107 protein-coding genes and 2 pseudogenes (2 of these 109 running past the window's edge) are annotated in these 113,089 nt (G+C 66.8%); 58 read left to right on the plus strand and 51 right to left on the minus strand.

Features of this window, described 5'->3' with window-relative positions; all coding sequences use genetic code 11:
- Together ACV22W_RS09355 and ACV22W_RS09360 are read left to right on the plus strand one after the other, a co-directional pair.
- Positions 1–51 carry the 3' portion of an amylo-alpha-1,6-glucosidase gene (locus ACV22W_RS09355; protein WP_448018898.1) on the plus strand. The gene continues 2,175 nt to the left of window position 1, outside the view, so the window shows 51 of its 2,226 coding nt (coding positions 2,176–2,226); its start codon lies off the left edge, out of view; its stop codon occupies positions 49–51.
- Between the two features lie 103 nt (positions 52–154).
- Positions 155–406 (plus strand): hypothetical protein, encoded by a 252-nt coding sequence (locus tag ACV22W_RS09360; RefSeq protein WP_059447090.1) that lies wholly within the window; start codon positions 155–157, stop codon positions 404–406.
- 498 nt (positions 407–904) lie between these two features.
- Here ACV22W_RS09360 and penR read toward each other — a convergent pair whose 3' ends face one another.
- Positions 905–1,795 carry a beta-lactamase transcriptional regulator PenR gene (gene penR / locus ACV22W_RS09365; RefSeq protein WP_448018899.1) on the minus strand — a complete coding sequence of 297 codons (891 nt, stop codon included), beginning with the start codon at positions 1,793–1,795 and terminating at the stop codon, positions 905–907.
- Between the two features lie 116 nt (positions 1,796–1,911).
- On the opposite strand from penR, the gene blaPEN-bcc reads away from it, so the two are divergent.
- Positions 1,912–2,805, plus strand: coding sequence for a PEN family class A beta-lactamase, Bcc-type (gene blaPEN-bcc, locus ACV22W_RS09370; protein WP_448018900.1), 894 nt, complete (start codon positions 1,912–1,914; stop codon positions 2,803–2,805).
- Between the two features lie 501 nt (positions 2,806–3,306).
- Here blaPEN-bcc and ACV22W_RS09375 read toward each other — a convergent pair.
- The 4 genes and pseudogenes from ACV22W_RS09375 to ACV22W_RS09390 form a co-directional block, all read right to left on the minus strand.
- Positions 3,307–3,507 carry a hypothetical protein gene (locus tag ACV22W_RS09375; RefSeq protein WP_448018901.1) on the minus strand — a complete coding sequence of 67 codons (201 nt, stop codon included), beginning with the start codon at positions 3,505–3,507 and terminating at the stop codon, positions 3,307–3,309.
- Positions 3,508–4,076: 569 nt separating this feature from the next.
- Positions 4,077–4,181, minus strand: a pseudogene (locus ACV22W_RS09380) (antibiotic biosynthesis monooxygenase); the annotation flags it as partial.
- Positions 4,182–4,363: 182 nt separating this feature from the next.
- The gene (locus ACV22W_RS09385; protein WP_448018902.1) at positions 4,364–5,740 is read right to left on the minus strand and encodes a sensor histidine kinase; all 1,377 of its coding nucleotides are present in this window, start codon (positions 5,738–5,740) and stop codon (positions 4,364–4,366) included.
- A complete protein-coding gene (locus tag ACV22W_RS09390) occupies positions 5,737–6,399 on the minus strand; it encodes a response regulator (RefSeq protein WP_448018903.1) in 663 nt (220 codons plus the stop codon). Before ACV22W_RS09390 ends, ACV22W_RS09385 begins: the two co-directional genes overlap by 4 nt.
- Before the next feature lie 227 nt (positions 6,400–6,626).
- Between ACV22W_RS09390 and ACV22W_RS09395 the strand changes: the two genes are divergently transcribed.
- From ACV22W_RS09395 to ACV22W_RS09415, 5 genes are all read left to right on the plus strand, one after another.
- A complete protein-coding gene (locus ACV22W_RS09395) occupies positions 6,627–6,980 on the plus strand; it encodes a YgiW/YdeI family stress tolerance OB fold protein (protein ID WP_448018904.1) in 354 nt (117 codons plus the stop codon).
- Positions 6,981–7,043: 63 nt separating this feature from the next.
- Positions 7,044–7,904 (plus strand): MurR/RpiR family transcriptional regulator, encoded by an 861-nt coding sequence (locus ACV22W_RS09400; protein ID WP_448018905.1) that lies wholly within the window; start codon positions 7,044–7,046, stop codon positions 7,902–7,904.
- 197 nt (positions 7,905–8,101) lie between these two features.
- Positions 8,102–8,962, plus strand: coding sequence for an isocitrate lyase/PEP mutase family protein (locus tag ACV22W_RS09405; protein ID WP_448018906.1), 861 nt, complete (start codon positions 8,102–8,104; stop codon positions 8,960–8,962).
- Between the two features lie 334 nt (positions 8,963–9,296).
- On the plus strand, positions 9,297–9,563 hold the full coding sequence (locus tag ACV22W_RS09410; protein WP_448018907.1) for a YodC family protein: 267 nt from the start codon (positions 9,297–9,299) through the stop codon (positions 9,561–9,563).
- A 146-nt stretch (positions 9,564–9,709) separates the two neighbouring features.
- The gene (locus ACV22W_RS09415) at positions 9,710–10,876 is read left to right on the plus strand and encodes a cytochrome P450 (RefSeq protein ID WP_448018908.1); all 1,167 of its coding nucleotides are present in this window, start codon (positions 9,710–9,712) and stop codon (positions 10,874–10,876) included.
- Between the two features lie 18 nt (positions 10,877–10,894).
- Here the strand turns inward: ACV22W_RS09415 and ACV22W_RS09420 are convergent, their stop codons facing one another.
- Positions 10,895–11,221 (minus strand): superinfection immunity protein, encoded by a 327-nt coding sequence (locus ACV22W_RS09420; RefSeq protein ID WP_059526895.1) that lies wholly within the window; start codon positions 11,219–11,221, stop codon positions 10,895–10,897.
- 90 nt (positions 11,222–11,311) lie between these two features.
- Positions 11,312–11,731, minus strand: coding sequence for a rhodanese-like domain-containing protein (locus tag ACV22W_RS09425; protein WP_448018909.1), 420 nt, complete (start codon positions 11,729–11,731; stop codon positions 11,312–11,314).
- A 111-nt stretch (positions 11,732–11,842) separates the two neighbouring features.
- Here ACV22W_RS09425 and ftrA point away from each other — a divergent pair, with 111 nt between their 5' ends.
- Positions 11,843–12,817, plus strand: a complete 975-nt coding sequence (gene ftrA / locus ACV22W_RS09430) for a transcriptional regulator FtrA (RefSeq protein ID WP_448018910.1) — start codon at positions 11,843–11,845, stop codon at positions 12,815–12,817.
- 172 nt (positions 12,818–12,989) lie between these two features.
- Positions 12,990–13,715: a hypothetical protein gene (locus ACV22W_RS09435; RefSeq protein WP_448018911.1), complete on the plus strand. Its 726-nt coding sequence runs from the start codon at positions 12,990–12,992 to the stop codon at positions 13,713–13,715.
- Between the two features lie 66 nt (positions 13,716–13,781).
- Here the strand turns inward: ACV22W_RS09435 and ACV22W_RS09440 are convergent, their stop codons facing one another.
- Positions 13,782–16,121, minus strand: a complete 2,340-nt coding sequence (locus tag ACV22W_RS09440; RefSeq protein WP_448018912.1) for an Orn/Lys/Arg family decarboxylase — start codon at positions 16,119–16,121, stop codon at positions 13,782–13,784.
- A 3-nt stretch (positions 16,122–16,124) separates the two neighbouring features.
- On the minus strand, positions 16,125–17,651 hold the full coding sequence (gene adiC, locus ACV22W_RS09445) for an arginine/agmatine antiporter (protein ID WP_448018913.1): 1,527 nt from the start codon (positions 17,649–17,651) through the stop codon (positions 16,125–16,127).
- Between the two features lie 615 nt (positions 17,652–18,266).
- Here adiC and ACV22W_RS09450 point away from each other — a divergent pair.
- The 4 genes from ACV22W_RS09450 to ACV22W_RS09465 all read left to right on the plus strand — a co-directional run bounded on the left by ACV22W_RS09450 (position 18,267) and on the right by ACV22W_RS09465 (position 22,126).
- A complete protein-coding gene (locus ACV22W_RS09450) occupies positions 18,267–19,721 on the plus strand; it encodes a M20 family metallopeptidase (protein ID WP_448018914.1) in 1,455 nt (484 codons plus the stop codon).
- Positions 19,722–19,786: 65 nt separating this feature from the next.
- Positions 19,787–20,896 carry a malate/lactate/ureidoglycolate dehydrogenase gene (locus tag ACV22W_RS09455; protein WP_448018915.1) on the plus strand — a complete coding sequence of 370 codons (1,110 nt, stop codon included), beginning with the start codon at positions 19,787–19,789 and terminating at the stop codon, positions 20,894–20,896.
- A complete protein-coding gene (locus tag ACV22W_RS09460; RefSeq protein ID WP_448018916.1) occupies positions 20,893–21,288 on the plus strand; it encodes a TfoX/Sxy family protein in 396 nt (131 codons plus the stop codon). The genes ACV22W_RS09455 and ACV22W_RS09460 overlap by 4 nt, the downstream gene beginning before the upstream one ends.
- A 259-nt stretch (positions 21,289–21,547) precedes the next feature.
- A complete protein-coding gene (locus ACV22W_RS09465; RefSeq protein WP_448018917.1) occupies positions 21,548–22,126 on the plus strand; it encodes an NnrU family protein in 579 nt (192 codons plus the stop codon).
- 195 nt (positions 22,127–22,321) lie between these two features.
- Here the strand turns inward: ACV22W_RS09465 and ACV22W_RS09470 are convergent, their stop codons facing one another.
- The 4 genes from ACV22W_RS09470 to ACV22W_RS09485 form a co-directional block, all read right to left on the minus strand.
- A complete protein-coding gene (locus ACV22W_RS09470) occupies positions 22,322–23,059 on the minus strand; it encodes a sulfite exporter TauE/SafE family protein (RefSeq protein ID WP_448018918.1) in 738 nt (245 codons plus the stop codon).
- A 208-nt stretch (positions 23,060–23,267) separates the two neighbouring features.
- A complete protein-coding gene (locus ACV22W_RS09475) occupies positions 23,268–23,846 on the minus strand; it encodes a DUF488 domain-containing protein (protein ID WP_448018919.1) in 579 nt (192 codons plus the stop codon).
- Complete coding sequence (locus ACV22W_RS09480) at positions 23,843–24,070, minus strand: DUF2945 domain-containing protein (RefSeq protein ID WP_448018920.1); 228 nt, start codon at positions 24,068–24,070, stop codon at positions 23,843–23,845. The genes ACV22W_RS09475 and ACV22W_RS09480 overlap by 4 nt, the downstream gene beginning before the upstream one ends.
- A 196-nt stretch (positions 24,071–24,266) precedes the next feature.
- Positions 24,267–24,746 (minus strand): hypothetical protein, encoded by a 480-nt coding sequence (locus ACV22W_RS09485; protein WP_448018921.1) that lies wholly within the window; start codon positions 24,744–24,746, stop codon positions 24,267–24,269.
- 652 nt (positions 24,747–25,398) lie between these two features.
- On the opposite strand from ACV22W_RS09485, the gene ACV22W_RS09490 reads away from it, so the two are divergent.
- The 4 genes from ACV22W_RS09490 to ACV22W_RS09505 all read left to right on the plus strand — a co-directional run bounded on the left by ACV22W_RS09490 (position 25,399) and on the right by ACV22W_RS09505 (position 37,612).
- Positions 25,399–27,105 carry a ShlB/FhaC/HecB family hemolysin secretion/activation protein gene (locus ACV22W_RS09490; protein WP_448018922.1) on the plus strand — a complete coding sequence of 569 codons (1,707 nt, stop codon included), beginning with the start codon at positions 25,399–25,401 and terminating at the stop codon, positions 27,103–27,105.
- Positions 27,106–27,184: 79 nt separating this feature from the next.
- On the plus strand, positions 27,185–28,087 hold the full coding sequence (locus tag ACV22W_RS09495) for a hypothetical protein (protein WP_448018923.1): 903 nt from the start codon (positions 27,185–27,187) through the stop codon (positions 28,085–28,087).
- Positions 28,088–28,158: 71 nt separating this feature from the next.
- Entirely contained in the window at positions 28,159–30,984 is a 2,826-nt protein-coding gene (locus ACV22W_RS09500; protein ID WP_448018924.1) for a two-partner secretion domain-containing protein, read from the plus strand.
- Position 30,985: 1 nt separating this feature from the next.
- The gene (locus tag ACV22W_RS09505; RefSeq protein WP_448018925.1) at positions 30,986–37,612 is read left to right on the plus strand and encodes a hemagglutinin repeat-containing protein; all 6,627 of its coding nucleotides are present in this window, start codon (positions 30,986–30,988) and stop codon (positions 37,610–37,612) included.
- 603 nt (positions 37,613–38,215) lie between these two features.
- On the opposite strand, the pseudogene ACV22W_RS09510 reads toward ACV22W_RS09505, so the two are convergent.
- Positions 38,216–39,049 (minus strand): annotated as a pseudogene (locus tag ACV22W_RS09510) (ISL3 family transposase); the annotation flags it as partial.
- A 49-nt stretch (positions 39,050–39,098) separates the two neighbouring features.
- Between ACV22W_RS09510 and ACV22W_RS09515 the strand changes: the two are divergent.
- The 6 genes from ACV22W_RS09515 to ACV22W_RS09540 all read left to right on the plus strand — a co-directional run bounded on the left by ACV22W_RS09515 (position 39,099) and on the right by ACV22W_RS09540 (position 44,458).
- The gene (locus ACV22W_RS09515) at positions 39,099–39,464 is read left to right on the plus strand and encodes a cysteine peptidase family C39 domain-containing protein (RefSeq protein ID WP_448018997.1); all 366 of its coding nucleotides are present in this window, start codon (positions 39,099–39,101) and stop codon (positions 39,462–39,464) included.
- 18 nt (positions 39,465–39,482) lie between these two features.
- The gene (locus tag ACV22W_RS09520) at positions 39,483–39,713 is read left to right on the plus strand and encodes a hypothetical protein (protein ID WP_448018926.1); all 231 of its coding nucleotides are present in this window, start codon (positions 39,483–39,485) and stop codon (positions 39,711–39,713) included.
- A 768-nt stretch (positions 39,714–40,481) separates the two neighbouring features.
- Positions 40,482–40,991 (plus strand): hemagglutinin repeat-containing protein, encoded by a 510-nt coding sequence (locus tag ACV22W_RS09525; protein ID WP_448018927.1) that lies wholly within the window; start codon positions 40,482–40,484, stop codon positions 40,989–40,991.
- Positions 40,992–41,100: 109 nt separating this feature from the next.
- Positions 41,101–42,390 carry an NAD(P)/FAD-dependent oxidoreductase gene (locus ACV22W_RS09530; protein WP_448018928.1) on the plus strand — a complete coding sequence of 430 codons (1,290 nt, stop codon included), beginning with the start codon at positions 41,101–41,103 and terminating at the stop codon, positions 42,388–42,390.
- Between the two features lie 16 nt (positions 42,391–42,406).
- Positions 42,407–42,964: a helix-turn-helix domain-containing protein gene (locus ACV22W_RS09535; protein WP_448018929.1), complete on the plus strand. Its 558-nt coding sequence runs from the start codon at positions 42,407–42,409 to the stop codon at positions 42,962–42,964.
- 147 nt (positions 42,965–43,111) lie between these two features.
- On the plus strand, positions 43,112–44,458 hold the full coding sequence (locus ACV22W_RS09540) for a glutamine synthetase family protein (RefSeq protein WP_448018930.1): 1,347 nt from the start codon (positions 43,112–43,114) through the stop codon (positions 44,456–44,458).
- 63 nt (positions 44,459–44,521) lie between these two features.
- Here the strand turns inward: ACV22W_RS09540 and ACV22W_RS09545 are convergent, their stop codons facing one another.
- The 5 genes from ACV22W_RS09545 to ACV22W_RS09565 form a co-directional block, all read right to left on the minus strand.
- Entirely contained in the window at positions 44,522–45,037 is a 516-nt protein-coding gene (locus tag ACV22W_RS09545; protein ID WP_448018931.1) for an N-acetyltransferase family protein, read from the minus strand.
- A 102-nt stretch (positions 45,038–45,139) separates the two neighbouring features.
- Positions 45,140–45,529 carry a lysozyme inhibitor LprI family protein gene (locus tag ACV22W_RS09550; protein ID WP_448018932.1) on the minus strand — a complete coding sequence of 130 codons (390 nt, stop codon included), beginning with the start codon at positions 45,527–45,529 and terminating at the stop codon, positions 45,140–45,142.
- 50 nt (positions 45,530–45,579) lie between these two features.
- Complete coding sequence (locus ACV22W_RS09555; RefSeq protein WP_448018933.1) at positions 45,580–46,341, minus strand: N-acetylmuramoyl-L-alanine amidase family protein; 762 nt, start codon at positions 46,339–46,341, stop codon at positions 45,580–45,582.
- 148 nt (positions 46,342–46,489) lie between these two features.
- A complete protein-coding gene (locus ACV22W_RS09560; protein ID WP_448018934.1) occupies positions 46,490–48,109 on the minus strand; it encodes an FAD-dependent oxidoreductase in 1,620 nt (539 codons plus the stop codon).
- Positions 48,109–49,623 (minus strand): polyamine aminopropyltransferase, encoded by a 1,515-nt coding sequence (locus ACV22W_RS09565; RefSeq protein WP_448018935.1) that lies wholly within the window; start codon positions 49,621–49,623, stop codon positions 48,109–48,111. The genes ACV22W_RS09560 and ACV22W_RS09565 overlap by 1 nt, the downstream gene beginning before the upstream one ends.
- 121 nt (positions 49,624–49,744) lie before the next feature.
- Between ACV22W_RS09565 and ACV22W_RS09570 the strand changes: the two genes are divergently transcribed.
- From ACV22W_RS09570 to speD, 5 genes are read left to right on the plus strand one after another with little or no spacing between them, the layout of a single operon-like run.
- Positions 49,745–50,131 (plus strand): DUF350 domain-containing protein, encoded by a 387-nt coding sequence (locus ACV22W_RS09570; protein WP_040140507.1) that lies wholly within the window; start codon positions 49,745–49,747, stop codon positions 50,129–50,131.
- Positions 50,132–50,157: 26 nt separating this feature from the next.
- Positions 50,158–51,201: an SPFH domain-containing protein gene (locus ACV22W_RS09575; protein WP_448018936.1), complete on the plus strand. Its 1,044-nt coding sequence runs from the start codon at positions 50,158–50,160 to the stop codon at positions 51,199–51,201.
- A 9-nt stretch (positions 51,202–51,210) separates the two neighbouring features.
- On the plus strand, positions 51,211–52,731 hold the full coding sequence (locus ACV22W_RS09580) for a DUF4178 domain-containing protein (RefSeq protein ID WP_448018937.1): 1,521 nt from the start codon (positions 51,211–51,213) through the stop codon (positions 52,729–52,731).
- Positions 52,731–52,877, plus strand: coding sequence for a hypothetical protein (locus tag ACV22W_RS09585; RefSeq protein WP_448018938.1), 147 nt, complete (start codon positions 52,731–52,733; stop codon positions 52,875–52,877). The genes ACV22W_RS09580 and ACV22W_RS09585 overlap by 1 nt, the downstream gene beginning before the upstream one ends.
- Positions 52,874–53,251, plus strand: coding sequence for an adenosylmethionine decarboxylase (speD, locus tag ACV22W_RS09590; protein ID WP_448018939.1), 378 nt, complete (start codon positions 52,874–52,876; stop codon positions 53,249–53,251). The genes ACV22W_RS09585 and speD overlap by 4 nt, the downstream gene beginning before the upstream one ends.
- A 7-nt stretch (positions 53,252–53,258) precedes the next feature.
- Here the strand turns inward: speD and ACV22W_RS09595 are convergent, their stop codons facing one another.
- On the minus strand, positions 53,259–53,711 hold the full coding sequence (locus ACV22W_RS09595) for a type II toxin-antitoxin system RatA family toxin (RefSeq protein WP_059526845.1): 453 nt from the start codon (positions 53,709–53,711) through the stop codon (positions 53,259–53,261).
- Positions 53,712–53,896: 185 nt separating this feature from the next.
- On the opposite strand from ACV22W_RS09595, the gene ACV22W_RS09600 reads away from it, so the two are divergent.
- Positions 53,897–54,937 carry a bifunctional nicotinamide-nucleotide adenylyltransferase/Nudix hydroxylase gene (locus ACV22W_RS09600; protein ID WP_059526842.1) on the plus strand — a complete coding sequence of 347 codons (1,041 nt, stop codon included), beginning with the start codon at positions 53,897–53,899 and terminating at the stop codon, positions 54,935–54,937.
- Positions 54,938–55,011: 74 nt separating this feature from the next.
- A complete protein-coding gene (locus tag ACV22W_RS09605; protein WP_448018940.1) occupies positions 55,012–56,445 on the plus strand; it encodes a nicotinate phosphoribosyltransferase in 1,434 nt (477 codons plus the stop codon).
- A gap of 42 nt (positions 56,446–56,487) precedes the next feature.
- On the opposite strand, the gene ACV22W_RS09610 is transcribed toward ACV22W_RS09605, so the two are convergent.
- Positions 56,488–57,945 (minus strand): aminotransferase-like domain-containing protein, encoded by a 1,458-nt coding sequence (locus tag ACV22W_RS09610; protein WP_448018941.1) that lies wholly within the window; start codon positions 57,943–57,945, stop codon positions 56,488–56,490.
- Between the two features lie 126 nt (positions 57,946–58,071).
- Between ACV22W_RS09610 and ACV22W_RS09615 the strand changes: the two genes are divergently transcribed.
- On the plus strand, positions 58,072–58,959 hold the full coding sequence (locus ACV22W_RS09615; protein WP_448018942.1) for a DMT family transporter: 888 nt from the start codon (positions 58,072–58,074) through the stop codon (positions 58,957–58,959).
- A gap of 72 nt (positions 58,960–59,031) precedes the next feature.
- On the opposite strand, the gene ACV22W_RS09620 is transcribed toward ACV22W_RS09615, so the two are convergent.
- From ACV22W_RS09620 to ACV22W_RS09655, 8 genes are all read right to left on the minus strand, one after another.
- Positions 59,032–59,649, minus strand: coding sequence for a hypothetical protein (locus tag ACV22W_RS09620; RefSeq protein ID WP_059600109.1), 618 nt, complete (start codon positions 59,647–59,649; stop codon positions 59,032–59,034).
- A 70-nt stretch (positions 59,650–59,719) separates the two neighbouring features.
- The gene (locus ACV22W_RS09625) at positions 59,720–60,337 is read right to left on the minus strand and encodes a hypothetical protein (protein WP_059526829.1); all 618 of its coding nucleotides are present in this window, start codon (positions 60,335–60,337) and stop codon (positions 59,720–59,722) included.
- A gap of 111 nt (positions 60,338–60,448) precedes the next feature.
- Complete coding sequence (locus ACV22W_RS09630; protein WP_448018943.1) at positions 60,449–61,069, minus strand: hypothetical protein; 621 nt, start codon at positions 61,067–61,069, stop codon at positions 60,449–60,451.
- Positions 61,066–61,608: a hypothetical protein gene (locus tag ACV22W_RS09635; RefSeq protein WP_448018944.1), complete on the minus strand. Its 543-nt coding sequence runs from the start codon at positions 61,606–61,608 to the stop codon at positions 61,066–61,068. The genes ACV22W_RS09630 and ACV22W_RS09635 overlap by 4 nt, the downstream gene beginning before the upstream one ends.
- A 47-nt stretch (positions 61,609–61,655) precedes the next feature.
- Positions 61,656–62,771: an extracellular catalytic domain type 2 short-chain-length polyhydroxyalkanoate depolymerase gene (locus tag ACV22W_RS09640; RefSeq protein ID WP_448018945.1), complete on the minus strand. Its 1,116-nt coding sequence runs from the start codon at positions 62,769–62,771 to the stop codon at positions 61,656–61,658.
- 175 nt (positions 62,772–62,946) lie between these two features.
- Complete coding sequence (locus tag ACV22W_RS09645; protein ID WP_448018946.1) at positions 62,947–63,393, minus strand: lysozyme; 447 nt, start codon at positions 63,391–63,393, stop codon at positions 62,947–62,949.
- Positions 63,377–64,066: a DUF2589 domain-containing protein gene (locus tag ACV22W_RS09650; protein WP_448018947.1), complete on the minus strand. Its 690-nt coding sequence runs from the start codon at positions 64,064–64,066 to the stop codon at positions 63,377–63,379. The genes ACV22W_RS09645 and ACV22W_RS09650 overlap by 17 nt, the downstream gene beginning before the upstream one ends.
- Before the next feature lie 210 nt (positions 64,067–64,276).
- Positions 64,277–64,969, minus strand: a complete 693-nt coding sequence (locus ACV22W_RS09655) for a DUF2589 domain-containing protein (protein ID WP_059526817.1) — start codon at positions 64,967–64,969, stop codon at positions 64,277–64,279.
- A 283-nt stretch (positions 64,970–65,252) separates the two neighbouring features.
- Here ACV22W_RS09655 and ACV22W_RS09660 point away from each other — a divergent pair, with 283 nt between their 5' ends.
- Positions 65,253–65,936: a response regulator transcription factor gene (locus ACV22W_RS09660; RefSeq protein WP_448018948.1), complete on the plus strand. Its 684-nt coding sequence runs from the start codon at positions 65,253–65,255 to the stop codon at positions 65,934–65,936.
- Positions 65,937–66,154: 218 nt separating this feature from the next.
- Here ACV22W_RS09660 and ACV22W_RS09665 read toward each other — a convergent pair whose 3' ends face one another.
- The 7 genes from ACV22W_RS09665 to lysA form a co-directional block, all read right to left on the minus strand.
- The gene (locus tag ACV22W_RS09665; protein WP_448018949.1) at positions 66,155–66,499 is read right to left on the minus strand and encodes a DUF3088 domain-containing protein; all 345 of its coding nucleotides are present in this window, start codon (positions 66,497–66,499) and stop codon (positions 66,155–66,157) included.
- A 66-nt stretch (positions 66,500–66,565) separates the two neighbouring features.
- A complete protein-coding gene (metC, locus tag ACV22W_RS09670; protein WP_175916603.1) occupies positions 66,566–67,753 on the minus strand; it encodes a cystathionine beta-lyase in 1,188 nt (395 codons plus the stop codon).
- Positions 67,754–67,801: 48 nt separating this feature from the next.
- A complete protein-coding gene (locus ACV22W_RS09675) occupies positions 67,802–68,527 on the minus strand; it encodes an amino acid ABC transporter ATP-binding protein (RefSeq protein WP_448018950.1) in 726 nt (241 codons plus the stop codon).
- A gap of 43 nt (positions 68,528–68,570) precedes the next feature.
- Positions 68,571–69,230 carry an amino acid ABC transporter permease gene (locus ACV22W_RS09680; protein WP_448018951.1) on the minus strand — a complete coding sequence of 220 codons (660 nt, stop codon included), beginning with the start codon at positions 69,228–69,230 and terminating at the stop codon, positions 68,571–68,573.
- Positions 69,231–69,306: 76 nt separating this feature from the next.
- Positions 69,307–70,107 carry a transporter substrate-binding domain-containing protein gene (locus ACV22W_RS09685; RefSeq protein ID WP_059819428.1) on the minus strand — a complete coding sequence of 267 codons (801 nt, stop codon included), beginning with the start codon at positions 70,105–70,107 and terminating at the stop codon, positions 69,307–69,309.
- A gap of 139 nt (positions 70,108–70,246) precedes the next feature.
- Positions 70,247–70,513: a hypothetical protein gene (locus tag ACV22W_RS09690; RefSeq protein ID WP_448018952.1), complete on the minus strand. Its 267-nt coding sequence runs from the start codon at positions 70,511–70,513 to the stop codon at positions 70,247–70,249.
- A 143-nt stretch (positions 70,514–70,656) separates the two neighbouring features.
- A complete protein-coding gene (gene lysA, locus ACV22W_RS09695) occupies positions 70,657–71,955 on the minus strand; it encodes a diaminopimelate decarboxylase (protein ID WP_448018998.1) in 1,299 nt (432 codons plus the stop codon).
- A 48-nt stretch (positions 71,956–72,003) separates the two neighbouring features.
- On the opposite strand from lysA, the gene ACV22W_RS09700 reads away from it, so the two are divergent.
- The gene (locus tag ACV22W_RS09700) at positions 72,004–72,918 is read left to right on the plus strand and encodes a LysR family transcriptional regulator (protein ID WP_448018953.1); all 915 of its coding nucleotides are present in this window, start codon (positions 72,004–72,006) and stop codon (positions 72,916–72,918) included.
- 61 nt (positions 72,919–72,979) lie between these two features.
- On the plus strand, positions 72,980–73,579 hold the full coding sequence (locus ACV22W_RS09705; protein WP_448018954.1) for a GNAT family N-acetyltransferase: 600 nt from the start codon (positions 72,980–72,982) through the stop codon (positions 73,577–73,579).
- 99 nt (positions 73,580–73,678) lie between these two features.
- On the opposite strand, the gene ACV22W_RS09710 is transcribed toward ACV22W_RS09705, so the two are convergent.
- Entirely contained in the window at positions 73,679–74,251 is a 573-nt protein-coding gene (locus ACV22W_RS09710) for a DUF4142 domain-containing protein (protein WP_448018955.1), read from the minus strand.
- 372 nt (positions 74,252–74,623) lie between these two features.
- The gene (locus ACV22W_RS09715; protein WP_448018956.1) at positions 74,624–75,247 is read right to left on the minus strand and encodes an HAD hydrolase-like protein; all 624 of its coding nucleotides are present in this window, start codon (positions 75,245–75,247) and stop codon (positions 74,624–74,626) included.
- A gap of 75 nt (positions 75,248–75,322) precedes the next feature.
- On the opposite strand from ACV22W_RS09715, the gene ACV22W_RS09720 reads away from it, so the two are divergent.
- The gene (locus ACV22W_RS09720; protein WP_448018957.1) at positions 75,323–75,508 is read left to right on the plus strand and encodes a DUF4087 domain-containing protein; all 186 of its coding nucleotides are present in this window, start codon (positions 75,323–75,325) and stop codon (positions 75,506–75,508) included.
- Positions 75,509–75,538: 30 nt separating this feature from the next.
- Here ACV22W_RS09720 and ACV22W_RS09725 read toward each other — a convergent pair whose 3' ends face one another.
- The gene (locus ACV22W_RS09725; RefSeq protein WP_012366508.1) at positions 75,539–75,805 is read right to left on the minus strand and encodes a Txe/YoeB family addiction module toxin; all 267 of its coding nucleotides are present in this window, start codon (positions 75,803–75,805) and stop codon (positions 75,539–75,541) included.
- Positions 75,802–76,062 (minus strand): type II toxin-antitoxin system Phd/YefM family antitoxin, encoded by a 261-nt coding sequence (locus ACV22W_RS09730; protein WP_059526792.1) that lies wholly within the window; start codon positions 76,060–76,062, stop codon positions 75,802–75,804. The genes ACV22W_RS09725 and ACV22W_RS09730 overlap by 4 nt, the downstream gene beginning before the upstream one ends.
- Before the next feature lie 151 nt (positions 76,063–76,213).
- On the opposite strand from ACV22W_RS09730, the gene ACV22W_RS09735 reads away from it, so the two are divergent.
- Both ACV22W_RS09735 and ACV22W_RS09740 read left to right on the plus strand, forming a co-directional pair.
- Positions 76,214–76,657 carry a GNAT family N-acetyltransferase gene (locus ACV22W_RS09735; protein ID WP_059685971.1) on the plus strand — a complete coding sequence of 148 codons (444 nt, stop codon included), beginning with the start codon at positions 76,214–76,216 and terminating at the stop codon, positions 76,655–76,657.
- 55 nt (positions 76,658–76,712) lie between these two features.
- Positions 76,713–76,931, plus strand: coding sequence for a DUF1653 domain-containing protein (locus tag ACV22W_RS09740; RefSeq protein ID WP_006751720.1), 219 nt, complete (start codon positions 76,713–76,715; stop codon positions 76,929–76,931).
- A gap of 82 nt (positions 76,932–77,013) precedes the next feature.
- Here the strand turns inward: ACV22W_RS09740 and ACV22W_RS09745 are convergent, their stop codons facing one another.
- Entirely contained in the window at positions 77,014–78,225 is a 1,212-nt protein-coding gene (locus ACV22W_RS09745; protein ID WP_448018958.1) for a winged helix-turn-helix domain-containing protein, read from the minus strand.
- Between the two features lie 342 nt (positions 78,226–78,567).
- On the minus strand, positions 78,568–79,956 hold the full coding sequence (locus ACV22W_RS09750; RefSeq protein WP_448018959.1) for an MFS transporter: 1,389 nt from the start codon (positions 79,954–79,956) through the stop codon (positions 78,568–78,570).
- A gap of 331 nt (positions 79,957–80,287) precedes the next feature.
- On the opposite strand from ACV22W_RS09750, the gene treA reads away from it, so the two are divergent.
- A complete protein-coding gene (gene treA, locus ACV22W_RS09755; protein ID WP_448018960.1) occupies positions 80,288–82,003 on the plus strand; it encodes an alpha,alpha-trehalase TreA in 1,716 nt (571 codons plus the stop codon).
- A gap of 91 nt (positions 82,004–82,094) precedes the next feature.
- On the opposite strand, the gene ACV22W_RS09760 is transcribed toward treA, so the two are convergent.
- Together ACV22W_RS09760 and ACV22W_RS09765 are read right to left on the minus strand one after the other, a co-directional pair.
- Positions 82,095–83,579: a carbohydrate porin gene (locus ACV22W_RS09760; RefSeq protein WP_448018961.1), complete on the minus strand. Its 1,485-nt coding sequence runs from the start codon at positions 83,577–83,579 to the stop codon at positions 82,095–82,097.
- A 107-nt stretch (positions 83,580–83,686) separates the two neighbouring features.
- Entirely contained in the window at positions 83,687–83,956 is a 270-nt protein-coding gene (locus ACV22W_RS09765; protein WP_448018962.1) for a hypothetical protein, read from the minus strand.
- A 1,064-nt stretch (positions 83,957–85,020) separates the two neighbouring features.
- Between ACV22W_RS09765 and ACV22W_RS09770 the strand changes: the two genes are divergently transcribed.
- Together ACV22W_RS09770 and ACV22W_RS09775 are read left to right on the plus strand one after the other, a co-directional pair.
- Positions 85,021–85,158 carry a hypothetical protein gene (locus tag ACV22W_RS09770; protein WP_170296434.1) on the plus strand — a complete coding sequence of 46 codons (138 nt, stop codon included), beginning with the start codon at positions 85,021–85,023 and terminating at the stop codon, positions 85,156–85,158.
- A gap of 104 nt (positions 85,159–85,262) precedes the next feature.
- Entirely contained in the window at positions 85,263–86,909 is a 1,647-nt protein-coding gene (locus tag ACV22W_RS09775) for an NRAMP family divalent metal transporter (RefSeq protein WP_448018963.1), read from the plus strand.
- Positions 86,910–86,992: 83 nt separating this feature from the next.
- On the opposite strand, the gene ACV22W_RS09780 is transcribed toward ACV22W_RS09775, so the two are convergent.
- The gene (locus ACV22W_RS09780; protein ID WP_448018964.1) at positions 86,993–87,898 is read right to left on the minus strand and encodes a helix-turn-helix transcriptional regulator; all 906 of its coding nucleotides are present in this window, start codon (positions 87,896–87,898) and stop codon (positions 86,993–86,995) included.
- A gap of 279 nt (positions 87,899–88,177) precedes the next feature.
- On the opposite strand from ACV22W_RS09780, the gene ACV22W_RS09785 reads away from it, so the two are divergent.
- The 15 genes from ACV22W_RS09785 (at position 88,178) to asnB (ending at position 104,496) form a co-directional block, all read left to right on the plus strand.
- The gene (locus tag ACV22W_RS09785; RefSeq protein ID WP_448018965.1) at positions 88,178–89,011 is read left to right on the plus strand and encodes a helix-turn-helix transcriptional regulator; all 834 of its coding nucleotides are present in this window, start codon (positions 88,178–88,180) and stop codon (positions 89,009–89,011) included.
- A gap of 238 nt (positions 89,012–89,249) precedes the next feature.
- Positions 89,250–91,463 carry a type III secretion system export apparatus subunit SctV gene (gene sctV / locus ACV22W_RS09790; protein WP_448018966.1) on the plus strand — a complete coding sequence of 738 codons (2,214 nt, stop codon included), beginning with the start codon at positions 89,250–89,252 and terminating at the stop codon, positions 91,461–91,463.
- Entirely contained in the window at positions 91,460–91,738 is a 279-nt protein-coding gene (gene sctS, locus ACV22W_RS09795; protein WP_006751731.1) for a type III secretion system export apparatus subunit SctS, read from the plus strand. Before sctV ends, sctS begins: the two co-directional genes overlap by 4 nt.
- Positions 91,738–93,777: a type III secretion system outer membrane ring subunit SctC gene (gene sctC, locus ACV22W_RS09800; protein ID WP_448018967.1), complete on the plus strand. Its 2,040-nt coding sequence runs from the start codon at positions 91,738–91,740 to the stop codon at positions 93,775–93,777. Before sctS ends, sctC begins: the two co-directional genes overlap by 1 nt.
- A complete protein-coding gene (gene sctD, locus ACV22W_RS09805) occupies positions 93,758–95,113 on the plus strand; it encodes a type III secretion system inner membrane ring subunit SctD (RefSeq protein ID WP_448018968.1) in 1,356 nt (451 codons plus the stop codon). Before sctC ends, sctD begins: the two co-directional genes overlap by 20 nt.
- Before the next feature lie 151 nt (positions 95,114–95,264).
- Positions 95,265–95,474 carry a hypothetical protein gene (locus ACV22W_RS09810; protein WP_044847609.1) on the plus strand — a complete coding sequence of 70 codons (210 nt, stop codon included), beginning with the start codon at positions 95,265–95,267 and terminating at the stop codon, positions 95,472–95,474.
- Between the two features lie 124 nt (positions 95,475–95,598).
- Entirely contained in the window at positions 95,599–96,087 is a 489-nt protein-coding gene (locus ACV22W_RS09815) for a hypothetical protein (RefSeq protein WP_448018969.1), read from the plus strand.
- A 53-nt stretch (positions 96,088–96,140) separates the two neighbouring features.
- Complete coding sequence (sctJ, locus tag ACV22W_RS09820) at positions 96,141–97,025, plus strand: type III secretion system inner membrane ring lipoprotein SctJ (protein ID WP_175911603.1); 885 nt, start codon at positions 96,141–96,143, stop codon at positions 97,023–97,025.
- A complete protein-coding gene (locus ACV22W_RS09825; protein ID WP_448018970.1) occupies positions 97,022–97,762 on the plus strand; it encodes a SctK family type III secretion system sorting platform protein in 741 nt (246 codons plus the stop codon). The genes sctJ and ACV22W_RS09825 overlap by 4 nt, the downstream gene beginning before the upstream one ends.
- Positions 97,744–98,373: a type III secretion system stator protein SctL gene (gene sctL, locus ACV22W_RS09830; RefSeq protein ID WP_059526757.1), complete on the plus strand. Its 630-nt coding sequence runs from the start codon at positions 97,744–97,746 to the stop codon at positions 98,371–98,373. Before ACV22W_RS09825 ends, sctL begins: the two co-directional genes overlap by 19 nt.
- Positions 98,370–99,755: a type III secretion system ATPase SctN gene (sctN, locus tag ACV22W_RS09835; RefSeq protein WP_448018971.1), complete on the plus strand. Its 1,386-nt coding sequence runs from the start codon at positions 98,370–98,372 to the stop codon at positions 99,753–99,755. Before sctL ends, sctN begins: the two co-directional genes overlap by 4 nt.
- Positions 99,748–100,413, plus strand: coding sequence for a hypothetical protein (locus ACV22W_RS09840; protein WP_448018972.1), 666 nt, complete (start codon positions 99,748–99,750; stop codon positions 100,411–100,413). Before sctN ends, ACV22W_RS09840 begins: the two co-directional genes overlap by 8 nt.
- Positions 100,407–101,216: a type III secretion system export apparatus subunit SctT gene (gene sctT / locus ACV22W_RS09845; protein WP_448018973.1), complete on the plus strand. Its 810-nt coding sequence runs from the start codon at positions 100,407–100,409 to the stop codon at positions 101,214–101,216. The genes ACV22W_RS09840 and sctT overlap by 7 nt, the downstream gene beginning before the upstream one ends.
- A 24-nt stretch (positions 101,217–101,240) precedes the next feature.
- On the plus strand, positions 101,241–102,272 hold the full coding sequence (locus ACV22W_RS09850) for an EscU/YscU/HrcU family type III secretion system export apparatus switch protein (RefSeq protein WP_448018974.1): 1,032 nt from the start codon (positions 101,241–101,243) through the stop codon (positions 102,270–102,272).
- A 256-nt stretch (positions 102,273–102,528) separates the two neighbouring features.
- Entirely contained in the window at positions 102,529–104,496 is a 1,968-nt protein-coding gene (asnB, locus tag ACV22W_RS09855) for an asparagine synthase (glutamine-hydrolyzing) (RefSeq protein ID WP_448018975.1), read from the plus strand.
- A gap of 53 nt (positions 104,497–104,549) precedes the next feature.
- Here asnB and ACV22W_RS09860 read toward each other — a convergent pair whose 3' ends face one another.
- The 4 genes from ACV22W_RS09860 to ACV22W_RS09875 form a co-directional block, all read right to left on the minus strand.
- The gene (locus ACV22W_RS09860) at positions 104,550–105,344 is read right to left on the minus strand and encodes a lytic transglycosylase domain-containing protein (RefSeq protein WP_448018976.1); all 795 of its coding nucleotides are present in this window, start codon (positions 105,342–105,344) and stop codon (positions 104,550–104,552) included.
- Positions 105,341–106,015: a type III secretion system export apparatus subunit SctR gene (gene sctR, locus ACV22W_RS09865; RefSeq protein WP_044847619.1), complete on the minus strand. Its 675-nt coding sequence runs from the start codon at positions 106,013–106,015 to the stop codon at positions 105,341–105,343. Before sctR ends, ACV22W_RS09860 begins: the two co-directional genes overlap by 4 nt.
- A 3-nt stretch (positions 106,016–106,018) precedes the next feature.
- Positions 106,019–107,185, minus strand: a complete 1,167-nt coding sequence (sctQ, locus tag ACV22W_RS09870) for a type III secretion system cytoplasmic ring protein SctQ (protein WP_448018977.1) — start codon at positions 107,183–107,185, stop codon at positions 106,019–106,021.
- A 360-nt stretch (positions 107,186–107,545) separates the two neighbouring features.
- Positions 107,546–107,944 (minus strand): winged helix-turn-helix domain-containing protein, encoded by a 399-nt coding sequence (locus ACV22W_RS09875; RefSeq protein WP_059526731.1) that lies wholly within the window; start codon positions 107,942–107,944, stop codon positions 107,546–107,548.
- 436 nt (positions 107,945–108,380) lie between these two features.
- Here ACV22W_RS09875 and ACV22W_RS09880 point away from each other — a divergent pair, with 436 nt between their 5' ends.
- The gene (locus ACV22W_RS09880) at positions 108,381–109,583 is read left to right on the plus strand and encodes a Fic family protein (RefSeq protein WP_448018978.1); all 1,203 of its coding nucleotides are present in this window, start codon (positions 108,381–108,383) and stop codon (positions 109,581–109,583) included.
- Between the two features lie 107 nt (positions 109,584–109,690).
- On the opposite strand, the gene ACV22W_RS09885 is transcribed toward ACV22W_RS09880, so the two are convergent.
- Positions 109,691–111,901, minus strand: a complete 2,211-nt coding sequence (locus ACV22W_RS09885; RefSeq protein ID WP_448018979.1) for a molybdopterin cofactor-binding domain-containing protein — start codon at positions 111,899–111,901, stop codon at positions 109,691–109,693.
- A 2-nt stretch (positions 111,902–111,903) separates the two neighbouring features.
- On the minus strand, positions 111,904–112,365 hold the full coding sequence (locus tag ACV22W_RS09890) for a (2Fe-2S)-binding protein (RefSeq protein ID WP_059468378.1): 462 nt from the start codon (positions 112,363–112,365) through the stop codon (positions 111,904–111,906).
- 183 nt (positions 112,366–112,548) lie between these two features.
- On the opposite strand from ACV22W_RS09890, the gene ACV22W_RS09895 reads away from it, so the two are divergent.
- Positions 112,549–113,089, plus strand: partial view of an AraC family transcriptional regulator N-terminal domain-containing protein gene (locus tag ACV22W_RS09895; RefSeq protein ID WP_448018980.1) — the 5' portion only. Its footprint extends 386 nt past the window's final position; only the first 541 of its 927 coding nucleotides appear in the window; it begins with the start codon at positions 112,549–112,551; its stop codon lies off the right edge, out of view.

Below are 113,089 nucleotides of genomic sequence, written 5' to 3' on the forward strand. Positions count from 1 at the left end.
GTCGCGGCGGCGGCGCAGCCGGGGCGGGTGAAGGTGGTCGCGGTGCTGTAGTCGTGCAGCGGCCTGCACGGACGTTGAGCGATGTCGCGCCACGTCCGCGCGCAGCGGCATAGAATCGTGACATGACCCTTGAACGATGGCGGAGGCACCTACGATGACGACCGACAACCGGCCCGACGACGGCGAGCAGAAGCTCGAGAATCTGGAAGCGGCGGTCGACCACCTGCACAAGTCGATCGAGTCGCAGAGCATCGCGGCTGGCGCGGCGAAGGGCATCCTGTTCAGCCTGATCGAAACGCTCGGCGCGCTGATCGGCGATCCCGACCTGCCCGAACATGCGCGCTCCGGATACGAGGCGCTGCGTGACAAGGCGCGTGAATTGCGCGGCGGGCTCGACCGGCATTGACGAACCGGCAGCGCCGGCGTCGGCCGCACGGCCCGCGCCGGCGCTGCCCAATCCTGCGCGGCGCGTACAAAACCCCGTGCGCTCAACGAGTTAGCCCGCCGGTGCGCAGGATATCCACAAGCTTGCCAACACAATCTGTGGAGAACCGTCCGGCCCCAAAACCGGCTGCGTGGTGCAGGCCTTGATGCCGCAAACGATGCCGCGTCATTGACCTGTCTGGCCCGATCTACTGAATCCCCTTTTGTATCAGGATGTTACGCGTCACATTGGTGGAATATCCACAGGCTTGCCAACAAAATCTGTGGATAAGTCTGACGTGATTGCTTCCTGATGGTTGAGGATCGGGCGCGCGGCGGCCGTTGCGTTCAAGCCTTTGCGCACGGGCTGCCCGATGCGTGCATCGGCGCGATAATTCGTGCACGATCAACGGGTTAGGCCCAGGGGTACCCAGGATATCCACATCCTTGCCAACACAATCTGTGGACAAGCAGGGCGCCATCATTCGACCGGCGCCGCGTCGGCCGCTTCCGCAACGATCCAGTCGCGAAACAGCGTCATCGCCGGCGTGAGCGGCTTCGACTTCAGCGACGTGAGCCAGTAGCCGCCCGCGCGCACGTCGATGTCGAGCGGCCGGACAAGCTGGCCGAGCTGCAGTTCGCGCGCGAACATGCAGGCCGGCGCGAGCGCGATGCCCGCGCCCTGCATCGCGGCCTCGACCATCAGCCGCGACGAATCGAACACGGGCCCGTTCACCGCCCACGGTTCGAGCTGCGCGGCGTCGAACCAGCCGAGCCATTCGTCGGTGCGGTACGAGCGCAGCAGCGTTTCGTTCGCGAGATCGGCCGGCCGTGCGAGACGCCGCGCGATCTCCGGCGCGCACAGCGCGGTGAGCGGTGCGTCGAGCAGCCGCTCGTTGCGCGTCGCCGGCCAGTTGCCCTCCCCGAAGCGGATCGCGAAATCGAGGCCTTCGGCCGCGAGGTCGACGACGTTGTTGTTGGTCCGCAGCCGCAGCTCGACGAACGGGTGCGTGTCGCCGAAGCGCTTCAGCCGTGGCATTAGCCAGCCTAGGGCAAAGGTGCCGACCGCGCCGAGCGTCAGCACCTCGTGGAAGCGCCCGCCCTCGAACTGCTTGAGCACCGTCTCGATCCGGCTGAATGCGTCGCTGAGCACCGGCAGCAGCGCGCGCCCTTCGTCGGTGAGCCCGAGGCCGCGCGGCAGCCGGGTGAACAGCGCGCAGCCGAGCCGCTCCTCGAGCGAGCGCACCTGCTGGCTTACGGCAGCCTGGGTCACGCTCAGCTCGAGGCCGGCGCGCGTGAAGTTCAGGTGGCGCGCCGACGATTCGAACGCGCGCAATGCATTCAGCGGAAGATGAGGGCGGAGCTTGTTCATAAGAATTTCTTGTGGCAGCGCTCAATTATCGTTGCTTGTCAGGCAACCGTAAAGTCACGATAGTGCTGTCTCGCCGGCCGGCGGTTTCGCATCCATTCCACCACGAGAGACACGACATGACCTACTCATCGCAACGTCGAACCCTGTTGCTGGCCGCCGCGACGGCGCCGCTCGCCCTGACCGTCGCCGCGTGCGCGTCGCCGCCGGCCGCGGGGCGGGACGTTTCGTCCGCGACGTCGTTTGCCGCGCTCGAGCGCGTGGCGGGCGGCCGTCTCGGCGTGTGCGCGATCGACACCGCGAGCGGCCTGCACGCGCTGCATCGCGCGGACGAGCGCTTCCCGTTCTGCAGCACGTTCAAGGCGATGCTGAGCGCGGCGGTGCTCGCGCAGAGCGTCGAGCGCCCGGGGTTGCTGCAGCAGCGCGTGACGATCGAGCAGTCCGATCTCGTGAACTACTCGCCGGTGTCGGGCAAGCACGTCGGCACCGGGATGACCGTCGCCGAGTTGTGCGAAGCGGCGATCCAGTACAGCGACAACTCGGCCGCGAACCTGGCGATGAAGCTGATCGGCGGGCCGGAGGCGGTGACCGCGTATGCACGCTCGATCGGCGACGACACGTTCCGGCTCGATCGCTGGGAGACCGAACTGAACACCGCGTTGCCGGGCGACCCGCGCGACACGACGACGCCCGCCGCGATGGCCGCAAGCATGCGCGTGCTCACGCTCGGCGACGCGCTGCCGCCGGCGCAGCGTGCGCAGCTCGTCGCGTGGCTGCGCGGCAACAAGGTCGGCGACAAGCGGATTCGCGCGGGCGTGCCGGCCGGGTGGCAGGTGGCCGACAAGACCGGCACCGGCGACTACGGGACGACGAACGATGCAGGGGTGATCTGGCCGCCGTCGCGCGCGCCGATCGTGCTCGTCGTGTACTACACGCAGGCGCGTGCCGATGCGAAGGCGAAGGACGACGTGATCGCGGCCGCCGCGCGCATCGCGGTCGCGACGTTCGCCTGAGCGCGTGGCGCGGCGTGCGTTCATCGACGGATGGGCGAAGCGATGGAGGCACGCCGTGCCGCGGTCGTGACCGCCAGGTCGAAACGTTGTGCGATCAACGACTTAGGTCATGCATGCTCAGGATATCCACATCCTTGCCAACAAAAATTGTGGACAAGCCCGCGAGCGGCCGCGTTCACCGCGCGGCGGGTGCGGCGTCGGTGTACCGCCGGCCTGCCTGCACGATTCGAAGCGGCATGGACAAAACCTTTCGGATCAAGCGCTTGTGCGTGGTATGCGCAGGCTGTCCACACGCTTGCCAACACAATCTGTGGACAAGCGGTGTGGCGCGCGACATGTGGTCCGTCGCATCGCATGAAGATGCGCGAACGGCACACCGCCTGCCGCGTGCCGCATTCGAAGCGATGCGGACAAGGTCTTTCGGATCAAGCGCTTGATCGCGGTATGCGCAGGCTATCCACATGCTTGCCAACAGAATCTGTGGACAAGCCTGCTCGATGTTCAGCCATGCCGATCGTCGATCGACGGCCAGCGCGCGAACGCGAACACCCACAACATGATGAAGTTCAGGACCGGGATGAACATCGTCAGGATCCACCAGCCTGAATGCCCGGTACGCCGAACGATCCGGACATACGGATAGACGACGATCGCGACGAGCACGAGCGAGACGATCAACTGCCCTGCGGTGAAGTGTTCCATGGTCTTCCTCGGATGATGTGTCGTTGTCCGATGCGGGCCGAACGGCCCGCACGTGGCGCCGCGCGTGCAGTCGCGCGATGCGCGGCCGCGCGCGGCTCGTGTGATCCTGACGCGTCGTGTGCATGAACGTCAAGCAGCGTTCGGATGCCGCCGTTGCGCCGGCTCGTCCGATTGCGCGCGTGAGCGGGCCGCGCGCCGCCGCAACGGTGGCGCGGTGCATGAATCGTTGGCCGATCAACGGGTTAGGCGATGCGTGCGCAGGATATCCACAAGCTTGCCAACAAAATCTGTGGGTAAGTGGCGCGACGATCGCGTCGTGTATCGAACGCACATCGACGCGGCATCGTGTTGCGAAGTGCGGCGAACCGGCGCGTGTGACGGCGCAGCGCGCGCCGCGTCTGCATCACGCGTGCCAAAGTCCGTCGGATCAAGGGCTTAGCGTCGCGGTGCGCAGGATATCCACAAGCTTGCCAACATTTTCTGTGGAGAAGTCCGCGTGGCGATCGCGCGGCGTGGCAGCGCGTGCAAACCGTGCGTCGTGCCGGCTCGCGACGGCGGACGACGGATACAGTCGGACTGTCGCCGGGCGCGCGATGAAGCTGGGTCGAGAGGAATCCGGGCCGCCGTTTCATGAACTCGGTGTCGTCCTTCCACACGGCCAGGAAATCCGCTTTTGGCAGGAGAGGGGATCGGTACGCGATGTCGAGTCGAGACGTGAGCGTGTCCGGCGCGGTTCGGCGCATTCGCTGCGCACGGCCGCCAAATCCTTTCGGATCAATCGGTTGCCGTCGTTGGCGGCCGGTTGTCCACAAGCTTGCCAACACAATCTGTGGAAAAGCCGCCCGTCGGGCGAGCGTCAGGCCGGCACGGGAAAACGCACCGTCACGGTCAGCCCGCGTCCGCCTTGCGTCGTGCCGAGCGCGACCGTCGCGCGATGCTGTTCGGCGATTCGCTTGACGATCGACAGGCCGAGCCCGCTGCCCGACGACGTGGCCGCCTGCGCGCCTTCTCCGCGATAGAAGCGCTCCCATACGTCCGTGCGTTCGGCTTCCGGAATACCGGGGCCGTCGTCGGCGACTTCGAGCACGGGCGTCGCGCCGTCGAGGCGCGCGGACACGTCGACGCGCGCACCGTCGCCCGCGTAGCGGATCGCGTTGTCGACGAGGTTGTTCAGCAGCACGCGCAACGTGTCCATGTTGCCCGCGGCCATCACGGGCGACGACACGATCGCGCCGAGATCGATGTGGTGCGCATCCGCGACGCGCGTGCGGTCGGCGACCACCGAGCGGCACAGCGCGGCGAGATCGACGGGCGCGGAGGCCGCGGCGGACGCCTGTGCGTCGGGTTCGAGGCGCGCGAGCGTCAGCAACTGTTCGGCGAGGTGGCCGAGGCGTGTCGTGCCGGCCTGGATCTGCGCGAGGATCTGCTCGCGCTCGTCGGCCGTCGACGCGCGCCGCAGCAACTGCGACTGGATCGACAGCCCCATGATCGGCGTGCGCAACTCGTGCGCGGCATCGGCGATGAAGTGCCGCTGCAGCGTGAACGAGCGGTCGAGCCGCGCGAGCAGGTCGTTGATCGCTTCGGCGAGCGGGCGGACCTCGTTCGGCATCGACGCGATGTCGACCGGTTCGAGATTGTTCGCATTCCTGCGCTTCAGCCCGGATGCGATCGTGCGCAGCGGCCTAAGCCCCGCGCCGATACCGAACCACAGTCCGATCGCGAGCACCGGCAGCATCGAGAACACCGGCCACAGCAGGTGCACCGCGATGCCCGCGATCGCTTCCCAGCGCGCGTGGCGCGCCTGCGCGAGGCGGATCGTCGTGCCGCCGCGTTCGGTCACGTAGGTGCGCCACGGCTGGCCGCCGACGTCGACGCTGCCGATGCCCGTCTGCGCGGGCGGCGGCAGCGCGGACTTGCGATCGGTCGAGTAAACCAGTGTGCCGTTGCGCCAGACCTGCAGCAGCACGGCGTCGGGATCGCTGGCCTCGAAGTCGTGCTTGCCTTCGCCGTGATTGCGGAACGACAGTTCGCCGTTCGGGCCGACGACGATCTGCTTCGACATGCTGCGCATCTGGTCGTCGAGGAGATCGTCGAGCTCGCGCAGCGCGCCCCAGTAGGTGCCCGCGCTCGCGACCAGCCCGATCACGCACGCGGCCGGCAGCAGCCACATCAACAGGCGGCGCCGCAGCGACGCGCTGCGCCAGCGCGCGATCGCGTGTTGCAGATGCGTCATGCGCCGTCACCGATCCGGTAGCCGACGCCGCGCACCGTGCGGATCATGTCGTGGCCGAGTTTCTTGCGCAGGTTGTGGATGTGCACCTGCACCGCGTTGCTTTCGATTTCCTCGCCCCAGCTGTACAGCCGTTCCTCGAACTGTTCGCGCGAAATCACCGCGCCGGGGTCGCGCATCAGTTCGTGCAGCAGCACGAATTCCTTCGGCGACAGCGTGACTTCGTCGTCGTTGAGCCAGACCAGGTGCTTGATGGGATCGAGACGCAGCGGGCCGATCGTGAGCGTCGTCTGCGCGCGCCCCGCGTGGCGGCGGTTGACCGCGCGAATGCGCGCGAGCAGTTCCTCGAGCACGAACGGCTTGACGAGGTAGTCGTCGGCGCCGCTGTCGAGGCCGGCAATGCGGTCCGGCACGCCGTCGCGCGCGGTGATGATGATCGCGGGCAGGGTTTCGTCGCGGCGGCGCAGCGACGCGAGCACCGACAGGCCGTCGCGGTTCGGCAGCCCGAGGTCGAGCAGCAGCAGGCCGTAGCTGGTGGAGCGCAGCGCGAGCGTCGCGGCGTCGCCGTCCTTGACCCAGTCGACCGCGAAGCCTTCCTGTTTGAGGCCCTGTTCGAGCCCGCTGCCGATCAGCGGATCGTCCTCGACGAGCAGTACGCGCATGGATTCGTGTCCGTTGGCGGGCGTGGCGCCCGGGGTTCACATGATAAGCGCAGGTGTCTTAGGCCGAGCTTAAACACGGGCGCCTCCGTGCGTTCGCGCACCGAAAGGCCGCGACGGCATGCCGCGGCGCACGGCCTTCAGGTTTGCTTAATCTTACGCTCCGTAATCTCGGGGCCGTCGCGTTCAACTGGAGCGCGGCGCACTCGAAAAAATGGAGGAACGAGATCATGAAACACCTGACGAGAATCCTGGCGGTCGCGCTTGCCGTGCTGCCCGCCGCCGTCTACGCGGAATACACGGGGCCGTCCACGTTGACCACGACGACCGTGAAGGAACTGCTCGCGAACGGCAAGGACGACCAGCACGTGCAACTGCAGGGGCGCATCGTCAAGCACACCGGCGGCGAGGACTACGAGTTCGCCGATGCAACCGGCACGATCCGCGTCGAGATCGACAAAAAGCTGTGGGTGGCCGGCCAGCCCGTCAGCGACAAGAGCGAAGTGAAGCTGACCGGCGAGTTCGAACGCAAGTGGTCGGGCAAGGTGAAGGTCGACGCCGATCACGTCGAAGTGCTGCGCTGACCGGTGCACCGGTGCGCACGGGGCCGGTGATACCATGGACGACCGGTTCCCGTTCTCACCAAGATGGCTGCCAATTTCGATGAACTCGCGTCCCGGATCCGGGCGCAATTTTCCGAACTGAGCCCGCAATTCCAGGCGGGCGCTGCATTTCTGCTCGATCATCCCGACGAGGTTGCCACCTCGTCGATGCGCAAGGTCGCGCAGCGCGCGCAGGTTCAACCCGCGTCGCTCGTGCGGCTCGCGCAGCAATTCGGTTTCCCCGGCTGGAACGAGCTGCGCGACCTGTGCGTCGCGCGCGTGCGCGCGCGTCCCGAGCCGCTCACGCAGCGTGCGCGTTCGCTCGTGCGGCCCGACGCGAAGGCGTCGCTTGCGCACGATCTCCTTGCCGCACAGCAGCACAACCTCGCCGCCACCGCCGCACAGAACGGGCACGCGCTCGCCGACGCCGCGAAGCTGATCCGCAAGGCGTCGCACGTGCACGTCGCGGGGTTTCGGTCCTGCTATCCGGTTGCGTTCGGATTCGTATACGGCTACCGGCTGTTCCGGCCGACCGTGTCGTTGCTCAACGGCGTCGCCGGCTCGCTCGAGATGGAGCTGCGCACGATCGCGAAGCAGAGCGTGACGGTGATCATCAGTTTCGCGCCGTATTCCGCGGAAGCGACGCGCGTCGCGCAGGCGGCGAAGGCGCAGGGCAGCAAGATCGTCGCGATTACGGACAGCGCGGTGTCGCCGATCGCGCTGCATGCGGACGCGCAGCTGATCTTCACGCACGACAGCCCGTCGTTCTTTCCGTCGCTGGTCGCCGCGCATGCGATGGCCGAGGCGCTGGTCGCGCAGTTGCTGGCGATGGAAGGCAGCGATGCGATCGCGGCGCTCGAGCGCACGGAAGCGGAACTGCATGCGAAGGGCGCGTACGTCGTGTAGCCGCGCGCGGTTTCGATCGTTTTGCCATCGTCCGTTTGAAAATGCTCGGTTGCCGCCCTGCGGCGTGACTGGCGACACACCGCGTCCGCACCGCGCCGCGCACGAGGCCCGGCATCCACGTCGATATTTCACCGCGCGCTGAACCGTCGCGGTACCGCGCGCGCGTATGCTGACGTCTCCATTCCGAGGAGACCGCAATGTCCGATTCCAACGTGCAGTTTCGCCAGGCCGAAACCTTCCGCGTGCTGCACACGCGCCCCGGGGCCTTCATCATCCCGAACCCGTGGGATGCCGGTTCCGCCCGGCTGCTCGCGATGGCCGGCTTCGAATCGCTTGCCACCACGAGTGCAGGCTTCGCCTTTTCGAGAGGGCGGCCCGACAACGCGATCGACCGCGACGAAATGCTCGACCACATCGCCGAGATCGTCGCCGCGGGCGGCCTGCCGGTCAGTGCCGATCTCGAGAACGGCTTCGGCGACGCACCCGACACGGTCGCCGAGACGATTCGCCTCGCGGCCGACGCCGGCGCGGTGGGCGGCTCGATCGAGGATGCGACCGGCCGTGCCGACGCGCCGATCTACCCGCACGGCCTGGCGGTCGAGCGCATCGCGGCAGCGGTCGACGCGGCGCGCTCGCTGCGGTTTCCGTTCACGCTGACCGCGCGCTGCGAAAACTACCTGCATGGCCGGCCCGACCTTGCCGACACGATCGCGCGGCTGGTCGCGTACCGCGACGCCGGCGCCGACGTGCTCTACGCACCGGGCGTGACCGACCCCGACGAGATCGCGGCGATCACGCGCGCGGTCGGCGCGCCGGTCAACGTCGTGATGGGGCTGCAGGGCGGGTTGCTGAGCCTCGAGGCGCTCGCGGCGCTCGGCGTGAAGCGTGTCAGCGTCGGCGGCGCGCTGGCGCGGGCCGCATTCGGCGCGTTCCTGCGCGCCGCGACGGAAATGGCGCGCGATGGCACGTTCACGTTCACGCAGGCGGCGGTGCCGGGGCGCGACCTCAATCGCTGGTTTTCGGCGCCGGACAATTCACCCGTCCGGTTCGAACAATGAGCACCGATAAAACGTGGGAACGTTTCCAGCCGAAAACCGATTGACGGTAATCAATCGAAACCGCCGCCGATTTGAAGTTCGATGACGGCGGGAAATTCATCGTTTATTCTCCGCACTCCGGCTGTTTGACCATATTCGGCGCGCAAGCCGCGCCGAATATGGTGCCAGAAGCCCGCCGCATGAAGCGGTGCCGCGTATCGTTGCGATTTTCAGATCGGTGTTTTTGGGGTATTCGGGAGTTGCCGGTTATTTATTGGATTGGTAATCTGCCGCATAACCGAATGACCTGTCAGCGGGCCGCCGGAAAATGAATATATAAAAATTCGAGAGAGCGATGACAACCCGAGAAAATCACAGCAACGGCTTTCGCGTCGGCGATGTCGTGACGCTGAAAACCGGCGGGCCGCGCATGACCGTCACCTATGCCGGGCCGGTCGTGTTCGACGATGCCGACTGGCTCATCTGCCAGTGGTTCGACGATGGCGGCCACTTCCGGCAGGAAATGTTTCATCACGAAACGGTGGTGCCCGAGCCGCGTGCGATTTCCGCCGGGCGCGTCCGCCTGCGCATGCAGGCGCACCGTTATCGTTCGGCAGCCTGAGGTCACGTCCGTCACGACGCCGCTTGCCGGCCGCCGAATGCTGCGGCGCAGCCGCCCGCGGTGCACGCGTAGGCGTGACCGCGACATCCGCGACATTTCACGTCAACCCGAAACATGCGGCGGCCCGGCGCGCCGATACTGCACGCATGAACCCGACCAATCCGATTGCCGCGGTCACGCACCGCGATCCCTATCCGTACTACTCGACGCTCGTCGACGGGCCACCGCTCGCATTCGACGCCTCGCTCGGCCTGTGGGTCGCGAGCCGGGCGGCGAGCGTGACGGCGGTGCTCGGTCACCCGGCGTGCCGCGTGAGGCCGCTCGATGCGCCGGTGCCGCCCGCATTGCGCGGGACGACGGCGGGCGCGCTGTTCGGCGACCTGGTGCGCATGAACGACGGCGCATTGCGGCACGACCTGCCGAAGCAGGCGCTGCGCGCGGCGTTCGCGCCGATCGACGTCGACGTGCTGCGCGAGCGGGCCGCGCAACTTGCCGGCCGCCGGCTGCGCGCACCGCATGACGCCGACGCACTGAATGCGTGGTGCCTGACGGTGCCCGTTTGCGCGGTCGCCGATCTGCTCGGCTTCGACGATGCGCAACTCGACGATATCGCTGCGCTGGTCGTCGACTTCGTCGCCGCACTGTCGCCGCTGTCGGACGACGCGGCGCTGGCCCGTGCGAGCGAGGCCGCGCGGCAACTGCTCGACCGGATGACGGAGCGCGTCGCGCGAACGCGCGCGCAGGACGGCTCATGGGTCGCGGCGATTCAGCAGGCGGCCGGTGCCGCGGGCTGGCACGCAAGCGGCGCGCTCGTCGCGAATCTCGTCGGGTTGCTGTCGCAGACGTGCGAGGCGACGGCCGCGTGGCTCGGCAATGTGCTGGTCGCGTGGGGCGCAACCGGTGCCGAACGCACGCTGCCGGATGCCGCGGCGCTCGACGCATTCGTCGCCGAGGTCGGTCGCTTCGATGCGCCGGTGCAGAACACGCGCCGCTTCGTCGCGTCGCGCACGACGATCGAAGGCGTGACCGTCGATGCCGGTGCGGCCATCCTGGTCGTGCTCGCGGCGGCGAACCGCGATCCGGCCGTGCATCGCGAGCCGAACCGATTGTTGCCGGGCCGCGCGCCGGGGCCGAACTTCGGGTTCGGCACGGGGCCGCACGGCTGCCCGGGCGAGCGGATCGCGCGGGCGGTGACGGCGGGGGCGTTCGGGGCGTGGTTGCGCGCGGGCGGTGAGGCGCCGCGCGACAGGCTGGTGTGGGACTACCGGGCCTCGACCAACGTCAGGATGCCGAAGTTCGAAGCGGCGAGGTAAGGGGAACAGCGGGACGGCCTAGCGGCAACCTTGCTTCTCGGCCCATTGCTCCTGGGCGGCGACGCGGCGCTGCACGCGTTCGACGAGGCCGGCCGAGAAGGTCCGCATGCTGATGCCGCGGCGCTTCGCGAGGATGGTTTGCGCGACGTCGGTTTGCGGGTTCGGCTGGCATGCCCAGTAGAGCGTCATCAGCCAGCCGATGCCCGTCCACGCGAACAGTGCGTTGAACATTGCGATCGTCAGCTTGTCGTGCCGGGCGCGCCGGTCGGCGACGATGGCCGGGAGAAAATAGAGCGCGATCGCCGCGACCGAACCGGCCATCTGAATCGGGACTGCGTGTTCCATGTTGCTGCTCCATCCGAACTGCAATGTGGCCGATTGTCGCGCTTTTTCCGTTCGTGTGCCGGCAATTGATTGTTGCGTTTTTAATGACGATCAGCGCGTGGCGACGTCCTCCGGCTGCGCTTCGTTCCACAACGCGAAACCTTCGTCGAGCCAGCCCGTGACGCCCCCGATCATCAGCTTCACCGGGCGGCCGAGGCGCGCGAGCCGGATCGCCGCGCGCGCGGCGCCGTTGCAGTGCGGGCCGGCGCAGTAGACGACGAACAGCGTGTCGGCCGGGTGGTCGGCGAGCTTGCCGGCGACGATCTTGCGGTGCGGCAGGTTACGCGCGCCGGGCACGTGGCCGGCGGCAAACTGCTCCGGACCCCGGACGTCGAGCAGCACGAAATCGGGCGCGCCGGACGCGAGCGCATCGTGCACGTCCCAGCAATCGGTCTCGAAGCGCAGCGACGCTTCGAAGTGCGCGAGGGCGGTGGCGCTGTCGGCGGCGGGGACTTCGGTGACGTAAGACATGAAAGGCGCTCCTGAAGGGCGGCGCGGAATGCGCCGGGATGAAGGGCAGTATCGCGGTTCGGCGGCCATCGCGGCAGTGGCGCAATCGACAAGTTCCGGTAACATCGCGCCATGCACAATCATCTCGTCGTCGCGCTCGCCTACGATCGCCTCTGCACCTTCGAATTCGGCTGCGTGGTCGAGCTGTTCGCGCTCGAACGTCCGGAACTCGGCGTCGACTGGTATCGCTTCGCGGTCTGCGCGGGCGAGCCGGGCCCCGTGCGCGCGGCGGGCGGCATCACGGTCGCTGCGCCGTACCGGCTCGCGATGCTCGATCGCGCGAACACCATCGTGATTCCCGGCTGGCGCGATCCGGACGAGCCGCCGCCGGAACCGCTGCTGAAAAAGCTGCGCGCCGCGCATCGCCGTGGCGCGCGGCTCTGTTCGATCTGCTCGGGTGTGTTCGTGCTCGCGGCGGCCGGCGTGCTCGACGGGCTCACCGTCACGACGCACTGGCGCTACGCCGAGCGCCTGCAGGCGCGCTATCCGGCGCTGCGCGTGAATCCCGACGCGTTGTACGTCGACGCAGGGCAGATCGTCACGTCGGCCGGCTCGGCGGCGGGGCTCGACATGCTGCTGCATCTCGTGCGCCGCGACCACGGCGGCGCGATCGCGAACCGCGTCGCGCAGCGCCTCGTGCTGCCGCCGCATCGCGACGGCGGTCAGGCGCAGTTCGTGCCGCGACCGGTCGCGCCGGGCGGCAGCGACCGGCTTGCGAAGTTGATCGACTGGATGCGCGCGCATGCGGCCGAGCCGCACACGCTCGCGTCGCTGGCCGCGCAGGCGGCGATGAGCACGCGCACGCTGCAGCGGCAGTTCGCGGACGCGACGGGGATGTCGCCGCTCGCGTGGCTGATCCGCGAGCGCGTGAACGTCGCGAAGGACATGCTCGAAGCGCATCCCGGGTTGTCGCTCGCGCAGATTGCCGCGCGCGCGGGGTTCGGTTCCGAGGAGTCGTTGCGCCGGCATTTCCGGCGCGTCGCGGCGACGAGCCCTGCCGCGTACCGGCGCGGGATGGATCGCGGCGTGAGGCCCGCGGACGCGTGAGCGTCGCGTCTTCCTTCGCGACGGCGGTGCCCGGCCGTCGTTCGCTTCCTGCCGACTTCGAGCGCGCGTAAGATGGCGGTCGCCGTGCGGCGATCCGGTTCACGCGCGCCGCGCTTCCTGCGCCGCTGCAACCCGCCGCCATTCATCCATCACAACGACAAGGACAATCGCCATGGGCCTGCTGGGAAAGCTGTTCGGAAAGAAACCGCGTGATGAAGCGGCGGCGCCAGCGCCGTCCGCGAACGACGCACCGGACGCATCCGAAGGCGCGAACGATCGGAACGGCCCCGACATCGCGCCCGAGCTCGCGTCCGCGTTGAAGGCATTCCAGGCCGGCCGGCACGAAGCCGCGATCGCGGCCGCCGCGCCGCATGCGGAGCGGCTGGCCGATGCGGCGCGCCTGTGCGCGCTGTCGTATTCGGCGATGAAGCGTTACCGGGAAGCGTTTCCGTACTGGCTCGCGCTGTTCGACCGCGAGCCGAGCGCGCACAACGCGGTTCAGCTCGCGACGACGTCGGTGATGTGCGACGAAGTGGAGCGCGGCGAAGCGTGGATGCAGAAAGCCGCCGAGGTCAATCACGACACGCACGAGCAGTCCGACGTCGCCGCGCGGGTGAACTTCATTTCCGCGCTGATGCAAAGCGGCCGCCTGCGCGAGGCGCTGCCGCATCTCACGTGGGTGCGCGACGTGTACGGCCATGTGCGCATCACCGACTCGACCTTCCTCTACATGCGCGGCATTCCGTTCTTTGAGTCGTTCCTCGAGAACAGTTTCGAGATCCTGAAGGCCACGCAGCCGGCCGACGCGATCGCGCCGTGGTACGGAGAACTGAAGGGCAAGCTCGACGAAGAAGGCGAAGCGCAGCTTGCCGCGTGGGTTGGCCGGTTGCCGGCATGACCGGCGAGTCGTCAGGCATCGCGACGCCGGCCGCATTCTGCCGGCGCGGCGTCGCGGCGCGCATGCTCAGCGCGTGGTGGTATCGCGCGCGGTTTCCTTGATGCACGCGATCCGGTACACGCCGTCCTCGACTTCGACGCCATGCGTGTCGTGCGTGAAGCCGGGGAAGCGCAGATCGTACTGCTCGAGCGCCTTCAGGTAGCCGAGCAGCGGGCCATCGGCCGGCCCCGCGTTCTCGCCGGGCATCAGCAGCGGAATGCCCGGCGGATAGGGCACGACGCCCGTCGCGACGGTGCGGCCTTCCATCTCCGACAGCTCCAGCATCTCGATGTCGTTGTGCACGAGATGTTCGAACGCTTCGGCGGGGCTGAAGTCGGGCTGCGGCAGCGTCGAGAAGCCGCGCGACATCATCTCGGTCGTCTTCAGGTCGCTCATCGCGCTGAACATCAGGTCGCACAGTTCGCGCAGGCCGAGCTTGCCGTAGCGGTCCGGATAGCGCGCGACGAGTTCCGGCAGCGCCTGTTCGAGCGGCGCGTTCGCGTCGTAGTCGCGCTTGAAGTCGAGCAGCGTGTTGACGAGCGTGCCCCACTTGCCCTTCGTCACGCCGAGCGAGAACAGGAACAGGATCGTGAAGTCGGTCGTCTTCTCGACGACGATCCCGTGCCGGTCCAGATACGCGGTGACGACCGACGCCGGAATGCCGACCGGCATCAGCCCGCCGTGTGGCGCGACGCCAGGCGTGACGATCGACACCTTGATCGGATCGAGCATGCAGTAGTCGTCCTCGATCTCGCCGAAGCCGTGCCACGTCTCGCCCGGATGCAGTACCCAGCACGACGGATCGGTGGCGAGCAGCGTTTCGTCCGCTTCATGGAACGGCACGCGCCGGCCCGTCTTGCGGTCGACCACGGTGTCCGGCTGCCAGCCGTTGAAGAACCAGTCGTCGTTTTCCTCGCATTCCGCATGCAGCCGCGCGAGCATCCGGCGGAACGACACGGCCTCGCGGATCGCGTCGGTCGTCAGCGCCTCGCCGCCGGGGCCGTCCATCATCGCGGCGCTCACGTCGTTCGACGCGATGATCGCGTAGTTCGGCGACGTCGACGCATGCATCATGTATGCCTCGTTGAAGCGCGCATGCTCGATCGGATTGCGGCCGTCGCGCACGTGGATGAACGACGCCTGCGACAGCGCGGCGAGCAGCTTGTGCGTCGACTGCGTCGCAAACACGGTCGGCTTGCTCGCGTCATGCTGCGACGGATCACCGTGCATCGCGTAGCGATCGCGGTAGATCGGGTTGAAGCGCGCATAGCCGTACCACGCTTCGTCGAAATGCAGTCGGTCGACGCTCTGGCCGAGCAGGTCCTCGACGCGCGCGACGTTGTAGCAGAGGCCGTCGTACGTCGAGTTCGTGATCAGCGCATGCACGGGCGTCGGATCGATGCCGTCGCGCCCGCGCACCAGCGGGTTCGCATCGATCGCGAGGCGCACGGCGGCTGCCGTGAGCCGTTCCGGCATGATCGGCCCGATGATCCCGTAATGGTTGCGCGACGGGATCAGGTAGGTCGGAATCGCACCGGACATCGTCATCGCGTGCTCGGCCGACTTGTGGCAGTTGCGGTCGCACAGCGCGACCTGGTTGCGCGTGACGCTCGCCATCAGGATCACGCGGTTCGACATCGACGAGCCGTTGGTCACGTGATACGTGCGGTGCGCGCCGAACACGCGCGCCGCGTAGCGTTCGCTTTCGCCGATCGGACCGGAGTGGTCGAGCAGCGAGCCGAGTTCGCCAACCGAGATCGACAGGTCGGAGCGGAACAGCGCCTCGCCGAAGAATTCGAAGTACGCGCGGCCGACCGGCGATTTCAGGAACGCGGTGCCGCCCGTGTGGCCCGGCGTGTGCCACGAGTATTCGTACACGCGCGAGAACTGCGCGAGCGCGCGGAACATCGGCGGCAGCACGGTTTCGCGGTAGCGTTCGATCGCGGCGACGATCCGCCCGCCGATGAACGCGGTGGTGTCTTCCAGCATCCAGATGAAGTCGTCGGCCTTGCGCATCGCGTCGACGGGAATCGCGGCCGCGCTCGCGCGGCTCGCGAGCAGGAACACGGGCACCGTCGCGTTGCGCGCGCGCATCGCGTCGAGCACGGCCTGCGCGGGCGCATGGGCAGGGTCGTTGCCGAGCTCCCAGTTGAGCAGCAGGCACTGGATCGCCGGATCGGCGTCGACCACCGCGCGCGCGTCTTCGGCGGAGGTCGCGATGACGACGTCGACGAGCCGCGTGCGCAATTCTTCGACGAGCGCGGTGGCCGCGCGTCCGGTGGCCGTGCGTTCGTCGATGTCGTGCTGCACGAGCAGCGCCTTCATGCCGAGGCGGCGGAACGCCGGTTGGGTCAAGGAAGCGGTCATGGGTTATTCCCCCGTTTGCTGGGTTGCCTGGACGCCCGCGGCCGGCGAGCGTGCGTGAAGGATGTCGGCCGTGTGCCGGCCCACGGAGATCCAGAAGGTCGCGACGAGCGCGACGATGGTGACGCCGAGCGCGAGGTAGCGCACCCAGCGCGGCGAGCGGCCGCCCGGATGGACATGGGTTTCCTCGATTTCGCGCTGACGGTTGATCGACAGCTCGTAGAACACGATCGTCGCGATCACGAAGATCAGCGACCAGCGCGTCTGCTGGCCGTCGGAGCCGACCATCGCCCACAGCGCGTAGACGGCGCCGATCAGGCCGACGATCGTGTAGAAGGTGAACTGGTGCGACGGCATCTTGCCGTAGCCGAGCACCTTGATCGCGATGCACGAGTAGATGTACGGCAGGAGCGTCATGATCACGGCGATCGACGCGATCTTGCCGAACTGCTCGCTCGCGCTCGGCGACATCGTCGCGAGCACCTGCACCGACATGATGACCGCGACGATCGCGAGGCCGGCCGACGGCACGTTCTTCGAGTTGACGCGGGCGAACACGCCGGCGAACAGGCCGTCGTCGGCCGCGGCCTTCGCGGTCTGGCCGACCAGCAGCGTCCAGCCGGCGAGCGAGCCGAGGCAGCCGAGCGCCGCGCAGATCGCGACCGCGTTCGCGGCGGTGTCGCCGAGCGCGAGGCGCGCGGCATCCGCGAACGGCGCGCTCGATGCGAGCAGCGCCTTGTTCGGGATCATCCCCATGATCACGGTCGAGCTGAGCACGTAGCAGACGGCCGCGAGCACGACGCCGCCGACGGTCGCGATCGGTACGTTGCGCGACGGGTTTTCGACGACACCGGCCGACACCGACGCGCTCTCGACGCCGATGAACGCCCACAGCGTGAAGTTCAGCGTCGCGCCGATCGCGCCGAAGCTGCTCGCGCCCGACACGTTCCAGCCGGCGAAGTACACGTCCTTGCTGAACCAGAACCAGCCGAACACGGCCATCCCGAGGATCGGCACGAGCGCGAAGATCGTCGTGACCGACTGCACGCGGCCGACCACGTTCGGCCCGAGGATGTTCGCGTAGGTGAACAGCCAGATCACGAAGATCTGCGCGAGCGCGAATACCAGCGGGTCGCGCAGCATCGGGAAGAAGTGCGTGAGATAGCCGAGGCCCGCGACCGCGAGGCCGACGTTGCCGAGCACGTTCGCGAGCCAGTAGATCAGGTTGGTCTGGTAGCCGATGTACGGGCCGAACGACTTGCGCGCATACGCATACGGGCCGCCGGCGGCCGGGTCGATCGCCGCGAGCTTCGCGAACACCAGCGCGAGCGACACGGCGCCGACGACGGTGATCAGCCAGCCGAAGATCGCGATGCCGCCGGTGGCGGCGAGGTTCGCGGGCAGCATGAAGACGCCGGAGCCCATCATGTTGCCCGCGACCATCAGCGTGGCGGGGATGACGCCGATTTTCGGCGCGGCGGTCGCGGCTGGCGCGGCGGTGGAACGGGAGGAAGACGAGCTGGCATCGGACATGCGAGGCTCCTTGAATGATCGTGATGCAGTTGAGGTGGCGCGGCCCGGCGCCGGTCGACGAATCCGGAATGGTCCGTCGCTTTATTGAACGACAGCATCTTATCTCCTAATTGAGTTTCAATAAGAGTAAACGATGCAATTTAATATCTTGAATATTGATGATCATCATTGAATAAGATGAAATATCATGGTGCGAACGGATGGGGGTGTATGAGGCCGGGCGGCGATCCTGAGCCGGTCCGGGTCATGTGCGCGGGTGATGGTGAGGTATCTCGAAAATTGATCGGATAATCGTTTTTTTGCCGAACTGGTTAATTCAATTTGTGGGCTGAATTTCTCGGGAAACCCTGATTGAATTAGTCGGTTATTATCGAGCGCTCGAAATGCGCTCGCCGGCGCCAGTGATTGTTTCTACCGAACGGTGATGCCGATGACGATGCATCGGTGCGATCGCCGACGGCCGCGGCATTACGGTCGAAGTCGCGTTCGGCGCGCGTGAAACGCTGCGGGAAAATGAACCCGAACGCGCCCCGAATACGGCCACGGAAAGCGCCCCTGGGGCGGGGCATCGGCGTATCATCCGGTGTTTCGTCAGCCCTATCCAGGCACCCCACCATGACCTCCGTCGACACTACCCCCGTCCTCGACCATGACAAGCTCGTTACCTTCGTCGAGCGCAAGTGGAACGATGAAATTCTCCACGCACTGACCGACTACATCGCGATCCCCGCGAAGAGTCCCGCGTTCGACCCCGACTGGGCGAAGCGCGGCTATCTCGAGCGGGTCGTCACCGATGCCGCGCAGTGGGCCGAACGCCAGCCGGTGAAAGGCCTGAAGCTCGAGATCGTGCGCTTGCCCGGCCGCACGCCGGTGATCTTCTTCGAAACGCCCGCGACGCGCTCGGGCAGCACCGACACGGTCCTGCTGTACGGCCACCTCGACAAGCAGCCCGAATTCGACGGCTGGCGCGCGGACCTCGGCCCGTGGACGCCGAAGTTCGAGAACGGCAAGCTGTATGGCCGCGGCGGCGCGGACGACGGCTACGCGATCTACGCGAGCCTCGCGGCGCTCGGCGCGCTCGACGAGCAGGGCGTCGAACGGCCGCGCTGCGTCGGCCTGATCGAGACCTGCGAGGAGTCGGGCAGCTACGACCTGCTGCCGTACGTCGACGCGCTTCGCGATCGGCTCGGTCAGGTGTCGCTCGTCGTGTGCCTCGATTCGGGCGCCGGCAACTACGACCAGATGTGGCTTACGACGTCGCTGCGCGGGCTGGTGTCCGGCGACCTGCAGGTCGAGGTGCTCGAGGAGGGCGTTCACTCGGGCGTCTTCGGCGGCATCGCGCCGTCGAGCTTCCGCGTGATGCGCCAGCTGTTCGAGCGCCTAGAGGATGCGAAGAACGGCAACCTGCTGCCCGGCGTGTTTCATTGCGAGATTCCCGACAGCCGCGTGCGCGAAGCCGACGCGGCCGCCGCGATCCTCGGCGACGCCGTGTGGAAGGGGCTGCCGTGGGCATGCGGCGCGGACGGCAAGCCGGTGCTGCCGACCACGACCGATCCGCGCGAGGCGCTGCTGAATTCGACGTGGCGTCCGTCGCTGTCGGTGACGGGCGCGGCCGGCATGCCGGCGCTCGCCGACGCGGGCAACGTGCTGCGCCCGCGCACCGCGTTCAAGCTGTCGCTGCGCCTGCCGCCGCTGGTCGACGCCGCACAGGCCGTGCAGCAGCTGAAGGACCTGCTCGAACTCGATCCGCCGTACAACGCGAAGGTCACGTTCAAGCCGGACGCGGGTGCCGCGACCGGCTGGAGCGCGCCGGATCTCGCGCCGTGGCTCGCGTCGTCGCTCGACGCCGCGTCGCGCCGCCACTTCGGCGCGGACTGCGCGTACATGGGCCTCGGCGGCACGATCCCGCTGATGAACGTGCTGCAGGCCGGCTTCCCGTCCGCGCAGTTCATGGTGTGCGGCGTGCTCGGGCCGAAGTCGAATGCGCACGGCCCGAACGAGTTCCTGCACGTGCCGTACGCGAAGAAGCTGACCGCGGCGGTGGCGGACGTGATCGCGTCCGCGCGCTGAGCGTTCGCGCTGCCCGACCCGAACGGATTCAACGGGATTCACCCCGACCTCACGGAGCCTTGCCGATGACCGCGCTGCCGATCTCCGATACCGACCCGCTGCGCATGCGCGCCGAACCGCTGCATGCATTCGTCGCGGCACTCTGGGCGCGGGCCGGCAGCAGCGAGCGCGAGGCGCGGCTCGTTGCCGATCATCTGGTCGCCGCGAATCTGGCGGGTCACGATTCGCACGGGATCGGGATGATCCCGAACTACGTGGCGTCGTGGCGGGAGGGGCAACTGCAGTTGAACGGGCATGCGTCGATCGTCCGCGACGGCGGCGCGGTGCTCACGATCGACGGCGGGCGCGGCTTCGGCCAGGTGATCGGGTTCGAGGCGATGGTCGAAGGGATCGAGCGCGCGCGACGCATGGGCATTTGCGCGCTCGGGCTGCGCGACGTCCATCACCTCGGCCGCATCGGCCACTGGGCCGAGCAGTGTGCGCGCTCGGGGCTCGTGTCGTTCCATTTCGTCAACGTGCCGGGCGACCTGCTCGTCGCGCCGCTGCACGGCGCCGATCCGCGTTTCGGCACGAATCCGTTCTGCGCCGCGTATCCGCGCGCGGGCCGGCCGCCGCTGCTGCTCGATTTCGCGACGAGCGCGATCGCGTACGGCAAGACGCGGGTGGCATACAACCAGGGCAAGCGCGTGCCGGCCGGGTCGCTGATCGATCATCGCGGCCAGCCGACCGACGATCCGGCCGTCATGCACGAGCAGCCATTCGGCTCGCTGCTGCCGTTCGGACTGCACAAGGGTTATGCACTCGCGGCGATGTGCGAGATCTTTGGCGGCGCGCTGGTCGGCGGACATACGACCTACGGCGGCACGCTGCAGAAGACGAGCGCGATCATCAACGGGATGCTGTCGGTGCTGATCGATCCGAACGCGTTCGACGCTGCCGATGCGGAGCGTGAAGCCGATGCGTTCGTCGAATGGGCGAAGGCGTCGCCGCAGGCGGGCGATGCGCCGGTGCGGATGCCCGGCGAGCCGGAGGAGGCGAGCCGGGCCACGCGCGGCGCGGACGGCATTCCGGTCGATCGAGCGACGTGGCGGCAGATCCGCCAGAGCGCGGCGGCCGTCGGCTTCGACGACGCGGAACTCGACGTGTGGACGCACCGCTGCATGGAGAGCGCATGAGCTGGCAATCGGAGAAGGCGCACGGCGAGGAGCTCGCGTATCGGCTCACGCCGCTCGGCAACGTACAGGTCGTGCGGTTCTTCAGCGGCGCCGCGATGCGGCTCGACGGCGTGATGTTCGGCTTCATGTCGCGCGGGTCGCTGTTTTTGCGTGTCGACGACGTGAACCGTCCCGCGTTCGTCGCGGCGGGGATGGGGCCGTTCTCGTACGAGCGTCCCACGCGCACCGTTGCGCTCGAGGGCTATTACGAAACGCCGGCCGACGTGCTCGAGGACGCGGGCGCGCTGTTCGACTGGTGTCGCGGCGCGTATCGCGCGGCGCTGCTGGCGGGGGCGCCGACGCGCAAGGCGCGGCCGAAGTCGAAGCCGGAAGCGACGCGCAGGCGCACGTAGCGCCGGGCACCGGGCGTACGACGGCGCATTTCCTTTTCCTTGCTTTCTTTCTTTCGATCCACCGCGGGTGCGTGCAAGCGCCGGGTTTGACGCACCGCATGTTCCGGCTGCTTCACAACGGCGGCCCCGGCGTTTATGATCGGCGCGATTGCATCCGTGCCCGGCGCAACCCGAACCGGTCCCGCTGCCGGCCTCGCGAACGGCTCATCGAAAGCCGCGCGAATGATCCCCCACTCATCGTTCCAGACGGAGATAGCCGATGCTCGTCCTGATTCTCGGTTTAGCGATCTTTCTCGGTGTGCACTCGATTCGGATCGTCGCGGACGGCTGGCGATCCACGACCATCGAGCGGATCGGCGAGAAACGCTGGAAGGGCCCTTATGCGATCGCGTCGATCGTCGGCTTCGTGCTGATCGTCTGGGGTTACGGCGTCGCGCGCCAGGGCGGGACGCTGCTGTGGGTGTCGCCCGTCGGCGTTCGCCATCTCACCGGCATGCTGACCGCGATCGCATTCGTGCTGATCGCCGCGTCCTACGTGCCGCGCAACCGCATCAAGACGCTCGTCGGTCATCCGATGGTGGCCGGCGTGATGGTGTGGGCGGTCGCGCACCTGCTCGCGAACGGCACGCTGCACGCGGTGGTGCTGTTCGGCGCATTCTTCGTGTGGTCGCTGGTCGATTTCGTCGTGTGGCGCGCGCGCGATCGCCGCGACGGCGTCCGCTATCCGGCCGGCGGGCTGTCGGGCGATGCCGTGACGATCGTCGCCGGGCTCGCCGTATGGGCCGTCTTTGCGCTGTTCCTGCACGGCCCGCTGATCGGCGTGCGGCCGTTCGGTTGAAGTTGAACGCGTACGCCTGCAGGCACTGACGCGCGGGGCGCGCAAGCCGCCCCGCCGCGCCCGCCCACCCGTACCGCCCGAGATATCGACGCGGCCGCATTGCCCGCCATCATCCGGCGCACAGTGCGTTTGCCCATCGAGGGGAGTTCGTCGCGACCGACGGCATGCGTGCCATCGGCGCGATCGGTGCGTGCGTCAGATCGGCTTGACGAACAGCCCGACGGTCAGCGCGGCGCCGATGCAGACGATCGCGATCCGCAGCACGCGCTCGTTCACGCGGTGCAAGGCCCACGCACCGAGCAGGCCGCCGACGATCGCGCCGCCGCCGAGCGCGATGGCCTCGCGCCAGTGCAGGTGCGGCGAGGTCAGGAACAGCACGACCGCCGATGCGTTCATCACGCCCGCGAGCGCATTCTTCGTCGACATCGCATGACGCGGCGACAGGCCGGCCATCGTCAGCGCGGCCATCATCAGGAATCCGATGCCGCCGCCGAAGTAGCCGCCGTAGATCGCGATCAGGAATTGCGAGATCGCGGCGGTGACAGGGCCGAGATGCTGCGTGCCGGCGCCGGGCTTGCGGAAGAAACTGCCCCACGCGAATACGACCGTCGCGAACAGCACGAGCCACGGCACGAGGTGCGAGAAGATCGACGACGGGGTTTTCAGCAGCAGCAGGCCGCCGAGCGCACCGCCGACCACGCTGATCGCGAACAGCGCGCGAAAGGGCAGCTTGCCCGCGCCGCGCACCATGTTTCGGCTCGCCCAGCCCGTCGTGACCTGGCCAGGGAACAGCGCGACCGTCGACGTGATGTTCGCCGCGAGCGGCGACATCCCGGACACGATCAGCGCGGGCAGCGTGACAAACGAGCCGCCGCCCGCGAGGGCGTTCTGCAGGCCGGCCCACAGGCCGGCGATGATGATGAGAGCGAGCATCGGTGCGGGTGCGCAGAGGTGGCGGGGCGCGCGGGTGCGCGGTGGACGCACGATGGTAATGCAGGATCGCGGCGGCGCAAAGCGGGGCGAGCGTGCCGTGTATCGGGTGCGCGGCGGGCGCGGCCGATCGACGTGTACGTAGCATCGGGCATGACGCGCCATCGCGCTTTCATGCCGTCGCGGCATCGCGCGCACGATCGGTGTCGCATCACGCGTTCGGCTGCGCGCCGGCTTCGTCTGCCGGCGCATCGCCTTCGACGTCCGGATAGACGATCGCCCCGTCGTCCCGGATCACCGCGCCGGCCGTGAGGCGCGCGGGCTCCACGCGATTCGGGCCCATGATGTGCAGCACCGTCTCGCCGCGCGCGATCAGGTAGTCGGACACGATGCGCCGATGACAGCGCCACCACACGGCTTCCGAACACATGATCGCGCACCGCTGCCGGTGCCCTTGCACGACCAGCCGGTCGAGGCCTGCTCGAAACTCGGGCGACAACGCGTAGTCCGCGTAGCGATGGAAGCTGCGGTTCGTCCAGAAGCCGTTGATCTCGTCGGGCACGCCGCGCGACTTGCCGCGCAGGCCGCCGAGTGCCGCGATGTGCTCGTACGCGATGTCGACCGCGGCCAGTGTGCCGGGGAGCGTTGCTTCGTTGAACTGCGGATTCGTGCGCGAGCGCGTCATCTTCCGGATATCGGCGAGCAGCGCGATGTCGACCGCATCGAGCATTTCCATGAACTCGTCGAGCGTGCGGTTCGAATGGCCGATCGTGTAGAACGGGAGCGTCACTTGGCGTCCTTGTCGGCAATGCGTTCGAGCACGCGGCCGCGATGCGCGGCGATGTGGTCGGTGCGGTCGCTCGCGATCTCGTATTGCGGATCGTCGGGCGACGCACGGCGGCGATGGCCCTTGTAGTCGAAATCCTTCGTGTGGATCGCGATGATCGTGCCGGTCACGTAACCGGCCTCGGAATTCCAGCGGACGTGGTCGCCCAGCTTGAACGGCGTCGTCATGCGGGTGCCTCCTTGCCTCGGTGCGGTGTCTTCGGTCGTTGCCGTACGTATTATCGGCGCCGGCCGCGCTCGGAAAAAGATGCGGATGACAGGCGCAAGCGTCGTGCCGGCGCATGGTGAGGCTTTCATTTATCCGATGATGCAGGCCGACGAACTGAAGTTGCTCTCGTTTGGAATGCTGCGGAAGACATGCGTATCAACGTTCGCCGGTGCTACGCAACGTCTGAGAGGGCACGTTTACTTCCAAAATTTGGGAACAAAAAAACGGATAAGGCAGATGTGTGAACCAAAGTGCGCCGTTTCTACCATGTAGGTGAATGTGTTTTGCCAGGAATTGGATTGTCTTGAGCGAGCGCACCGGCGCCCGGAGTATACGGCCCTCCTTGAACACACCCGCCGTCGCGGGCTCGTCGTGTCTGCCGAACGGCGGATAGTCATTCAGCGATCCGAAAGCGGGTTCGTGAGCCGCGTGGAGGACGTGGTGGGGATAGTGAGCGTGCGCTTCCCATTCGTCGAATTCTTCAACGTGACCGGCCGCTGGGGCGGCCGGCGGCGTCGGCGAGACCGGGCAAGCAGGGCGGTCCTTGGTCGCAAGCCAGTAGAAGCCGAACCCGAACAAGGCGCCGAGGACGAGTGCCAGGGCGACCGGCACGGCGGTATGGAGAGTGGGACTCACGAAGTTTCGTGAGCGACGTGCACCGAAGCAGGATTGCGGCGGTGGCGCGACCCTCGCTGGCCGTGTTCTGAAAGGTGATATGTGATCGAAAAAAACCAGGATGCAGTGTCGAACTCGGCCTTGCACTTGCAGAGTGCGTTGTAGATATACGACACGCTGACGTGTGTGTCTATCGCGACTGAAACTGCATTTCATTGCATAACAAAACGGCTGAAAATGTTAACTTAGTCAAGGTTATTTGTTTGGTGAGATCGTCTAAGCGATTGAGGCCGCTGGGAAGGAGCAGTCGGTGACCAACCGGAAATGTATTCGAGGAATTAGCGCTCGGTAACGGCGAGTCTTGATTTTTCAGAAAAATGAAGAGAAAGGCCGCGTGTTTCGGTGCTCTGAGTCACCGAACTCAGAAGAGAGGAATCGCATTTTTAGTGTCTTTGAGTGTGCGGGTCATTAACTTCTTTAAGTGTTTCTAATTGTCAAGTTTGAGGATTGATTTCTGGCGCTGAAATGGACGGTCTCGGCCCAAGAGAGAAGGCTATTACATCATCGGAGTCGGGCGGTCAATTGATCAGATGCCTTTGCAATTTCTGATAATACGCTGACAAATATTTCGATAAATTACGCCGCGAGAGACCAACCATTACGCCGCTAACTAGTGAAAAAACGAGAAACTTCGGCAGCGTTGATTTCGGCGTTGGCGAGCGTTTCCGCGCTAGCCCAAGGCGTTCCGCCATCCGAAACTACGTCTGGCCCACAAATTCAGCGTTTGCAGCAGCAGCAACTCGAGGCCACCAAGGAGCTGAATCCGCGTCCCAAGGTGCTGACACCCACCGGAGAAAAGACTTCGGCGCCCAGCGTCACGAGCCTGCCCCTCGATAACCCGTGCTTTCCGATCAAGGAAATCGCGCTGGAAGGCAATACGTTCGGCTGGCTCGCGCGTTTCCTTCAACCGGTCGTGGGCCAGTGCGTCGGCAAGACCGCACTCAAGCAGATCCAGGATGCAGCCAACAATGCGCTGATCGAGCGCGGTTACGTGACGTCTCGTGTTCTCGTGCCGACGCAATCGTTGCAATCGGGGACGCTGACGCTGCGCGTTGTGCCGGGGCGCATCAGCGATGTCCGAGCCGACAAGCCCACGATTGGCTGGTTGCGCGCGGCGCTACCCGTTTCGGCCGGGGCGCTGCTGAACCAGCGCGACATCGATCAAGGGCTCGAGAACCTGCGTCGTCTTCAATCCCAGTCCGATGCCACGTTGGACATCGTGCCGGGTCTGAATCCTGGGGACTCCGAACTCGTTTTTCACCCTGGAACCGGCAAGCGCTGGCATGCCGTTATCGGCACGGACAACGCAGGCCTCGATTCCACGGGCAAGTACGAACTGTCCGGCTCGTTCACGTTCGACTCGCCGTTTCACCTCTACGACCAACTGCAAATCGTCGGCACGACGAATGCCAACTTTGGCTCATCCGACAAGGGCAATCAGTCGGTGTCTGCCAACTACAGCGTCCCGGTTGGCTATGCGATGCTGACGTTGAATGCGAGCCGCTCCCGCTATAAGCAGACGGTGGCCGGCTTCGATGCGCCGATCGAATACAGCGGCGTGCAGTCGCAGCTTCAGGCCGGCCTGTCGGGCGTGATCTATCGGAACGCGCACGCGCGTACGGAGCTTCACGGCAACCTGTTCCACAAAATCAGTCGCAACTCGCTGGATGGTGTCGATCTTCCCGTGCAGCATCGCGACATCATCGGCTACGAACTCGGCATCGCGCATCGCCAATACATCGGTAACGTTGTCCTCGACGGCTCGCTCGCCTGGCGCGCATCGCTTCCGGGTCTGTCCAGCAATTCAGGAACGGTGGTTGGCACACCCGATTTCGACGGTAAAACACAGGTGGAGTTGGCGAGCCTCAGCGCCCAAGTCCCTTTCAAGATCGGCAGTCAGACGTTCTCATACCAGTTCGGCTGGAACATGCAGAACGCACGTACGCCACTGACCCCTTCCGACTATTTCACGATCGGCACGCGTTACGCCGTTCGCGGTTTCGATCAGCAACTGACGCTGGCTGCAGAGAGCGGCTGGGTCGTTTCCAACGAACTCGATTGGTACGTGCCGACGCCGCTTGGCACGCAGGCGCTTTATGCCGGCGTCGATGCCGGGCGCGTGCGCGGGCCGGCCGCGGAGTACCTGCTTGGCGAAACATTGGTCGGCGCCGTAGTTGGTGTGCGCGGCAATCTCGCACCGAAGAACGTGCTCGGTGCCGCACTGAACTACGACGTGTCGCTTGGCTTCCCGCTGTCGAAGCCGCAGGGCTTCAAGACGAGTTCGCCGACGCTGCTGTTCCAGGTCAGCACGTTGTTCTAAGCAGTAGGGGTGAACCGAGCGCAACGACATGTTGCGACTCGGTGATTTTGTCGATCGAGTAAGAGCAGAAGGAAAGACTATGCAGAACGTGTATGAGAAGCGTCGTGTTTTTCAAGCCGTAACGACAACGTTTGCGGTGGTGGCCGCACTTGGCCTGAGCGCATGTGGCGGTGGTGACGATGGTGGCAGCGGTAGCAGTGCCGCATCGAGTGGCGCGTCGTCGAACGCAGCGCCGTCGGGCAGCGCGTCGACTTCGTCGGGGATTCGTTTGGAAGGGCAATCGCAATCGATCTCGAGCCAGGTTTCGACGGTTCGTGTTCTGATGCCGCCCGCGTCGTGGAACGGCGGGCAGATGCCGAACGGGAATTACACGCTGGCGGCCCTTTCTCAGCCTGTATCGACGCTCAAGGAGCAGGCACCGGGTGCGTATATCGCGATTCCGTATGGTTCGTCGGGCACGATCAAGACGCTGACGAAGGGCGTCGTGACGGACCTCGCTGGAAATGGCGACATTGCGATCGGCCGCTGGGCGGACGGCGCCGATTCGTCGGGCGCTACGTATAACGCGAATCAAGGCCAGGTCTGGGCAGTCGGCGTACCGGTTGCAATTGATGCGACCTCGCCTGTGCAGATGCAATGTTCGCTCGCCTTTGCTACACGTCCGACGTCGGCGGATGGCAATACGGCGCCGGGTTCGCTGACCGGCGCCACGGCGACGCTGACGAGCGGGACGAACACGTTCGGCAATACGGCCATCAACTACACGTTGAATCTGCAGTACTCGATCGGCAATGACCAGAACCAATCGTTCGTAGGAACGTCCTCGGTCGGCCTCACCGAGCTCGGCGCCAAAACGAAGTCGACGCTGATGAGCACGGTCATGGGTTCGGATGCGAAGCAACCGTACCTGATCGTGTCGTACGGCATCCCGGCAACGACGACGGGCAACATCAACGGCTTGGTGGCACTGAGTTGCAAGTAACGTGAGTGGGGCCGGTCGTTTGCGCGATGTGCGCGACACCGGCCTGACATGCATTCAAGAATAAAACGATCATGAATTCCGGAATCTTTCGCTTGGTGTTCAGTGCCGTGCGCGGCATGCTGGTGGCAGTTGACGAGAACGCGTCGGCGCATGGGGGCGGCGAGCGCTCCCGTGTACAGCGCGCAGTTCGTCCTGCGACCGAGGATTCCGGAATCTCGATCTGGTTCGCGGCGCGGGCGACTGCGTTTGCCGCACTCTGTACGTTCGGCATGCAGCCCCTCATCGCCGAAGCGCAGGCTACGTTGCCGATCACGCCTGATCGTAGCGGTCCGACCCATCCGGTCGTCGGCGTGTCGGCATCAGGCGTGCCGCTCGTCAATATCACCGCACCGAAAAACGGCGTCTCGCTGAACAACTTCACGCAGTACAACGTGGGTACGAAGGGCGCTGTGCTGGTCAACAGCGGCCAGAATTCGCAAACGCAGCTCGCCGGCTGGGTTCAAGGCAATCCATTTCTCGGCAACAGCTCGGCCCGCGTGATCGTCAACCAGGTCACGTCGGGTAATCCCAGTCAACTGCTCGGGCCGACCGAGATCGCCGGCAATCGCGCGAATCTCGTGATCGCGAACCCGGCAGGCATCACCTGTTCGGGTTGCGGTTTTCTGAATGTGCCGCGTGTCACGCTGACGACCGGCGTGCCGACGTTCAATCCGGACGGCACGTTGGCGGGTTTCAATGTGACGCAAGGGCAGATCGGCATTGCCGGTGCGGGGCTCGATGCCCATGGCAGTGCGATCGACCTGATTTCGCGTGCGATGACGATCAACGGTCAGGTGTGGGCGGATTCGATCAATGCGGTCGCGGGCGCGAACCGTGTCGACTATGCGAGCAACGCCGCGCAGGCCCAGGCCGGCACCGGCGCGGCGCCTGGCGTCGCGATCGACGTGCAGGCACTGGGTAGCATGTTCGCCAATAGCGTCCGGATGGTCGGGACCGAGGCAGGCGTGGGCGTGCGAGACGCGGGTGCTGTCACGTCACTGACCGGCGATATTCAAGTCTCGAACAACGGCGATGTGACGATTGCGCCGACCGCGCGTTTGCAATCGGCCGCGAACACCCGGATCGATGGCGCCAACGTTTCTCAGCAAGGCACGATTGTCAGTACGCAGACCATCGATCTGAACGCGTCGCAGGCATTGTCGAACGCCGGAACGATTTCGTCGGGCGGCAACACGAACATCACTGCGGCAGCCTCGCTCAACAACAGCGGGCAGGCATACGCGGGGGCAGATTCCGCAGGTAATCTCGTCGGCGGTGGCTCCGTCACGGCACGCGCTGCGAATCTGACGAGCGGCGGCACGCTGGCAGCGGGCGATAACGTCAATCTGTTCGCAAACGACGTCACGCTCGACCAAGGGACCGTGACTGCGGCCAGCGCAATCAATGTCGCGACGAACGGCACGCTGTCGAACGTCGCCGGCACGATGAGCGGTCAGAACGTGACGCTGAATGCGGGGCAACTGGTCAACGACTTGGGCGTCATCAGTTCGCAGAACCTGGCGAACGTGACCGCGCAATCGGTATCGAACCGGTCCGGCACGTTGGTGGCCGATGCGCTGTCGCTGAACTCGTCCGGTCCGCTCGACAATACCCAAGGGCACATCACGGCGCGCACGGCGCAGATCGCTGCAACCGACCTGACGAACGTGGCCGGTGAGATCGGCACGTCGACGGGTGCGTTGGCACTGACGGCGACCGGGAGCGTAGCGAACGATAACGGGAAGATTGCAGGCGGCAATGGTCTCACGCTGACCGCGAATACGGTTTCCAACGCACAGGGCCAGATCGGCTCCGTGGCGGGCAATACCTCGCTCGACGTCACGCAATCGCTGAACAACGCAAACGGCAAGCTTGCGTCCGGTAACGACCTGTCGATTCACACGGCCCATCTCGACAACTCGGCCGCATCGATCAGCGCACATGCCGCACAGATCACAGCGGCCGATGTCGTGAATACGGGCGGCAAGATCGGCACCACTGACGCACTGGCCGTGGCGGTGACGGGCGCCGTCTCGAATCAGTCGGGTTCCATGGTCGGTGGCAACGGTCTGTCGGTGACGGCAAACAGCATTGGCAATGCGTCGGGCACGATCGGATCGGCCGCTGGCGACACGACGCTGCATGCGACGCAGTTGCTGACGAATACTGGCGGCACGGTGAGCTCGGCCAATGCACTCACCGTCGCAAGCGACACGATCGACAACACGGACGGCAGTATGACGGCCGTGCACGGTGCGCAAATCCAGGCGGGGAATCTCGTCAACGCGGGTGGCCAGATCGGATCAACATCGGACGCATTGTCGCTGACGGCCACGCGCACGCTGTCGAACGATAGCGGCAAGCTGTTGGGGGCGACCGGGTTGTCCGCAACCGCCGGCACGCTGAGCAACCGGGCAGGCCAGATCGGCACGTCCACCGGCGACATGGCGCTGACAGTCTCTCAGGCACTCGACAATACGCAGGGCAAGATTACCGCAGCTGGCGCGCTGAACACGCAGGCCGGTACGTTCGACAATTCGCGAGGCACAGTATCGGCGAATGCGACGAAGCTCGCTGTAGCAGGCGCACTGACGAATGCGGGCGGTACGATCGCGGCGACACGCGACACCACCGTGGCGGCGCAGACCGTGTCGAACCACGGCGGCACCATCGGTTCGGTTTCCGGCGCGCTGGCGGTGGCGACATCTGGCACGACGGACAACGCTGGTGGCAAGCTGCTGGCATCGGGCGACACGACCCTGACCAATGCGGGATTGCTGAACTCGGGCGGCACGGTCACGGGGGGCGAACGTCACGCTCGCGTCCGGACAGGGGACGATCGACAACACGCTCGGTAAAGTGGCGGCAAGCCAATCACTGACGAGCCGGTCGGGGGCGTTCGACAACCGGTCGGGTTTGGTGCAGGCAACGGGCACCGTCGACATCGATACGCACGGCCAGACCTTCGACAACAGCGTGATGACAGGGCAGTCCGCGGGTGGTCAGGTGCTCGGCAATGGCGTCACGTTGGCAACCGGAGCGCTGAACAACGCAGGTGGCGCCATCTCGTCGAGCGGTGCCGCGACCGTCAATGCTGCGTCCGTGACCAACGATACGGGGTCGCTCGTGGCGGACGGTGCATTGACAGTGCGAAGCACCGGTACGGTGTCGAACGTGGCCGGCCAGATCGGCGGCAACCGGGGCGTAACGGTCTCCGGTACGACGGTCGACAATACGCGCGGTGCCATGCACGCGAGCGGTGCGCTGTCGGTGACGGGCGATACGATTCGCAATGCACAGACCGCCAATTCGACGCTGCCGACGACGGCGTGCGTGCCGGGGCTGACGGCCGGGATTGAGGGCGCAAGCGTTACGCTGAACGCCAACCAGGCGATCGACAATACGTCCGGCTCGATTCGCGCGGACAAGGATGCGAAGCTCACTGCACCGACTATCGACAACACGTCGGGCAGCATTCAGTCGAAAGGCACCGCAACATTGGCAGCGTCGAATACGCTGATCAACAGCCAGGGCGACATCAACGGCGACCAGCAACTGACGGTCTCGACCGGGACGCTCAGCAATGACGGCAAGCTCCAATCGGCCGGCGACGTCAATGTGACGACGCACGGCGATCTGACCAACACCGGCCAGATTCTGGCGGGCCATGATCTGACGGCCACGGCTGGCGGTACGCTCGACAACAGCGGCACACTGTCGGCAGGCAATGTTGCCAATGTGAACGCCAATTCCATTCAGAACCGCGCGACCGGCGAGATTTTCGGTGGGAACGCTACGAACGTCCATGCGAACCAGTCGATTACGAACGAAGGTCTGATCGACGGCGGTATCACGACGGTGACGGCGGGGGACACCATCACGAATGCGGGTGGCCGGATCTATGGCGATACGGTCGCGGTTGGCGCGAACACAGTCGTGAACGACCAGAACGCCCAGGGCGTGGGCGGTGTGATTGCGTCGCGCGGCGACCTCGACATTGGCGCGCAGTCATTCAAAAACCAGAACAATGCACTGATCTACGCGAGCAACGACATTCGCGTCGGCGGCGCGCTGGATGCGAACCATCAGGCAACCGGCAGCGCCCAACTCGTGACGAACAACGGCGCGCAGATTGACGCGGGGCGTGACATCACGATCTCCGCGAATCGATTCGAAAACCTGAACTCGAATTTCCAGACGTCGACCGTCACGACTGCCAGTGGCAATCAGTTGTGGTATCAGGTTCCCGGCTCGACCGAGAAGATCGATCCTTCAACCGTTTATCTATACCAGAAGAACAGCCAGGAAATTCATCCGGGCACGGAATACCAGTGGGCGCTGGACGACGACCAGAAATTCATTCTGCTGCCGTCGACCAAATATCCGTTTGCCGAGTATGCGAAGTACACGATGAACGGTGTGGCTGGCAAGATCGACAACACGGCGTACGCCGCCAATTACTTTGGCTCGGGGGCGGCGGCGGCACAGACAGGTGCATATCGTACGGTGCCGGGCGACATTTGGACGACGTTCGGCGTGGCGCCACCCCCCGACGCAAACCCGGCGTGGGTCACGCAGGGGCCGTTCGCCATGACGGCGCCCGCCGCGCTAATTTTCGGACGAAGGGGCGTCGGCAGCGACTGGTTTTCCATCAAGGCCCCCACTGAAGCGGACGTAACGGGTGCAAAACCGAATCCCTTCGATCCACAGAGCCCGTCGTGCCTGACTTCGACCAATGCGGCTTGCGCGCCTTTCCAGCAGTGGTACAAGGCGACCGTTACCGCCTACCAGAACCTGAACCAGGCGCTCGTTGCGTATAACGGGGACGTTGCGAGCCGGCTCGTCCAGACCTATACCGTCTACACGGTCGACGTGAAATCGACCAAGGACGTGGTAACGGCTTCGCAACCCGGCACGATTACGTCTGGCCGACATATCACGATCAACACGCCCTCCGGCGTCAACGACAAGAGCCAGATCGTGGCCGGCGACGGCAACAATCCGAAGAACGTGCAGAACATCGGTGCGACAGGCACAGAGACCTTCACGGGCTCGGGCAAGGCAATCTATACCTGGGTCCAGTCGGGCGGAGCCTTCAGTGGTGACGAGCGTGCAACCTCCACGACCAACTACTCGCCGGCCATTCCGACACAAACGATCGATCTGCCGGTGGTGCTGACCGATCCGAGCAAACCGTCCAATCCGATCAAGAGTGTGGCCGCGGCGACGTCCGTTGCGCAGGGCGCAAGCGGTACGGGCGTGACGCCGGTGGCGGGCAAGGATGTCGGCGGCCAAGTGTTGATCGGCTCGGGTGTGTCGGGTGTCGGTGTGGGGGAGGTATCGGCCGTGAAGGCGAACGTGGGCGACGTCGTCGTGCGAACGGTGACGCCGAACACGCGTTTGCCCAACAATGCGCTGTATCAGGTCACGAACGATCCAGGTAGCCACTTCCTGATCGAGACGGACCCGCGCTTTACCGATTATCGGAAGTGGCTGTCGAGCGACACGATGCTGGATGCGCTCAAGGTCGACCCGAATACGGTTCTCAAGCGTATCGGCGACGGCTTCTACGAGCAGCAACTGATTCAGCAACAGATCATCCAGACGACCGGCCAGCGTTTCATTGGCGACTACACGGACAACCAGAGCGAATACGAAGCGCTGATGGCGAGTGGCGTGAAGGCGTCGCAGCAGTTCGGGCTGAACGTCGGTACGGCACTGACCGACGCGCAAATGGCCGCGCTGACGAGCGACATCGTCTGGCTCGTGAATCAGACGGTGACGTTGCCGGACGGTAGCCGGCAAACGGTGTTGGTGCCGCAGGTGTATCTGCACGCGAACGCGGCGGACGTGACGGGAGAAGGCACGATCATCTCCGGCAAGAACGTCACGGTCGACGCCAACGGCGCGTACAAGAACTCGGGCACGATCGCAAGCCGCAACGTCACGATCATCCATGCGGATTCGATCGACAACAGCGGTACGGTGTCGGGCGGAACGGTGCTCGCGAGCGCGAACCAGGATCTCAATAATCTTGGCGGGTTGATTCAAGGCAATACCGTAGCGCTGTCGGCCGGCCGTGACCTCAATCTGACGAGCACGACCAGTTCGGCGAAAGCGGCGAATGGCAGCGCGACCGGTATCGATCGCGTATCGACGGTCAATGCCGGCACGCTGCAGGCTGTTGCCGGTCGGGACTTGAACGCCAATGCGGCTGTTGTCGCGACGACCGGCGACGCGGTGCTGGCAGCGAACAACGACGTCAATCTGAATGCGGTTCGCCAGAGCAGTCAGGACGCGGTGAAGTGGGACGCCCGTAACCACGCGGAACACTCTGCGTCGAGCGACACGGGCACGCAGATCGCGACGGGCGGCAACCTGGCGATAGTCGCCGGCCATGACGTGAATGCGACGGCTGCGTACGCCAACGCGCAGGGCGCAATTGGCGTGAGCGCCGGGCACGATGTCAACCTGAACGCCGGCGAGCAGAGCGCGAGCGCGAACGACGAGCACTATCGCAAGGAGAACGGCTTCCTGTCGTCGAAGTCGACACACACGATCGATTCGAGCAGCTACACGAATGCGATCGGCACGACGTTGTCGGGCAGCACGGTTGCGGTGCAGGCCGGCAACGACCTGACGGCGAAGGCCGCAACGATCGCAGCGACCCACGACGTGAGCCTGTCTGCCGGCCACGACCTGACGGTCACGACAGCGGATACGGCTTCGAGCGAGTATCACTACAAGGACGTGAAGAAGTCCGGCCTCGGCAGTGCGGGCGCCGGGATCTCGTATGGCACGAACCAGACGATCGACACCAGCCGCGATACGGTGAAGGGTTCGCAGGGCAGCTTGATCGGCAGCACGGACGGTAGCGTGTCGATGGTGGCGGGCAACAAGCTCCATGTGACAGGTTCCGACATCGTTGCAGGCAAGGACGTGACCGGCGTCGCGAAGGAATTGACGATCGATGCGTCGCAAACGGATCGTCATCACGAAGAAACTCACGAGGTGAAAAGTTCGGGTTTCACGCTGGCCGTGAAGTCGCCGGTGATCGATGCGATCCAGAACGTCAATCAACAGGCGCAGGGCGCGGGCGGCAGCCAGGACGGTCGCGCGGCGGCGCTTCATGCGATCGCGGCGGCGGGTGGGATGGCGGATCTGGTCGGTGCGACGGGCAGCATGACCAAGGCGCTGAACGATCCGAAGGGCAAGGTCGAGGCGAAGGTTGAACTGAGTTTTGGCTCGTCTCACAGCAAGTCGACGTTTACCGAGAACAGTACGCAGAACAACGGCAGCAGCGTGAAGGCCGGCGGTATGGCGGCGTTCGTGGCGACGGGTGACAAGAACGCCGGACAGGGCAACGTGACGATCCAGGGATCGGACGTGACCGCGAAGGATGTGCTGTTGCAGGCAACGAACAAGGTCAATCTGGTCAACAGCACGGATACCGACAGCACGCGCAGCACGAACGAGTCGAAGAGCGCGAGTGTGGGCGTGTCGTATGGCACAGGCGGGTTCGGCGTGTCGGCGTCGATGTCGCGCGCGCACGGCGATGCGAACTCGGATGCGGCGACACAGAACAATACGCACATCAACGCGAGTAACGCGGCAACGATCATCAGCGGCGGCGACACCAATATCGTCGGCGCGAACGTCAACGCAAACAAGGTGATCGCGGATGTTGGCGGCAACCTGAATCTCGCGTCGGTGCAGGATACGAGCCATAGCGAGGCGCACCAGAGCAGTTCGGGCGGCGGGTTCAGCGTCAGCCAGGGCGGAGCCAGCGCAAGTGTCAGCATGCAGAGCGGCCATGCGAGCGGCAATTACGCCGGCGTGAACGAGCAGTCCGGTATTCAGGCTGGAAGCGGTGGATTCGACGTCACGGTTAAGGGCAATACGGACCTGAAGGGTGCGTACATCGCAAGTACGGCGACGCCGGACAAGAACCAGTTGACGACCGGAACGCTGTCCTTCTCGGACATCCAGAACAGTTCGAGCTACAACGCGAGCAGCTTTGGGATTAGCGCGGGTGGCGGCGTCGGTGACGGTGGGAACAACTACGCCACGCACGGCCAGACGAGCGGCAAGAATACAGGCGGTGCATTGCCGCTCTACGTGAGCGAGAGCGATAGCAGCAATGCAACCACGAAGAGCGCAATCAGTGCCGGCAACATCACGATCACGGACAAGGCGAACCAGAAGCAGGATGTGGCGACGCTGAATCGTGATACGTCGGACCTGAATGGTACGGTCAGCAAGACGCCGGATCTGCAACAGGTGTTGAGCAACCAATCCGATCTGATCAACGCGGCGCAAGCGGCGTCGGAAGCGATCGCGAAGCAGATTGGCAGCTATGCGGACAGGAAGCGGGAGTCGGCACAGAAGAATGCCGACAGCGCAACCGATCCTACGCTCAAGGCACAGTATCAGCAGGAGGCTGACAGTTGGGCCGAGGGCAGCGACAATCGTGTTGCGCTGCATATCACTGGCGGCGCGTTGACGGGCGGGTTGACGGCTGGCGGGCTCGGAGCCGCTGGCGGCGCAGCGGGTGCCGGCGTGTCGGCGAAGCTCGCCCCGCAACTCAATGAAATCGCGCAGTCGATCAAGGATGCGGGGCCAACGGGCAACAAGAACGTGGATGAACTGCTGGGGAACCTGACGTCGAACGTGCTGGCGGGCGGTGCGGGTGCTTTGGTGGGTGGTGGAACGGGGGCGTTGAGCGGGGCGAGTGTGGATCGGTTTAATCGGCAGTTGCACGAGGACAGCAAGGCGAAGGAGCAGACGCTGGCGAAGAAGCTGGCAGCGGAAAGCGACGGGAAATCCACGGTGCAGCAGATTCAAGACCAGATGGCGCAAATGGATCTGGTGATGAGTGATGGAGGGGTGTTGCCGGGCAATGTTCGAGTAGCGTCGGGAGAGATGCCGCAGGACGGTACGGAGTGGACGCGGTATGGCGTGAACAAGGCGGGTCAGACGGTGTGGACGCAATCGTTGGGTCCGGGCGATCCTGATTTGCAGGCGTATATTGTGAAGGGAGCGCAGGGTAGCGGGTTCTCATATCAGGTGACGACGACGGGGAAGAATCCGGGCTTGTTCAGGTTGCCGGACTTCGTGAACTTCCAGATTGATTACTTCGTTGGGAGTGCGTGGGGGACGTTCTCTCGAGATGGGAACTCGTATTTTGGTTATGGCGTGAACAAAGCAGTGCCGAACTCTGTTAATGCTGCGGCGAGCATGCAATTTGGTTGGCTTAATCAAGCTTCGGTAAGACCTGGACAGACCAACAACTTTTTATCTGGGTACGCTGGTAATGGAACGGCTGCATTCTCTGCCGTTGGTGGCGGTGTTGTGTATTCACCGGGCAATGGAACTGCGACGGTCATTGGCGTTGGTGCTGGTGCAAATCTTGGAAAGACTTCCAATCCGGCGTCGGTTGGAATGGGTTATACAGTCGATCAGGGTAAAACAGGAGTCAGGTGGTAATTATGATGAGCTTCCCGGGTCAAACACCGAAGACGCGGGCACAGAAAATTATCTGGTGGTGTTGTTTTGCCGCGATGATGAGTTTCATTGTGTACGTGGTGTTGAAGAACATCTTTTTTAGCTGAACGACTGAGCCCGGCGTATGCCGGGCTCGGTGTTTATGCTGGCTTGGAACGAAGTCGCCGGCGAGGCCGTCGTTCAGCGGCGAGTCGTTGGTCGTCGCGGATATCGGGCGCGGAGAAGGTGGGCGTGAGCCGGTCGCACGCGCGTCACCTTGCATTGTTAGCGGCGGATGCGGACGAGCAGGCGCTGTTAGGTCAGGTGGCCGACACGTATCACGCGACCTTGAAGCAAAGCCCGGAAGCGCAGGCGTACTTGACGCAGCGCGGATTGACGCACGGCGAACTGATCGACGCGTTCAGGCTCGGCTATGCGAACAAGAGCCTGACGTACCGGTTGCCGCCGGGGTACAGCAAGCAAGGTCGGGAGGTGCGCGCGAAGCTGCAGCGGGTGGGGGTGTACCGTAGTTCGGGGCATGAGCATCTGAACGGGTGTCTGGTGGTGCCGGTGGCGGATATGGAGACGGGCGCGGTGCGCCAACTTGGTGTTGTTGATGCCTTCGACGACGCTGGTATTGAGCGGACGGCGGCAGCGGGCGAGGATTCCGTGCCAGTAACCCTGCAGGTGCTGCGCGAACACTTGCAGCGCGGCAATCCCGCTTTGCCGGGCTTGCTCGATCCAGTGTTCCCAGGCCTTTTGCGCCCAGGCAGGCTTTCGGTAGAACCAGAGCCGTTTGAGTTCGTCGCGTAGCACGTAGACGCACAACAACGGCTGATTGGCAGCCAGCAGTTCCTTCAGATGCACGGACTGCTCGGGCTTCAGGTTGTGGCGGTTGCGCAGCAGCAGCCAACGACTGGATTTCAATACCTTGCGGGCCGGCCGGTCATGGCGCAACTGATTGGCCTGATCCACTCGTACCCGATCGATCACCTCGCGCCCGTACTTGGCCACGACGTGGAACAGGTCGTAGACCACCTCGGCCTGCGGACACTGCGCCTTGATTTCCAGCTCGTAGGCCGTGGTCATGTCGATCGCGACTGCTTCGATGCGCTCGGCAACACCCTCAGGAAGCTGCTCGAAGAAAGCGCGGGCCGTCTCGCGTGAGCGTCCCGATCCAATCCAGAGCACTTGCCGGCCGATCGGATCGACCACCACCGTGGCATACCGATGGCCTTTATGGAGTGCAAACTCGTCCATCGCCAGATAGCGGATCGTCGACCAGTCCGGCTCAGCCACACGCGCTTGCAAGCGCATCTTGTCGATCGATTTGACCGTGTGCCAGCCCAGATCGCAGAAGGCCGCCACTGCCTGCACGCTGGCTGCTTGCAGCAGTTTCTCGCAGGCCTTGGCAAATCGCTCCGTCACGCGCTGGTATATTTCGAACGTTGGCGATGTCGCCTGCGGCCCTACTGCGTGTGCAATGGTGATGAACGATCGAGGGCAATGGGTCAATATTTCCCAAATTGCCAAGGACGCGAACCTTGTGCCTGGATGGGGCACGGATGTTGTCGGGCTGTCGAACGCACTGCAGAAGAATGGGCTGAGCTCGGCTAGATGGGCTGTCGATGCATCTGTCGACGACTTGGCTGCGGCTACATCGAGAGGAAATGCTGAGATTGCTCACGTCGACTTGGATGTTGGCGGAGGGCACTTTGTTGTGATGGACGGAGTGACGACACGGTTGGGGAAGTCCGTTGTTGAAATCAGAGACCCTGGGACCGGGGCGCAGTACTTTGTCCCCGCCAAAGAGTTCTCTAAGAAGTTTACTGGGCAAGTTGTTTATACGCACTAATTGTTAGGCGTGAGAGCTATGGAAATTAGCGAACTCAATGAAAGGGCCGGAACCATTACTTTCGACGTGGAAGTGGTTTTGAAGGGTTTCTTTGTCATGGATGGGCAGGATGGATATTTTGTCGAATCGGATGCTAGGGTTCGGGAAAAGAATCGCGCCGTCTTGGTGCGACATGATGATTTGAAAAAGAAACTTCTTTCAAGTGTCCCTGTTTTTGGCGGGGGCATATTTGTACGGGGATCAAGCTGAAATTGCCGGTGTCTTATCGAAATCGAATGATGGTAGATTTCTTTGTGAAATAACTGATGTAACGAAATTTTTGATTTATAAGCATGGTCAGGCTATGCCGGTTCGATTGTAGTGCTTATTTGATTTGGGTTGTATCGGGCTGCCTTATTTGGTGTTTGCTTGATGCTGATGGGCATGTGCGCTGATCGCTTCAGGCTGTTGCCGGTCGGGACTTGAACGCCGATGCGGCTGGCTATCTGAATACGAGTACGGTCCGGCCGGGACAGACAAATAACTTTGCTGGCGGATACGCAGGCGGGGGATCCGCGCTGTATGGTGGTTTGGGTGGCGGCGTCATGTTGTCGCCTGGTAACGGTACGGCGACTGTTGTAGGCTTCGGTGCAGGTGTGAACGTGGGGAAGACAAACAACCCGGCATCCGTTGGCTGGGGTTTCTCCGTTGATCAAGGGAAAACTGGAACTAGGTGGTAGCCATGGGACCGTCAATTACATCTGTTCCGAAGACGCGAGCGCAGAAAATCATCTGGTGGTGCTGTTTTACGGCGATGATGGGCTTCATCGTGTATGTGGTGTTGAAGAACCTTTTCTTTAGTTGAACGACAGAGCCTGGCGGATGCCGGGCTCGGTGTTTATGAACGCGGGGAGCGAGAGCGACGTCGAGGCTATTGTTCAGCGGCGAATTGTTCGTCGTGGTGGATACAGTCCTGAATCTCCTATTCGGTCATCTCGCGATTGCCGATCCGGTAGCGGTGATCGGGGAGATGGTCAATTGCTGGGAGCGGTAATTGACGGAGATGCTGGAGAACGGAGCGGACGTGCGGTTCGTGCACGTGATGTTGGGGCACGCACAACTGACAAGCATGCAGATTTACACGCAGGTGGCGACACGGGCACGCAGATCGCGACGGGCGGCAACCTGGCGATAGTCGCCGGCCATGACGTGAATGCGACGGCTGCGTACGCCAACGCGCAGGGCGCAATTGGCGTGAGCGCCGGGCACGATGTCAACCTGAACGCCGGCGAGCAGAGCGCGAGCGCGAACGACGAGCACTATCGCAAGGAGAACGGCTTCCTGTCGTCGAAATCGACGCACACGATCGATTCGAGCAGCTACACCAACGCGATCGGCACGACGTTGTCGGGCAGCACGGTTGCGATGATTCTGAACGACCGTGGACAATGGGTGAATGTCACGCAACTCGCAAAGGACAGCGGTCTCATGCCGGGTGAGGGTACCAACGTAGTTGGTCTTACCAAAGCGCTGCTGTCGGACTGCTGAGGCTTTCATTTATCCGACGATGCGAGCCCTCATTCTCCCGCTTGCTCTCGTGAAATTGCCGTGCTAATTTTTCATGAAATTATCCGGTGAGAATTTCACGGGAGTCCGCATGTTCGTGCAGTCTGACCGTCACGTCGCAAGCTACTACGTCGGCGCTTATCCGGCGCCGATTCCGAGGCGGCCCGAACTGGACGAACGCGTCGACGCCGACGTGCTGGTCGTCGGCGCGGGCTTCAGCGGGCTGCACACGGCGTTGCGTCTCGCGCTCGCGGGCAAGCGCGTGGTCGTACTCGAAGCGAGCCGCGTCGCGTGGGCCGCATCGGGCCGCAACGGCGGGCAGGCGCTGCTCGGCTGGTCGTGCGACATGCAGCCGCTCGAGGATTCGCTCGGCCGCGACGGCGCGCGCATGCTGTGGGACAGCATGCGCTGGGCCGCGGCCGAAGTGCGCGAACTGCCCGCGCGGCACGGCTTCGACATCGACTACCGGCCCGGCAGCCTGTGGGCCGCGGTGCGGCCGCGTCGCGTCGCGATGCTCGCGCAGGCCCGCGACGAGGCCGCGCAGCGCTGGGGCTACGACCAGCTGCGCGTGATCGGGTCGGACGAGATGCCGGGGTGGATCGGCAGCGCGCGCTATCTTGCCGCGCTTTACGATCCCGAGGCCGGCCATCTGAATCCGCTAAAGCTCGCGCTCGGTCTCGCGCAGACGATCGAACGGGCCGGCGGCCGCATCTTCGAGCAAAGCCGCGTGCTCGACTGTCGCGAAACCGCGGGCGGTCACGTTGCCCGCACCGCGCACGGCGAGGTGCACGCGGACGTGCTGGTGCTCGCGTGCAACGCGTATGTCGACCGGCTCGCACCCGAACTGTCGCGCCGGTTGCTGCCGGTCGGCACCTACCAGGTCGCGACAGCGCCGCTCGCGCCGGACGTCGCACGCTTGCTGCTGCCGCGCAACAGTTGCGTGATCGACAACCAGTTCGTGCCCGACTATTTCCGCCTGAGCCCGGACAACCGCCTGCTGTTCGGCGGCGGCTGCACGTATCTCGGCGGAATTCCGGCCGACATCGCGGCCGCGACGCGCCCACACCTGGAACGCGTGTTTCCGCAACTGGCCGGCGTACCGCTCGAGTACGCGTGGGGCGGCCACATCGACATCAGCATGCGACGCACGCCGGACATCGGCCGTCGCGGCCAGCGTTTCTGGCTGCAGGGCTTCTCGGGGCACGGCGTGTTGCCGACGCTCGCCGGCGCGCGTGCGGTCGCCGACGCCGTGCTCGGCGACGATCGCCTGCTCGCGCAGTACAAGCGCATCCGCAACCCGCGTTTCCCCGGCGGCGACCGCCTCGCCGCGCCGCTGGAAGCGATCGGCAAGGCCTGGTACCGTTTGCGCGATACCGTCTGACGCACCGGAATTCAACATGAACGAACAGGAAGAGATAGAAAGTCTGGCGATCCTGATCCGCGATCTGCGCAAGCATCGCAAGGTCACGCTCAACGATCTCGCGGAACGGATCGGCCGCTCCGTCGGCTTTCTGTCGCAGGTCGAGCGCGGCCTGTCGCGTCCGACGGTCGCGGATCTCACCGCGATCGGCGAGGCGCTCGGCGTGCCGACCACGTATTTCTACAGCCTCAGCAAACCGCGCAGCGTGCCGTGGGTCACGCGGCCCGATGAGCGGCGCACCGTGTATTACGCGGCGGGCATCACGGACATCCTCGTGTCGCCGAACATGCGTTCGCGCTTCTCGATCCTGGAGAGCCATCTCGCGCCCGGCGCGAGCAGCGGCGAGCGCTCCGTCGACGACAGCGACGAGCAGGGCGGCTTCGTGCTCGAAGGCGAGCTGACGATCTGGATCGAAGGCGACGACACGCCCGTCACGCTCGGCCCGAACGACGCATTCCAGCTTCCCGCGCACAAGCGCTTTCGTTACGCGAACCTGGGCGATGCGCCGGCGCGCGTGATCTGGGTGTTCACCTGAGTTTGTCGGCCGGCGGCTCGGAGGGTCGCCGCGCCGTGCCGCCGGTTTGCAGTACTGATCGACATCGGGAATGTGACGTGCCGCATGCCGATGAGTCCGATTCGCCGCGCCGCGGCACCGCCATACAAGACATGGAAAGGATGAGACATGGCTGACGTCGTTCCCGTGCTGGTCGATGAAATTCGCGCATTCCGGCAGGCGCATCCCGAGATCCGTTATGTCGACCTGATCTGTCTCGACCTGCCGGGCCATTTCTACGGCAAGCGCTATCCGATCGATGCGCTGGAGAAGGTCGCGTCGGGTTCGCTGCTGAAGCTGCCGCAGAACTGCGTGCTGCTCGGCACGCAGGGCGGCCTGTACAAGATCGGCGACTACTGTTTCAACGACGGCGACCCGGATGCGCCGCGTCGCCTGATTCCCGGCACGCTGAAGCCGGTGCGCTGGGAGCGGCAGCCGCTCGCCCAGATGCTGATCAGCTCCGACGGCACGGATGCGCCGATCGAGTTCGAGCCGCGCGAAGTGCTGGCGCGCGTGCTGCGGCGATTCGTGGCACGCGGCATCCGGCCGGTCGTCGCGTTCGAGCTCGAGTTCTATCTGTTCGCCGCGCAGCTCGCGGACGGGATGCCGCAGTATCCGCGCGATCGCTTGAGCGACGATCGCGACGACCAGCCGAACATGCACATCGAACGCCTGTCGCGGTTTTCCGACGTGCTGCACGAGATGGTCGAGGCCGCGTGCGAGCAGGGCGTCGACGCGACCGTGATCACGGCCGAGCTCGGCCCCGGCCAGTTCGAGATCAACTTCGGACACACCGACGACGCGTTGCGCGCGGCCGACTGGTCGGCGCTGTTCTGCCGCAGCACGCGCGGCGTCGCGTTGCAGCACGGCTACCGCGCGAGCTTCATGGGCAAGCCGTATCTGCATGCGCCGGGCAGCGGGATGCACGTGCACGTGAGCCTGTACGACGACGCGGGCCGCAACCTGCTCGCCGCGGACGGGCAGCGGCCGCTGCGGCATGCGGTGGCCGGCTGCCTCGAGCTGCTGCCGCATTGCATGCCGGTGTTCGCGCCGAATCACAATGCGTTCCGGCGCTATGGATCGATGGTGAACGCGGCGAGCCGTGCAAGCTGGGGCTTCGAGGATCGCGACGCGTGCATCCGGATTCCGGAATCGGATGCGCGCAATCTGCGGATCGAGCATCGGCTCGCGAGCGCGGATGCGAATCCGTACCTCGTGCTCGCGGCGATCCTCAGCGGGATGGAGCACGGGCTCGACGCACGGATCGAGCCGATCGCGCCGCTCAACGACGATCGCGGCAGCGGGATCGATTTTCCGAAGGAGATGCTGTCGGCCGTCGCGGCGATGCAGGATCACGCGGCAGTGCGTGAAGGGCTCGGCAGTGAATTCGTGATGGTGTATTGCGAGAACAAGCGGCAGGAGGAGCTGGATTTTCGCAACGAGATCGGGGCGCGGGAGTATCGGTGGTTTCTGTGACGGCGCGACGCGTGACTTCGCCGCGTGGCGGCAAACCCGACAGGAAATGAACCGAAGGCGGGGCTACGGAAGCGCGCGCCAATAGCGGATCTCTTCGATCGGCACACCGTCGATCTCGAACGTCTTGGTGTCGCGCTCGGCGACGAAACCTTCGCGTTCGTAGAATGCCTTCGCCCGACGATTGTCGACGAGGACCCACAGCGATACCCATCGATGCCCCGCGTCATGCAACGATCGTCGCGCATGGGCGACCAGCGCGGCACCGATTCCCAGGCCGCAATGCGACGGGCGCAGATAGATTGCCCCGATTTCGCCCCAGGCGGAATCCTTGTCGGTGTCGCGCGTCGGACCATAGGCAATCCAGCCTCTCGGCTCGCCTTCCGTCGACGCGAGTGCAACATGTGATCGTCCGGCGTCGAGCACGTCGCGCCAGGTGGTGGCGCGCTGTTCGACCGACAGGCCGGCGAGGTACGAGGCAGGCACGATGCCCGGGTAGGTTGCACGCCACGATGCGACGTGGATTTCGGCGATGGCCGGTGCATCGGCGGACGTGGCGGCGCGGATGTCGATCGTCGTCATGTTCGATGTCGTCGATATGTCAAGGGATTGCCGAATGACGGATGGTGCAGGAAAGGAGGGGCCGCACCGCGAATCGACTCACGGCACGGCACCGGGCAGCCCTTACTCTCCGAGCTTCGCCGTCACGCACCCCGTGCTCGAGCACTCGCGTTCGCGCTCGCGCAGGAACGACAGGCGCGACTGCGTGAAGTCGATCGCGCATTGGAGGTTCACGAGATAGCCGTCATCGCGCGTTTCGCTGCAGCGATCATCGCGCTGCTTCATCCACGCGAGCTGGCCCGTCTTCAGCTTCGCCTGCTGGTCGCCGCTCAACTGCTTGCGCACGCGGCCGTACTCGTCGTTCAGCTCGCGGTCGACCTGCGAGAACTCGTTGCTGCTGCAGTACACCTGGTCGAATGCGCTGCGTGGTTTACCGCAGCCGGCCGCATGCGCGGCGAACGGAACGGCGAGCGCAAGCAGCGCGCAGGACATGAGCAGATTCTTCTTTTTCATGGCACTCCTCCTCACTGGGTGAAAACCGTTGAAACCAACGGGCGTTACCTTTACCTGGCCGCCGTACACGCGTCGATCCCGCCCGCGATCGCGGTGGCGAGGCGCTGGATCGTCTCGCGCTGCGCGAGCCGTTTTTCCTCGTCGGGATTGACGATCACGCCGGCCTCGACCAGCACGGCCGGAATAGGCGCGGTGCGCAGCACGACGAGATCGTCGAAGCGGTGGATGCCGAGTTGCGGATCGATCAGCGGACGATTCTCGCCCTTGATCGGCTGCGCGTGATACAGCGACGGCCGTTCGCCGGCCGCGACCAGCCGCTCGGCGATCACCTTCGCGCAACGCAGGCTTTCCGCGTAGTGCGGATTGCGCTCCGACACGAACACGGCGAAACCGCGGAATTCGCGTTGCCGCCCCGCGTCGATGAACTGCTGCTGCATCGAATCGTGATGGATCGACGCGAACAGGTTCGCGTCGGGGGCCTGCGTCGAGCGCTGGTCGAGCGCGATCTCGCGGCCGTCGGCCGACGTGCGCAGTACGCGATCGCCGTGCGCGGCGAGCTTCTCCGCGACGGCGGTGGACAGGTCGAGGTTGTATCGGTATTCGACGCGGCCGCTGGCGCCGGTGGCGCCCGGGTGGGCCGGCGTGTGGCCGGTGTCGACGACGACGTAGCGGCCGGAGGCCGGCTGCGCATCCGGGCCTGCGGCATCGGCCGCATGCAGCGCCGGCGGCACGCCCAGCAGCGGCGCGCACGCGAGCAGGCGCGCGGCGGCGCGCACGAACGGGCGAAGGCGTCGAACGGTTCGGTTTGTCATTGTTGTTGTCGAGGAGGACATGCGGCGCGTCGTATGGCGCGCACCGTCGGCCTGCTCAATGCAGTCGGAATGTCGCGCGATTATAGCGGTTGCCGGCGGCGCCGCAATGACGAAATGACCGCTGCCGCACGGCGGCGCGCGCCGGCAATCAGGCGAGCACGCGCCGGGCGGCGAGCATGCCCCAGTACGACGCTTCCTCGAACAGCGACAGCCCGGACAGGTCCGCGTGCGCGAACACGACGGGGCCGTCTGCCTCGCGTAGCGCGAGCAGCCCCGGCCGGCTCAGGAAACCGACGTCGGGCGTCGCCATCGCGTGGCCGCGCACGGTGATCTCGAGCGCGGTCGCATGTTTCCACAGCTCGCGTCCGTACACGGCTTGCAGGTCGATCGCCGCTTGCTCGCGCAGCGCGTCGGGCTTCGCCTGCGCGAGCCAGCGACGCGTGTCGTCCGGCGAGCGCGTGCTCAGCGCCTGATAGGCGGAGAACACCGAGCGCGTCGGCGGCGACATCCGGATCAGCTGGTGCGTCGACACGACATAGCCGAGCCCCGCGCCTTCGTAGACGACGTTGTCCCATGCGAGCGGCACACCGGCTTCCTCGGCCGGCATCCCGTCGAGCAGGAAGTTGGACACGAGCCACGGCGCGCGCGGCGGCAGGTCGCGCACGGGATCGAAGCCACAGGCGCGAAGCTGCGGAAACACGCGCGCCGCGACGAACAGCGGCATCGCGCTGACGACGCGCCGCGCCTTAAGCGTGAACGTCGTCAGCGTACCGTCGTCGGCGACGCGTGCGCACAGCACGTCGACGCCGCCGTTTCGTTCAGTTGCGTGAACGGCGAAGCCGTCCCGCGACCACGCGTTCGAGCCGGTGCGCGCGGTGATCGAGTCGCTCAGCTTCGTCACCATCGTGTGCAGTCCGTCGGGCCAGGTCAGCACCGCGCCGTCGCTCGCATCGCTTGCGTGACCGCCGCGCGACGAGAAATAGTGCAGTCCGGCCCACGCAGACACGTGGTCGTAGCCCGCGCCGTAGTCGTCGCGGCAGCAGTAGTTCAGGTACCAGTGCAGCGCGCTCGCGGTGTAGCCCTCGTCGAGCAGCCACTGTTTGAACGAGCGCCGGTCGAGCGCGCGCCAGCGCGGGTCGCGCGACGATTCGGCGATCGGGATGCAGAACACCTTGCGGCCGTCCGCGCCGCGCGCGGTGCGCAAACCGTCGGTGTACGCGAAGAAGCGCGTTTGCTGCGCGAGCGCGGCGGCGTCGAGGCCGGTCGTCGGCACGATGCCGTCCTGCCACTGGCCGGTGATGAACAGCCGCTCGTCGGGCGCGTGCACGAGTGCGCGTTCGTCGAATGCGGGATGCGCGGAGAACGGCGCCGATTCGATCACGCCGAGATCGGCGAGCATGTCGCGCAGATGCGCGGATTCGAGCGACGGCAGCGGCAGGTAGTGCGCGCCTTTCGGGTAGCCGAGCTCGCCGAAGCGGCCGCCGGCCGCATTGCCGCCGAATTCGGGGCCGGCGAGCACGACGAAGCGCGCGTGACCGGCGCGCGCGAGCTGCCACGCGCACGACAGGCCGGCCGCACCCGCGCCGAGGATCGCGACGTCGGTCTCGATCGTGCCGGACGGCGGCGGCAACGCCGCGTGATCGCGCAGTGCGTGACCTTCGCGCATGCCGGGGTAACCGACGCGCGGCGTCGTCTCGATCCAGCCGGTGCGGCCGCACGCGGCGAGCGACGCGGCCGCGGACGCGACGAGGAACGTGCGGCGATCCATCAGCGCAGCACGTGCTTCCAGTCGTCGTCGAAGCGGCGCACGAGCGGCTGGTCGTTGAGTTCGTTCGGCGACATCGGCAGCGCCGGCATGTCGGCCGGGAAATGGAACATCTCGGCGGCCGTCTGCGCGTCGAGCCAGCGCGTCGGCACCGAATAGCGCGTCGGCACGGTGAAGTCGCGGCGCTTGCCCGCGATCACGAAGCCCCAGTCGCCGAACGACGGCACGTAGCAGTGGTACGGCCACGTGTTGAGCCCGGCTTCGTGCAGTGTCGCGATGATCGTCCAGTATGCGTGCGGCGCGAAGTACGGCGACGTCGACTGGATCACCGCATAGCCGTTTTCCGACAGGTGGCGTGCGAGCAGCCGGAACACCGGCACCGAATACAGCCGGCCGAGCCCGAAGTTGGTCGGATCGGGGAAGTCGACGACGATCGCGTCGTACACGTCGGCGTTCGATTCGAGCCAGCGCACCGCGTCGTCGTTGATCACCTGCACTCGCGGGTCCTTCAGCGCGCCATGGTTCAGCTTCACGAGCGGCGCGGAGGTCGAGAACAGCTTCGTCATCGCGGGGTCGAGATCGACGAGCGTGATCCGTTCGAGGTTGCGGTGCTTGAGCAGTTCGCGCACCGCCAGGCCGTCGCCGCCGCCGAGCACGAGCACGCGTTTCGCCCACGGCAGCGCCTCGATGGTCGGATGGATCAGCGCTTCGTGATAGCGATGCTCGTCGCGCGACGAGAACTGCAGGTTGCCGTTCAGGTACAGCCGCATGTCGTCGTGCCATTGCGTGAGCACGATGCGCTGATACGGCGTCGTTTCCGAATAGATCGTCTCGTCGCCATACACGCCGTGCTCGGCCCAGTGCGTGATGCGGTCCGACAGTACGAAGCCGGCGACGAGCAGCCCGATCACGAGCGACGCGCGCATCAGCTTGCCGCGCACGTTGCGGATCTCGTCGCGGAACAGGTGCGTGGTCCACAGCGCGACGAATGCGTTCAGTAGCCCGAACAGAAAGCTGGTGCGCAGCAGGCCGAGACGCGGCGCGAGCACGAGCGGGAAGATCAGCGACACGGCGAGCGAGCCGAGATAGTCGAAGGTCAGCACCTCGCTGACGGTATCGCGAAACGCCTGGCGGCGCTGCTGGAACGCGCGCATCACGAGCGGAATTTCCATCCCGATCAGCAGGCCGAGCGCGAGCACGAGCGCGTAGAGCGCCGCGCGGAACGGCGCGGCCAGCCACGCGAACACCGCGAACAGGAGTGCGGCCGACACGCCCCCGAGCAGGCCGACCAGCAACTCGATGTCGACGAAGCGGTCGAGCACGTCGTCGTCCTCGACGAACTTCGCGAGCCACGAGCCGATCCCCATCGCGAACAGGTAGCAGCCGATCACCGACGAGAATTGCAGGATCGAATCGCCGAGCAGGTAGCTCGACAGCGCGCTGCTGATCAGTTCGTAGCCGAGCCCGCACGACGCGAGCACGAGGATCGACAGGACGAGCGCGCGCTTATGCAGCATGGCGCGTCCGTTGTGCAGGGCTCGTCAATGTGGATATACTGGCGCGGATTTTCGTGGGGCGGCCCGCCATGGGCCGGCCGGCGAGGGGGCGGCGAACCGAGCACAAAATCCGAGGAAAAGAATGAATAGTGCCTATCTTTATGCGGTTCATTTGCTGTCGGCGTTCGTGCTGCTTTTCGTGTTCGCGGCAGTGTACCTGAAGGTCACCCCGTTCGACGAACTGGCACTGATCCGCGACGGCAACGCGGCCGCGACGCTGTCGTTCGGCGGCGCGCTGATCGGCTTCTGCCTGACGCTCGCCTCGAGCATCGCGCACAACTCGACGCTCGGGGAAGTCGTGCTGTGGGCCGTCGGCGCGATGGCCGTGCAGCTCGTCACCTATGCGGTGCTGACCCGCCTGATTCCCGGCATGAATCATGCGATCGAGGATCGCAACATCGCGATGGGCGGCCTGATGGGCACCGCGTCGCTCGTCGTCGGCATCATCAATGCCGCCTGCCTGACCTGACGCGCCACGCGCTCGAGGAGACCGACATGAGTCTGGGTTCGTTTATCCGCAAGCAGTTCATCGACGTCCTGCAATGGACGGAAGACACCGACGGCGTGCTCGCCTGGCGCTATCCGATGGAAGACCAGGAGATCCAGTACGGCGGCCAGCTGACCGTGCGCGAAACGCAGGTCGCGATCTTCGTCAACGAAGGCAAGGTCGCCGACGTGTTCCAGCCCGGCCTGTACAAGCTGGAAACGCGCACGCTGCCCGTGCTCACGTATCTGAAGAACTGGGACAAATTCTTTCAGTCGCCTTTCAAGTCGGACGTGTACTTCTTCAGCACGCGGCTGCAGCTCGGCCGGCGCTGGGGCACCGCGCAGCCGGTGACGATCCGCGATCGCGAATTCGGCTTCGTGCAGCTGCGCGCGTTCGGCATCTACTCGTACCGGATCGTCGACGCGGCCGCGTTCCACCGTGAAGTGAGCGGCACGCGCGCGCAGTACACGGTCGACGATCTCGAACAGCAACTGCGCAACCTCGTCGTCACCGCGATGAGCACGACGTTCGGTTCGGCCGACGTGCCGTTCGTCGACATGGCCGCGAACCAGACGCTGCTGTCGCAACGCGTCGCCGAGGCGCTGGTCCCGGTGTTCACGCGCTACGGCCTCGCGCTCGATGCGTTCGCGGTCGAAAGCGTGTCGCTGCCGGCCGAGTTGCAGAAGGCGCTCGACCTGCGGATCGGCGCGGGGATGGCCGGCGATCTCGCCCGCGCGACCCAATACCAGACCGCACAGGCGATCCCGCTTGCCGCGCAGAACCCGGGCGGCATCGCGGGCGTCGGCGCGGGGCTCGCGGCCGGCGCGGCGATCGGGCAGGCGATGGCCGGCCAGATCGCGGGCGCCGCGCAACCGGCGCCGCCCGCGCCCGTCGCGGCACCGGTCGCTGCCGCGCAGCCGGCCGCACCGGCCGAAGGAACCGATTACGTGCAACGCCTCGAACAGCTGAAGGCATTGCTCGACAAGAGCCTCGTGACCGAAGAGGACTATTCGCGCGCGAAGGCGGAAATCCTCGCGAAGCTCACCCGGTAAGCATCGCGCATGTTCAGTACTTCGTGCCCCCAGTGCGGCGCGCCGGTCGAGTTTCGCTCGGCGGCGGCGGTGATGGCCGTCTGCGCGTTCTGTCGCAGCACGCTGCTCAAGCGCGGTGCCGACGTCGAACGCATCGGCGAGCTCGCCACGGTGCTCGACGACGCGTCGCCGATCCAGATCGGCGCGGCCGGGCGCTACGGCAAACGCACGTTCACGGTGCTTGGCCGCCTCCAGATGACCTACGACGCCGGTGCGTGGAGCGAGTGGTACGTCGTGTTCGACGACGGCGCGTTCGGCTGGCTGTCGGATGCATCGGGCCAGTATGCGGTCACGGTGCGCGAGCCCGATGACGCATCCGGCGGCGCGTGGCCCGCATTCGGCACGCTGGAACCGGGTATGCGGATCGATCACGGCGGCCGCGCGTTTCTCGTGTCCGACGTGCGCACCGCGCGCTGCACGGGCGGCGACGGCGAGTTGCCGTTCCGCGTCGATGCGGGCTGGGAAGCGCGCGTCGTCGACCTGCGCACCGGCAACGCGTTCGCGACCTTCGACTATTCCGACGCCGATGCGAACGGCGGGAGCCCCGCCGTCTATACGGGCGAGGCACTGGAGTTCGACGCGCTCGCGTTCACGGGGCTGCGCGATACCGAAACCGATACGCGGGAGAGACGCGGCGCGGAGATGGTGCCGTTCGCGTGCCCGAGCTGCGGCGCGCCGCTGTCATATGTGCCGAACGTGGCCGATTACGTCGTATGCGGCAGCTGTCACGCGGGCGTGCAGTGCACGGCCGAGCAGCAGACCGTGTTTGCCGCACAGCGCAAGCTCGATGCGGTGAAGGGCGCGCTGGAACTCGGCGCGATCGGCACGTTCGACGGCGTGAAGTACACGGTGATCGGCATGATGCGTTGCCGCGTGCCGGGCGACGACGAGACGTGGGACGAATACCTGCTGCTGAACCCGAAGCGCGGCTTCCTGTGGCTCGTGCAGAGCGAAGGGCGCTGGGAGCGCGTGCAGGTGCTCGACCGCTGGCCGACGATCGGCGGCGAGTCCGACGTGACCGACGGCGGCAAGACCTACCGGCTGCGCGAGACGTACGATTCGGAAGTCGTGTACGTGGTGGGCGCGTTCAACTGGCGGGTGCAGGTGGGCGACCGCACGTCGATCGTCGACTATGGCTGGCAGAAGGACAAGCTCACGCGCGAGCGCAGCGCCGCGGAAATCGTCTGGTCGCGCGCGCAGCCGTTGTCGGCCAGCGCGCTGGCCGAACGCTTCACCACGCCGGCGCTCGCGAAGGAGGCGGTTGCGTCTGCAACGGGTTCCGCCGGACAGTCGACCGGCCTGTTCGGCGCGAAGCACCCGCACAGCTTCGCGCCGCTGCCGCTCGTGTTCAGCGCGATTCTCGTGATCTTCAACATGGGTGCGCTGTTCTCGTTCAGCGGCCGCTCCGTCTACGTGCTGGTCGGCCTGCTCGTGCTGTGGCTGCCTGAATGGCTGTGGAAGAGTTTCGCGTCGGACGGGGGCAACGCGTAATGCGCTACATCCTCTATGGACTTTACGGGCTGATCGTCGTCGCGTTGTTCAGCTGCGCGTCGCTTGGCGGCAGCGGGTCGGGCGGCGGCGGGTGGGGCAGTTCGTCGGCGCGCAGCGGCTACTCGTCGTACGGGTCGCACAAATGACGGCGCGCGACGGTCTCGCCGCGCCGCCTGCGATGCTCGGCTCGCACGTGCTGGCCGATCTCGCCGGCATCGACGCGGTGCTGCTGCGCGACGCCGCGCGACTCGAGACGATTCTCACGGACGCCGCGCAGCAGGCCGGCGCGCGCGTGATCGGCGCGCATTTCCATCATTTTGGCGGTGAGCATGGCGTCACGGGTGTCGTGCTGCTCGCGGAATCGCACGTCACGATTCATACGTGGCCCGAGCACGGCTTCGCGGCCGTCGACGCATTCATGTGCGGTGCCGCGCGCGCGGCCGATGCGGTCGATGCGATCGCTGCCGCACTCGGCACGCATGCACAGGTTCGGCAGCAGGTGGCGCGCGGCGTCGCGTGAGCGACGCTCAGTGCGGCAACGCTTCGGCTTCGGCCCAGCGCTTGAACGAATCGAGACGCCGGCGCGTGTGCACGAGATAGAACGCGCCGATCAGCGGTTCGAGCAGCCAGCGCAGCCAGGACGGCTGCGCGCGGAACTGGTACGTGAACTTCACTTCGGTCGTGCCCGGCGTGCGCTCCGTGAAATTCCAGCTGCCGCTGAAGCGTTCGAGCACTTTCGGCCCGTCGACCATTTCGATGGCCGCGACCTGCGGCGGACGGTACGAGATGTAGCGCGACACCATCGTCGCGCCGGACTGGCTGCGGCAGAACGCGTCGACACCGACGTCGGCCGTCATCCCGTCGAGCAGATACGCGTCGGCGAGGAAGTTGTCCCACACGAGCCGCCGCGCGTAGTCCTGCGACCACGTGAAGAGGCGTCTGCGATCGACGCCGACGATCCGGCTGACTGAGATCCTCATGATGGATGGCGGGCGCCACGGCGCGGATTGGGATGAAATCGAGTGTACCGCGCCGGCGCCGCACATTTCGTCAGACTTCGTCAAGTCGAGTGCGTGCTCGATTGACCTTCCCCGGGAATTCCCCTACGATCGGTTCCATGCCTTCGGGAAAGACCCGAAGCGTTTCAATCTCTTGAGGGAGCCTCATGAGTACGCAACAGAACCGGCGCTTCGACGCGCTCGTTTTCATTGGTCGTTTCCAGCCCCCGCATCGTGGTCACCTGAACGTGCTGAAGTCGGCACTGAGCCGGGCCGAGCGCGTGTGCGTGCTGATCGGGTCGACCGACAAGCCCCGCACCATCAAGGATCCGTTCTCGTTCGACGAGCGCTGCCAGATGCTGGCTTCGCTGCTCGAGCCGTCCGAGCGCGATCGCGTGACGGTCGCGCCCGTGCAGGATTCGACGTACAACGACGGCGACTGGGTGCGCTGGGTGCAGGATGCCGTGGCCGCCGCGCTCGGGGACGTCGCGCAGCGCAAGGTCGGGCTGATCGGCCACGAAAAGGACGCCACGTCGTATTACCTGCGGATGTTCCCGCAATGGGAGCTCGTCGACGTCGATGCGACCGAAGACATTTCCGCCACCGAAATCCGCGACCAGTATTTCGCCGAACGCACCAACAGCTTCGTGCAATGGGCCGTGCCGGAACCCGTGTTCGGCTGGCTCGAACATTTCCGCACGCAGCCGCAATTCGCGCAGTTGAAGGCCGAAGCCGAATTCATCGCCGCGTATCGCAAGGCTTGGTCGGCCGCACCGTATCCGGTCACGTTCGTGACGGTCGATGCGGTGGTCGTGCACTCGGGCCATATCCTGCTCGTGCGCCGGCGCAGCGAACCGGGTCGCGGCCTGTGGGCATTGCCGGGCGGCTTCGTGAACCAGGACGAACGGCTCGACGCGGCGTGCATCCGCGAATTGCGCGAGGAAACCGGCCTGAAGCTGCCGGAGCCCGTGCTGCGCGGCTCGATCAAGGATCGCCAGGTGTTCGATCATCCGGCCCGCTCGCTGCGCGGTCGCACGATCACGCATGCGTGCCTGTTCAACTTCCCGACCGGCGAGTTGCCGCGCGTGAAGGGCAGCGACGACGCCGACAAGGCGCGCTGGGTGCCGCTCAACGAATTCGCGCAGATGCGCAACGTGATGTTCGAGGATCACTTCGAGATCGCGTATCACTTCCTGGGAAAGCTGTGACGCGCTGATTCCCCGGATTCCGGTCCGCCGCGACAGACGCGGCGGCACTTCAACGGCCTAGAGGAGCTCTAGCCATGCAAAACGATCCCGGCGGCCTTGCCGCGATTCTCGCCAATCCGATCCTCAACACGGATTCGTACAAGGCTTCCCACTTCCTGCAATATCCGCCCGACGCGCAGGCGATGTTCTCGTACGTCGAGTCGCGCGGCGGCCGCTACGACCGCACGCTGTTCTTCGGCTTGCAGATGCTGCTGAAGGAATATCTGTGCCGGCCCGTCACGCACGCGATGATCGACGGCGCCCGCGATTTCTTCGCGGTGCATGGCGAGCCGTTCAACGAGGACGGCTGGCGCCATGTCGTCGAGCACTACGACGGCTATCTGCCCGTGAAGATTCGCGCGGTGCCCGAGGGGGCGATCGTGCCCGTGCACAACGTGCTGATGACCGTCGAATGCGACGACCCGAAGGTGTTCTGGCTAGCGTCGTATCTGGAGACGATGCTGCTGCGCGTGTGGTACCCGGTGACGGTCGCGACGCGCAGCTGGCACCTGCGGCAGACGATCCGACGCTTTCTGGAGAAGACCGACGACGATCTCGCGCAACTGCCGTTCAAGCTGCACGACTTCGGCGCGCGCGGCGTATCGAGTGCGGAATCGGCCGCGATCGGCGGCGCCGCCCATCTCGTGAGCTTCATGGGTTCGGACACGGTGCTCGGCGTGCTGGCCGCGAACCGCTTCTACCACGAGCCGATGGCCGCTTATTCGGTGCCGGCGGCCGAGCACAGCACGATCACGTCTTGGGGGCGTGAGCGCGAAGCCGATGCGTATCGCAACATGATCGCTCGTTTCGGTCTGCCCGGCGCGATCGTGTCGGTCGTGTCGGACTCCTACGATCTGTTCGCCGCGCTCGAAATGTGGGGCGGCGAGCTTCGGCAAGCCGTGATCGATTCGGGCGCGACGCTGGTCGTGCGTCCCGATTCGGGCGACCCCGTGTCGATCGTGCTGCAGACCGTGCGCGCGCTCGACGCATCGTTCGGTTCGTCCTTGAACGGCAAGGGACGTCGCGTGCTGAATCATGTGCGCGTGATCCAGGGCGACGGCGTCGACGAGCTGTCGATCGACGCGATTCTCTCCGCGCTCGACGACGCGGGCTATGCGGCCGGCAACGTCGTGTTCGGCATGGGCGGTGCGCTGCTGCAGCAAGTCAATCGCGATACGCAGCGCTTCGCGATGAAGTGCTCGGCGATCCGGTGCGACGGCGTGTGGCACGACGTGAGCAAGGATCCGGTCACCGATCCGGGCAAGCGCTCGAAGAGGGGGCGGCTCACGTTGCTGCGCAATCGGCGCACGGGAGAATACCGGACGGTGACGCTGCCGGTCGCGTGGGACGATCGCGCGCGGGAAGACGAGTGGGACGACGCGCTCGAAACGGTGTTCGATACGGGGAGGATGCTGGTCGAGACGACGTTCGCGGAGGTGCGGGCGAGAGCGCACGCGGCGGAGGTGTGAGGATGGCGGCGGGGCGTTCGTGCGCTCCGCCGCCCTGGATGTTCATCGGTCGCCGGCCGGTGTGCGGTCGCTGCGTTCCGCCGCACCCGTCGCGTCCATTGCCCGCGCCAGCGCATCGAACACCGCCGGCCCCTTGCAGCGCGACACGTTGAAGCGCATGAACGACGTCGCGCCGTGTGACGCACTGAACACGTTGCCGGGCGCGAGCACCACATCGTGGTCGAGTGCATGACGCGCCACGCGTGCGGCATCGAGCCCGTCGGGCAGTTCCGCCCAGACGAACAGGCCGCCGCGCGGTTCGGTCCAGATCCCGAGCCCGGCGCGCGCGAGCCGCCGGATCGTTTCGCCCATCGCATCGGCCAGCTGCGCACGCAGGCCGTCGAGATGGCGCCGGTAGGTGCCGTCGACCAGCAGCCGGTGCACGACGTTCGCGCCGAGCTGCGCGTTGCCGAACGACGTCGCGAGCTTCAGGTCGACGAGCGCGTCGATCCATTCGGGGCGCGCGGCGACATAGCCGCAGCGGATCGCGGCCGACAGCGTCTTCGAGAAGCTGCCGATCGACACGACGCGCGACAGCCCGTCGAAAGCCGCAAGGCGTGGCGCGGGCGTGCTCTCGAAATCCGCGAAGATGTCGTCCTCGACGATCAGCAGGCCGTGCTCGGCCGCCAGCGTCAGCAGCCGGTGCGCGACCGGCGGCGCGAGCGTCGCGCCGGTCGGGTTGTGCAGCGCCGCGTTGGTGATGTACAGACGCGGCCGATGCTCGGCGAGCACCTGCTCGAAACGTGCGAGATCGGGGCCGTTGGGCGTGAACGGCACGCTGACGATCCGCGCGCGATGCGCGCGCAGCAGCGCCTGGAAGTTGAAGTAGCACGGATCGTCGAGCACGACGGTGTCGCCCGGCTCCAGCAGCAGCCGGCAGACGAGATCGAGCGCGTGCGTGCCGCCGTCGGTCAGCATGATCTGCGAGGGCTCCGCATGGACGCTGTGCTGCGCGAGTCGCCACGCCAACTGCTGGCGCAACGCGGGCAGCCCGAGCGGCGTCGCGTAGTCGGTCAGCGCGTCGGGTTCGTCGCGCGACGCCGCGCGCAGCGCGCGTCGCAGGCTCTCGTCGGGCAGCCACGACGACGGCAGCCAGCCGCAGCCCGGCTTCACCGAGTTCGGCGCCGCCTCGAGCGCCTGGCGCGACAGCCACAGCGGATCGAGTTCGCGATCGAGGCGCGGGCCGAGTTCGGCGAGCGCGAGCGGCGGCGCGTGGCCCGACACGTAGAAGCCGGAGCCGCGCCGCGCAACGAGCACGCCTTCGCTCGCGAGCCGCTCGTACGCGTCGACGACGGTCGATTTCGACACGTGCAGCGTGTCGGCCATCATCCGGATCGACGGCACGCGCGCGCCGGGCATCAGCGCGCGGCTCGCGATCCGTGCACGCAGCGTGTCCATCACGGTTTCCACGCGCGTGCGCGACGGCGCGGGCGGAGCAGGGGCTTGCACGGAACGGCTCATGGCGAGAGGAAACTGTATGGTCGGTTGTCCAGTACAGTTTGTCCGGATTGTATTGGGCTGTAGCTTACGCGCTTTTCGCGGGCGGCGGATCATCGGTCATCGACCTTTTTCCGATCAGGATTTCCCGTGCAAAAGACGACCGACGGATGGCTCAGCGGCCTGCTGGGCGTGATCATCTTCAGTGGTTCGCTGCCCGCGACGCGCGTCGCGGTGCAGGGGCTCGACCCGCTGTTCCTCACGTTCGCGCGCGCGACGATCGCCGGCGTGCTCGGCCTGATCCTGCTCGCCGCGCTGAAGCAGAAGCGGCCGACGCGTGCCGAGACCGCGTCGCTCGTCGTCGTCGCGCTCGGGGTCGTGGTCGGTTTTCCGTTGCTGACGGCGCTCGCGCTCAAGCACGTGACGTCCGCGCATGCGATCGTGTTCGTCGGGCTGCTGCCGCTCGCGACCGCGCTGTTCGGTGTCTGGCGTGGCGGCGAACGGCCCCGGCTGCCGTTCTGGATCTTCTCGCTGATCGGCAGCGGTGCGGTGGCCGCGTTCGCGTTGCGCAACGGCGCAAGCGCGTCGGTGGTGGGCGATACGCTGATGCTGGCCGCGATCGTCGCGTGCGGGCTCGGCTATGCGGAGGGCGCGCGCCTGTCGCGTCAGCTCGGGGGCTGGCAGGTGATCTCCTGGGCGCTCGTGCTGTCGCTGCCGGTGATGCTGCCGCTCGCGTGGTTCACGTGGCCCGCGACGTTCGACGGCGTCGATGCCGCCGCGCTGTGGGGGCTCGCGTACGTGTCGCTGTTCAGCATGCTGATCGGCTTCGTGTTCTGGTATCGCGGCCTCGCACTCGGCGGGATCGCGGGCGTCGGCCAGCTTCAGTTGCTGCAGCCGTTCTTCGGTTTCCTGCTCGCGGCCGGGCTGCTGCACGAGACGGTGCCGCCGTCGATGCTCGCCGTGACGGTCGTGGTCGTCGGCTGCGTCGCGGGTGCGAAGTACTTCTCGAAGATGGCGCCCGTGCGGCGCGCGAGCTGATTCATGCACCGCGGTCGCGCGACGACGTGACGGGTGCGGCCCGTTCGCCGTCGCGCACGCGTGGCTTGCGGCTTATCCCATCACGACGTTCGCGAGCCGGAACTGATACGCGGTCGCGGTGGTGCCGCCGCCGCCGCCCGTCATCACGATGTCGGCGCTCTTGATCCCCAGCAGTGACAGTTCGGTGTTGATGTCGGACAGCACGGCCGAGTTCATCACCGCGCCCTGTTCGATCTGCGATGCCGTGCCGATCCACAGCGTCGGCTTGAACTCGAACACCGCTTTCTGCCCCGGCACGATACCCGTCTTGTGCGCGAGCAGCCGGTTGTCCTTGAAGACCGACGCGGTGATCGCCCCCTGGCTCAGGTCGTTGCGCAACTGGATCTCGCGCGACGTCGGCGCCGGGCCGGCCAGCGCGAGCACGTTGCCCGACGTCGAACGCGACACGTTGAACACCTGTCCGTTGTCTGCGCGCTTCTGCGGCATGTAGTTGCCGTCGGCATCGCTCGCCGAGACGGTCGTCAGCATCGGGAACACGAACGGATGGTTGTCGCCGCGCCCGCAGTTGGTGATCACCTTCCACGCGATCGCGAGCTCGTCGAAGTCCGTCGACACGTTCTTCTGGAAGATCACGATCTGGCTGTTGTTGACGTCGTTCGACAGGTTGACGAAGTTGAGATTGATGTCCATGAGTCACCTTGATTCGATTTGTAGAACTGATTGAAAGGGCGCCGGCCGTGCGTCGCCGGCGCACGGACCGTTACGCCATCACCACGTTTTCCAGCCGGAACGTGAACGGCATCGAGCGCGGGCCGGGGCCGCCGCCGGTCATCACGATGTCGGCGCTCGCGATGCCGAGCAGCGACAGTTCCGTGTTGATGTCGGAGATCACTGCGGAATTCATCAGGGCGCCCTGTTCGATCTGCGACGCGACGCCGATCCAGATCGTCGGCTTGAACTGGAACACGGCCTTCTGGCCCGGCGCGACGGACGTCTTGCGCGCGAGCGCGCTGCCGTCCTTGTAGATCGTTGCGTTGATCGCGCCGGCCGGCAGGTCGTTGCGCACCTGTACCTCGGAGCTCGCGCCCGGGTCGCCGCCGAGCTGCAGCACGTCGCCCGAGCTGGAGCGCACGACCTGGAACACCTGGCCGTTCGCGGCGACCTGCTGCGGCATGTAGTTGCCCCAGCTGTCGCTCGCGCTGACGCTCATCGTCATCGGGAACTTGAACGGATGGTTGTCGCCCTGGCCGCAATTGCGGATCACCTTCCACGCGATCGCGAGTTCGTCGAAGTCGGTCGCCACGTTCTTCTGGAAGATCACGACGCTCGAGTTGTTCGCGTCGTTCGAGCGGTTGATCAGGTTCAGTTGGATATCCACGTCGTTGCTCCTTGAGTTTGAAGAAACGGCAGTCGGTCTGCCGCACACCTTTCCCGCCGGCCCGGCCGCGAAGCCGTGCCGTCAAGCCGGTTCAAGCCGTGTCAGGCGGCGCTATGCGCGCACGATGTGTTCGAGCGCGAACGCAAACGGCTGCGCGTCGGTGCCGGTGCCGCCGCCCGTCATCACGATGTCGGCCGCGGCGACGCCCGCCAGCGGCAGAAGCGTGTTCGCGCTCGACATCACCGCCGCGTGCAGTGCGCGGCTTTCCTGTATCTGCGACGCCACGCCGATCCACAGCGTCGACGTGAAGCGGAACACGGCCTTCTGCCCGGGCGCGACCGCTTCCTTCACCGCGATCAGCCGGCCCGCGCTGAACGCGTTGACGTTCACGGCGCCGCGCCGCAGGCGGTTCACGACCTCGATGTCGCCGCCCGGCGCGTCGGCCGGGTCGGGCACGAGCCGGCCGCGTCCGGTCGGCTGCGCGTCGACCACGAAGCGCACGCCGGCGGGTGCCGCGACGCGCGGCGAAAAGTTGCCGTGCTCGTCGCCGAGCGCGACGTCGATGTCGGTCGAGTAGTCGAACGGATGGAAGCAGTCGCGCCCGCAATAGCGGATCACCTTCCACGCGATCGCAAATGCGTCGAGATCGGGGATCACGTCGCGCTGGAACAGCACGACCTCGCTGTTGCCGCAGTCGTTCGAGCGGTTGACGAAGCGGAGCTTGATGTTCATGACGTTTGCTCCTGATCGGACGTGCCGCGATCGTCGCGCAGCGTGCGGTCGGCCCACTGCGCAAGCGCGGGCGCGACGCCGTTCGCGAGCGACGCGACGTGCAGCGCATGTGCGCGCGCCTGGGCCTGCAGGTCGCCCGCGAAGCGGCCGAGCGCCATCGCGGCATCGGCGGGGCCGCGCGTGCGGCCGAGATCGTCGAGGTATTGCGCGGCCGCGTCGGCCATCGCGCCCGCATGCTGCAGGTGGCTCTGCGTGAAGCGCGTCGCGAGATCGGCGTTCAGCGCCGCCAGCTCCTTGACCGCGGTGGCCGAGCTGCCGGGCGCGAACCGTTCGAGCTGGCTGCGCCACGACGCGTCGATCGCGGTCTGGCAGGCGTCGGAGTAACGGTGGCCGGCGAGCAGCGCGGTGTGCGCGAACGCGCGCCACGCGGGGCCGCCGGACGTGCCGCCGGCGCCGGTCGTCTGCGCGGCGACCTTGCCGAACAGCTGGAGCGCGTCGGCGTGCGCGCGTTCCCATTGGGCGATGAACGTGGAGAACATGGCGATTCCTCGTGATGAAGGGGCGGTGACGGCGGCCGGTACGCGGATTACTGACGCGCGGCGCCGAGGCGCTGCACCATCCGCATCACGGCGGCCATCTGCGGCGCGTCGCGGCGGTAGAAGCCGGGGTTGAGCGGATCGGTGCTCGTATAGCCCCAGAAATCCCAGCAGCCGAGCGGATTGACGGCCGATTTCTCGACCTGTGGATAGAGCACGACCAACCGGTTCGTGTCGGCGATCTCGTTGTAGCCGACACCGCGAATCATCTTCTCGCCGACGGCCGCGACGTTCTGCACGCAGCCGTGGAACACCACGTGCACCGCGCAGGCCGTGCGCTCGCATTCGGCCGGCACGTATGCGTAGCCCGTGTCGCCGAGCGACGCGCCGCGCTGCGGATCGAACTCCCGCTGATCGAACTTCAGCAGCTTGCCGCCTGCCTGGGCGACCGGCGGATTGAGCGGCTTGTCGGGCGTGCCGTAGATCCAGCGCACGATGTCGTGCGCCTGGTCGAAGCCGCAGTTGTCGATATACGGGCTCGCGTTCGCACTGCACGCGTTGTCTTCGGGGCGGTTCGTGATGAACGCATGGCCGGCGTCCGGCGATTCGCGGTAGTGAAGGTTCGCGGCCGGGACCTGCGCAAGCGTATAGAAACGCGCGGTCTGGTCGACGACGCGCGTCGACACCACCGTATCCTTCGCGCCGCTGAACACGTAGATGCGCTGAGCGCGCAGCGCGGCCGTATCGTCGATCTCGCCGCGCTGCGCGAACATGCGCGCGGCGCGCCAGGCATCGGCTGCGGAAGGCGCGGGACCGATCGGCTGCATGCACAGCGTGGTCGCGGCCACCGCCGGCGGGATCAGCGCATTCACGCCCGCGCAGTAGAACGGGCCGCCCGCCACGATGCCCGCGCCGATCAGCCGGCTCGAGAACGCGACGTCGAACTGCGCGGCCATGAAGCCGCCGGACGACAGCCCCGACACCGACGTGCGCTGGAGGTCGGCGCCATATGCGGGCAGCGGATCGGCGGGGGCGGCGATGGCGTGCGGCGCGACCGTCGCCACGGCCGCAATGGCGACGCATGCGGCGCCGAGCACGCGGCGCACCGTGCGCGAAACGGTGAAATGCGGCGGCGTCGTGCGGCCGGGCGAGCGAGTGATCTTCATGCAGGGCTCCTGTCGTGACGAGTAACGAACGTGAATGACGAATGACGAACGGCTGGAACGGATGCGGCAAGTTTTCAGCGACGGTTTCAGCTTACGGGCAGCCGACGACATGCGAAATGGCGCGAACGACACGCGCGGCGACCCGTGACGTTCGGCCGGTGCGGTGTCCCGGCGCTCACGACAGAAACAGCGCGCGCTCGGCCCGGCGGCGCTTCGTGAGCCCCGCGAGCGGCTTGCCGCCGGCCTTGTTCCAGACGAGGAACTGGTCGGCCGCACGCGCGCTGGCGCCGGCGTTCAGGTAGCGCAGCAGCGTGGACGAGCGCAGCCGTCCCGCGCCGAGATTGAAGACGAACGACATCAGCGCATCGAACTGCTGCTGCGTGACCGGCACGCGCAGCAGCTTGCGCAGGTTCATCTCGGCGCCGCGCAGGTCGCGCCGCAACAGCGCCTCGGCTTCGGCCGGCGTGAGCGGTCGCGTGAAGCGCTCGTTCGGCAGGATCAGGTGCCCGTAGCCGATCGTCGGCTTGCCGACCGCGTCGAGATAGCGTGCGAGCCGCAGCCCCTCGAACTGCTTGATCAGCGCGATGCCTTGCTCACCGGTGTGTTCAGGCTGGTTCGCCATCGTCGTTCTCCTTGCTGCCCGGCCGTGCGCGCGGCACCAGGCGATGCGTGTATTCGTCGATCACGCGCATGATCGCTTCGGGCGGCGGCAGCGCCGCGAACTGCATTTCGATGTCGATGTGCTCGGTGTCGCGCTGCCGCGCGTTGCCCTGCGCGTCCTTCTTCCCGGAGCGCGGCGCGAACGTCACGTAGAAGCGGCCGCGCTGGTCGTCGTCGCCCGCGACTCCGCCGGCCGGCAACGCCTCGGTGAAGTCGCCGCGCACGGTCAGGTGCACGATCATCCGGTCGAGCGCGAGCCCGCGCGGCGTGGCGAGGGCGACGAGCGGCACCGGCATCGTGTGCTCCGCGTCGAGCGCAACCGTGACCTCGCGTGGCGCGAGCAGGCCGTCGTCGCGCAAGTCGAAGAACTGGTCGAGCACGGCCGTGTACTGGTGCGCGAGCAGTTGGTTCGCGGCGGCCGCGGCATGCTGCATCCCGCGCGCGATTTCGTCGAGCGCGATGCCGCGTGGCGGCGGGCGCTCGTCGTCGGCAGGCGTGCCGGGCGGCGCCGGTGGGGCGGGTGGAGCGGGTGGAGCGGGGGGCACGTCGCCGGCAGACGCGCCGGGCACGGCGCCCGGTGCATCGTGCGCGCCCGGCGCGGCCCCGGCCGGCGTGCCGGAGACGTCGGGCGGCACGTGGCGCGCCGGATCGGCGGTTACCGCCGCCGGCGCGGCGGTGCCCGAGACCGTCCCCGTAGTGCCGGCCGCCGCATCGGCCGGCGGCGGGACCGGCCCGCCCGGTTCCGCTCGGGCGGTGCGGCTACCCGGACGCGTATCGCCGTCATCCCGCCCGCCGCCCGCGCGGCGAGACCGTCTGAAGAGCCTGAACATGGCCGGCCCGCGCGCTTACGCGTGCGCCGGCTGCTGTGCATCCGCACCGGCGCCGGCAGGCGCGGCCGCGCTACCGCCCGCGCCCGACGCATCGCCGACCAGCTTGCCGTCGGTCGGCGTCGCCGGCAGCGGCTTCACGGCCTTCGCGTTGCCTTCCGTGACGACCGGCTTGGTCGCGGCTTCGGTCAGGAAGTCGATCACGCGCATCAGCGCTTCGGGCGGCGACTGGCGCTTCACCTGCGTATGGATCGAATATTTCGCGCGCGTGTCGGTGCTGCGCGTCTGCTCCGCCTTGTGCGACACGCGCCCGGACACGCTGACGCTGATCGGCCCCCAGCCGAACTTCGCCTGGAATTCACCGCCGGCCTCGGTCGACGACGACGACTTCTCCGATTGCGTGATCTCCATCTCGAAGTCGATCGTGCCTTCCTCGATCGCGATGATCGGGTGGACGATCGCCGCGAGCAGCGGGATGCGCATCGTTTTCTGCACGACGCCTTTCGACACGCCGCTTTCGTCCACCAGCGTCTCGTCGTAGTCGAACTGGACGGCCACGGCCTTGCCGCCCTGGATGCAGACCTGCATCAGGAAATCCGCGTAGCTCTTCGCGGCCTGCGTCTGCGCACTGATCATCGCCTTCAACGGGCCGGCGATCATTTGGTCCATGGGTAAAGCGTTAATCACTGAGCCGATGAAATTCGCGTCCATGAATAAACTCCTCTTCGTGTTGAAGACAACGGAAATTCGTTGTCTTTATTCACGGTAGGAAATCGAAGACCTTTACCAAATATGACGTCCGTCACGGTCGGCGGCCCTGGTCGGACCGCAGCGGGCATCGGTATGCGCGGCGGGGTGGGGCGTGGATGAATTAGGCCATTCGTCACGGAGCGACGGGCCTAGTGCGCGGCGAGTAAAACAGCGGTAAAAAAAACGCCGGGTAGGGAAGCGAAAAAACCTAAACCGAGCATCCCGATTTCGAGGAAACCGCGCAATGAACGTTCTGATGATCGATAGCCCGCCGTTATTCGTCGCGGGAGTGGCTGACGTACTGTGTAAACGCGACGTGAACTGGCACGTATGGTCGGCCCGCCGTCCGGAGGACGTCTTGCGCTTGCGCGACGCGTTGCTGCCCGGGACGGTCGAGGCGGTCACGATCGAGTGCGACGAGCACGCCGCGCGGCCGAGCTGGCCGAGCGTGCTGAACGAGACGTTCGCCGGCGCGCCGTGGCTGTGCGTGGTGGCCGCCGTGTGCCGCCGGACGATTGCCGATGCGCTGCTGGCGGGGGCGGCCGGCATCATCGACCGGCATGCGAGCGCCGACGAGTTCGCGGACGCCCTCGGCCGGGTCGCGGCCGGTGCGATCTACGTGCCGCCGAACGACGGCGGCGCGACGCAGGCGCGCCCGGGCGGCGCGCCGGCCGGGGACGATCGCGCATTCGATCGTTTGACGCCGCGCCAGCGCGAGGTGCTGCGGCTGCTGGCCGAAGGCAAGTCGAACAAGCAGATCTGCCGTGTACTGAATGTCGCGGAAGGCACGATCAAGAACCATCTGTATGCGCTGTTCCGCCAGATCGGCGTGAGCAACCGGACCGAGGCCGCATTGTGGCTCGCGCGCCACGTGCCGTCCGAGCCGGCGGCATTCGCGTTCGCGCCCGTCTGCAGTTCGCCGGGCTGATGCTGGTCGCGGCGGGCCCCGGTGTGTGCCACCATCCGGTGTCGCGTCGCGTTGAAGTCATACGGCCGGAGGCGGGGTGCCCGGGCGGCCATCGGTAGCGGCGAGCCGCGTGGCCGAGTACATCGCGCGCGGCGACGGGCGTGCGGGAAACGGGGAACGGGCCGCGCAGGCCGCGCGTCCCGTTCGCCGGCGCCCGTCGGCACCGGGCGCCGGCGTGCTTACGCGACGTGCGCGACGCCGTATTGCGAGGACAGGTAGCGCCGGATATCGCCCGGCGAATCGATGAAGCGGCGGCCGTTGTATTCGCGAATCCCGACTGCGTCGTCCTTCGGCGCCTGCCCGTCGCCCAGCACGAGCACCGGCGCGGACTGGTTGTCTTCGCCGATCAGCGCGACGATCGGCTGGCGCGGCCGCGGCGCGTCGACGTACTCGACCGCGACGGCGTCGCGCAACTGCGGGTAGAAGCTCAGTAGTCCTTCGACGGCAACCGAGTCGCCGCAGTAGAACGGACCTTCGGAGTCCTTGAAGAAACCCGGGCGGAGAATGAACAGCGTGTCTTTCATGATGGCCTCGCTATCAGTGGTGGTCGAACGTTGAAGAAAAACGGGATGCTTGTGACGTGCCGGATTTCAGGCTTCCGCGAGCGCGGCCGCGGCGGCACGCATTCTCGCGAAACCGGCGTCGAGGTCGGCGATCATGTCGTCCGGATGCTCGAGCCCTGCGTGGATGCGCAGCAGCGGGCCGGCCGCCAGCCATTGCGTCGCGGTACGGTGGCGCGACGGATTCGACGGGATGATCAGGCTTTCGAAACCGCCCCAGCTGTAGCCCATGCCGAAGCACGTCATGCCGTCGAGCAGTGCGCGCACGGCATCGTCGGGCTGCGGATGCAGCACCAGGCCGAACAATCCGCACGCGCCCGTGAAGTCGCGCTGCCACAGCGCGTGGCCGGCATCGCCCGGCCGGGCCGGATACAGGATCTGCGCGACTTCCGGCTGCCGCGCGAGCCATTCGGTCAGCACGTGCGCGTTGCGCTGGTGGCGTTCGAGGCGCACCGACAGCGTGCGCAGCCCGCGTAGCGCGAGATATGCATCGTCGCCGCTGACCGTCATGCCGAGCTGCCGGTAGCAGCGCGTGACCTTCTGCGCGAGCGCCTCGGTTGTCAGGATCACGCCCATCAGCACGTCGGAGTGTCCGGCGATGTACTTGGTCGCCGCGTGAATCGACACGTCGACGCCGTGCGAGAACGAGCGGAAATTCAGCGGCGTGCCCCACGTGTTGTCGAGCAGCACGACCGCATCGTGCTGGTGCGCGACGCGGCAGATCGCCGGAATGTCCTGCACCTCGAAGGTCAGCGAGCCCGGCGATTCGGTAAAGACCGCGCGCGTGTTCGGCCGCATTAGCGACGCGATGCCGGCGCCGATCGACGGATCGTAATAGGTCGTCTCGATGCCGAGGCGCGCGAGGGTCTCGTCGCAGAACGAGCGGGTCGGGTCGTACACCGAGTCGGCCATCAGCAGATGGTCGCCGGGGTTCAGCACCGCGAGCAGCGCGGTCGTGATCGCGCTGAGGCCGCTCGGCGTGAGCAGCGCGGCATGCGCGCCTTCGAGGCGCGCGAGCGCCTTTTCGAGCGCCCGCGTGGTCGGGCTGCCGTGGCGTCCGTACGCGAGCGGTGTGCCGCGCACCGCGTCGAGCGCGTCGGTGCCGTGAAAGAGCAGCGTCGACTGGCGATACACGGGCGGGTTCACCGGCGAGCCGGGCTGGCCGTGCGCACGGCCTTCGTGAGCGAGCAGGGTGTCGGTCGAGTGCGGTTGGTTCAAGATGTCGTCCTTTGAATGTCGGTCAAATCGGAGCGAAGCGCCGCGCGGTCAGTGCAGGATCTTGTCGAGGAACTCGCGCGCGCGTTCGGAGCGCGGCGCGGCGAAGAATGCTTCGCTCGCCGCATCCTCGACCACCGCGCCCTGGTCCATGAAGATCACGCGATGCGCGACCTTCCTCGCGAAGCCCATCTCGTGCGTGACGCACACCATCGTCATGCCGTCGCGCGCGAGCTCGACCATCACGTCGAGCACTTCGTTGATCATCTCGGGATCGAGCGCGGAGGTCGGCTCGTCGAACAGCATCGCGACGGGGTTCATCGACAGCGCGCGTGCAATCGCGACGCGCTGCTGCTGCCCGCCCGACAACTGTCCCGGATACTTGTGCGCGTGCGCCCGCAGACCGACGCGATCGAGCAGCTTCATCGCATTCTCGATCGCTTCGTCCTTGCGGCGGCCGAGCACCTTGACCTGCGCGAGCGTCAGGTTGTCGGTGATCGACAGGTGCGGGAACAGCTCGAAATGCTGGAACACCATGCCGACGCGTGCGCGCAGTTGCGCGAGTTCCGCGGCGGGATCGCCGAGCCGCATGCCGTCGACGACGATGCTGCCTTTCTGGAACGGCTCGAGGCCGTTGATCGTCTTGATCAGTGTCGATTTGCCGGAGCCCGACGGCCCGCAGACGACGACCACTTCACCTTTCGATACCGCCGCGCTGCATTCGGAAAGGACCTGATGCTTGCCATACCACTTGGAAACGTTGTCGAGCGTAATCATGGTTGTCCGTGATTGAGGTTCGGGTTGAACGAGGTGCGCATGCTCAATGCGCGGACGGCAGCGAGAGGCGCGTCTCGACGCGGCCCTGCAATCGCGTGAGCAGCGTGCTCAGCACCCAGTAGATCGCGGCGGCCGCGAGGTACAGCGGCAGCGGCTGGAACGTCGCGGCGATCACTTCCTGCGTCGAGCGCAGCAGCTCGGTGACGGTGATGACGGACACGAGCGACGTGTCCTTGATCAGGCTGATCAGCGTGTTGCCGAGGCTCGGCACCGCGAGGCGCAGCGCCTGCGGGCAGACGATGTAGCGCAGCGTCTGCACGTGCGTGAGGCCGAGGCTGTGCGCGGCCGCCCATTGTCCGCGGCCGATGCCGAGGATCGCGCCGCGCATGCTTTCCGACAGGTACGCACCGGCGTTGAGCGTCAGCGTGAAGATGCCGGCGGTCGTCGGATCGAGCGTGATGCCGAGATCGGGCAGCCCGTAGTAGACGACGAACATCTGCACGAGCAGCGGCGTGCCGCGCATCAGGCTGACGTAGCCCTGCGCGAGACCGGACGCGAGCCGGTTGCTGCCGATCCGCATGATCGCGACCACGAGCCCGACGACGAGGCCAAGGGCCATCGACGCCACCGCGAACTTCAGCGTGAGCAGCGCGCCCTTCACCATCACGGGCAGTGTTTGAATGACCAGATCGAGTGCTTCCATCGCGTGTCTCCTGATTGTATGTCGTATGCCGCCGAGGTGGCGGCCCGCGCGTGCGTGCGGGCGCGTGACGGCTGTGTTATTGCGCGATCGGTTTCGTCGTGTCCGAGCCGAACCACTGCATCGAGATTTTCTTCAGCGTGCCGTCCTGCTGCAGCGACGCGACAGCGTCGTCGATCGCTTTCGCGAACTTCGGGTTGCCCTTGCGGAACGGAATCCCCATCCGGTCCTCGCCGCCGGCGAGCACGGAACCGGGGCGCAGCGGCAGGTGCGAGTTCTTGATCAGATAGCTCAGCATCAGGCGGTCGTTGACCGCCGCGTCGATACGCCCCGCCGCGAGGTCGCGCAGGTTTTCCGGTGTGCCCGGATAGACCTGCAGATCGATCGCGGGCACGGTCTTCACGAGATCGACGTAGTTGCTGCCCATCGTCACGCCGACCTTCTTGCCCTTCAGCTCGTCGAGTGACTTGAACGCACGCGTGTCGTTCTGGCGCTGCAGCAGCTGCGCGGACGAATACACGTACGGCATGCTGAAGTCGAGCGCCTGCTGACGCGACGGCGTGATCGCGACCTGGTTGACGATCACGTCGAACTTGCCGGCCTGCAGCCCCGCCAGAATCCCGCTCCATTCGGTCGTGACGAATTGCGGCTTCACGCCGAGCCGCGCGGCGACCGCCTTCGCGACGTCGACGTCGAACCCTTCGAGTTGTCCTTCGGCATTGCGGTAGTCGAACGGCGGGTAGGTGCCTTCGAGCGCGATCTTCAGCACGCCGGCCTGCTTGACGGTGTCGAGCAGGTCCGCCGCGTGCGATGCCGTGGCCACCACGCAGAGGAGGGCGGCGGCGAGGCCTTGCTTGAGCGTCGGGGTGAAGGGCTTCATGGTTGTCTCCGGGTTGTTGTCGGAACGTCGTTGTCGAAAATTCAGGGTGAGCGCGTCCGCGGCGACGGGCGGCGTCGACGTGGGCGGAAAGCGGGAATCAGTGCGGCGAGAGACGGCGCGAGCCGTGTGCCGCGAGGCGTTACGGCATGCGTTCGCGCACGGTGGCGTAGCGGTGCGCGGCGAAGAATTCAAGCATCGTGTTCATGAGTGCCCGTGCGGCTTGCGAGTGGGGTAGATCGGCTGCATCGTCGACGCGTGTCGGGTGACGCAAATGCTGAACGACTGAGGGCAATCTTAGTTTTGTCAAAAAGGAAAGTGCTTCCAAAAGTGCATGGACTTTCCACGTGGCGTGGAAAGTTTTTCTCCGTGCATGGAACACGATGCAAGCGATCTGCTGCGGTTGCACGCGGTGCGCAGCACCGGGTGCTACGGCGTGGTCGAGCGGTTGTCCTGAGAGCAACCGCCGAAAAGCAAAACGGCCAGGCATGCCGGTAGCGGCAAGCCTGGCCGTTGGCGTCCGGTTCGTCGAACGCGGCGCGAATGCGTGTGTTACTCGAACGTTTCGAGCGCAAGTAGTTCGTCGATCGTCTGCCGGCGGCGGATCAGCCGCGGCGTGCCGCGATCGACGAGCACTTCCGGCGCGAGCGGCCGGCTGTTGTAGTTCGAGGACATCGATGCGCCGTATGCGCCCGCGTCGTGCAGGAACAGCAGGTCGCCGATCTGCGGCTGCGGGAGCTTGCGGTGCGTGACCACACCGCCCGCGTCCTGCGTGAACACGTCGCCCGACTCGCACAGCGGCCCTGCGATCGCGATGTCGACGAGCGGCCGGCCGGCGGGCAGCGCGCCGTCGTGCGCGTGCACGGACACCGCGTGGTAGCTGCCGTACATCGACGGACGCATCAGGTCGTTGAAGCCCGCGTCGATCAGCACGAAGTCGTGCTTCGGCCGGCGGTTCACGGCCTGCACTTCGGTGACGAGCGTGCCGGCTTCCGCGACGAGGAAGCGGCCCGGTTCGATCTCGATGCGCACCGCGTGGCCGAGATGCCGTTCGATCCGCTTGCGCGCGGCGTCCCACTGGCTGAAGTAGTGGCCGACGTCGACGCGCGGCTCGCCGTCGCGATACGGAATCGACAGCCCGCCGCCGGCGGAGATGGCTTCGATGTCGTGGCCGAGCGACGTGACGAGGTCGACCATCGCGTCGCACACCTGCGACAGATGGCCATAGTCGACGCCCGAGCCGATATGCATGTGGATGCCGACCAGCTTCAGCCCGTACTGGCGCACGATCTCGATCGCGCGCGGCACGTCGTCGATCCAGATGCCGTGCTTGCTTTGCGGGCCGCCGGTGTTGGTCTTGTTGCTGTGGCCGTGGCCGAAGCCGGGATTCACGCGCAGCCATACGCGATGGCCGGGCGCATGCTCGCCGACGCGCGCGAGCATGTCGAGCGAGCCGGCGTTCACGGTCACGCGGTGCTTCAGCACGGCCGCGAGCGTCGGGCGGTCGATCAGGTCGGCCGTGAACACGACGCCTTCCGGTTCGCCTGCCGGACTGAATCCGGCCGCGAGACTGCGCTCGATCTCGCCGAGCGACACGGCGTCGACGCACGCGCCTTCGTCGCGCATCAGCTTCAGGATATGCAGGTTCGAGTTCGCCTTCTGCGCATAGCGGATCACGTCGAACTGGCGCAGTTGGGCGATGCGATCGCGGATGACGTCGGCGTCGTACACCCACAGCGGGGTGCCGTATTGCTGCGCGAGCGCCGCGAGCTGGCGGGAATCGAGGGACATGGCGGAAGAATCGGATCGATGAACGGATAGCGTGAATGATGCGCCTGAACGGCTATACAGTAAAATGCCTGTTTTTAGAGATTCGATTCATTTCTGATATAGGCGATCATGCTTACACACCGGCACATCGAGGTCTTCCGCGCGCTGATGGTCACCGGCAGCACGACGCGTGCGGCCGAGATGCTCTATACGTCGCAGCCGACGATCAGCCGCGAACTCGCGCGCATGGAGCAGGTGATCGGCTTCGCGCTGTTCGAGCGCTCGCACGGGCGGCTGCGGCCGACGATGGCCGCGCTCACGCTGTTCGACGACGTGCGGCTCGCGTATGTGGGGCTCGAGCGCGTCGCGGCGACGGCCGCGCGGCTGCGCGAGTTTCGCGACGGGCAGTTGTCGGTGATCGCGCTGCCGGCGTTTTCGCATGCGATCCTGCCCGGCGCCTGCCGGCGTTTCCATGACGCGCATGCGGACGTCAGCGTGTCGGTCGCGACGCAGGAGTCGCCGGTGCTCGAGGAGTGGCTGACCGCGCAGCGCTACGATCTCGGGCTGACCGAACATGACATCGCGCCGGCCGGCACGGTCCTCACGCCGTTGCTCGAAGTCGACGAGGTATGCGTGCTGCACGACGGCCATCCGCTGCTCGCGCAGCACGCGATCGATCTCGCGGATCTCGCCGATCGCCCGTTCGTGAGCCTGTCGCTGAACGACCCGTACCGGATCCTGATCGACGAGGCGTTCGCGCAGCTCGGCGTCGCGCCGCGTTCCGTCATCGAGACGCCGTCGGCCGTGTCGGTGTGCGCGTTCGTGCGGCAGGGGCTCGGCGCCGCGATCGTCAATCCGCTGACCGCGCTCGATTTCGTCGGGCGCGACCTGCACGTGCGGCCGCTCACGCGCTCGTTTCCGTATCGCGTCAGCGTGATCGTGCCCGAGCACCGGCCGAAGAGCCTGCTCGTCGACGCATTCGCCGATGCGCTGCGCGGCGAAGCGCACGCGATTCGCCAACGGCTCGCCGCGCTGCCCGTATGATGGGCGTTTCGCTGCGCGCCAGGTCATCCGCCTCGTCATCTTCATGGAAACGCAACCCGTCATGACCGACGCTTCATCTTCCCTCGAACAACCGACGCTCACCGGCGAGCGCATCGTACTGCGACCGCTCGAGGCATACGACCGCCAGGCGTTGCTCGATGCGGCGGCGGACGGCCGGTTATGGAATCTGAAGGTCACGGTCGTGCCGGGCAAAGATACGGTCGACGCCTACATCGACACGGCGCTGCAAGGTCGCGCGGCCGGCACCGTGATGCCGTTCGTGATCGTCGATCGTGCGTCGGGCTGCGCGATCGGCAGCACGCGTTTCTGGAAGATCGACCGCAAGAATCGCAAGCTCGAGATCGGTCATACGTGGCTCAGCGAATCGGCGCAGCGCACGCGCGCGAACACCGAAGCGAAATGGCTGCTGCTCTCGTACGCGTTCGATACGCTGCACTGCGTGCGCGTGCAGTTCACGACCGACGAACTGAACGAGAAGTCACGCGCGGCGATTCTGCGGCTCGGCGCGAAGCAGGAAGGGATCGTGCGACACGAGCGGATCATGCCCGACGGCCGCAAGCGCAATTCGGTGCGCTTCAGCATCATCGACGACGAATGGCCGGACGTGCGCGCGCGATTGCGGGCGAAGCTCGCGACGTGACGCGAACCGGGTGCCGCTGGCGTCGCGCCGCCGGAAGGGGGCGGCGACGCGACGAGGGGGAAGCGGGGCGCCGCGCGCGATGCGCGGCGGGGCATCGCGTTACTGTGCCGACGCGAGGTGGTGACGCTGCGCAAGCTTCTGCGCATCCGCGTAGTGCGCCTGCAGGATCGGCAGCGCCTGGCGTGCGACTTCCTTCAGCTTCGTGTCGCGGCCCGAAGCGATTTCAGCCTGGAATGCCGAGATCGTTTTTTGCTGGCCGGCGAGCGCGACCTGCTCGATGTATGCCTTGTCGAATTCCGCGCCGCGCAGGTTCTTGATGCTGTCCAGCACGGCCGTGTCGGGATCATTGGCCGGCACGTCGACGCCGCGCGGGCTGGCCGCGCGCATCGCCTGGATGATCTTCTCATCGTCGGTCGACACACGCTGCGCGAACGCCTTCACCTGGCTGTCCGACGTGCGCGAATTGGCGATGCGTGCTGCGTCGTGCTGCGTCGACACGGTCTTCGTGCCGTCGGTGATGAAAGTCTGGTCGGCTTCGTGGATGCGCGTTTGCGTGGCGGCGGCCGGTGCGGACGGCGCCGGTTGCGCGGTTTGCGCGGTCGCCGTCACGGCGACGAGAAGCAGGCCAGCGGCAGACAATGCAAGGCGCGAGATTTGGGGAAAGCGGTTCATGGGACCTCCTTTCTATCGGGGCTCTGATTAACGGGCGGATCGGATGATCCGCAGCTGTGCGAGAGACCGGGCGCGCCCGGGCCGGACTCGATGACCGCTCTGCCGCGGCGGCGTTCGAAGTGTTTCCCGGCCCGACTGATTCTAGGAGAGCGCTCAGGTAGCAGGTGCAACCGCGCTGTGGTTTGTGTAACGGTTGGTAAGACGAATCGATGTGTGAGCGAGGGTGCCGGTAGGGCGTACCTGCCGCGCGCAACGTGGCGGCAATTTTTGCGTGCGCGTGTCATCGGCGTTTCATCGTCTTGCGCAGGAAACGCGTCGATTATTTCGCGACGCGACGCGACGAATCGAACGCTTGATGCGCGCGACATCTCTTCACATGCGATCGAGCAATGCGGCGAGATGCGGCAGCAACGGCGTCGCGCAATGCGCCTGCAACGCATCGGCGGCCGTGTAACCCCACGCGACGCCCTGGAAGGCGATCCGCGCGCGGCGCGCCGCGTCGGCGTCGCGGATTTCGTCGCCGACATACAGCACGTCGTCGGGCTGCATGCCCGCTTCGCGCACGAGCGCGCGCAGCCGGCGTGCCTTGCCGAACAGCGGAATGCCGCACGCGAACGTATCGACGCATCGGCTCGCATGCGGGCCGAGCCGGTCGCGCACGATGTCCTCGCTGTTCGACGTCGCGATCGCGATGCGGATGCCGCGCGCGGCGAGCGCGTCGAAGGTGGTGTCGACGCCGGGGAACAGCTTCACGTGCGCGATGCGCGGCCGCATCAGCCGGCGCATGTCGAGCGTCACGCGCGGCACTTTCCACATCGGCACCTCGAGCGCGCGGATGATCTCGCGCGCCGACATGCCGCGCAGCGCCGGACGCAGTTCGGGCGTCGCGTCGCGAAAGCCGTGCATGCGCGACGCTTCCATCAGTGCCGCGAGAAAGCAGTCGAGCGAATCGGCGAGCGTGCCGTCGAAGTCGAACGCGATGAGTCGATAGGGCATGAAGCGATGCGGCGAGTTCATTGAGCCGGTGACGATATCACCGAATCGAGCCGGATGTGCCCGGGGCGAGGCGGGATGGTCGAGCAGACGCCGGGGGTGTCGCGCGGCTGGGTCGGCACCAACGAGGGGATGCACGGTTACGGCTGCGCATGCCTTGACCTGGAAATCGACTCGCGCACCCGCGAGGTGACGCGGATCGTGGTGGCCCGGCCGCTCCCGTCGAAGCGCTGCAAGACCGATCGGGCGTTGCCGGCTTCATAAGCGGCGGCGGGGACGGAGGCGGGATTGGCACTACGCGTAATGGTAGCGGCAGGACACGATGCTGATCTGAAGATCGTCCGCTTCATAGACCAGACGGTTCGTATCGTCGATGCGGCGCGACCAGAACCCGGACAGATTGGCCTTCAGCGGCTCAGGTTTGCCGATGCCTTCGAACGGCGTCCGTTGGGCTTCGCGAATGAGCTGGTTGATGCGCTTGAGTGTCTTGCGGTCCTGCCCTTGCCAATAAACGTAGTCGTCCCACGCGTCGGAAGTAAAGAGCACGCGGCGTACGCTCATTCATCGTCCCCCGCCAGCTTGTGCTCTTTCGTCTTGCCCTTGCGCAGTTGCGCGATCGAGCGTTCGAGATGAGCGACGTTGGCCGGGGAGCGGAGCAGATGAACTGTCTCCATCAGGCTGTCGTAGTATTCCTGCGACATGATGACTGCGTTCGGCGCGTCGCGACGAGTGATGAGCGTCACGTCAGCATCGTCGACAACCTGGTCGATGACCGTCTTCAGATTGCCGCGGGCATCCGAAAAGTGAATGGTGCGCATGATTTGCTCAACTTGTACGTGAAATTGTACAAGTATAACATGGGCGCATTTTCTGTACGGATTGTTGTACATGTCGGCTCGGCGTCGCTTGTCGCCCACCCCGCGCCGCGCTATCGTTGCTGCTCCGCCCCCGACCGACCGGAGAGCCGACGTGCCCGCAGCCACTCCCGCCACGCTGAGATTTTCCACCGACAAGCGCGAACTCGACATCGACGCGATCTTCGATTTCCTGCATCGCGATGCGTACTGGTCGCAGGGCATTCCGCGCGACGTCGTCGAGCGCGCGATCGACGGCTCGCTGTGCTTCGGCGCGTATGTGGGCGACCGGCTCGTCGGGTTCGCGCGGCTCGTGACCGACCACGCGACGTTCGCGTACCTGTGCGACGTCTTCGTATTGCCGGCCGACCGCGGCAACGGCTATGGCCGCGCGCTGATCGACCACGTATTCGCGCAGCCGATGGTGCGGAGCCTGCGCCGCATCATGCTCGTGACGACCGACGCGCACGAACTGTACCGGCCGGTCGGCTTCGGGCCGTCCGCGAATCCCGAGCGGCTGATGGAGATTCGCCGCCCCGACATCTACGCGAAACGCTGACGCGCGGCGAGCGCATACAATACGCGCTTTCGTTTTTGCCGAAGGGAAGCAGATCATGACCGAACAGGAAGCCGAACAGCTCGCCACGCATCGTCACTACAAGGGCGGGCTGTATCGCTACATCGGCGTCGCCCGTCATTCCGAAACCGAGGAATCGGTGGTGGTGTACGAGCATCTGTGGCCGCATGCGCGCGGCCTGTGGGTGCGGCCGGAAGCGATGTTCAACGAGAACCTGCCGGACGGCACCCCGCGCTTTCGCAAGCTGCGCGACTGAGTCGTGGCAGGTGGCGGGAGACGGGCGTGCCGCCGCGCAAGCGGCACGCGCGTCGCCGTCGCACGTCGCCGTTCCGCCGGCGTTACGCGCCGGCCAGCGCCTTCGACAATTCGGGCGGCGCGTGCGCGACCGTCACCTCCGGCGTGCCATGCCACGCCGCCAGCCGTTTCACGGCCTTCGCGACGTCGGCCGCGAGCCCCGTGCCGAACCGCACGCCCGGCTCGACATGCACCGCCTTCAATTCGAACGTGCCGAGCGCGCGATGCGCTTTCGCGTCGACGCGCCCGATCAGCCGGCCGCGATGCAGCACCGGCAGGCAGAAATAGCCGTAGCGCCGCTTGTGCGCAGGCGTGTAGCACTCGATCGTGTAGTCGAACCCGAATAGCGTCGATGCGCGCCGCCGGTCCCACACCACCGGATCGAATGGCGACAGCAGCGTCGTGACGGTCGAGCGCAGCGTATCGGTCGCGGCGGCCGGCAGCAGCGCTTCGAGCGAGCGATGCACGTAGGCGGGCTCCTTCCAGTCCGCGATCTGCACCGGAATCAGATCGCCCGCATCCGCGAGTTGCTCGAGCTCCGCGCGGTACGAACGGCGCGGCAGCCGGTAGTAATCGGCCACCCAGTCCGCGCGCACGATGCCGAGCGCGCGGCACGTGTAGTCGAGCAGCGCGGGCAGCACCGCGTCGCGCGGCGGCAGGTCGCGCGCATCGTCCCAGCCGGGCAGCACGCGCTCGCGCACGTCGTAGATCCGCTGAAAGTTGCGGCGTTCCGACACCATCAGGTCGCCGGTCGTGAACAGCACCTCCAGGTGTTTTTTCTCGGGCTTGCGGTCCCACCATCCGTTGCCCTTCGTGCCGTCTTCGCGAATGAAATCCGCCGACCGCACCGGGCCGTCGTCGCGAATCCGCGCCAGCATGCGGTCGATGTCCGCGCGATTCTGCTCGTGCCATTCGGCCGCGTATTTCCAGCCCATTCCCGACGGATCGAGCATCTTGTAGCGCATCAGCCCGAATTGCTCGACCGGCAGGAAGCACGCCTCGTGCGACCAGTATTCGAACAGGCGCGCCTCGGCGAGATGCTCGTCGAGCCACTGCGGGGCGAAGTCGCCGAGGCGGCTGAACAGCACGAGATACGGGCTGCGCGCGACGACGTGAATGGTATCGATCTGCAACTGCGCCATCCGGCGGATCGTGTCGAGCACGTCGGCCTTGGTGGCCTTGCGGCGGGGCGGGGTCAGCAGGCCCTGCGCGGCGAGATGCAGCGCGCGGGCGGCGGCGGGCGAGAGCGTAAGCATCGGAACGGCGGCTGAGGGTGGCGGTCGGGCACCACTTTAGCGCGAAAGCGGCGTACGTGTGCGATGCATGCATGCAACGCGTCTGACAATGGTTGACAGATGCGCGGCGCGACTTTCCCTATAGTGCAGTCATGGCGCGACGAAATGTGCGCGCAACGATTCGGCTTCCGACGCACATATGTCAATGGCACGCAGGAAGCAGATCCGGGATTCTCAACCCCCAACGAGAGACCCGGAGCCCTGAGCGGACATCCATGCGGCTGTGCACCGGCCCCGTGTGGATGTCCGCTGATTTTTTTCCGGTTGTTCCGCTGTCGGCCTTTTCCTCTCCAGCCACCCCGTTCATTGCCGCTTGCCGCGCGCGACTTCGTCGCCGGCGCCGGGCGGCAGCCGCCGCGTGATCGGAATCGACGCGAACGAACACAGCCCGACCACGACGAACGCGGGCCAGAAATCCGACCACACCATCGCCTGATGCCCTTGCAGCCAGTGCGACACGTGCAGCACGAGGCCGGCGACCGTCACGCCGAGCCCGAGCGACATCTGCTGCACGACACTGCCGAGGCTCGTCGCGCGGCCTGCATCGGCCTGCGAAATATCCGCGTAGATCATCGAATTCAGGCTCGTGAACTGCAGCGCGGGGAAGATGCCGCCGACCAGCACGATCGTCCAGATCGCCCAGGTCGCCATGCCCGGATGGAACACGCCGTAGGCGGCGATCGCGAGCCCGGCGAACGCGGCGTTGTAGATCAGCACCGTGCGAAAGCCGAAGCGGCGCAGCGTATGGGTGGCCGTCGAGCGGCTCACCGCGCCGCCGAGCGCGGACGCGCAGGTGATCAGCCCGGAGTGGAACGCGCTCATCCCGAGACCTTCCTGCAGCGCGAGCGGCAGCAGGAACGGCACCGCGCCGAGGCCGATGCGGAACAGCGACCCGCCGACCACGCTCGCATGGTAGGTCGGGATCTTCAGGAAACTGAGGTCGAGCACCGGGCGCGTCTTGCGGCGCGCGTACGGCACGTAGAGCGCGAGCATTGCCGTGCCGGCCGCGCACATCAGGAGCGCGTTGCCGCGCGACGTGAGCGAACCGTCGATCAGCGTGAGGCCCATTAGCAGCAGCGCGGCACCGCTCGCGGACAGCAGGAATCCGAACCAGTCGAGCGGGCCGGGATCGGCCTCGTGCGTGTTCGCGATGTGCTTGCTCGCGAGGTAGATCCCGTAGATGCCGATCGGCACGTTGATGAAGAAGATCATCCGCCAGTGCAGGTAGGTCGTGATGAAGCCGCCGACGAGCGGCCCGAGCGTCGGCCCGAACAGCGCGGGAATCGCGAGGTAGTTCATCGCGCGCACGAGATCGGAGCGCGGCACCGCGCGGAAGATGATGATCCGGCCGACCGGCACCATCATCGCGCCGCCGACACCCTGCACGAAGCGCGCGAACGTCAGCACGCCGAGCGAGTTGGAGGCCGCGCACATCAGCGAGCCGGCGACGAAGATGCCGATCGCGGTGCGGAAGACGGAGCGCGCGCTGAAGCGGTCGGCAAGCCATCCGCAGATTGGGATGAATACGCCGAGGCCGACCACGTAGGACGTGATCGCAATGTTCAGTGTGACGGGATTGTGCCCGAAGTCCCTCGCCATCGCGGGCAGTGCGGTGACGATGATGTTCGCGTCGACGCTTTCCATGAACAACGCACAGGCAACGATGAGCGGTGCTAGAAAGACGGGCGACATGGGCGGGGCGCGCGGTAAAGACGCCATTATGCCCACAATGTGGTCGTTGCGTCACGCGAGACAACGGTTGTTCCGCATGTTGCAACAGTCGTTCCTGTTACCGCGTGTGAAAGAAGGGACGACTGCGATGCCGGATGCTATCCGTGACATGACATATGACGCGCGCCCGCGGAGTCCGCCGCGAAACTTGCGTGCGATGCGCGTTTCGTGCGACAGTCGGAACTCATCTGCGTAATACAACGACGCGCATCGATCGACGGCCATCGAGACGAGCGCACGCGCGAACGAGACCCCTGCCGAACCATTCGTCATCGAAAGGAGGGGACACGTCATGACGCCACGTCGTGCCGCATCGACCGCATCGCATCCTGCCTCGCATCCGTCCGTTCCCGCGCCGCGTCCGCGCTGGGCCGCCGTCCTCGCCGTCGCTTACCTCGCCGTCGCCGGTTGCGCGGCGCAGGCCGACAGCGCAAATCAGGCCGCCATGCAGGCGGGCAGCCAGTCCGCCGCGCCCGCCACGGCGACGCTCGCGAGCCCGGCTTCCGGCGCCTTGCTGCCGCCACCGAGCCAGCTCTACGGCGACCTGTTCGTCGCGGTGCAGACGGCGCAAATCTATCCCGACCAGAAGACCTTCGTCGACGCGACGCCCAACACCGATCCGGCGACGATCGTACAGTTGTATCAGCAACAGAAGTCGCAGCCTGGCTTCTCGCTGAAGGCGTTCGTCGACCAGCACTTCACGCCGCCGCCGGAAGGCGGGGTCACGCCGCCCGCGAACCAGACGCTGCGCCAGCACATCGACTGGCTGTGGCCGCAGCTCACGCGCACCAGCATGACGGTGCCGCCGTACAGCTCGCTGATCGCGATGCCGAAGCCGTACGTGGTGCCGGGCGGCCGCTTCCGCGAAGGCTACTACTGGGATACCTATTTCACGATGCTCGGGCTGCAGGTGTCGGGGCGCGAGGATCTCGTCGACGACATGCTCGACAACTTCGCGTATCTGATCGATACGATCGGCCACATCCCGAACGGCAACCGCACGTATTACGCGAGCCGCTCGCAGCCGCCGTTCTTCGCCTACATGGTCACGCTCGCCGCGCAGGCCGAAGGCGACAAGGTCTACCAGAAATACCTGCCGGCGCTGCGCAAGGAGCATGCGTACTGGATGCAGGGCGAAACCACGACGCCGCGCGGGCAGGCGGCGCGCAACGTGGTCGCGATGCCGGACGGCGCGGTGCTGAACCGCTACTGGGACGCGAGCGACACGCCGCGCGACGAGTCGTATCTCGAGGACGTTACGACCGCGAAGGCGGTGCCGAATCGTCCCGCGAACGAGGTGTACCGCGACCTGCGCGCGGGCGCCGAAAGCGGCTGGGACTACAGCTCGCGCTGGTTCGGCGACGGCAAGACGCTCGCGACGATCCGCACGACGTCGATCGTGCCGGTCGACCTGAACAGCCTGATGTTCCATCTCGAGACGACGATCGTGAAGGGCTGCGCGGTCACGCGCGACATCGCATGCGTGGCGGATTTTTCCGGACGTGCGGCGCGGCGCGCGGCGGCGATCAACCACTATCTGTGGAATCGCCGCGGCTATTACGGCGACTACGACTGGCAGTTGCGCAAGCCGCGCGACGGCGTGACGGCCGCCGCGCTGTATCCGCTGTTCGCGGGCGTCGCATGGCCCGAACGCGCAAAGGCGACCGCGCGCGAGGTGCGCAAGACGCTGCTGCAACCGGGCGGCCTCGCGACGACGACCGAGAACACCGGCCAGCAATGGGATGCGCCGAACGGCTGGGCGCCGCTGCAGTGGATCGCGATCGACGGGCTGCGCCGCTACGGCGAACCGGCGCTCGCGAAGGACATCGGCACGCGCTTCCTGGCCGACGTGAAGCATGTGTATGCAACCGAAGGCAAGCTCGTCGAGAAGTACGTGGTCGAAGGGGCTGGCGCGGGCGGTGGCGGTGGCGGCGAATATCCGCTGCAGGACGGCTTCGGCTGGACCAACGGCGTCACGCTGAAACTGCTCGGGCTGTATGGCGAGTGACGGGCCGCATGCGTTGCATGCAGGCACGTAAACGGACACGGGCCGGATCGCCGCGCGCGCGGCAGTCCGGCCCGTGTCGCATGCGCGGGTGTCAGAACGTGATCGTCGTGCGCACGCCGACCACCGTTTCGTCGCCGATGCGCGCGCCGGCCGCGTTCGGGTTCGGGATGCCGCCGCCTGGCCGGAAGAAGTGTTGCACGTCGGCCTGCAGTTGCCACCACGGCGCGAGCTGGTACTGATAGGTCGCCTCGATCACCGTTTCCGCGCGACGCACCGGATAGCCGGGCGTCGTGTACGTGCCGGTGTCGCCGTCGAGCGCACGTGCATGCGGGCCGATCTTCGCGTAGCCGATCGCGATGCCGGCCGTATCGTCGTCGCGGCCCTTGAACGGCGCCTTGAGCGTCACGCCCGCATTCGCCGCGAAATCGACGATGTTGCGATCGCCCGGCGCGCCCATCACGCGCGCGAACACGCCGACCGAACGCGGGCTGTCCGCCGACGGCCGCCACACCATCTGATCCGCGACCGCATAGAAACCGTAGTTGCCGCGATGCGTGGCGGGGATGCCGTTGCTGGCCGGATTCGCGAGCGACAACCCGTCGGTGCCGAGGCGCGGATCGTTCGTGTGCTGCGACTGATACCAGAAGCCGAGCTTGTACGTGCCCGGCAGGCCGGCCGGTTGCGGCGCCTTCGGGTCGGCCGGCGGCGCGTTCAGCGCGTACTGGAGTTCGCCGATCACGAATGCGCCGCTGCGCAGGTTGAAGTTGGTGCCGTGCGCGTTCAGCACCTGCGCGTCGCCGTCGCTGCGGCCGGCCGGGTTGCCGTCGAACACGCCGACCATCGCGGTCCACGCGTCGGCCGGCTTCACGCGCAGCCGCACGCCGAGCGACGACAGCGGATACGCGGGGCCGCCGGACGGCAGGTCGGTCGACGGCAGCACGGGCCAGCCGAACGTCGCGTTCACGAACGTCGCCGCGTACTGGCTCACCATGAATTCCTGGTCGACGCTCTGCTGGCCGACCCGCACGTCGGCCTTGCCGGCGAGGAACACCTGCTGGTACCAGAGCTCCCACAGCCGCGTGGTCGAATTCGCCTCGATGCCGGTCGCGGTCTGCAGCGTCTGCAAATAGCGCTGCGTGAGGTTGGTGCCATGGATCTGCAGCGCCGACACGTTGAACGTGCCGCCCGGCAGCCCGATCGCCTTTTCCGTATCGACGTTGAAGCCGAATTGCGTGAGGCCCTGATAGGCACCGCCGCGCTGCGTGCCGCCCGCGGCGTTGTACAGGTATTCGCTGGTTTCCTGCAGATTCAGCGTGACGCCGTGATCGCCGAGCACGTCGCGCAGGCCGCCCATGTTGCCGAACAGGTTCGAGCGCTCCCGGAAACCGGTGGACGCGGGCGCGGCAGCATCGGCGGTCGGTGCGGGGGCGGCGTCGCTGACGCCGGGCGCCGGCTCGGCCGCGACGGCCGGCGGCGACGATTGCGCGAACGCGGGCGCGGCGGCGAGCGACAACAGCAACGCGGCGAGCGCATCGAGGCGCAGTGTACGCGGTGCGGATTCGAAGCGATTCTTCATGCGGGCTCCGTTGTTTGATTGATTAGCTTGACTGAAGAAATGGAAACGTGAAGCGATGGCGCAGGTACAGGCGGCGCGCAGGCATGAGGCGCGTTCCGCATCGCCGGTCATGGCAGCCAGCCCCCGATCCGCCATACGTGCGCGAAGCCGAGGCGCGACGCGGCCGTGCAGAGCAGCGCGACGAGCGCGATGGCGGCCGCCATCGCACCGACCAGCACGCAGTCGAGCGGGCGCGGTGCTTCCGGCAAGTGCGCGAGGGCGCTGCCGCGCCAGTTGCCGAACGCGTGGACGAGCGGCGAAACAGCCGAAACCAACGAGCGGTCGGACGCGACGTGGATGAGTCGCTTGAGTCCGGCTGCGAACGATTGAAAGAACATGACGACCCTCCGTCCGGTCCGGCGCATGCCGGACGACGTGATCGAGCGCGGGTGCGCGACGCGACCTGCGATCGGCGGTTGGAACGTAACGGAGCGTGCGACGGACGGGCCGACTATGCCGGCACCGGGGGAAGCGCGCTAACCCGACGAATGCGAGCTAGCGGCGAATGACATGCGTCTGGCTGCTATCTCGCGATGGCTTGGCCGGCCTGGACCGGCATCGAACTGCAACTGGAGCATGCGTCCACGAAGGGACTCCCTTGATGAATTGGGGCGGATTGTAGTCGCGAGCTTTGCTGCGGTGCAAGCAAAAAAGCAGCGGCGTTGCGCGTATTGCACCGGCAGCGCCACCGCGCGCGGGCCGGCCGACGCCCGGCACGACCGCCCGCCGGCGGCACGCGGCGACTGTTGCTCGCACGCATCGGCGGCGCGTGCCGTGCGACGCATTGAAAGGTTGCGGCGCGTCATTCCGGGCGCGAATCTTTCAGCGTGTAGGGGACGGAAAAAAATGTCCCCGGAGGGCGTGCCAGAGGGTTGACTTCCGTTTCGGCCGGTCCATAGAATCCGGCATCTTCACTCTTGGGGCCGCCGCCTTGGACGCCTGCAGTAGTCGATCTTCGAACGAAATTTCCGCCTGAGCGACCGACGTCCGCGCCTCATCGAAGCCGCCGTTTGTCATCCAGGCAAACGGTGCGCGCAGCAGTATTCCGCAGCAACTCCCTACGTGCACCCTGATTCGCGCCGGTTAGCGTGATGCGTTTGCGCATGCGCCATCCGGTTTCGCCGCCGCCCGGCGCGCGGCCGCGTTCGCGCATGCGCTTCGCATGCCACGAACGATGGCCCGCGCCGGACGGCGGTCAATCGTGTTCTCCGGAACATCGCACAGGAGCCGCCGTGAACGACAGTGACAGTTGTCCCTTATGCCCGTTGCACCAACAGACCCTTTTGAACCCGGGTCGCAGGGACATGCCGGCCGACTAGCCTGACACGTCGTTCAGGCCCCGGACTGGCCCCGCGCCCACCAAGCGGCCGGCACGCATGCCGTTGCCGCCAGGAGCCAGACCATGAACTTCGGCCTTCTGCTGTCGAATCTCCCGCACGTCACGGAATCGCGTCCGCATTACGACGCGATGCTGACGCTCGACGCCCGTCCGCGGGTGTTCTCCCGTTTGCTGAACCAGCTGAAATCGTTGATCCGCTGAAGAAGCGCCGAGCGCGTCTCGGCATGCGCGCGCGGCCTCGTTCCGCGCGCGTATTCCAAGGCCACACGCTTGCCGGATAAGAAACCAGCCGTACGGAATTCATCATGTCCACGCCATCGAACGTCTCTCCACCGATCGCCGTCGAACGCAGCGCCGTGCTCGACGAAGCCCACCTGGGCGACATCCGCGGCGCGCTCGGCACCATCGCGCATCACGACACCGCCGCGCGCGGTACGTGGTGGGCGCGCCTGCGCACGCTGCTCGCGATCATCGGCCCCGGCCTGATCGTGATGGTCGGCGACAACGACGCCGGCGCATTCGGCACCTATACGCAGGCCGGCCAGAACTACGGCACGACGCTGCTGTGGACGCTGCTGCTGCTCGTGCCGGTGCTGTACGTGAACCAGGAGATGGTGCTGCGCCTCGGCGCGGTCACCGGTGTCGGCCACGCGCGCCTGATCTTCGAGCGCTTCGGCAAGTTCTGGGGTGCGTTCAGCGTGATCGACCTGTTCCTGCTCAATGCGCTGACGATCGTCACCGAGTTCATCGGCATCACGTTCGTGCTGGCTTTCTTCGGGCTCCCGAAGGTTGCGGGCGTCTGCGTGGCGGCCGCGTTGACGATGGCGGCGGTGAGTACCGGCGACTTCCGGCGCTTCGAGCGGTTCGCGATCGTGCTGTGCGTGATGAGCCTGCTGCTCGTGCCGGTGCTCGTGTCGATCCACCCGCCGGTGGCGCAGATGTCGCGCGACTTCTTCGTGCCGAACTGGCCCGCGCACGCGAAGCTGTCCGACGTGATGCTGCTCGTGATCGGCATCGTCGGCACGACGGTCGCACCATGGCAGCTGTTCTTCCAGCAGAGCTACGTGATCGACAAGCGCATCACGCCGCGCTTCATGAAGTACGAAAAGGTCGACCTGTGGATCGGCATCGCGTTCGTGCTGATCGGCGCGGTCGCGATGATCGGCTTCAGCGCCGCGCTGTTCGGCGGCCATCCGGAAGCCGGCGGCTTCACCGACGCGGGGGGCGTGATCGCGGGCCTCGAGAAATACGCGGGCCGCACGAGCGCGACGCTCTTCGCGGTCGCGCTGCTCGACGCGTGCATCATCGGCGCGGCGGCGGTGTCGCTGTCGACTGCGTACGCGATCGGCGACGTGTTCAAGATCCGCCATTCGCTGCATCGCGGCGTGTCCGATGCGAAGGGCTTCTATCTCGTCTATTTCGGCATCGTCGCGGCGGCTGCCGCGCTCGTGCTGATTCCGGGCAGCCCGCTCGGCCTGCTGACCGAAGCGGTGCAGACGCTCGCCGGCGTGCTGCTGCCGAGCGCGACCGTGTTCCTGCTCGTGCTCTGCAACGATCGCCAGGTGCTTGGGCCCTGGGTCAACTCGACGAAGCTCAACGTGTTCACGGGCGCGGTGATCTGGGTGCTCGTGCTGCTGTCGATCATCCTGACCGCATCGGTGATGTATCCGGACATCAGCGGCGAAGCGATCGTCGACGTGCTGGTCGGCGGCACCGTGCTCGCGATCGCCGGTTATCTCGCGACGGTGCTGATTCGCCGCAACAAGCGTGTCGTCGAGCCGGGCATCGATCGCGCGCTGCGCGAAACATGGCGCATGCCGCCGCTCGATTCTCTCGAACCGCAGCACATGACGGTCGCGACGCGGGTCTGGATGGCCGTGCTGCGCGGCTATCTGGTGATCGCCGTCGGCCTCGTGATCGTCAAGGTCGTGCAGATGACGCTGCTGAAGTAACGCCGTACGGCGTGATCGTCAGGTGTACGGACATGCCGGCCCGCGCGGCCGGCATGTCCGTTTACGCGGGTTCGTCGCGCGCGTCAGATCAGCTCGAGCTTCGACGTCAGGTACGTGAGCTGGATCCGGTTCGCGACGCCGAAGCGTTTGCGCAGCTTGCGCAGGTGATAGTCGACGTTGTGCGCGCTGGTGTCGAGGCGCCGGCCGATCTCCTTGTCCGACGCGCCTTCCGCGATGCCCAGCAGCAGTTCCTGTTCGAACGGCGTGAGCCCGTTCACCGCGCGTTCGCGCGACGTCGCGATCAGTTGCGGCGACGCGAACTTGTGCACCGACAGCCCGATCGACAGCGCCTGCTCGATCGTCGCCGGTGTAATCCACTCGCGCGTGCGGCGCGGCGCGGTGAAGCTCATGAACGCGTGCAGCCGCGTGCCGGGCACGGCCATCGAATACATGATGCCGCTGCACATGCCGTCGTCCTGCATCGTCTGCAGGAAACCGTCGAGCGCCGCCGGCGTCACGCACGGGTCGTCGTCGCGTTCGCGATGTTCGCGGCGCAATTGCTGCAGGTCCCACACGATCGGCATGTTGCATACGCGCGCGCCGAGCGTGCGCGGATCGATGTCGTGATGGTTGTGCCGCACGTAGTCGCCGCGATAGGTGGTCGGCGTGAACGCCTCGTGCAGGTAGAGACTTTCGACGCGCTCCCGCGAGAATTCGAGCGCGAAATAGGCGAACGTCGAGAAGCCCGTCAGGTGCAGCAGGCTTGCGACGATCCGGTTGCGTTCGGCGGTGCTCTGCGCGTGCGCGAGCGTATCGGCGACGCCGAGCTTCGGCGCGTGCGGCTGCACGATGTCGCCGCGCTTGACGTCGTCGCACCAGACGACCTGCACCGGACGCTCTCTCGACGCATCGGTGCAGGTGGTCGTCCGTCGCGACGGACGGGACAACGTTGGGGCGACCGCTTCTTCTTGCAATGCAATATCGGACATGTGCCATCCCTCGGAATCGACGCGCATCGCGGGGCGGCAGCCGTGTCGTGCACGGCGCTCGCGACGATGCGATCGAGCATCTTTATGATATGCGCCGATCGTCATCCAGACGAAACGCGGGGGCATTGTACAAAAATGCCTGTGTGCGCGTAATATGCCGTAATACTAATTCGGGCGAAAGGTTCATATTCGCACCGGTATAGAGACAGCCAGAAAAACATAAAGAAAAGACCAGATCGTGACGGGGCAGGTTCACATATTGGGAAAGGTGGGCTCCTCATGACATATGCTGACGACGCGCCACGCGTCGAGTGGTTCTCTCAAGCCGATATCGCGGCCGCGGCCGCTTATTCGAAAGAAATTCATGCAATCGAGCGTGACGTTTTTACCGGCATTCAAATCGCGCCCGGTAAATCCGACCTCGCTCCTGTCGATTTCGCCCAATGCCATGCCCGATTGCGTCAAATCGGTTTCAGCACGCTTGGATACGGCGCGTATGAAATGATCGGGCGGCGCATCCTGTGTGCGCACCTGCTGCGCGACCTCGCGCCCGCGACGTTCATGCAGCCGTATATCGAGGGCATGCTCTACGAGAGCGACCCGCGTTTCGCGCAGGTGCGGCAAAGCGGCTTTCCCGTCGCGTGGCGGCTCGACGAAATCGAGTCGGCCGCGCACGGCAGCGGAGATCGCAAGGTGCTCGCGCTGGCCGGCCATCTGCGTGCGCATGCAATGAACAGCGGCGTGATCTTCAGCCTGTCGGCGCCGCGGCTCGACCTGCGTGTCGCGGTGAACGTGACGTCGGAAGCGCACGGCACCGAGTGGATCGACGATCGCGTGATCGGTGGCGCGCTGTCGGTGAGCCTCGCCGTGCATCGCGTCGCGCTGCCGTTTCTCGAGGCGCGCATCGCGCGCATGCGCGGCTTCGCGCTCGGCGACGAGCAGCAGCAGGTGCTCGAGCGCCTCGTGCGCGGGCTGTCCGACCAGGAGATCGCGAGCGCGCTGCGCACGTCGCTGCACAAGGTCGGTCACCATATCCGTTCGCTCGAAAAACTCTTCAACGTCCAGAATCGCGCGCAGCTCGCGTATCTCGCCGCACGCCGTCTGGAGTCCTGACCCTGTCTGCGCGCGTGGCGTCCGCCGCGCGATGGAAGCGGTTCCGGCGATGCGCGCGAGCAGGCGCCGCCGGGTTTCGTAGTCGGATTCGATCGTCACCGGAAAACCGCCGCGCCGCTACGAGGCGCATCCCTTTTTGCGGGGTGCCGCGTCGCTACACTCGTCCCATTCAACGGTCCGCGCGACACGGGGCATGACCGCCCGTGCCCGCCGGCGACAACGACAGGACGACGGCACGATGGCAGAACCGAAGGCGCTCCCTCGCGACTGGCAGCGGATCTTTTCCGCCGGCCGCAGCGTGTCCGGGCGACGTCTCGGGGCATCGCCGCGCGCCGACCTGTTTCTTGCCGCGTTCATCGTGTCGGTGGTCGCGCTGTTCATCCTGCCGCTGCCGCAAGCGGCGCTCGACGGGATGATCTCGCTGAACCTCGCCGCGAGCGTCGTGCTGCTGACGGTGTCGACCTACGTGCCTTCGGCGGTCAGCTTCTCGTCGTTTCCCGCGCTGCTGCTGTTCACGACGCTGTTCCGGCTCGCGCTGAACATCGCGTCGTGCAAGCTGATCCTGCTGCACGCGAACGCGGGCCACGTGATCGACGCGTTCGGCCGGCTCGTGGTCGGCAACAACGTCGTGGTGGGCGGCGTGGTGTTCCTCGTGATCGCCGTCGTGCAGTTCATCGTGATCGCGAAGGGTTCCGAGCGGGTCGCCGAAGTCGGCGCGCGCTTCTCGCTCGACGCGATGCCGGGCAAGCAGATGAGCATCGACGCGGACCTGCGCGCGGGGATCATCAGCGCCGACGAAGCGCGCGAGCGTCGCGAGAAGCTCGAACAGGAATCGCAGATGCATGGCGCGATGGACGGCGCGATGAAGTTCGTGAAGGGCGACGCGATCGCGGGCCTCGTGATCGCCTTCATCAACATCGTCGCGGGCATCGCGGTTGGCACGCTGATGCACGGCATGAACATCGGCGAGGCGCTGCAACGTTACGCGATCCTGACGGTCGGCGACGGGATGGCGTCGCAGATCCCGTCGCTGCTGGTGTCGATCGCAGCCGGCATCGTGACGACGCGCGTCGCGACGCGCGACACGCGGCAGCGCCAGCTCGGCGAACAACTGGGCGAGCAGCTCGGCGCGCATCCGCGCGCGCTGCTGATCGCGGCGCTGGTGCTGGCCGGCTTCCTCGTCGTGCCCGGTTTTCCGAAGTGGTCGTTCGCGCTGATCGCGTTCGGCCTCGGCGCGTTCGCATTCACGCAGCTGAAGCGCAAGACGACCGCGCCGAGCTTCAACCTGATTCATATCGCGGGCCGCATCGGCGCGACCGACGACGGCCAGCCCGCGAAGGTGTCGCATGCGGCGGGCGTCACGTCGCTGATCGCGGTGTCGCTGTCGGAAGACCTGCGCGCGACGCTGAACCTCGCGCAGCTGCAGACCGCGCTGTCGAGCGCGAAGGCGCGCGTCGACGCGGATATCGGCACGGTGTTTCCGCGCATCACGCTGAACGACGATGAGGGCGCAGCGGCCGGCACGTACCGGATCTACCTGCAGGACGTGCTCGCGGCGCATGGCGCGCTGAAGCCGGGCTGGCTGCTGTGGGACGGCGTCGCGCCGCTGCCCGAGCGCGCGGAGCGGCAGCCGGCCGAGGCGTTCGGCCCGTTCGCGACCGCGCTGTGGATCAAGCCCGACGGTGCGGCGCCGGACGGCAAGTGGCTGACGAGCGAAGGCGCGCTTGCCGCGCACGTCGAACAGATCGTGCGCCAGCATGCGGACGAACTGCTCGGCATCCAGGAAACGCAGGCGCTCGTGCACCTGGTGCGCCGCGAGCATCCTGAACTCGTCGGCGAGCTGACGCGGCTCGTGCCGCTGCAGCGTGTGACCGAGGTGCTGCGCCGGCTGCTTGCCGAACAGGTGCCGATCCGCAACCTGCGCGTGATTTTCGAAAGCCTGATCACGTGGGCGCCGAACGAGCCCGACGACGTGATCGCGCTTGTCGAGCTGGTGCGCGTCGACCTGCGCCGGATGATCACCGATCGCCATGCGGGCGCGACGCGGCAACTGCGCGTCGTGCTGTTCGAGCAGAACCTGCAGGAGCGGATCGAGAACGCAGTGATGCGCACGAAGCAGGGCAATTTCCTCGCGCTGTCGAGTGCGATCAAGCAGGACATCGGCGAACAGGTGCGCGCGATCGTGCAGGCCGCGACGTCGGCGCAGGCGGCCGGCACAGGTGGCCACGGCAACCCGCAAGGCGCCGCGCGGCTCGCCGTGATGGTCGCGCTCGGCGCGCGCCGCTACGTGAAGACGATCCTGCAGCCGGTGCTGCCCGAACTCGCGGTGCTGTCATACCAGGAGGTCGAGGAGGACGTGCAGCTGCATACGGTCGGCTGGGTGAAGAACCCGCCCGACGACGGCACGCTCGGCGCGGGCGCCGGCGTGCGCGCGCCCGGAGTTGCGCAATGACGAGCTCGACGATCCTCGACCTGACCCGGCAGGCGCTGATGCTGGTGCTGCTGCTGTCGTTGCCGATCGTGCTGATCGCCACCGTCACCGGCCTCGTGGTCGCGATCCTTCAGGCAGTCACGCAGGTGCAGGACGCCAATATCGGCATCGCGGTGCGGCTGATCGCCGTGATGGTCGCGCTCGTGCTGCTGTCCGGCTGGCTCGGCAGCGAGGTGCTGCGCTTCGCGCAGCAGGCGCTTGAACGCATGTTCGTTTCTTCCACAGGAGTGCTTTGATGCGTCGACGCGTCGCCCCGATCCGGTTTCAACCGCGCCGCCTGCAACGGGTCGCGCTCGCCATGTGCGCGACCGCGCTGCTCACGGCATCGCTGTGCATGACGGTCGCGCATCCGGCGCGCGCGGCGGACCTGCGCTGGCGCAACAAGCCGTTCACGATCGTCGCGAACGGCAAGAAGATCGGCGACTTCATTCGCGAGCTCGCATCGTCGCAGGGCGTGACGGCCGTGGTCGACCCGAAGGTCGACGGCGTGATCAGCGGCCGCTTCTCGGGCACGCCGCAGCAGACGCTCGACACGATCTGCTCGACCTACGGGCTCACGTGGTACTACGACGGCTCGTTCCTGTACGTCGATCCGGCCGACCAGTCGCAGACGCAGATGATCCCGATTCCGCCGAATGCGGCCGGCGAGATCGGCCGCGCGCTGCAGGCGATGCAGATTCCCGACAAGCGCTACACGCTCGTGATCAACGATCGCGCGAACAGCGTGTACGTGGCCGGCCCGCGCCGCTACGTGGAGCTCGTGCGGCAGGCGGTCGGCTCGGTCGGCGATCCGTCGGCGAACGGCGCGCATGCGGACATCCGCGCGTTCCGGCTCAGGTACGGCTGGGCGTCCGACTTCACGATCAACCGCTCGGGCAAGGAAGTGACGGTGCCGGGCGTCGCGACGATCCTGCGCCGGCTGTTCGGCAAGGGCGGCGGCACGAGCGAACTGCCGTCGAGCACGCCGCTCGGGCAGGCCGCGCGTCAGGTGAAGCTCGGCTCTGGGCTGACGATCGCGGTGCCGCGGCTCGACTTCCCGGACATGTCCGGCGGCCCGCGCCAGGGCGGCTACGGCGGTGCGGACGGCAGCGCGGGCGGCTTCTCGCCGTTCTCGAGCGGCGGCGGTGGCGACACGCTGCCGCAGATCGTCGCCGATCCGGCGATCAACGCTGTGATCGTGCGGGACCTGCCGGAGAACATGTACCGCTACCAGTCGCTCATCAACCAGCTCGACGAGCGGCCGCGCATCGTCGAGATCAACGTGACGATCATCGACATCAACGAGGATTCGCTCGACAGCCTCGGGATCGACTGGCGTCTGCACACGACGCACGGCGACGTGCAGATCGGCAACGGCCAGAATCCGCTGAACGGCAACACGCAGTTCAACGGCGCCGGCAATCCGCCGCTGACGTTCGGCATCGGCACGTCGGAAACCGGGCAGACCGGCGCCTTCATGCCGACCGGCATCGCGCTGACCGCGTCGATCGGCGGCTCGTTGCGCAACTATCTGCTCACCCGCGTGAACGCGCTCGCGCAGAAGGGGCAGGCGCAGCTGCGCTCGAAGCCGAAGGTACTCGCGCTCGACAACACCGAGGCCATTCTCGAGAATCTTACGCAGTTCTACGTACAGGTGCAGGGCTACCAGGATTCGTCGCTGTACAGCGTGACGACCGGCACCAGCATCAAGGTGACGCCAATGATCGTCGACGAGGCGATCCGCAACGCGGCAGCCATTTCGGGCAACCCGCAGAGCGTGATGATGTCGATCGACATCCAGGACGGCAACATCGTGCCGGGCCAGGCCGTGTCGAACGTGCCGGTGATCCAGCAGCGCAACATCGTCACCAAGACGATGATCGACGAAGGCAAGAGCCTGCTGATCGCGGGCTTCAACGACGACGAGGTGCGGCTGAACAAGAGCGGCGTGCCGTGGCTGTCCGACATCCCGCTGATCGGCAACCTGTTCAAGTACACCGACAAGTCGGGCAACCACATGGAGCGGTTCTATTTGCTGACGCCGCGCGTGGTGACGACCGCGTCGATGTACGCGCCGGACGGCTCGCCGGTGAATCCGGGTGCCGACGGGCCGGCGGGTTCGGACGGCACGTCGATGTATCGCCCGCCGGACAACGACATCGCGGTGCCGCTCACGCCCGCGCCGCTGCCCGGCACGAAGTTCGGCCCGCCCGCGCTGCCGCCGCCGAAGGATTCGGCCGCGCAGCCCGTGGCGACGACCGCAGGAGCGTCCACTCATGTCGACGACCATCATTGATCCGCACGGCGACGGCGCATTGACCGGCGGCGCCGCGGCCGGGTCGACCGCGCTCGCGTCGCCTTGGGACCTGTGCTTCCTCAGCGGGCCGATGTACGGCCGCACGATGTCGCTCGCGCGTGGCGCGAACTGGGTCGGCACCGCGGCCGACTGCGAAGTGATCCTGCCCGATCGCGAGATCGGCGCGAAACAGGTGTGCCTGCAGGTCGGCGCGCTCGCGGTGACGGTGCAGAACCACGGCGGCGACGGCGGAGCGCCCGTGCTGTTCAACGACGAGCCGCTCGGCGCGGGCCGCCGCTCGATGACGCCGCAGGACGTCGTGACGGTTGGCTCGATCAGGCTCGGCATCGCGCGTCATGCGCAGGCGAGCGTCGCGGTGCCCGACGAGGCCGACACGCAGGACGCCGCGCGCGAGGCCGCGTGGCTCGGCTGGCTCACCGGCGGGCTGCGACGTCTCGGCAGCCGGCGGCTCGTGATCGCGGTCGTCGCGCTGTGGATCGGCGTGCTGCTCGGCGCGCTCGGTTACGGCTTCGTCGCGTGGTCGGGGCGCCTGCCGTGGCAGCACGAGTCGGTGCTCGCGCGCACGCACCGGCTGCAGCAGCTGCTGCACGCGTATCCGGAGCTCGCCGTCGCGCCGCGCGACGACGGTGTGATCGTGTCGGGCTACGTGAGCGACCCGGCCGCGCGGGAACGCGTCGCGCAGATCGTCGCGGGCGTCGACAACGCGGCGCTCGGCAACATCTACGTGGTCAGCGATCTCGTCGCGACCGCGCAGACGTATTTCAGCGACACGGCATTGACGGTCACCTATCTCGGCCGCGGCCGGATCGAATTGACGGGCGCGGCCGAGCGCGCGCAGATCGAGCCGCGCATCCGCAACTACATGAAGGATGCGCGTCCGGCGCTCGAGGTGGTCGACCACGTGCGCGACGCCGATGCCGCCGCGCCGCGCACCGCGACGACGCTCGGCGGCGTCGCGGGGATTCCGGAGATCACGACGGTATTCGCGGGCGACGGCGACCAGCGCTACATCGAGACGGCGGACGGCAGCCGCTATTTCGAAGGCGCGCGGCTGAAGGAGGGGCCGACCGTCGTGTCGATCGGTCCGGACGAAGTGGTGTTCGAACGCAATGGCCAGCGCATCACGATGCCGCTCGGCGGCCCGTCCGCGAGCGCGCCCGCGCAGGCGCAGGCGCCGGCGCCGCCCGTGCCGCCGCTCGCGAGCGGCGCGGCGGCCGGCGTCGCGCAGCCGGTGCCGGGGCCGACGCTGTTGCCGGATGCACCGGCGCCGGCGGCCGTTGCGGCCGCCGGCGCATCGAAGGAGGCGGCGCACTAGCGCCGCGACAGGACCTGCGCATCGCGTGTCGCGCGGTGCGCGCATTACGCGACACGCCGCATGCATGCGGCGCGTCACGTCGCAGGCGGGGCATGGGGCCGCCGCCGGAAGCGGGAAGCAGTTCACTGACGTACACGCAAAGGAGCGAAACATGAGTACCCCCCCGACTGGTGCCAACAACACGCAACAGGTCCAGCAGCAGGCGGACGACCTGACCAAGACGCAGCTCGAACTGACGAAGATCAACTTCCAGGTCCAGCAGTCGACCGCGACGTTCGAAACCAGCAACGCAGTAACCGCGCAGGAAGGGACGGCGAACGCCCAGGTTGCGCAACACCTGAGTTCCGCCGGCCGCGCATGAAGCCGGTCGCCGGCCGCGCCGCGCGACGCCACATGCCCGGGCCGCCCATGACGGGCGCCCGGCGGGGCGTGTGCGCGTGCCGGCCGGCTCGTTTCCGGCTCTGCCGGTCAAGGAGGACACGATCATGTCGGTAACAGGCGTAGGCGCGGCGCCGCCGGGCGCGGCCGCGCTCGCGGGCGCCGTGCAGCAGGCGGGCACGGCGTCCGATCCGGCGCAGGTGCGCCAGTTCGATGCGTTGATGCAGCCGGGTGCGTCCGCGGCGTCGCCGTCGCCGTCGGCATCGGGCGTCGCGATGTCACGCGCGCCGGTCGATGCGGCGCCGGCGGTGCAGATGACGCCGGCGACACCCGCGCAGGCGAATCATTCGTCGCTGGTCGAGCGGTTGCGCACGTACGGCAACGATCTCGACACGCGGTACGCGAACATCGACAAGCATCGCACCGAGATGCTGACGTCGATGGCGGACAACCGCAGCGATCCGCTGATGACGATGGTGAAGGCGATGGATTTCCAGTGGACGGCGACCACCACGATTTCCGAATACCAGTTGAGCCTGTCGGTCGCGCAGGCGGCGAACGGCTTCACGCACACGGTGCTGAAGACGCAGGAGTGACGAAGGCCGGTGCGTGTGCCTGAAGCGGCCGCGCGCCCTGAAGCGGACAAACGATGACGACGATCGATTCGACGCCGCGCATGCATGCGTGGCGCAGCCGGGCAGCGCGAGCGCTGCTCGCGGGACTGCTCGCGCTGCTGGCCGGCTGCCAGAAGGAGCTGTATTCCGGCCTGTCGGAGCGCGACGCGAACCAGATGGTCGCCGTGCTCGGCGATGCGGGCATCAGCGCGTCGAAGGACAACGACGCGCGCGACACGTCGGATCGCAACGCATGGCAGGTGAGCGTCGCGGACGGCGACATGCAGTCGGCGCTTACCGTGCTGCAGGCGAACGGGCTGCCGAAGCCGAGCTATGCGAGTCTCGGCGAGCTGTTCCAGAAGCAGGGGCTCGTGTCGACGCCGGCCGAGGAGCGCGTGCGCTACCTGTACGGCGTGTCGCAGGACCTGTCGCGCACGCTCCAGGACATCGAGGGCGTGGTGGTCGCGCGCGTGCAGGTCGTGATTCCGGAGAACGATCCGCTCGCGGACAAGATCAAGCCGTCGTCGGCGGCCGTGTACATCCGCTACCGGCCCGGCGTGGACCTGCGCGCGATGGCGCCGATGGTCAAGGATCTCGTCGCGCACAGCATCGAAGGGCTGCAGTACGACAACGTGTCGCTGTTCCTGCAGCCGGCCGCCGCGCGCACGACGCGCGTGGACGGCATCGGCAGTGCGGTGTCGGACGTCCTGCGGCTGCGCTCGCCGCTCGGCTGGCTCGTGTTCGCGCTGATCCTGCTAACCTGCGCCGTGATCGCGCTGTCGGCCGCGCGTCGCGGGATGTTCGGCGCCCGGCTGGCCGGGCTGGTCGGCACGCCGCGCGGTGCGAACGGGGCCGGCGGTGCGTCCGCGTCGTCGGGCGGCGGCCTGCGCACGCCGGACGGCGCGCGCGACGGCGCATGAGCGAACACGCCGCGCTGCCGCCGGGTGCCAGGCCCGATGCCGCGCCGCTGCCGTGGCTGCAACCGCTCGCGCCGCCGCCTCCCGCGCGGCTCGCGGCGTTTCACGCGCTCGTCTGCGAATTCAACCTGCGGCCCGACCGCTATCTGCACGTGACGCGCGTGCCGGCCGAGTGGCCCGCGCGCTATCGCTCGCCCGACGCGTTCGGCCCGGCCGGCCGCAAGCTGCTTGCACGCCATCTGCTCGACGCGAACGACGTGGCCGCGCATCACGACTTCGACGTCGCCAACCCGTGTGCGCGGCTCGCGCTGCTGCCCGGCGCGGCGCTCGAGCAGCTTGCGTCGTATGCGGGGCTGCTGCTGCATCGCGGCTGGCTGCGCGACGCGCTGACCGTGCGCCGCATTCGCGCGGAAATCGCGGCGAAGCTCGGCGGCGATGCGCTGGAACTCGCGCTCGAGCGCGCGCCGGAATTCGGCGCGCTTACGGACACGCTCGAACCGTGGCGTGCCGATCCGGCCGCGATGCCGGTGGTGATCCGCGCGCGCGGCGGGCGACTGCTCGCGGATTTCATCGGCGTGGCCGGCGACGCCGTCGCGCGGCGCGCGCGCCTGAAATTCAACCGCACGATCGACGACGAAGCGCCGTACTGGCTGAACCGCGCGCAGCGCGACCAGTTCGGCGAATTGCTGTTCCTGTTTCTGATTCCCGAGAGGCTTGCGTCATGGGACTGGCTTTTCTGATCACGAGCGACAACCTGCAGCTGCTGTCGGAGCGCAAGGTGCTCAAGGAGCGCGAATACGCGGCGCTGCTCGACGCGTCCGCGGTGATCGCGACCGCGCGCGACGAGGCCGCGCGCATCGTCGCCGATGCGCAGCGCGAATTCGACAAGCGCCAGGCGGCGGGCTACGACGAAGGCATGCGCCGCGCGCAGCGCGAGCATGCGGCGCAGGCGTACACGCAGGCGCTGGCCGCCGCGCGCACGATGGAGTCGATGAAGGATTCGATGGCCGACATCGTCGTGAAGGCGGTGCGCGCGATCGTCGGCGAGATGGGCACGCAGAAGCTCTACGAGGCTGCGCTCGCGCGGATCGCGCCGCTCGTGCGCGACGAGGCGTTCCTGATCGTGCGGGTCGCGCCGGGCCGCGAGGACGAGATGCGCGACGCGCTCGACCGCGCATTCGCCGGCCAGTCGAATCGGCAACGGATCCGCATTGTCGAGGACGCCCAGCTCGAACGCCACGCGTGCACGGTCGAGACGCCGTCCGGGCGCATCGACGCGAGCCTCGACCTGCAGATCGACGCGCTGCGCCAGGCGATCCGCCGCGATGCGCTGAAGGGCACGTCGCGATGAACACGCCGCTCGACGATCCGCAGTCGTTCGGCGGCGACAGCGACGACGATGCCGCGCCGTTCGATCGCGGCCGCCTCGTCGGCGACCTCGACGCGGGGCTCGCATTTTTCTCGCCAGTGTCGGTGCAGGGCCGCGTCAATCACGCGGTCGGGCAGATCCTCAACGCGACCGGCATCCGCGCGCGGCTCGGCGAGATCTGCGAACTGCGCACGCCGAACCAGCCGACGCTGCTCGCCGAAGTGGTCGGCTTCTCGCGGCAGACCACGCTGCTCACGCCGCTCGGCGACGTGGCCGGGCTGTCGCCGGAGACGACCGTCGTGCCGTCCGGGCGCGAGCACGTGTTCCCGGTCGGCGAAGCGCTGTTCGGCCGCGTGCTCGACGGGCTCGGCCGGCCGCTCGACGATCGCGGGCCCGTGACGGGGGCCGCGTGGGTATCGACGCAGCAGGACCCGCCGAACCCGCTCGCGCGCAAGATGATCGACACGCCGTTTCCGACCGGCGTGCGCGTGATCGACGGCCTGATGACGCTCGGCATCGGCCAGCGCGTCGGCATCTTCGCACCGTCCGGCGTCGGCAAGAGCACGCTGCTCGGGATGATCGCGCGCGGCGCGCAGGCCGACGTGAACGTGATCGCGCTGGTCGGCGAACGCGGCCGCGAAGTGCGCGAGTTCATCGAGCACAGCCTGTCGCCCGAGGTGCGCGCGCGCTCGATCGTCGTCGTGTCGACATCCGATCGTCCCGCGATGGAGCGCGTGAAATCCGCGCTGGTCGCGACCGCGATCGCCGAGCACTTCCGCGATGCCGGCAAGCGCGTGCTGCTGCTGGTCGATTCGCTGACGCGCTTCGCGCGCGCGCAGCGCGAGGTCGGTCTCGCGAGCGGCGAGCCGCCGACGCGGCGCAGCTTCCCGCCGTCGACGTTCGCCGTGCTGCCGCGCCTGCTCGAACGCGCGGGGCAGGGTGCGACCGGATCGATCACCGCGCTGTACACGGTGCTCGTCGAAGGCGATGAGGAATCCGATCCGATCGCCGAGGAAGTGCGCTCGATCCTCGACGGCCACATCGTGCTGTCGCGCAAGATCGCGCTCGCGAACCGCTATCCGGCGATCGACGTGCTCGCGAGCCTGTCGCGCGTGATGCCGCTCGTCGCGAGCCGCGCGCATCAACACTCGGCCGCGCGCGTGCGCGAGCTGATCGCGAAGTACCAGGAGATCGAGCTGCTCGTGCAGATCGGCGAGTACCGAGAAGGCAGCGACCGGCTCGGTGATCTCGCGCTGCGCGCGCGCGATGCGATCGGCGCGTTCTGCGCGCAGGCGTCGCACGAGGACGTGCGTTTCGACGCGCTGCTCGCGAAGCTGACGAAACTCGCGAACGACCATGTCTGAAGCCGACGACCGTCTCGTGCTCGCGACGCTTGCTCGCCTGAAGCGCGTGCGCGAGATGCGCAGCCAGATCGCGCGTGTGGCGGCCGCGCGCCAGCAGGGCATCGCCGCGCAGAGCCGCCGCGCGCTTGATGCCGCGCACGCGCAGCTCGCGCGGCAGGTCGCCGCGAAGGCCGCGATCCAGACGCGGCTCGCCGACGACCTGCGCGAGGCGCGCGCGCTGCAAAACGCCGCGGCCGACACGCGCACGTTCGATCGTCACATCGGCGTCGCGAATGCGTCGGTCAGCGAAGCCGCGCACGTGCACCGCGATCACGAGGCGACGCTCGCGGACCTGCAGCGCGCCGCGCGCAAGGCGAAGGCCGCCGAGGACAAGCTCGACAAGGCTGGCGAGAAGGCATTGCAGGCGCGTGCCGCGCGGGTCGAGCGCGACGCTGACGAAGTTTCGGATGCGCATGCGGTGCGGCGTTTCGCGACAGCCGGCGTCTGGGCGGGCGATGCGCGGGAGCATGCGGCGGGGCAACCGGAGATGGCCGCCGTATTCGATGCGGAGATGGTGTCGCGGCCGGCGGATGCGGATGCGACGGCCGCGGCCGACACCGCCGACTCGACCGCTGCCGACGCTGCAACCCCTCCCGCCGCCGCGGACCGCCGATGCTAGACCACGCCGCGAATTTCAACGACATCGCCGGCACGCTGCGACCGCTGCTCTACGTGATGCCGCGCCTGTTGCCGATCATGTTCGTCGTACCCGTGTTCAACGAGCAGATCGTCACGGGCCTCGTGCGCAACGGAATCGCGGTGGTGATCGCCGCGTTCGTCGCACCGGTGATCGACCCGGCGCAGGTCGCCGCGCTGCCGTTCCTGATGTGGTGCCTGCTCGTCGCGAAGGAGGCGGTGGTCGGCATGCTGCTCGCAGGCGCGTTCAGCGCGGTGCTGTTCGCGATCCAGGGCGTCGGCTACCTGATCGATTTCCAGACCGGCAGCGGCAGCGCCGCGTTCTTCGATCCGATGGGCGGGCACGAGGGTGGCCCGACGTCGGGATTCCTCAATTTCGTCGCGATCGCGCTGTTCGTCACCGCGGGCGGCCTGCAGGTGCTGGTGCAACTGTTCGCGCAGTCGTATGCGTGGTGGCCGATCGGCTCGCTCGGCCCCGATTTCTCGTCGATGCTGGAGACCTTCGTCGTGCGGCAGACCGACACGATCTTCGAATGGATGGTGAAGCTCGCGGCGCCCGTCATCATCGTGCTTGTGCTCGTCGAGCTCGGCATCGGTCTCGTCGGGCGCGCGGTGCCGCAACTGAACATCTTCGTGTTCGCGCAGCCGGTGAAGAGCGCGCTCGCGGTGCTGATGATGGTGCTGTTCCTGCCGGTGGTGTACGCGTCGCTGCATGCGCTGCTGAGCCCCGACAGCGGGCTGATGGCGCTGTTGCGCGCGCTGTTCGCCGCGCACGGCGGCGCGTGACGGCCCGCCGGAACCGGAGCGACGATGGCCGAAAAGAACCAGCAGCCGACCGCGAAGCGCCTGCGCGAAGCACGCCGGAAGGGCGACGTGCCGAAGAGCGCGGAGACGATCTCGTCGGCGTTCTTCGTCGGCGTGTGCGTCGCGCTCGCGGTCGGGCTCGGCACGCTATTCGCGCGGCTGCAGGCGCTGTTCCGGCTCGTGTTCGATGCGGCCGGCGCGGCCGATCCGTCTGCTCGGCTCGCGGTGCTGATCGACGGCGCCACGCGCGACTGGGCGCTGCTGTCCGCGCAGATCGTCGCGGCCGGGCTGCTGGCCGGCCTGCTCGCGGGCTTCGTTCAGGTGGGCGGCGTGATGGCGTGGAGCCGGCTCGTGCCGCAGCTGTCGCGGCTCAATCCGGCCGAGGGGCTGAAGAACATGTGGTCGATGCGCAACCTCGTGAACCTCGCGAAGATGCTGCTGAAGACCGTGCTGCTCGCCGCGACGCTCGGCTGGCTGATCGTCGAGTCGCTCGACCCGTCGGTGCAGTCCGGCTTCACGCGGCCGATGTCGATTCTCGCGCTGATCGTGAAGCTGCTGATGCTGCTGTTCGGCTGGGCCGCGCTGATCTACATCGTGATGGCGCTGATCGACATCGTTCACCAGCGCCATGAGTTCAACCAGAAGATGAAGATGTCGATCGAAGAAGTGCGGCGCGAGCACAAGGAAGACGAGGGCGATCCGCACATCGAGGCAAAGCGCCGGGCACTCGCGCGCGAAGCGCAGTTCTCGTCGCTGCCCGACCGGATCGGCTTCGCGTCGGTAGTCGTCTATTCGTCGAGCGTCGCGGTTGCGCTCTATTACGGCGGGATCGGCACGCTGCCGTGGGTGCTCGCGCGCGGCGAGGGCGAGGCGGCCGAGCGGATCGTGCGGCTCGCGCGCGACGCGCTGCGCCCGACGCTCGCGAACGCCGGCCTCGCGCACGCGCTGTACGAGAGCACGCCTGAAAAGGGCACGATCCAGCAGCAGCATTTCCGCGAGGTCGCGCAGTTGCTCAAGTGGGCGACCGGCGCGGCATGACGAGTACGACCCGTCGGGCCCGGAACGCCGGCATGCACGCGGTTCGCCGATGCGCCGTGATATGGACCCGTTTCCGGCTCGCCAAAGCGATCGCACGTCGGGCTTGACGCGGTTTTTTTTCCGGATTTGTCCGACATTCACCCATGAATTATTGCTGATTTATTTCTTCGTAATATGGCTCGACCGTTAGCCGGGCGGCGGGCTGCGAGGTAGCGCCGCCGCTGACGGACCAGGTCAATAGGGGCAGACAAATCAAATGTGCGGAATCGACGGCTTTCTGAATAGCGTCGCCTTCGATGAGGAGACAGCGCGCGGCACGCTCGCGCGAATGACGGCGAGCATCGCGCATCGCGGGCCGGACGCGCAGGGCCTGTGGGTCGACCCGGAGGCCGGCATCGCGCTCGGTCACCGGCGGCTTGCGATCGTCGATCTGTCGGTCCACGGCCGGCAGCCGATGGCATCCGCGTGCGGCCGCTACCTCATGGTCTTCAACGGCGAAATCTACAACCATCGCGAGTTGCGCGCGGAGCTCGAGCGCGCGGGTCGCGCACCGGCGTGGCGCGGCCACTCCGACACCGAGGTGCTGATCGCGGCGATCGTCGCGTGGGGCGTCGAGGCGACGCTGCGGCGCGCGACCGGCATGTTCGCGTTCGCGCTGTGGAACCGCGCGTCGCGGGTGCTGACGCTCGCGCGCGACCGGATCGGCGAGAAGCCGCTCTACTACGGCCGGATCGGCGATGCACTGGTGTTCGCGTCGGAGCTGAAGGCGCTGCGCGGCTACCCGGGCTTCGACGGCACGATCGATCGCGACGCGCTGTGCCTGTACCTGCGCCAGTCGAGCGTGCCGGCGCCGCATACGATCTATCGCGGCATCAGCAAGCTGCCGCCGGGCACCTTCATCCAGTTCGAGCATGCGCGCGACACGCCGCGCGTGCGCGCGTACTGGACGCTCGAGCAGGCGATCGAAGCGGGCCGCGAGCGGCCGTTCGAGGGCAGCGCCGACGAGGCCGTCGGGCAGCTCGACGCGGTTCTGCGCCAGGCGGTTGCGCGGCAGATGGAAGCCGACGTGCCGCTCGGCGCGTTCCTGTCGGGCGGTATCGATTCGTCGGCGATCGTCGCGCTGATGCAGGCGCAGTCGGCGAACCCGGTCGACACGTTCACGATCGGCTTTCACGAGGCCGGTTACGACGAAGCCGGCTATGCGAAGGCGGTTGCGCGCCATCTCGGCACGCGCCACACCGAGCTCTACGTGACGGCCGACCATGCGCTCGGCGTCGTGCCGAAGCTGCCGACGATCTACGACGAACCGTTCTCCGACGCCTCCCAGATTCCGACCTTCCTCGTGTCCGAGCTGACGCGTCGGCACGTGAAGGTGAGCCTGTCCGGCGACGGCGGCGACGAGCTGTTCGGCGGCTATACGCGCTATTTTCTGACGCCGCGCCTGTGGCGCAAGCTGCATCGCGTGCCGGCGGCGGTGCGCGCGCGGATCGCCGCCGCGCTGCACGCGCTGCGCCCCGATCACGCGGACCAGCTCGCGGCGGTCGCGCAGGGCGCATGGGGCGGCGTGGAAGCGCGCGACTCGGCGACCCGCATCGGCGACCGGTTGCACAAGCTCGGCCACGTGATGACGGCCGAGAGCCGCATCGGGCTGTACCGGCTGCTGATGTCGTCGGTGCATCATCCGGAGCGCATCGCGCTCAGCGGCCAGGAGCCGCCGACGGCGCTCGATACGGTGTCCGCATGGCCCGCGAACCTGAGCTTCGCCGAGCAGGCGATGGCGATCGACACGCTCACGTACCTGCCGACCGACATTCTCGCGAAGGTCGACCGCGCGGCGATGGCGGTCAGCCTCGAGACGCGCATGCCGTTCCTCGACCATCACGTCGTCGAATTCGCGTGGCGGCTGCCCGCGTCGGTGCGCTTGCCGGAAGGGCAGTCGAAGGCGCTGCTGCGCCGGCTGCTTTACCAGTACGTGCCGCCGGCGCTGATCGATCGGCCGAAGCAGGGCTTCTGCGCGCCCGTCGATCACTGGCTGCGCGGTGCATTGCGCGACTGGGCCGACGCGCTGCTGCAGCCGTCGCGGCTGCGCAGCGAGGGCTTCTTCGATGCGGAGGCCGTCGAGCGGCTGTGGCGCCAGCATCAGGCGGGCCGGATGAACTGGCAGCACCAGCTGTGGACGGTGCTGATGTTCCAGGCGTGGCTGGAACATCAGCGTGCCGCATGAAGCGGGGTGACCGGGCGAGCCGCGTCATGTCGTGCGGCGTGTTCGGCGCTTGCTTACTGGTCGAGGCACCGCACGCACAGCCGCTTCGCCTGGCTCGCCGACAAGCCGCGGCACATCATCACGACCGGTCGCGCATGGCACGACGGCGCGTCGGCGGAGGCCGCGGGCGACGCGAGCCTGCGCGCGCGCTCGGGCGGTGTGGTCGCGGCCGCGTCCATGCGCCGTTGTCGCGCGGGCGGCGGCATGTCGCGCACCACCGGGATCGGTTCGACGCCGCCTTCGCGCGCGTTGCGCTGCGCGCTCGCGACGACGCGGCTCACATAGCCGCTCGAGAACCCGGTCGTGAAGTTGCCGCTGTAGTAGCACGACAGCGCCGCGCGTAGCGCGGCCTGCGCGGGGCGGCCGGTGATCGACGAGCGCGCGAAGCATTCGGTCAGGATCGCGCCGCCCGCCCGCAGGTTGCGGCACGGTTCGAACATCGTCGTGTCGTCGAGGCCGTATTTCGCGAAGTTTCGTTCGTTGACCTGAGCGAGGCCGACGCTGTAGCTGAAACCGCGCGCGGCCAGCTCGCTTGCGGTTGCGCGTGCTTCGTCGAGCGACGCGGGCTGGCGCGTCAGGTGGCCGCCGACCACGCCGATCGCATACGGATTGAAGCCGGATTCGGTGCGCACGAGCGCGGCGAGCGTGTCGGGATCGACGTTCGGTGCGCAGGCGCGCGCGAGCTGCGCGAAGCCTGCGGCGCTGCCCGCCGCGTGCGCGCCGCGCGGCTGCATGCCCGCGCATGCGAGCGTCAGCGCGAGCATCGCGCACAGGCTCGCGGCGACGCCGCGCGGGCCGCGCGCGCTCATCCCGCCCCCGCCACGCGATACGACAGCACGAGACCGTGCACGAGCAGCGACCAGCCGTCGAGCGCGACGAACAGCAGCAGCTTGAACGGCACCGAGATCGTCGTCGGCGAGATCATCTGCATGCCTAATGCGAGCAGGATGTTCGCGACCAGCAGGTCGACGACGATGAACACGATGTAGATCACGAAACCGATCTGGAATGCCTTCGTCAGCTCGGCGAGCGTGAAGCTCGGCACCAGCACGAGCAGGTCGTCGTCCTTGATGCCGTCCGCGCGGTTCTTCGGCCAGACCGACGTCGCGGTGCGCACGAAGAATTCGCGGTCGCGCTGCCGCGTGTGCGACACCAGGAAATCCTTGACCGGCGGCAGCGCGGCATCGGCGAGCGCGCCGATGTCGGCGGTCGACAGTTGGCCCGATGCGTCGAAGTGGCGGGCCTGCAGTGCGTCGCGGATCGACATCCCGACCGGCGCCATGATGAACAGCGACAGGATCAGCGCGATGCCGTTGAGCACGAGGTTCGGCGGCACCTGCTGGATCCCGAGCGCGGAGCGCAGCAGGCCGAGCACGACCACGAGCTTCGTGTAGCTCGTCACCATCAGCGCCGCGAACGGCGCGATGCCGAGCGCGGCGATCACCGCGATCAGCGCGACCGGATTCGGCAGGCTGCCCATCGTTCAGCGCTCGCGCGGCGCGGGCTGCGTCAGCGTGACGACGCGCACGCCGAGCTTCTGGCCGACCGCGATCAGATGGCCGGTGCCGATCAGCATCCCGTTCGCGACGAGATGGATCACGCTCTGGTTGATGCCTTGCTGCAGTTCGATCACCGCGCCGGGCTGCAGCGTGCCGAGTTCGCCGAGCGGGATCGACGTGGGCGGCAATTCGAAGCGCAGGTCGACCGCGAGGCCGTCGAGCGAGCGCGGTGCAACGTCGGCCGACGCATCGTGCGCGGTCGCGGTGGCGGGCGGGGTGTCGGTGCGGGTCGGTTCCAAAGGCATCTCCCTGATTCGTTCGACGGTCAGCCGGTTCCCCGACGGCCGTCCGGTGATCTCCCACGCCGGCGCGGCCGTTACCCGCGCCACGCACAGCAGGTTCTGCTCGTGCGCGCGCCAGCGCTCGATCGCGATGATGTCGCCACTGACGACGTCGGCCAGCTCGGCCATCGTCAGCTCGGTCCGGCCGATCTCGAATACCAGCGGCACCGGCAGGCTTGCATACGCGGCGCGCGTGTCGGGTCGCGTGGCCGCCGGCGCCGCGAAGAACACCGCGAGCGCGTCCGGCGCATCGAACAGCAGCGCGCCGTGGCAGCGCCATGCGCCGTCGGCGCGACGCAGTTCGAAACGCAGCGCGGCCGGCGCGGTGGGCCACGAGGGCACGCTCGCCGGCGGCGGCAGCAGTTCCACGCGCTGCCGTGTCGCGGCCTGCAGCACGGCCGCGAGCGGCGCGGCGAGGTCGGCGAGCAGCGCCGCGCGGATCACGGGCGGTACGGCCGGGTCGGCCGCGTCGCCGAGCCATGCGCTTTCCGCGACCGGATCGATCCACAGCGTGCCGGCGGCCGGGCCGATGACGAAGCGGTACGCGTGCGCGTCGGCGGCCGGTTCGGCGTCGACGCGCCAGCGCACCTCGTACGCGTGTTCGCCGAGCGTGACCGGGACCGCGCCCGTGGCGCCATATGCATGCGACAGCCCGCGCGCGGCGGCGGCGGACAGGCGCGGCAGCCAGGGCGACGCGTCGAGCGCGACCGCGGCCGGCGGGGGCGGGATGGCGGGCGGGGTGGCAGCGGCGGGCGAGGCCCGGTTCGCGGCGTCGCCGGCGTCGGCATTCGTCAGGGACAGCGCAGGCACGGCGGGATCGGGGCGGATTCGGCGGTTGGTTCGACGGGTCGTTGGGGCCGGCGGCGCAGGGGGCGCGCGGCTGCTGCGTCGATTGTAGGGACGGCGCCGGCCGCGTGCCGCGCCGGAATCCGTAGTCGCGCGCATCCGCCGGCCGCGCGGGCGGCGGCGAGCTACGAAGCCTGCTGCGCGGCGGCGTGGCCGCGTGCGGCGCGTCGCGCGCACAAAGGCAACCGCCGCCCGGAGGCGGCGGTCGTGGCGCGGCGGGGCACGTGTGCCGGGCCGCGAGGCGCCGCACGGCGGACGTGCGGCGCGGTGGGGAGTCTTGCCGGCGCGCCGCGCGGTGGCGGCGCGCGCGTGAGCCGTTACGCGTTACGCGTAGTCGGCAGCCAGCGCCTGCTGCGGCGCGGCGCGCAGGATCGGCGCCGCGTCGTGGCGCTCGACGTGCGTCATGGCCGCGCCGAACAGCACCAGCCGATAGCCGACCGCATAGATCGGGATGATCCGCAGGTTCTTGTCGTGATCGAGCTGCAGCTTCGAACGGATGCGCGAGATGTGGGTGTCGAGCGTGCGCGACGACACGCCGAGCTCGCGGCCCCAGACCGCTTCCTGGATCGCTTGCCGCGGCACGATCTTGTTCATGTTGTCGAGCAGGAATTCGACGACGTCGAATTCACGCGGCGTGACGTCGACGACTTTGTTGTCGATTTCGATCGTGCGGCGCACGAAGTTGATTTTTATGTTGTCGATGTACAGGTATTTGCAATCCATGTTGGCCCTCGCATGTCCGTAAAGGAGTGTTTGCGGGTCATGTACCGCAACTTCCGGGCCAGGGATGGTCTGTCACGCATCGACGGGCGGTGGGGGCGGGGCTGGCGGCGCGCCGGCCTTGAATCTAAAAGAATTTTTAACGCGGGACGCGCGCCGCGCTTCGGAAGGGTCGGAGCAACATTGAAGGATTGTTACGTAGCATCCGGCGGGAACGTTACGGACGTTACGGGTGGTGTTACGTGGGGGGAATGCGCCAACGGCAGGCGACGCGTTCGCGCGGCATGGCGCAAAATCGAGCAAAATCAACCCTGCATTGAACCCTACATCAAACCAAACCATGAATCATTGAAAACGTATATAAATCATGGATATAAGTCGCTATAATCGGCGACATGAAACCCTACATTCAACCCGACATCGAACCTTCCGACGAAGCATGACAAGCGTTGCCACCTTCGAACCGCTGTTTCCCGAGGACCGTGTCCTCGATCCGCTGCTTGATCAGGCCGGCCAACTCGTCGATTCGTCGCAACGGTTGCTCGCGGTGAGGGATACGCCATTGGCACGCGCGCTCGTTCCGCAGTTGCGCGCAATGAATTCGTACTATACGAACAAGATCGAAGATCAGCATACGACCCCCGCCAAGATCGAGGCCGCGCTTCATCGGGATTATTCGACCGATATCGTCGAGCGCAAGAAGCAGCGCTTCGCGGTCGCTCATATCGCAACTGAAGCCGCGTTCGAGGAAGAATGGGGCGACCTTCCGCTCGCCGCGCTATTTGAGCCTGCGCGCATTTCCGCCATCCACGAGCGGTTCTTTTCGTGTCTTCCTGCAGATGAGCGAATCACCGACGATGGTCAAATCGTTGTTCCGGGCGAGCTTCGGCGCTCCGATGTGACGGTCGGGCGTCATCTGGCACCGGAGCCTGAGATGATCGAGCCGTTGCTTCAGGCCTGGGCCACGCGTTACGCCCGTATCCGCGCGAGGGAGTATCAAGTAATCGGGATCGCTTGCTCGCATCATCGCCTGGCGTGGGTGCATCCGTTCATGGACGGTAACGGCAGGGTTGCGCGTCTGCATTCGCATCTTGGACTGCGCGCTGCCGATCTCACCCACGGGCTGTGGTCACCGCTTCGCGGATTGGCGCGCGAGCATGAGCAGTATTACGCGAGGCTGAGCGAAGCCGATCAATCCCGGCGCAATGATCTGGACGGTCGGGGCAATCTGTCTCAGGAAGGGCTCGTCAGATTCGCGCGGTTCTTTCTGGCCTGTTGTGAGGATCAGGTCGGATTCATGGTGCGTATGACGGAATTCGACGGAGTCACCGGACGCATGCTCGATCTATTGCGGTACCTCGAATTCAATCCATGGAGCATCCGTTCGGAAAAGTCCGTCATCAAGGCGGAAGCCGTTGCGCTGGCCATGGAATTCGTCGCACTGCGTCGCGCCGTCACGCGCGCGGAATTCACGCAGATGCTGGGGGTCAGTGACGTGCTGGCACGCCGCATCGTTCGATCGCTGCTCGATTTCGGGCTTCTGACTTCTCCTTCGCACCGCGGTGAGCTTTCCTTCGGGCTGCCGCTGGCGGCACTGCGATTTCTTTTCCCCAGGCTTTGGCCGGAAGTCGAACAGGAGTGACCGGTCCGGCGTGATCGTGTCGCGTGCCGCAGGTGCCAGCGCGATAAAAAACCGGCCGCGCAACGTTCCCGTCACGCGGCCGAGCCGGCCTTTCTTCGTTCTTGGCGTCAAGCCTTCGCGGTGTCGCCCGAATCGAACGGCAGCACGTAATGCCGCTTGCCGGTCGCCGCGAAGATCGCGTTGGCGACCGCCGGGCCCACCGGTGCGACGCCCGGCTCGCCGACGCCGGTCGGCGCCTCGGCCGACGGCACGATATACACCTCGACCTTCGGCATCTCCGCCATCCGCAGCACGTGATAGCCGTCGAAGTTGCGCTGCTCGACCTGGCCGTCCTTCAGCGTGATCGCGCTGTGCAGCGCGGCGCCGAGCCCGAAGCCGATGCCGCCTTCCATCTGCGCGGCGACGATGTCGGGGTTGATTGCGATCCCGCAGTCGACCGCGCACACCACGCGTTCGACCTTCACCTTGCCGTCGGCGTCGACCGACACTTCCGCGACCTGAGCGACATAGCTCTTGAACGCCTCGGCCACCGCGATCCCGCGCCCGCGGCCCTTCGGCAGCGGCTTCGCCGGATCCCAGCCGGCCTTCTGCGCAGCCAGCTCGAGCACGGCGCGCATTCGCGGCTCCTTCGCGAGCAGGTCGCGGCGGAACAGGTACGGATCCTTGCCGGCCGCGTGCGCGGCTTCGTCGATGAACGCCTCGACCGCGTACGCGGTGTGCGAACTGCCGACCACGCGCCACCACAGCACGGGCAGGCCGACCTTGGTGGTCGTGAGTTCGACCGATACGTTCGGCACCGCGTACGGCAGGTTCGCCGCGCCCTCGACCGACGTCGCGTCGATCCCGTTCTTGACCATGAACGCCTCGAACGGCGTGCCGGCGAGGATCGACTGGCCGACGATCCGGTGGCGCCAGCCGACCAGCTTGCCGTCCGAGGTCAACCCCGCGTCGAGCTTGTGGAAGTACATCGGGCGATAGAAGCCGCCCTGGATGTCGTCCTCGCGCGTCCACTGCAGCTTGACCGGCTTGCCGTCCGCGCCGAGCGCCTTCGCGATCGACACGGCCTCGACCACATAGTCCGACCACGCGTTCGCGCGGCGGCCGAAGCTGCCGCCCGCGTACAGCGTGTGGATCTGCACCTGCTCGGGCTTCAGGCCCGCGACCCGGGCGGCGTTGCCCTGGTCGACCGTCTGGAACTGGTCGCCGGCCCAGATCTCGCAGCTGTTCGCGCTCAGCTTGACGACCGCGTCGAGCGGCTCCATCGGCGCGTGCGCGAGATACGGGAATTCGTATGTCGCGCTGACCTTGCGCGCGGCACCCGCGATCACCGCGTCGGCGTCGCCGTCCTTGCGCGCCGATGCGCCGGGCTTCGCCGCGAGCTGCCGGTACTCGCGCATGATCTCGGCCGAGCCGCGCTTTTCGGCGTTCGTTTCGTCCCAGTCGATCTTCAGCGCGTCGCGGCCCTGTTTCGCGGCCCAGAAACCGGTCGCGACGACCGCGACGCCGCCCGGCACCTGCACGACCGACACCACGCCCGGCACGGCCTTCGCGGCCGTCGCATCGAACGACTTGACCGTCGCGCCGAAGCGCGGCGGGCGCTGCAGCAGCGCGATGCGCATGCCGGGGAAGGTCGTGTCGAGCGTGAAATGCGCAGTGCCGTTCGACTTGGCCGACCCGTCCACGCGCGGGATGCGATGGCCGATCAGCTTGAAGTCGGCCGGCTGCTTCAGCGTGACCTTGTCGGGCACCGGCAGTTTCGACGCGTCGGCGACCAGCGTGCCGTACGCGGCCGTCTTGCCGCTCTTCGCGTGCGTGACGACGCCGTTGGCGGTGGTCAGCTCGCCGGCCGGCACCTTCCAGCGCGCCGCCGCGGCCGACACGAGCATCGCGCGGGCCTTGCCGCCCGCTTCGCGCAGTTGCTGCCACGAGTTCGACATGGCCGAGCTGCCGCCCGTGCCCTGCATCGTGCCGAACGCGAGATTCGCGTAGCGTTTCGCGTCGGCCGGCGCGCTTTCGACGCGTACGCTCGACCAGTCGGCGTCGAGCTCCTCGGCGACGATCGTCGCGATGCCCGTGTACGCGCCCTGGCCCATTTCAACGTGTTTCGCGATGACGGTGACCGCGCCGTCGGGCGTGATGCGCAGGAATGCGTTCGGCGCGAAGTCGGCGGCGGGGGCCGTCGCGGCGAGCGCGCGGCGGCCGAGGCCGGCCCATTCGAAACCGATCGTCAGGCTGACGGCGGCCGCGGCGCCCGCGGCCTTCAGAAACGTGCGGCGCGACGGCCGCACCGAATCGCGATTGTCGAGTTCGATCGTCATGGTCAGGCTCCCAGCGTCGCGGCCGCGTCGTGGATCGCGGCCCGGATGCGGGCGTAGGTCGCACAGCGGCAGATGTTGCCGTTCATCGCGGCGTCGATGTCCGCGTCGGTCGGCTTCGGGTTCTGTTCGAGCAAGGCGGTGGCCGACATGATCTGGCCGGACTGGCAATAGCCGCACTGCGGCACCTGCAGCTTCACCCAGGCGGCCTGAACGGCCTGCGCGGGCTTGCTCTGCAGGCCTTCGATCGTGGTGACGTGCTTGCCCGCGATGCCGGCGAGCGGCAGCACGCACGAGCGCACCGCCTGGCCTTCGAGATGGACGGTGCACGCGCCGCACTGCGCCATGCCGCAGCCGAACTTCGTGCCGGTCAGCCCCGCGTGCTCGCGGATCGCCCAGAGGACGGGCATCGACGGATCGGCGTCGAGCGTGACGTTCTTGCCGTTGAGGACAAACGATGTAGGCATGTTGGTATGTCTCCATGGGGAAAACCCGGCATGAGCCCGGTTAGCGGGCAGTGTGCGCGAGCGCGCGTTTTTTGCGTCTACCCAATCCTGCAAATTTATTGAACAATCCTGCAAATCCCCGGCGCGGCGGCGAGCGATTCGCTATGCTCGCGCGATTCGGGGAAACGAAGCGAGGAACCCGTCATGGACATGACCGATATCGCGGCGGCGCGCGAATCCGGGCGGCGCGAACTGGCATCGCTGATCGCCCGCTTCGCGCCGACCGACGGCTCCCACTCGACGGCGGTGCCGGCGCTGATGCTGCACCGGCACGGGCATCCGGTCGATCTCGGCTGCGGCGTGTCGCGCGCCGCGCTGGTGATCGCCGCGCAGGGCGCGAAGCGTGTGATCGTGGGCGGCCAGGCTTACGAATACGACACGCGGAACTGCCTGATTGCGTCGATCGACTTGCCGATTCTCTCGCGCGTCACGCAGGCGTCGCCGGACGCGCCTTACCTGTGCCTGTCGCTCACGCTCGATCCGCAGCGCATCGTCGAACTCGCGGCCGAGATGCGGCTGCCGGAGCCGGATGCCGGCCCCGAAGGCGAGGGCATCGCGCTTGCCGAGCTGACGCCGCCGCTGTTCGATGCCGCGCTGCGGCTGTTGCGGCTGCTCGATACGCCGGCCGACATTCCGGTGGTCGCGCCGCTGATCGAAAAGGAGCTGCTGTACCGGCTGATGACGA

It is taken from the genome of Burkholderia sp. AW49-1, assembly GCF_053427845.1.

Coding starts and splice junctions, on each gene's coding strand:
- ACV22W_RS09360 (WP_059447090.1), top strand. CDS start 155: ATGACGACCGACAACCGGCCCGACGACGGCGAGCAGAAGCTCGAGAAT.
- penR (WP_448018899.1), bottom strand. CDS start 1,795: ATGAACAAGCTCCGCCCTCATCTTCCGCTGAATGCATTGCGCGCGTTC.
- blaPEN-bcc (WP_448018900.1), top strand. CDS start 1,912: ATGACCTACTCATCGCAACGTCGAACCCTGTTGCTGGCCGCCGCGACG.
- ACV22W_RS09375 (WP_448018901.1), bottom strand. CDS start 3,507: ATGGAACACTTCACCGCAGGGCAGTTGATCGTCTCGCTCGTGCTCGTC.
- ACV22W_RS09385 (WP_448018902.1), bottom strand. CDS start 5,740: ATGACGCATCTGCAACACGCGATCGCGCGCTGGCGCAGCGCGTCGCTG.
- ACV22W_RS09390 (WP_448018903.1), bottom strand. CDS start 6,399: ATGCGCGTACTGCTCGTCGAGGACGATCCGCTGATCGGCAGCGGGCTC.
- ACV22W_RS09395 (WP_448018904.1), top strand. CDS start 6,627: ATGAAACACCTGACGAGAATCCTGGCGGTCGCGCTTGCCGTGCTGCCC.
- ACV22W_RS09400 (WP_448018905.1), top strand. CDS start 7,044: ATGGCTGCCAATTTCGATGAACTCGCGTCCCGGATCCGGGCGCAATTT.
- ACV22W_RS09405 (WP_448018906.1), top strand. CDS start 8,102: ATGTCCGATTCCAACGTGCAGTTTCGCCAGGCCGAAACCTTCCGCGTG.
- ACV22W_RS09410 (WP_448018907.1), top strand. CDS start 9,297: ATGACAACCCGAGAAAATCACAGCAACGGCTTTCGCGTCGGCGATGTC.
- ACV22W_RS09415 (WP_448018908.1), top strand. CDS start 9,710: ATGAACCCGACCAATCCGATTGCCGCGGTCACGCACCGCGATCCCTAT.
- ACV22W_RS09420 (WP_059526895.1), bottom strand. CDS start 11,221: ATGGAACACGCAGTCCCGATTCAGATGGCCGGTTCGGTCGCGGCGATC.
- ACV22W_RS09425 (WP_448018909.1), bottom strand. CDS start 11,731: ATGTCTTACGTCACCGAAGTCCCCGCCGCCGACAGCGCCACCGCCCTC.
- ftrA (WP_448018910.1), top strand. CDS start 11,843: ATGCACAATCATCTCGTCGTCGCGCTCGCCTACGATCGCCTCTGCACC.
- ACV22W_RS09435 (WP_448018911.1), top strand. CDS start 12,990: ATGGGCCTGCTGGGAAAGCTGTTCGGAAAGAAACCGCGTGATGAAGCG.
- ACV22W_RS09440 (WP_448018912.1), bottom strand. CDS start 16,121: ATGACCGCTTCCTTGACCCAACCGGCGTTCCGCCGCCTCGGCATGAAG.
- adiC (WP_448018913.1), bottom strand. CDS start 17,651: ATGTCCGATGCCAGCTCGTCTTCCTCCCGTTCCACCGCCGCGCCAGCC.
- ACV22W_RS09450 (WP_448018914.1), top strand. CDS start 18,267: ATGACCTCCGTCGACACTACCCCCGTCCTCGACCATGACAAGCTCGTT.
- ACV22W_RS09455 (WP_448018915.1), top strand. CDS start 19,787: ATGACCGCGCTGCCGATCTCCGATACCGACCCGCTGCGCATGCGCGCC.
- ACV22W_RS09460 (WP_448018916.1), top strand. CDS start 20,893: ATGAGCTGGCAATCGGAGAAGGCGCACGGCGAGGAGCTCGCGTATCGG.
- ACV22W_RS09465 (WP_448018917.1), top strand. CDS start 21,548: ATGCTCGTCCTGATTCTCGGTTTAGCGATCTTTCTCGGTGTGCACTCG.
- ACV22W_RS09470 (WP_448018918.1), bottom strand. CDS start 23,059: ATGCTCGCTCTCATCATCATCGCCGGCCTGTGGGCCGGCCTGCAGAAC.
- ACV22W_RS09480 (WP_448018920.1), bottom strand. CDS start 24,070: ATGACGACGCCGTTCAAGCTGGGCGACCACGTCCGCTGGAATTCCGAG.
- ACV22W_RS09495 (WP_448018923.1), top strand. CDS start 27,185: ATGCAGAACGTGTATGAGAAGCGTCGTGTTTTTCAAGCCGTAACGACA.
- ACV22W_RS09500 (WP_448018924.1), top strand. CDS start 28,159: ATGAATTCCGGAATCTTTCGCTTGGTGTTCAGTGCCGTGCGCGGCATG.
- ACV22W_RS09515 (WP_448018997.1), top strand. CDS start 39,099: ATGAACGATCGAGGGCAATGGGTCAATATTTCCCAAATTGCCAAGGAC.
- ACV22W_RS09520 (WP_448018926.1), top strand. CDS start 39,483: ATGGAAATTAGCGAACTCAATGAAAGGGCCGGAACCATTACTTTCGAC.
- ACV22W_RS09530 (WP_448018928.1), top strand. CDS start 41,101: ATGTTCGTGCAGTCTGACCGTCACGTCGCAAGCTACTACGTCGGCGCT.
- ACV22W_RS09535 (WP_448018929.1), top strand. CDS start 42,407: ATGAACGAACAGGAAGAGATAGAAAGTCTGGCGATCCTGATCCGCGAT.
- ACV22W_RS09540 (WP_448018930.1), top strand. CDS start 43,112: ATGGCTGACGTCGTTCCCGTGCTGGTCGATGAAATTCGCGCATTCCGG.
- ACV22W_RS09545 (WP_448018931.1), bottom strand. CDS start 45,037: ATGACGACGATCGACATCCGCGCCGCCACGTCCGCCGATGCACCGGCC.
- ACV22W_RS09550 (WP_448018932.1), bottom strand. CDS start 45,529: ATGAAAAAGAAGAATCTGCTCATGTCCTGCGCGCTGCTTGCGCTCGCC.
- ACV22W_RS09555 (WP_448018933.1), bottom strand. CDS start 46,341: ATGACAAACCGAACCGTTCGACGCCTTCGCCCGTTCGTGCGCGCCGCC.
- ACV22W_RS09560 (WP_448018934.1), bottom strand. CDS start 48,109: ATGGATCGCCGCACGTTCCTCGTCGCGTCCGCGGCCGCGTCGCTCGCC.
- ACV22W_RS09565 (WP_448018935.1), bottom strand. CDS start 49,623: ATGCTGCATAAGCGCGCGCTCGTCCTGTCGATCCTCGTGCTCGCGTCG.
- ACV22W_RS09570 (WP_040140507.1), top strand. CDS start 49,745: ATGAATAGTGCCTATCTTTATGCGGTTCATTTGCTGTCGGCGTTCGTG.
- ACV22W_RS09575 (WP_448018936.1), top strand. CDS start 50,158: ATGAGTCTGGGTTCGTTTATCCGCAAGCAGTTCATCGACGTCCTGCAA.
- ACV22W_RS09580 (WP_448018937.1), top strand. CDS start 51,211: ATGTTCAGTACTTCGTGCCCCCAGTGCGGCGCGCCGGTCGAGTTTCGC.
- ACV22W_RS09585 (WP_448018938.1), top strand. CDS start 52,731: ATGCGCTACATCCTCTATGGACTTTACGGGCTGATCGTCGTCGCGTTG.
- speD (WP_448018939.1), top strand. CDS start 52,874: ATGACGGCGCGCGACGGTCTCGCCGCGCCGCCTGCGATGCTCGGCTCG.
- ACV22W_RS09595 (WP_059526845.1), bottom strand. CDS start 53,711: ATGAGGATCTCAGTCAGCCGGATCGTCGGCGTCGATCGCAGACGCCTC.
- ACV22W_RS09600 (WP_059526842.1), top strand. CDS start 53,897: ATGAGTACGCAACAGAACCGGCGCTTCGACGCGCTCGTTTTCATTGGT.
- ACV22W_RS09605 (WP_448018940.1), top strand. CDS start 55,012: ATGCAAAACGATCCCGGCGGCCTTGCCGCGATTCTCGCCAATCCGATC.
- ACV22W_RS09610 (WP_448018941.1), bottom strand. CDS start 57,945: ATGAGCCGTTCCGTGCAAGCCCCTGCTCCGCCCGCGCCGTCGCGCACG.
- ACV22W_RS09620 (WP_059600109.1), bottom strand. CDS start 59,649: ATGGACATCAATCTCAACTTCGTCAACCTGTCGAACGACGTCAACAAC.
- ACV22W_RS09630 (WP_448018943.1), bottom strand. CDS start 61,069: ATGAACATCAAGCTCCGCTTCGTCAACCGCTCGAACGACTGCGGCAAC.
- ACV22W_RS09635 (WP_448018944.1), bottom strand. CDS start 61,608: ATGTTCTCCACGTTCATCGCCCAATGGGAACGCGCGCACGCCGACGCG.
- ACV22W_RS09640 (WP_448018945.1), bottom strand. CDS start 62,771: ATGAAGATCACTCGCTCGCCCGGCCGCACGACGCCGCCGCATTTCACC.
- ACV22W_RS09645 (WP_448018946.1), bottom strand. CDS start 63,393: ATGGCGAACCAGCCTGAACACACCGGTGAGCAAGGCATCGCGCTGATC.
- ACV22W_RS09655 (WP_059526817.1), bottom strand. CDS start 64,969: ATGGACGCGAATTTCATCGGCTCAGTGATTAACGCTTTACCCATGGAC.
- ACV22W_RS09660 (WP_448018948.1), top strand. CDS start 65,253: ATGAACGTTCTGATGATCGATAGCCCGCCGTTATTCGTCGCGGGAGTG.
- ACV22W_RS09665 (WP_448018949.1), bottom strand. CDS start 66,499: ATGAAAGACACGCTGTTCATTCTCCGCCCGGGTTTCTTCAAGGACTCC.
- ACV22W_RS09675 (WP_448018950.1), bottom strand. CDS start 68,527: ATGATTACGCTCGACAACGTTTCCAAGTGGTATGGCAAGCATCAGGTC.
- ACV22W_RS09680 (WP_448018951.1), bottom strand. CDS start 69,230: ATGGAAGCACTCGATCTGGTCATTCAAACACTGCCCGTGATGGTGAAG.
- ACV22W_RS09685 (WP_059819428.1), bottom strand. CDS start 70,107: ATGAAGCCCTTCACCCCGACGCTCAAGCAAGGCCTCGCCGCCGCCCTC.
- ACV22W_RS09700 (WP_448018953.1), top strand. CDS start 72,004: ATGCTTACACACCGGCACATCGAGGTCTTCCGCGCGCTGATGGTCACC.
- ACV22W_RS09705 (WP_448018954.1), top strand. CDS start 72,980: ATGACCGACGCTTCATCTTCCCTCGAACAACCGACGCTCACCGGCGAG.
- ACV22W_RS09710 (WP_448018955.1), bottom strand. CDS start 74,251: ATGAACCGCTTTCCCCAAATCTCGCGCCTTGCATTGTCTGCCGCTGGC.
- ACV22W_RS09715 (WP_448018956.1), bottom strand. CDS start 75,247: ATGCCCTATCGACTCATCGCGTTCGACTTCGACGGCACGCTCGCCGAT.
- ACV22W_RS09720 (WP_448018957.1), top strand. CDS start 75,323: ATGGTCGAGCAGACGCCGGGGGTGTCGCGCGGCTGGGTCGGCACCAAC.
- ACV22W_RS09725 (WP_012366508.1), bottom strand. CDS start 75,805: ATGAGCGTACGCCGCGTGCTCTTTACTTCCGACGCGTGGGACGACTAC.
- ACV22W_RS09730 (WP_059526792.1), bottom strand. CDS start 76,062: ATGCGCACCATTCACTTTTCGGATGCCCGCGGCAATCTGAAGACGGTC.
- ACV22W_RS09740 (WP_006751720.1), top strand. CDS start 76,713: ATGACCGAACAGGAAGCCGAACAGCTCGCCACGCATCGTCACTACAAG.
- ACV22W_RS09745 (WP_448018958.1), bottom strand. CDS start 78,225: ATGCTTACGCTCTCGCCCGCCGCCGCCCGCGCGCTGCATCTCGCCGCG.
- ACV22W_RS09750 (WP_448018959.1), bottom strand. CDS start 79,956: ATGTCGCCCGTCTTTCTAGCACCGCTCATCGTTGCCTGTGCGTTGTTC.
- treA (WP_448018960.1), top strand. CDS start 80,288: ATGACGCCACGTCGTGCCGCATCGACCGCATCGCATCCTGCCTCGCAT.
- ACV22W_RS09760 (WP_448018961.1), bottom strand. CDS start 83,579: ATGAAGAATCGCTTCGAATCCGCACCGCGTACACTGCGCCTCGATGCG.
- ACV22W_RS09765 (WP_448018962.1), bottom strand. CDS start 83,956: ATGTTCTTTCAATCGTTCGCAGCCGGACTCAAGCGACTCATCCACGTC.
- ACV22W_RS09770 (WP_170296434.1), top strand. CDS start 85,021: ATGAACTTCGGCCTTCTGCTGTCGAATCTCCCGCACGTCACGGAATCG.
- ACV22W_RS09775 (WP_448018963.1), top strand. CDS start 85,263: ATGTCCACGCCATCGAACGTCTCTCCACCGATCGCCGTCGAACGCAGC.
- ACV22W_RS09780 (WP_448018964.1), bottom strand. CDS start 87,898: ATGTCCGATATTGCATTGCAAGAAGAAGCGGTCGCCCCAACGTTGTCC.
- ACV22W_RS09785 (WP_448018965.1), top strand. CDS start 88,178: ATGACATATGCTGACGACGCGCCACGCGTCGAGTGGTTCTCTCAAGCC.
- sctV (WP_448018966.1), top strand. CDS start 89,250: ATGGCAGAACCGAAGGCGCTCCCTCGCGACTGGCAGCGGATCTTTTCC.
- sctS (WP_006751731.1), top strand. CDS start 91,460: ATGACGAGCTCGACGATCCTCGACCTGACCCGGCAGGCGCTGATGCTG.
- sctC (WP_448018967.1), top strand. CDS start 91,738: ATGCGTCGACGCGTCGCCCCGATCCGGTTTCAACCGCGCCGCCTGCAA.
- sctD (WP_448018968.1), top strand. CDS start 93,758: ATGTCGACGACCATCATTGATCCGCACGGCGACGGCGCATTGACCGGC.
- ACV22W_RS09810 (WP_044847609.1), top strand. CDS start 95,265: ATGAGTACCCCCCCGACTGGTGCCAACAACACGCAACAGGTCCAGCAG.
- ACV22W_RS09815 (WP_448018969.1), top strand. CDS start 95,599: ATGTCGGTAACAGGCGTAGGCGCGGCGCCGCCGGGCGCGGCCGCGCTC.
- sctJ (WP_175911603.1), top strand. CDS start 96,141: ATGACGACGATCGATTCGACGCCGCGCATGCATGCGTGGCGCAGCCGG.
- ACV22W_RS09825 (WP_448018970.1), top strand. CDS start 97,022: ATGAGCGAACACGCCGCGCTGCCGCCGGGTGCCAGGCCCGATGCCGCG.
- sctL (WP_059526757.1), top strand. CDS start 97,744: ATGGGACTGGCTTTTCTGATCACGAGCGACAACCTGCAGCTGCTGTCG.
- sctN (WP_448018971.1), top strand. CDS start 98,370: ATGAACACGCCGCTCGACGATCCGCAGTCGTTCGGCGGCGACAGCGAC.
- ACV22W_RS09840 (WP_448018972.1), top strand. CDS start 99,748: ATGTCTGAAGCCGACGACCGTCTCGTGCTCGCGACGCTTGCTCGCCTG.
- sctT (WP_448018973.1), top strand. CDS start 100,407: ATGCTAGACCACGCCGCGAATTTCAACGACATCGCCGGCACGCTGCGA.
- ACV22W_RS09850 (WP_448018974.1), top strand. CDS start 101,241: ATGGCCGAAAAGAACCAGCAGCCGACCGCGAAGCGCCTGCGCGAAGCA.
- asnB (WP_448018975.1), top strand. CDS start 102,529: ATGTGCGGAATCGACGGCTTTCTGAATAGCGTCGCCTTCGATGAGGAG.
- ACV22W_RS09860 (WP_448018976.1), bottom strand. CDS start 105,344: ATGAGCGCGCGCGGCCCGCGCGGCGTCGCCGCGAGCCTGTGCGCGATG.
- sctR (WP_044847619.1), bottom strand. CDS start 106,015: ATGGGCAGCCTGCCGAATCCGGTCGCGCTGATCGCGGTGATCGCCGCG.
- ACV22W_RS09875 (WP_059526731.1), bottom strand. CDS start 107,944: ATGGATTGCAAATACCTGTACATCGACAACATAAAAATCAACTTCGTG.
- ACV22W_RS09880 (WP_448018978.1), top strand. CDS start 108,381: ATGACAAGCGTTGCCACCTTCGAACCGCTGTTTCCCGAGGACCGTGTC.
- ACV22W_RS09885 (WP_448018979.1), bottom strand. CDS start 111,901: ATGACGATCGAACTCGACAATCGCGATTCGGTGCGGCCGTCGCGCCGC.
- ACV22W_RS09890 (WP_059468378.1), bottom strand. CDS start 112,365: ATGCCTACATCGTTTGTCCTCAACGGCAAGAACGTCACGCTCGACGCC.